Consider the following 115343-nt stretch of genomic DNA (forward strand, 5'->3'; position numbering starts at 1 on the left):
TAGTGGAATCAGTATCCCAGTTGATCAGCGTGCCGTAGACATCAAAAGAGATGTACGTCGGTCGGGAGTTAGTCGTTGCCATGATTCATCCGTTCATCGAAGTTGTTCGGAAGGCCCGATGCGCCGAGCCTCTGCGGGTTCCAAGGCATGCCCAGATCGTGTGGATTTGTCCCGCCATGCAGGGATCTGCTGCCCGATACGTTGACTGTAGGACGCCAAATTGTAAATTGTCAACAGTTTGCGCTTGGGTTGCCCAGCTCGCGAGGTCATCAAAATTTCTTGTCGTCAATTGTTGACAATCGGCAGTTGAGGGGGTTGCATTGGCTTAGATGCGGAACGAGATATGGATCACACCCCGCATGAAGCACCAACAGGTCGGCACCGCATCGCACCCCCAAGGCACGGGATGTCGGCCGGGTCGATCTGCACCATATGCACTCGTTTTGGCGGATCAATCCAGCTTAAACCATAGGAAGGGAACCACCATGAAGACCATCAACAAAGTACAGACCGCAGCTGCGGGGCTTGCTGTCCTGTTGGCCCTGACTGCCTGTGGCGGCGCTGCCACAGGCACCCCGGCCTCTGGGGATGCGAAGTCCAAGACGTCGAACACCGCTGACATCTCCGAGGGCATCCAGCCTGACGCGGCCGCGGTCAAGCTGTTGCCGCAGTCCTACAAGGACAAGGGCGAACTGACGGTCGCCATGGACCTGCACTACCCGCCGACAACCTTCCTGGCCGATGACAACGTGACCCCGATCGGCCTGAACCCCGACATCGCCCGGCTGGTGGCCAAGAAGCTCGGCCTGAAGCTGAAGTTCGAGAACACCGCGTTTGACACGATCGTCCCCGGCATCGACGGCGGCCGCTACGACTTCACCGTCACCACCATGTCCCCCACGGAAGAACGGCTGAAGGTAATGGACATGGTGACCTACCTCAACAGCGGAGTGTCGGTGGCCGTGGCCCATGGCAACCCGCTGAACATCAGCAATGACGACATGTGCGGTAAGAACATTGCTGTCACCAAGGGCTCGAACGCCCAGCTGAAGCACCTGCCGAACGTCTCGAAGTGGACCTGCGAGGAAAAGGGCAAACCGGCCATCAACGGAGTGACACTGCCCAACGTCCAGGAGGCCCTGACGCAGCTGGCATCCAAGCGTGTGGACGGCGTCTTCTACGACACCCCCGCACTGGTCTGGGCCAACGAACAGCAGCCGAACACCTTCACGGTTCTGACCCCGCAGGTGGATACCCGCTCCGATCACATCAATGCCATTGGCCTGAAGAAGTCTTCGCCGCTGACGCCGGCCCTGCAGAAGGCCGTGCAGTCCATCCTTGACAGCCCGGAATACAAGAAGTCCCTTGACACCTGGGGCCTCAGCGGCGCAGCCATCACCACCGCCAACCTCAAGTAATGGCACCGTCTATGAAGCCGGCCACGATCGAAAGAAGTGAAACCCCCATGAGTGGGAAAGAGTCGCATCTCAAACCACGGCTCCGGCGGCGCAGCACCTTTGAATACGTCGCCTGGGTGCTCTGCAGCCTCATCGGCATCGGCATCCTGATCTCGGTATCGACCAACCCCAACTTCAGGTGGGGTGTTGTCGCCCAGTACTTCACCCACGAAACGATCCTCCGTGGCCTGATGCTCACCATCTTCCTCACGCTTGCCAGCATGGCCCTGGGAACGCTCCTCGGCCTGGCCCTGGCAATCATGAGGTCCTCGAGCATCAAACCGATTGCCGCCACGGCCAACGTCTACATCACCCTGTTCCGCGGCACCCCGGTGCTGGTCCAGCTGATCTTCTGGTTCAACATTGCGGCGCTGTACCCGAACCTGACCATCGGGATCCCGTTCACCAACATCGGCACCGCGATCGACGTGAACGCCCTGATGGCGCCCATCACCGCGGCCCTGGTCGGCCTGACGCTGAACGAGGCCGCCTACATGGCCGAGATCATCCGTGGTGGGTTCTCCTCGGTCGGCAAGGGCCAGATCGAGGCCGCCGACTCCCTCGGGATGAGCGGGGCGATGAAGATGCGCAAGGTCATCATCCCCCAGGCCATGCCCTCGATCATCCCCGCGACCGGCAACCAGGTCATCGGCATGTTCAAAGAAACGTCTCTGGTCAGCGTGCTGGGCGTCGCCGAGCTGCTCCAAAGCGCCCAGCTCATCTACGCCCGCACCTACGAGACCATCCCGCTGCTGATCGTCGCCAGCCTCTGGTACCTCGTGATGACCCTGCTCCTGAGCTACCCACAGTCCAAGCTCGAGCAAAAATACTCCCGCGCAACCTCCCGGCTCCCCCGGAAAGCAAAAGTTGTGCTGACAGAACCGGAAGGGACCCTGCGATGAGCAACGACGGCACCATTCACGCCCGCGGAATCCGAAAGTCCTTCGGACACAAGACAGTCCTGAAAGACATCAACCTGGACATCGCCAGCGGAGAGATCTGCTGCATCATCGGCCCCAGCGGCTCCGGCAAATCCACGTTGCTGCGCTGCATCAACGGCCTGGAGACCGTCGACACCGGAGTCCTGAAGGTCAACGGCGAGGACTTCGGCTACTACGAGACGGACCATGCTTACCTCGCGGTAAGCCGGAAGAAGCTCGCTGAGCAGCGCACCAGGGTCGGCATGGTCTTCCAGCAGTTCAACCTCTTCCCCAACATGACGGCCCAGGAAAACGTCATGTCCGGGCCGGTGCTGGTCAAGGGCGCCGACAAGAAGGAAGCCGCCAAGCGGGCCCACGAGCTGCTGGCCAGTGTCGGCCTGGCCGGGTTCGGCGACTACTACCCCGCACAGCTCTCCGGCGGGCAGCAGCAGCGCGTCGCGATCGCCCGGTCCCTCGCGATGGACCCCGAGATCATCCTGTTTGATGAACCCACCTCCGCGCTGGACCCCGAAAAGGTCGGCGAGGTGCTCATGGTCATGCAGGACCTGGCGAAGAAGGGCATGACCATGGTGGTGGTCACCCACGAAATGGGCTTCGCCCGCGAAGTCGCGGACTCCCTGATCTTCATGGATGACGGCTACGTGGTCGAACGCGGCGACGCCCGGGAAATCCTGTCCAACCCCAAGGAACCCCGCACCCAGGCCTTCCTGGAAATGGTGCTCTAAGCATGGACGGAACAGTCGCGATCATTGGCCTGGGCAGTATCGGAAGCATGGCCCTGTGGCAGGCCTCCCGCCTGTCCGACTCGGTGGTTGGGTTCGAGGCCCAGACTCCAGGTCATGCCCGCAGCGCCGTGGGCGGTGATACGCGACTGTTCCGTATGCTCTACCGCGGCAACCCGGCTTATTACCCCATCCTGGAGCGTTCCCGGACCCTGTGGGCCGAACTCGAAGCCGAAACCGGCCAGGACATCCTGACCCGCTGCGGCGGGCTCTCGATCGGAACCGCTGACGGTCCCTACATCTCGGCTCTGCTGGAGACCACCCGGACCAACGGGGCCGAGCACGAAGTCCTGAGCCGCGAGGAGATGGCCGAACGCTACCCCCAGCACAACCTCCGCGAAGACGACATCGCCGTCTACGACCCGCACGCCGGGGCCCTGCGCACCGACCGTGCGGTCACAGCCGCGGTCGCAGCCGCCCAGGCCAACGGGGCAACAGTCCATACCAACACCCCCGTCGACAGCATCACTGAAACCGAGGACGGTGTGGTCGTCACCTCCGGGGAGACGTCCTGGACTTTCGAGAACGTCATCGTCTCCTCCGGCGGCTGGTCACAGCGGCTCATGCCCGACTACCTGAAGGCTGCAACGCAGACCAAGCGGGTCTTCTTGTCCTGGTTCGTCGCCAGGGATGCGGCACAATTCGCCCCGGAGAAATTCCCCATCTTCATCAGGATCTCCGGCGACCGCTCCATGTACGGCGCTCCGAGCGTAGATGGCGTGACGGTGAAGGCGACGCTGGATGGACGGGGCGCGCCCACACCCTCGGCGGACTCAGTACCGAGGGAGCTCAGCCCAGCCGAAATCGCGGAGACCACCGAAACCGTCACCGAGTTCTTCCCCGGCCTGTTCCCCACCATCGTCCGCTCCGACGCCTTCCCGGACCTCTTCACCAAGGACGGGCATCCCCTGCTGGGCCGGCTCAACGAGAACAGCAGGATCTACTGCGCCACCGGCTTCTCCGGAGGGGGCTTCAAAAACGCCACCGGTTTTGGCGAGATTGCCGCAAGCGAGGCCTTGGGCAAGCGCTCCTTCGGCGGCCTCGAATTCGTGCGGCCACAACGTTTTAAGACCAGCGTACGGATTCAAGAAAAACACTGAGCGAGTCAGCATCGCCCATTGTTGACAATCGACAACCCCTCAGAAAGTATGAAGCCATGGCAACTCTCAGTCCCCTCCTCAAGCAGGCCACGCCTGTCGTCGTTGAATCCGCGCTCGGAAGCTGGATCGATGCGACCGACGGTAAGAAGTACTTGGATTTCACCACCGGGATCGGTGTGACCAGCACGGGTCACTGCCACCCCGACGTCGTAGCGGCAGCACGCGAGCAGGTGGGAAAGATTATTCATGCCCAGTACACCACCGTGATGCACAAGCCTTTGCTTGAGCTCACGGAAAAGCTCGGCGACTACCTGCCGGCGGGGCTGGACAGCGTCTTCTATGCCACGACCGGGTCCGAGGCCGTGGAGGCCTCCGTACGCCTGGCACGCATGGCCACGGGACGGCCCAACATCATCTCCTTCCAGGGCGGTTTCCACGGCAGGACCGTCGGCGCGGCATCGCTGACCACGGCCGGCACCAAGTTCCGCTCCGGATTCTCTCCGCTGATGGGCGGGGTGCACATTTCCCCCTTCCCCCACGCCTACCGCTACGGCTGGGACGAAGCAACAGCGGTTGCTTTCGCGCTGAAGGAACTGGACCACCTCCTGGTCAGCATCAGCAGCCCCAGTGACACCGCCGGCTTCATCATCGAACCCGTCTTGGGCGACGGCGGGTACATCCCCACTCCCCCTGCCTTCCTGCAGGGCCTGCGGGAACGGGCCGATAAGCACGGCATCGTGCTCATCGTGGACGAGGTCCAGGCCGGCGTCGGACGCACCGGCAAGTTCTGGGGACACGACTGGGCAGGCATCACCCCCGACGTCGTCATCACCGCGAAGGGCATTGCCAGCGGCTTCCCGATCTCCGCGATTGCCGCCTCGGCCGAGCTCATGGGCAAGGCCTGGCCCGGCTCCCAGGGCGGCACCTACGGCGGAAACGCCGTTGCCGCCGCCGCCGGCGTCGCCACCCTGGGCGTCATCGAACGCGAGAACCTGGTCACCAACGCCCTGGTCCGCGGCGATGAACTGCGCACCGGCCTGGAAACCTTCAAGACCGACTTCGCAGCAATCGGAGACGTCCGTGGCCGCGGCTTGATGCAGTCCATCGAATTCACCGCACCGGACAACACCCCCGATGCCGCCACCGCCCTCGCCGTCCAGCAGGCAGCCATCAAGGAAGAACTCCTCCTCCTCACCTGCGGACCACACGGCAATGTCATCCGCGTCATCCCGGCGCTCAACGTCAGCAGCGAGGAAATCCAGAGCGGCCTGTCCAGGTTCCGCCAGGCGCTCAAGGCAGTCACCTCCTAAAGACAAACCAGACGCGGAATTCGCCGGCGGCAGATCCATACCACCGGCGAGATTCCCACCCTACGATCACTGAAAGCTAGACATGAGCCCCTCATTCGACCCCAGCACCCTTCACACGGATTTGTTCATCGACGGCGCCTGGCGGCCAGCCAGCAACGGCGCCACGTTCGCGGTCGAGAACCCGGCCACGCATGAGGTCATCGCGCAGGTGGCCGATGGCGGCCCGGACGACGCCCTGGCCGCCATCGAGACCGCCGGGCGTGCCCAGGTGCAGTGGGGCAAGTCCACGCCGCGGGAGCGGGCCGACATCCTGCGCCGGGCCTTTGAGCTGGTCATCGCCAACACGGACCGGCTCGCCGCGATCATGACCGCGGAGATGGGCAAGCCGCTGGCCGAGGCCAGGGGCGAGGTGGCCTACGGCGCCGACATGCTCCGCTGGTTCTCCGAAGAGGCCGTCCGGATCGGCGGGGACCACACCACCTCGGTGGACGGCAAGACCCAGATCATGATCACCAGGGAACCCGTTGGTCCCTGTGTGCTGGTCACGCCGTGGAACTTCCCGCTGGCGATGGGTGCCCGCAAGATCGCCCCGGCCGTGGCCGCGGGCTGCACCATGGTCTTCAAGCCCGCGGAACTGACGCCGCTGACGTCCCTGGCGCTGGTGGACATCTTCCGGCAGGCCGGCCTTCCGGACGGTGTCCTGAACGTCGTGACCACCCTGGACGCAGCCAGCGTCGTGGGGACCTGGACCGGCAGCGGCATCGCGCGCAAGATCAGCTTCACCGGCTCCACCGGGGTCGGCAAGATCCTGCTGCGCCAGGCGGCCGAGAATGTCATGCGGTCCTCGATGGAGCTGGGTGGAAACGCCCCGTTCATCGTGCTGGCCGACGCGGACATCGAAAAGGCCGTCGACGGGGCCATGAAGGCCAAGATGCGCAACATGGGCGAGGCCTGCACGGCCGCGAACCGTTTCTTCGTGCACCGCTCCGTCCTGGCGGAGTTCAGCGAGAAGTTCGCCAAGAAGATCTCCGAACTGCGGGTCGGCGACGGCGCGCTCGAGGGAACCGAGGTCGGGCCCCTGATCGAGCAAAAGGGCCTGGACAAGGTCGAAAGCCTGGTCGCCGATGCCGTGTCCAAGGGCGCACGCGTCCTGACCGGCGGACACCGGCCCGAGGGCCCCGGCTACTTCTACACCCCCACCGTGCTGACCGACGTGCCCCTGACCGCGGACCTGATGAACACCGAGATCTTCGGACCCGTCGCGGCGATCACGGCGTTCGACAGCGAGGACGAGGTGATCCGCCTGGCCAATGACACCGAATGGGGCCTCGTGGGGTATGTGTTTACTGAGAACATGGAAAAGGCCCTGCGTTTCTCCGCAGAACTGGAAGTGGGAATGGTCGGCGTCAACACCGGCATCGTTTCCAACCCGGCAGCACCCTTTGGCGGGGTCAAGCAGTCGGGGCTGGGACGTGAAGGCGGCAAGGTCGGCATCGAGGAATTCCTCGAGATCAAATACACCGCAATAGCGGTCTAACGGGGCACGCAGTAGTCCGAAGAATGAAATGAGGGGGAACAATGGCAGTACCAGAAGGACTGTTTGTCCTGGAGGGAAGGCCCACGGCGCAGCTGATCGCCGATCAGCTGCGCGAACAGATAGTCCAGGGGACCTTCCGCCCGGGACAGCAGATCAACGAATCTGCCGTGGCCAGCCAGCTGCGCACATCCAGGGGCCCGCTCCGGGAAGCGCTGCAGCGCCTGTGCCAGGAGGGGCTCCTGGTCAGCCACCGCAACCGTGGCGTCTTCGTCACGGAACTTTCCACCGCCGACATCAGGGAAATCTATGAGGTCCGCGAGTCCGTGGAGCTGGCCGCGTCCAACACGTTAATGGATGCCGGGCAGGGGCAGATCCAAGACACCTGCCAGGTGCTGAAGGAAGTCATCAGGGACATGGCAAAGCAGGTTGCCGCGTCAAACTGGCAGGAGATTGCACGACTGGACATGCAATTCCACACCTCCTTCGTTTCTGGCACGGGAAATACCCGGCTGATCCGGATTTACGAGACTCTGGCCGCCGAATCAAGGATGTGCATCCTCAACCTGGAAGTCTCCTACCCCCGCCTGGACGTGCTGGTCCAGGAACACCAGAACCTTTTGGATCTGTTGGAGGCTGGCAACAGAACGGGACTGCAGCAGGCCGTCAAGCGGCACCTGCAAAAGGCCGTTGAAGATCTCACGGCAACGAGGGAAGACCGGGAGATCACTGCCTAATTACGGTGTTCGAGCAGTATCCATACTGAAGAGGTGGCCAGGTCCTAGGGACCTGGCCACCTCTTCCGTCTCTCACCAGTGCCCCGTCTGTGTCCCGGTCCCACGTGACAAGCCCGGCGTTGATGAAAATACGCAAAAAATTCCTGTGAATTGTCGATGATCTGCGATCCCGGCGGGTGCATTATTTACATAGGAACGTTAGGGGCGGACCGATCAGGAGCCGGCTCGCGGAATACAAGTAGTCACTCGCCACCTGTGGCTCAATCGGCCGCCATTGCCGAAGCCAAGCTCAACTAGAGGGACGCCGTGAAGAAACTAATCCATCCTGAAGGGGAATCCGCTGTAAGTGGGATTGACTCCTCGCTCAAGCCAAGGCTCCGGCGGCGGAGCACCTTTGAATACGTCGCGTGGATCGTGTGTGGGCTATTGGCTTTGGGCATTCTGATCTCGGTATCGACGAACCCGAACTTCAAGTGGCACGTGGTCGCCCGGTACTTCACCCACGAAACGATCCTTCGTGGCCTGATGCTTACCATCTTCCTGACTGTTGCGAGTATGGCCCTCGGAACGCTCCTTGGCTTGGCCCTAGCAATCATGAGGTCCTCGCGCATCAAACCGGTTGCAGCCACAGCCAGCGTCTACATCACCCTGTTCCGCGGCACCCCCGTCCTGGTGCAGCTGATCTTCTGGTTCAACATCGCCGCGCTGTACCCGAACCTGAGCATCGGCATCCCGTTCACCAACATCGGCACCGCCGTCGACATTAATACCCTGATGGCGCCCATCACGGCAGCCTTGGTGGGCCTGACGCTCAACGAAGCCGCCTACATGGCCGAGATCATCCGCGGCGGGTTTTCCTCGGTCGGCAAGGGCCAGATCGAGGCCGCCGACTCCCTTGGCATGAGCGGCGCGACGAAGATGCGCAAGGTCATCATCCCCCAGGCCATGCCCTCGATCATCCCCGCGACCGGCAACCAGGTCATCGGCATGTTCAAGGAAACCTCCCTGGTCAGCGTGCTCGGCGTCGCCGAACTGCTCCAAAGCGCCCAGCTCATCTACGCCCGCACCTACGAAACCATCCCGCTGCTGATCGTCGCCAGCCTCTGGTACCTCGTGATGACCCTGCTGCTGAGCTACCCGCAATCCAAGCTCGAGCAAAAATACTCCCGCGCAACCTCCCGGCTCCCCCGGAAAGCAAAACTTGTACTGACAGAAGCGGAAGGTATGGCCCGATGAGCACTGTGGAAGGACTGTTTGTTCTGGAGGGAAGGCCCACGGCGCAGCTGATCGCCGATCAGCTGCGGGAACAGATTGTCCAGGGGGTCTTCCGCCCGGGACAGCAGATCAATGAATCTGCCCTGGCCAGCCAGCTGCGCACGTCCCGGGGCCCGCTCCGGGAAGCATTGCAGCGCTTGTCCCAAGAGGGGCTCCTGGTCAGCCACCGCAACCGTGGCGTCTTCGTCAAGGAGCTCTCGACGGATGACGTCAAGGAAATCTACGCCGTCCGCGAGGCGGTGGAATCCGCCGCCGCAACCATATTGATGGACGCCGGACCGGAGAGGATCAATGCCACCTGCGACGTGCTCAAGGGAATCATCAAGGATATGTCAAAGCAAGTTGCCGCGTCCGACTGGCAGGCACTTGCAAGATTGGACATGCAATTCCACATCTCCTTCGTTGCAGGGACTGGCAACACCCGCCTGATCCGGATTTACGAGACACTGGCAGCCGAATCGAGAATGTGCATCCTCAACCTGGAAGTCTCCTACCCCCGGGTGGACGTGCTGGTCCAGGAACACCAGACCCTCCTGGATCTGCTGGAAGCAGGAGAAAGAAAGGGACTCCAGGACGCCATCAGACGGCATTTGGGAACGGCCGTTGAGGACCTCACCGCCACTATGCCATGACAAAGCAAGGCACGCTGCCGTAACGGTAACAGTCCGTGCGGGCCAAGCTGCGCCCCGTACGTACACGTGCTGTCCCATGGTCCCCCTCCGTCCTAGCAATTGTCAACAATCGACGATAGGCTTTAACGGAAACTTCCATAGATACAGGACGTTGCTCCTCCGGCGCTGAGTCCTACCGAGAGAGAGAACGCATCGTGTCAATTGCGCCCACCAGTCCCGTAAGCCTCCCGTGGGCAGCCCGCACCAAGGGGCTGGTCGGTTCAATCATCGATTCGAGTACGTCCCTGCTGCAGCGGCAGACACACGATATCGTCAGCTTCGCGATGGGGAGCCCGGCTGCCGAAGCGGTTCCCTCCGATGCTTTCAGCGAAATCTATGGTTCCGTTCTCGCCGACGTCGGGGCCGGAGCTTTCGCATACGGGGCCACCGAGGGCGAAAATGCACTCCGCGATGCACTCCTTGCATACCTGGAAACCACGCCCGAACGCACGACTCCCGAACGGCTGCTCATCACGAGCGGCGGAATGCAGGGGCTGGACCTCGCGGGCAAGCTGTTTGTTGATCCCGGCGACCTTGTGCTGGTCGAGGCACCGACCTACACCAACGGCAGTGCCACGCTCCTGGCTTATGGTGCGGACATCATGGAGGCACCCATTGACGACGACGGCCTGATTGTTGAGGCATTGCCGGAGCTGGTCCAAAAGGCCGGGCGCCTGCCCAAGGCCATCTACGTTATTCCAAACTTTCAGAACCCTACCGGGACGGCAATGTCCCTGGAGCGCCGGCTGCTTCTGCTGACCCTGGCCAGGGAATGGGGCAGCATCATTATCGATGACGACCCCTATGGCATGTTGCGTTTCGACGGCGCGCACATCCCGGGATTCCGCGAGCTGGGCGGCGGGGACCCGCTCGTCTTCTCCGTCCGCACTTTTTCCAAGATCCTCGCCCCCGGGTTGCGCGTCGGCTGGGTGGACGCAGATCCCGCCATCGTGGCGAAGCTCATTGATGCAAAACAGACGATGGACACCTGCACGAACGTGCCCAATCAGCTCCTGTCGGCCGAGTTCCTTCGCCGCGGCGATCTTGAGCCGCACCTGGAGCGGCTCCGCAGCGAATATCGCGGGCGGATGAGGGCAATGCAGGAGTCGCTGGAGCGCCACTTCGGCGGTCAGGCGACATGGACGGATCCGCAGGGCGGATTCTTCCTGTGGCTCACCTTCGGTGAACACGTCGACACGTCGAAACTCTTTGAGCTGGGTGTCCAATATGGGGTTGCGTTCATCCCCGGGCGCGCGTTTTCTGTGACTGGACAGTTCGGCAACGCCCTGCGGCTGTGCTTCGCCTCGCAAACGCCCGAGCGGACGGAACTCGGCATCTCGCGACTCGCGGAGGCGCTCAAGGCTCTCTAGGGGCAAGCCCTCTAAGTGCAAGCCTAGTTATTGCGAATGATTCTTGATAGCATTAGGTTGTTGGCTATTCAGCCTGCATGGAAAATGCATCAATCAGCCCGGCGGACGAGCCCGTGGCAGCAGAATCGGGAGCAACACATGAGTACATCGACGGCGGCACGCAAGTCGCGCGCGGAAGCCACCGGTGCTGGTGATGCCCCGGCAAGGGTGGAACCTTCACCGCGGCTTCTGCTGGCAAGCCAGCTCATCTTCAACATTGGCTTCTTCTCGGTGGTTCCGTTCCTGGCAGTGGCCATGCGGGAAGACTTTGGCATGGGCGCCATGGCAATCGGGATTGTGCTTGGCGCACGCACCTTTGCCCAGCAAGGGCTGTTCCTTTTCGGCGGGGCCATCGCCGACGTCTGGGGAGCACGCCGGGCGATGATCACCGGATGCCTGGTGCGGATCGCCGGATATCTGCTCCTGGTCCTGGCCCAAGATTTCCCGCTCTTCCTGCTCGGCGCCGTTGTCACCGGCGTTGGTGGCGCCCTGTTCTCGCCGGCACTGGAAAGCCTCGTGGCGGCCGCTGCACAGCGCGGCACCAGCCGCTCCAAGTCCGCGCCGAACAGCAGCACAAAAGGCAACCAGGGCTCCACCCTCTTTGCCTTGCTGGTGGTCTTTGGAGAAGTAGGCGCAGTTGTCGGCCCGCTACTGGGTGCCCTTCTGCTCAATACCGGCTTTGACACTGCCTTGCTGATAGGGGCAGGGGTCTTTGCCCTGATGGCCCTGGTCTTCCTGCGCTTCCTGCCTAAAACGCGCCCCGCCAGCTCCAAGGCTCCCACCGATCCCACCGAACAGTCCGCACCGTCGTCGGGCATTTGGTCCTGCTTCGGCGAGAAAAAGTTCATCTGGTTTGCGGCCTTTTACAGCGTCAATCTCCTGGCCTACAACCAGCTCTATTTCGGGTTGCCGGTTGAACTCCAGCGCAGCGGCGCCGGCATTGGCGCGCTGGCCACGGTATTCGCCTGTGCATCTGTCCTGACCGTCGTCCTGCAGTGGCCGATCGCGAGGCTCATGCGCCGGGCAGGAGCAAAGGTTGCGCTGCCGCTGGGATTTGCCCTGCAAGCCGCAGGTTTCGGTTCCCTTGCCGTCATGGCCGTGTTGTCTCCGCCGGACGGGTTCCCCATCCTGCCGGCCCTTCTGCTCATAACGGGTCTTTCCCTCGGACACATGTGCGTGACGCCGGTTGCCATGGGACTGGTACTCGAGTATTCGGCCGGGCGTCCTACCGGAGCCTTCTATGGCTTACTCGCCAGCGCGGGAGGGGTGGCCGTCCTCCTTGGCAACACGTCCCTGGCCCCGCTTTACGAACTTGCCTACACACCATCCGCGACGGCGGCCGCCCCGTGGGTGCTGTTGACCCTGTTGGCCGGCATCTCGGCGGCAGCCATCAACCGCTTCCTGCCGAAAACGAAGGCCCAGCTCTCATCGGAACTTCACACCGCCTGAGTACTTTGCGATCCCCAGTGCCGGCCTAGTCCGTCTCCGGCCCGGTGCAGTACCAGCAGTCGTCTTCGCAGGTGAGCCACACAGCGTCGTTTTTCATTATTGTCCCCTTCCATGGCCGCACGAGGCTCCCCCGCAGGAAGCGCATCCTCGCGCTTCCGGGGCCCTTGTGCTGGCGTGTGCAATCTAGGAGGACAACGTAGCACGATCGTAAATTGTTGACAATGCCCAATCCACAAAGGAGCTGACCAGTCGGCTGTGAGGCTGACAAAACTGTCCTAAAAGCAGAGAACGGCGGCGGGTGCCGGCAAGATATCTGCCGGCACCCGCCGTCGTACTCAACTACAGGGCGCTAACCCGCCAGCCCGGCGAGGCCGAAGATGGCGGCCGCGATGGCGAAGCCCATGGTGCCGATCAGGGTCTCCATGACGGTCCAGGTCTTCAGGGTTGTCTTGACGTCCATGCCGAAGAAGCGGCCCACCAGCCAGAATCCGGAGTCGTTCACGTGGGAGACCACCACGGAGCCGGCGGCCACGGCGATCACCAGGGCGGCGATCTGCATGCCGTTCAGTCCCGCCGTCGCGACGGCCGGGGCGATGAGGCCCGCGGTGGTGGTCAGGGCGACAGTGGCCGAACCCTGGGCGATGCGCAGGATCGCGGAGATCAGGAAGCCGGCGAGGATGAGCGGGATGCCCAGGTTGCCCAGGACGTCGGCCAGGGCGTCGCCGATGCCGGAGGTGCGCAGCACTCCACCGAACATGCCGCCGGCGCCGGTGATGAGGATGACGGAGCAGACCGGGCCCAGCGAGGATTCGAGCAGCTTCTCCAGGACGCCGTTGTGGGTGCCGCGGCGGGCGCCGAGGACGTACATCGCCACGAGGACGGAGATCAGCAGCGCCACGGGGGTTTCACCCAGGGTGCGCAGCAGCTGGAACCACTGTTCGTTCCTGACGTTTTCGGGCAGCACGCCGGAGGCGGCGAAGGTGTTGAGGCCGGTGTTGATGAAGATCAGGACGAGCGGCAGGAGCAGCAGGCCGATGATAGTGCGGAACCGCGGCGGGTGGGCCTCGGCTTCTGCGCTGGCGTGGCCGAGCAACTCGGGAACCGGGAGCTCCAGTTTCCTGCCGGTCCACAGGCCGTACAGGTAGGCGGTGACGTACCAGGTGGGGATGGCGGTGACCAGGCCGGCGATGGTGACCAGGCCGACGTTCGCCTCGAAGAAGGCCGACGCCGATACCGGGCCCGGGTGCGGCGGCAGGAAGATGTGCATCACGGAGAACGCGCCGGCGGCGGGCAGGCCGTAGCGCAGCACTCCCCCGCCCAGGCGGTGGGCCACGGCGAAGACCACCGGGAGCATCACCACGAGGCCGGCGTCGAAGAAGATCGGGAAGCCGAAGATCAGGGATGCGAGGCCCAGGGCAAACGGGGCGCGCTTTTCGCCGAAGATGCCGATCAGGTAGTCGGCCAGAACCTTTGCGCCGCCGCTGGTTTCGACGATGCGGCCGAGCATGGCGCCGAGGCCAACGAGGAGTGCCACAGTTCCGAGGGTGGTCCCGAAGCCGTCAATCAGCACCGGTACCACCTGGTTGGCGGGAATGCCGGTGGCGAAGGCCGTGGCGAGGCTGACCAGTATCAGTGCGAGCAGCGCGTGCATGCGCAGCCTGATGATCAGGAACAGCAGGACGCCGATTGCGGCCGCCGCGATGAGCAGCAGGGGGCCTGCGCCCAGTGTTTGGGTCCATCCTTCGATGGTCATGGTTCTCCTTTGAAACAAATGCTGGGGGTGGGATGTGAGAAGAGTTGGCTCAGTGGGCGCAGTGCGCCCGGCCTGAGCCCGTGTCGGACTCCGGCTCCGGGTCGTACGGCAGCTGGAGTGCGGCCACGATGGCCTCGATGAGTTCCTCCGGGGAGCGGGAGATATCCAGCCGCAGGCTTCCATCCGCCAGTTCCTCCGGGCTCAGCGGCTCCAAGGCGGCGAGCTGGCTGGGCAGCAGCGTGGGCGGCATGAAGTGGCCTTCGCGGCCCTGCATCCGTTCGCTGATGAGGGCTGCCTCGCCGTGCAGGTGGATGAAGAGGACGCGCCCTTCCGCCTCGGACAGCAGCTGGCGGTAGCTGCGCTTGAGGGCGGAGCAGGTGAGCACGGTGCTGTGGCCGGCCTTGGCCTGTTCTGTCATCCAGGTCCGGATCTGGAGGAGCCAAGGCCAGCGGTCCTCGTCCTGCAGGGGGATGCCCTGGCTCATCTTGTTGATGTTGGACTGCGGGTGGAACTCGTCCGCCTCGGCGCACGCCCAGCCAAGCTGTTTGGACAGGGCCGCGGCGATGGTGGATTTGCCGGAACCGGCAACGCCCATGACCACCAGATGCGTGGCTGGATACTGCATGTTTACCTCCGAAGAAGACGTCTTTGGCTTGTGGAAGAAGCTCAATCTGCAGCCCGGTGCGAACTGCGTTGGAGATAAGGTATCACCAATTGAGACTAAAGATACTATCTTTGCGGGTCACAGGTCATACCTTTGACGTCGTCTTCCGGTACGCTGTGAGAGCGCGCTGCAGCGCAGAGGGAAGGCAGGAGCATGTCGACGGCGACAGCAGACAACGCGGATGACGCGAACGACGGCGGGTCCCCCGCGATGCATGAACGCGTGCTGGACGCTGTTGGCGTGGCCATCGCCGCCGGGAAACTCCCGCCGGGAAGCCGCCTCACCCTCGAGGGGCTGCAGCAGGAATACGGGATATCACGCACGGTCGCCCGCGACACGATGAAGGTCCTGGAATCAATGAACCTCGTGTATTCGCGGCGCCGCGTGGGCATCGTGGTGCAGCGCCGGGAGCTGTGGAACGTCTTTGATCCGAAGCTGGTGCGGTGGCGCCTCGCATCGGACCACCGGGAGCGGCAGTACAGCAGCCTGACGGAACTGCGCATCGCCGTCGAACCCATTGCCGCGGCCGGCGCCGCCCGCCGGGCCAGCGCCGCGGAACGCAGCCAGCTCGTGGCGCTGGCCGCCGACCTGAGGCGGCTGGGCGAAGCCGGCGAGCTTCAGGGGTTCCTCGAAGCCGACATCGCCTTCCACCGTCTGCTGCTGCAGAGCTGCGGCAACGAGATGTTCACGGCCCTCGAGGGGATGGTGGCGGAGGTGCTCACCAGCCGGACGCGGCAGGGACTGATGCCCTTCAAGCCCCGCCCGGAAGCCCTCGACGCCCACGAGGAGGTCGCCGCAGCCGTGGCCGGCGGGGATGCCACGGCGGCCGAGAACGCCATGCACCACATCCTGGATGAAGTGCGGAACGCGATGGGGCTGCACTAGGCCCCTCCGGTAGTTGGGCCGGCCGGTGGTATAGCCTGCCGGCTGGCCCTCTGGTCACTCGTAGGCGGGGTTGAAAATCCTCGCCTTGTAGAAGCGCGCGTCGGGCCAGCCGCGCTCGTCGGGCGGCGTCCCCAGGTCCTTGCCGATGCTGACCTGAGTGCCCATCTCGCCGGTGTCGGCTGACCCGACCACCCAGATGTACTCCTTGGTGGTGGGGTGCCGGGCGACGGACTTGACCGGCCCCCTGGCCCAGATCGGCTTGCCGATCACCTTGCTGTTTCTGTTGACGTCGTAGCGGTAGACGCCCTTGCCGTCGGTCAGCAGAAGGTGGCCGGGACTGGTGTAGTCGGGCTGGAGGTCGTGGCCCATCTTGGCGCCGGGATGGTCGATGACCACTTCGCGCCAGACGTCGAGGTCGGTGTCCCGGCCGGAACCCTTGACCTTGTAGCCCACGAGCCTGCCGTCACCGAGCACCCAAGCACTCCCTGGGAAACCTCGTTCTTGGTGCGCGGATCCCAGAGGATGCCGTGGGCGCCGGGGAAGCTCCAGGAGTTGACCTTCTCATAGCTGTTGAAGTCGTTGATCTTGTCCGCGTTCTTCGGGGAGTAGAGCTGGAGGTTCTTCCCGCCCTTCGAGCTGGCGGTGAGGATCGAGCCGTTGTGCGGGATCCTCTCGATGGAGTGCGGATTGTCATCCGGGTAGGCCTGCCAGATCAGGTCGTTGTCCGAGTCGGTGTGCTGGCCGCGCTTGATCTGGACGATCCCGGCGGCCCCGCCGGAGGCGCAGACAAGCGCGATCCGCCCCCGCGCCTGGGTCTTGCGGATCTTGACGTCGGACAGGTCCGTCCACCACTTCTTGCCGAGCCAGGGTTCCTTGCCCTCGAAGGACCAGATCACGGCGTCGTCGTTCCACCGCTGCGCGTTGCGGTCGTAGATCCGCACCGTCTTGGAGTTCTGGTCAACCACTGCGAGGTGGTAGCCGGCAGCGGCGTGGGCGGCGCCGCCGGTCAGGGCCGAAGCCGGTCCGAGGACGGCCCCCGCGGCCAGTCCCTTGAGCACTGTGCGCCTGCTCGCCGTGGTCCGGCTTTGGGTCGTCTGCTTGTTCAGGTTTCGGAGCGTGTCGGCACCTAGGTCAAAAATGGCCATAGTTTCCCCCAGCAGGAATGTCGGATCTTTCCGACGCCGGATGACGCCGGAGACCTTATTCACCTTCGGGAATTCAGTGAGATATGTCCAGTCGATGCAGTAAATGAATGCAGGTTTCAGTTTGACTTGCGTTTGCGCCGCTCGTTCAGCCAACGAGAATCAGTCAGGGCGCGAGTCCGGCAGCTCTTTAAATTATGTCTGGTGCCGCTTTTGGGCGAAGGCGCATAATATAAGCGCCGCTCCAATCTGCTGAATATCATGCTCGCGAGCGGGTTATTCATTCACTCACTCATTCACCGGCCGGGCCTGGCGGGTCCGCCGGCATCTTGGCGAAGGTGGGCCGGGCTGTGGTCCGCTGCTTCGTACCCTTACCGAAGAAATTGCGGTCTCAGAGGGTTGAAAGAAAATGTATCGCACGAAAAAAGGACTCATGTCCATGCTCGCCGCCGCGGTCCTAGCCGCCGGACTCATGCCCAGCACCGCCGCCGCCCATGGGGGCTGGGACGATGATGACGATGACGACCGGGAGTTGACCTCCCAGCAGCGCAAACTGGTGAAGACGCTGAGGGACGTAACTGACGACTACCGCTGGCTGGATAATGCGGTAGCTGACGGGTACAAGAAGGTCACCGAATGCGTCGAAAAGAAGGGTGTTGGAGCCATGGGGTTCCATTACGCCAAGGATTCCCTGATTGACGGCAAGACCGAAGCCCGCAAGCCGGAGGTCTTGGTCTACATGCCCAACAAGCAGGGACGGTACAAGCTGGTTGCCATCGAGTTCCTGTCAACGGCTAAGACCAGGCCGCAAATTGCCGGCGTAAAGTTCGAGAACGGTCCGTTCCCCGGCACCTTCGCGCTGCACGCATGGATCTGGCGCGAGAATCCCGACGGTATGTTCGCAGCCTACAATCCGGAGCTCCGCTGCCCGAAGTAGCGCCGGCCGGATGGTGAATTCGGCGCCGGCGATTCGTCGGTGCCGACGCGCTTCAGACGCCCTCTGCACGCATCCACACCCTTCACCTCGGCATCATCCTCCACCGCAGGTCTCGAACGCGCTCACTCGGCCGGCTCGATGAGTTCTGGCCCGTTGTTCCGAACGCTGTTCACCCGGGGACTGACAACCCTGGGCGTCAGGATCGGCTCCGGCAGGGAGTCCAGCAGGTGTTGAATGTCGTTCTTGTCGGTCAGATCCGGGTCGAGCCATTCAGCGAAGCGGTCCCGAGGGATGATGACTGGTGACCTGTCGTGGACGTGGCCCAGGGCGTCCTGCGTGGTCGTGGTCAGCACCGTGCAGCTGAGCAGCCAGCGCCCCGGGTCATCCTCGGGTAGAGATGGATCCGCCCACCACTCGTACAGCCCGGCGAAGCCCAGCAGCGGCTCCTTCTCCGAGAACAGATAGTTGGGGATCTTCTTGCCGTCCTCGGTCTTCTGCCACTCGAAATATCCTTCGGCAGGGACCACTGCACGACGCTTGACAGCGGCTTTGCGGAACGACGGCTTCTCCAGGATGGACTCGCTGCGGGCGTTGATCAGCTTGTTGCCGATCTTGATGTCCTTTGCCCAGGACGGCACCAGGCCCCAACGGGCAATGAGCAGATGCCGTTCAACGCTCCCTTCGTCCAGACGTTCGGCCACGATAGGCACATCCTGTGTAGGCGCGACGTTCCAGCTCGGCGGGGGCGGAGAGCCCTCGACTTCCTTGGCATCGAAGTAGCTCAGAAGGTCCCCGGTGGCCCTGGACATCACGTATCTGCCGCACATGAGGCCATTCTGCCTCAAGCGTCCCCAGCTGGCAGTAGACGGCAGGGACGGCTGCGTAGTGTGAACCGGTCCCTGCCCGAAACTTTACGGTCCCGGATCCCCAGGATCCTGCCCGGGCGGCTACTCGACGTCCTGTGGGGCCTTTGGGTAGGCGCCCATTAGCGCGGCCGACACTACCCAGATCAGACCCACAGCGACCACTGCGGCTGTGCCCCCGAACCCTGTCGCTGAGGCGGCCAAAGCTGCGCCGGCTGCAGATGCGCTGGCGCGGAAACCTGCCGTGACTGTGAAGATCTGGGATTTGAGGTGCGGCGGGCTGAATTGATTGCGGAGGTGGAGCATGGCGGCCACACTGGAGGCCGTGAAGACGCCGGACAGGCCAATGGCCATGGCCGTCCACATTATTCCGATATCGAGCGCGGCGCTGATCGTCAATAACCCTGTGGCAAGGAATCCTGCCATCATGAGGACGTGCGGCCTGCTGCGCGCAGGCCGCACGGTCTGGTAGAGGGCACCAAGGAGGCTGCCAGCGGCGAAGGATGTCACCAGGGCTGCACCTTCACCGGGCGAGCCGATCCTTTCGATCGAAAGTGCAATGGCCGCGATGGCCAGGCCGCCTTGGCCAAGCTGGGTCAGGGTCGAGGCAGCAGTCACAACCGCTAACGGACGGTGCAGGACGATCCGGCGGAGAGCCGCTTTGGCTGCCCGCCATGGTGTTACTTCCGCACGAGTGTGGGGGTGAAGCCGGACTGTGCGGACGGCCACCGAACCGACGGCCGCACTGACTGCCAGCACCATGAGGGCAGCCTTGGCTGGCAAGAAAGCCACAATTCCGGCCACGGCGGCGGGGCCAGCTACGGCAGAGATGTTGTAGGAGAGGGCATCATAGGCGAACGCCCGACGTCCGCCAGGTATTGAATTGGCGACGAAGCTTGACAAGCCCCCCATGTAAAAGGGCGCCGATGCTCCGGCGGCAACCAGAAATGCCAGCGCAACAGGGACTGGTATCTCGCCGATAAAGGCGGATACCGCCAAAGCGACGGCGGTGATTACCCCGGAGGCTGCGATCCATGCGCCGGGGCGGCGGGTTCTGTCCAGGGCCGCCCCCACCAGTGGTGCGGCGAGAACGCTCGGGCCCAGCGATGCAGCCACCAGCAAGCCGCCCACGGCGACATCGTTCATCTGCTGCACGGCGAGAACCGGAAGCGCCACTACTGAGCCGGCACTCGCCATCCGCGGTGGGACGGAAGCGGCAAGATAGCGCAGCCCGCTCATATTCCATACCTTCTTCGAAACGATGTCGCCGCTCCCAAGGACAGGGCCATGGTTCCGAGCTTGATGAAAGCCAGGCCCGGCAGTCCGTTCACGAAATCGCCCACCACGAAATAAAGCGTCCCGGCGATGAACAGAAAGCATCGGAACCCGCCACCGCCCATGGCCCAACCGGACAGCAAAATGATGCTGAGCGCCACCCCCGCGCCCAGATATGCCAGAGCGAGGTCCGGAGTCTGTGCGAACATCGGGTGGGATTCCTTGGCGACTGCCCAGTTCAAGACGTGGCCGCCGATTGCCAGCAGGGCAAGCATCATTCCGCCCACCCAGCCGGGGCGGCTAGCGGCACTTAATTTCCGCCAGGCCCTGACAATCAGCGGCGGCTCCTTCGACCGGTCGATGATGACGGGCTCCGCGTCCCAGTCCGTGCCGGTGGCTGTTACAGGCCGCCGCCGGTTGTTCCAGTCGACAGCACGGAGACCGGCGTTGTAGACGGGCGGCGTCACCTTGGCCTCCCGGAACGTGGCCCACATCCATGACGGGATGTTGTCCACCGTGCGGGGAAAGTAACGCAGGTCGGTTACCAGCGTCCCGGCCGGGCCGAATTGCTCCTTGCGCCGCGTCGGCATGTCGTGGAGCGGTTCGATGAACTCTTGGTCAGAGACTTGCAGCACGCCGTCGGCATCGGGGTAAAGGTAGACCCTGCAGCTGATCCAGGTTCCCCGCCCCGGCACGTAGGAAAGCCGGCGGACTTCCTTAAGCCATTGCGACAGAAATTCGGGGGAGAAATCGCTGGCGTAATCGGGAAAGCCCCACACGCCGTCGGTGCGGCTGTCCGCGGTGCCCTGCTCGACCGGCATGTACATGATGCGGGAGTAGACCAGAATTTCGGCCCCATGGCCGGGCCCGCCCTCAGCGAAGGCCAGTTCCTGGAGCTTTTTCAGTCCCTCGGTGATATGGGCGCTGGTCAGTACGGTCCCATGAGACATTTTTCCCCCGGTGCATTTCATCGCGCCGACCAGCAATTCACCCGGAGCGGCTTTATGGAAAGGCTAACCCTGAAATCGCGCCCGCGAAAAATCACCACGGCTCGCGGACGGCCCGTCCCCGACCAGCCGCATATTACGTGGCGGAAACGCCATGCACCGACAACGGGAAGAAGGGAGGTTTCCCTTCAGGTGGCATGCACGCCGCATGCAGTTCTTCCAGGGACAGATTCACGTAATAGGAAAAGTGAACCAACCCCGACGCGTTGGAAGAGCGCCGCTCAGCGCCGGTGGCTGTTTCCTTGAGCACCCACGCGGAGCAACCCCGCTCCAGGCTGAATCCTGGTGCTGCCTTGTCGACCGTAACCGGCACGGGAACTGTTAACAACTTGGGAAGACCTCGCTGCGACCGCCAGCTGCTGCAGAGCCAGAAGACGATAAACAGCTCCATATCGCGGACATTCTCTGAGGCAAAAACATCGTACTCGGGGTTGCTGCGGTCGACCTGCCCAAGAACAAACAGTCCATCACGGACCAGAACGTGCCTGTAGTTGTCGCCGCTCGGGGCAAAGTACCAGGAGCCGTCACTGTCATCCCTGCTGGCTTCGTGCCCTGCGTCGGCGATTATGTCGGCTGTTCTGGCCATTAGTTCGTCCAGCTGTAGCTGCATATCACTCACGGCGTCAGCACTCCCCCAGTCCACGAAGAATTCGATCCAGGCTTGTCGCCCAGGTCGTTTCGAGCTATCCACACGGTACCGGATGTGCCGTTGGCCGGCGTTACCCGCCACCGATGAACCAGCACACGCGGGTTAACAAAAAGCAGGGCCCGTCGAATGACGGGCCCTGCTCGAAACCTAACGGTCCCGGATCTCTAGAAAATTAGAGAGCCTGGATGTTGACGGCCTGGGGACCCTTGGGGCCCTGCTCGGTTTCGAAGGAAACCTTCTGGTTCTCTTCGAGGGAGCGGAAGCCGGAGGAAGCGATCGCAGAGTAGTGTGCGAAAACGTCCTGTGAAGAGTCATCGGGGGAAATGAAGCCGAAGCCCTTTTCAGCGTTAAACCATTTGACGGTGCCAGTAGCCATTATTTTTGTCCTTCGTGAAGGTGGAGGAAAAGTCCCGACTTTCGGGTCCTCCGGTGTGGGGTGTTCAAAACCGCTACTTCAGAAGAACGCGGACTTTCGACCGCGCGTACTGCCTGAACTACCAAATACAAACACAACAACGGTCTCCACACTACACGGGTTTTCGGAACCGGGTTAATCGGCGCCCCTCCCCCGTGCCGCGGTAAAGCAATATGGTGAAGCTGCAAGCAGTCGGGGCCCTGCGCGGGCTCCCGCGATCCGGAAGAAGTAGCCATGCAGATGCCCAAACCGTCAGAAGCGGACAAGGAGCACTTCCGCTCCGTCATGCCATCGGACCCCGAGGTCGTGGTGAAGCCGATGTTCGGCAACCTCGGCGCCTTCGTCAACGGGAACATGTTCGCCGGCCTCTTTGGCTCCACCATCGGCGTGCGCCTCTCCGAGGCCGACCGGGCCGAGCTGGAGTCGGCCGAGCGGACCGTTCCGTTTGGGCCGGAGGAGCGCCCGATGGGCGGCTATACGGGACTGCCTGAAATCTGGAACGCCGAAGGTGAGGGCGACGAGGCCAGGGAAAAGGCCTGGGTTGCGAAGGCCTACGCCTACGTCGCGGGGCTGCCGCCCAAGGAGCCGAAGGCGTCCAAGCCGCGTTCGGCGAAGAAGTAGCCGCCCGCAGACCCGGACGACGACGGCGGCCGCACCTTGCGCTGGAAGCCGCGGTTGCGGCCCGCGCGCGCCACCCTGGCGCGTCCAAGCGGCAAGCAGCCGCCGCCGTCGTCCCTTGATTCCCGAGCACCCGCTCTCTAAAATTAGAGAACATAGTTTTAGAAGGTGCGCCATGGAAACAGCACGAGCGACCCGCACGCCGCGGGGCGGCGGTTGAGATGGACTGGCAGGGCTGGGCACTCTTCGGCCTGCTCGCCACCGCGGCCCTGACCGTGGTGATGATCGCCGCCCAGATGGCAGGCTGGACGCGGCTGGATCTGCCCCTGGTCCTTGGCACGCTGGTCACCCCGGACCCGGACAAGGCGCGGGTGGCCGGCTTCTTCATCCACCTCGCTGCGGGGCAGGTATTCGCTCTCGGCTATGCGGCGGTCTTCGCGCTGCTGGGCAGGGCCACGTGGTGGATCGGGGCCCTGCTGGGACTCCTGCACGTTGCCGTGGCTTTGACCGTCATTCTGCCCCTGGTGCCGGGCATTCATCCAAGGATGGCGACCACCAGGGCCGGCCCGTCCAGCCGCGCGGCCTTGGAGCCTCCGGGCTTGCTTGCCCTGAACTACGGAATCCAGACGCCGGCGGTGGCCGTGGCGGCCCACGTGGTTTACGGCTCGCTGCTCGGCCTGCTTCTCACGGTCTACTGACCCCTCCCACGCGGAAGAAGGTGCGCTGACAATGGACACCGCCGCAACGCCCGCCCTGTCCGAGTACGGATTGCTGGGCGACACGCGCACGGCTGCCCTGGTCTCGGCCGATGGGAGAATCGACTGGCTCTGCGCGCCCACGTTCGACGGTGAACCGGTCTTCGGTGCCCTGCTCGGCGGCCCGGAAGCGGGAGCCTTCCGGGCCGGTCCCGCGCGGCCTTCCCGGCCCCTCGTCCGCCGCTACCGCGAGCACACCGCCACGCTCGAGACGGTGTGGGCCACGGACGGCGGCACACTGTCGCTGACCGAGGCCATGGTGGCGGAGGTATCGGGGCGGCTGCTGCCGGCCACTCTCCTCATCCGGCGGCTGGTGGCCGAGGGCGCACCGGCGGAGGCCGTCGTCGAGCTTGACCCCCGCCTCGGCGAGGGCCACCGCCGTCCCCGTGTCCGGCCCGGGAAGCACCTGGTCTGCGAATGGGGCCCGCTGGCCCTGTCGCTCGGCTGCAGCGGCGGGCTGAGGATCACGCCGGGTACGGCGGCGGCAATCACCGTTGTGCCCGGCCGCCCGGTTGTGCTGGTGCTCGCCGTGGCCTACGCGGAGCCGCTGATCTGGGTGGACCCCGAATCCGCGTGGGATCTGGTGGAAGCCGACGAATCCCGCTGGCGGGACTGGGCGGCGGGCTTCAGCCAGGACATCCCGTTCCGCGAACCGGTCCTGCGGAGCCTGCTGACGCTGAAACTGCTGACGTATTCCCCCTCGGGCGCACCGGTCGCGGCGCCCACCACGTCGCTGCCTGAGGACCCCGGCGGCGTACGGAACTGGGACTACAGATACGCCTGGCCCCGGGATGCCAGCATCGGCATCGGCGCGTTCCTCGGTGTGGGCAAAGACAGCGAGGCCCTGAACTTCCTGAACTGGCTGCTGCATGCCGGCAGGCTGGAGCGGCCCCGGCTTCCGGCCCTGCTGACGTTGACGGGCGGGCATGTCCCCCGCGAGCGCACCCTGGAGGACTGGCCCGGCTACCGTGGCAGCATCCCGGTGAGGGTGGGCAACGGGGCCGCCCACCAGCATCAGCTTGACGGCTACGGCTGGGTCCTCGACGCCGCCTGGAACCTTGTGCGGCAGGGGCACCCGCTGAATTCGGAGACATGGCGGGCGATGCGGGGCTTTGCCGACCTCGTGGCGCGGCGCTGGCCGGAGCCGGACGCTGGCATCTGGGAGATCCGCGCCGACGCAGCACAGCACGTGCATTCCAAGGTGATGGGCTGGCTCGCCCTGGACCGGGCACTGCGCATCGCCCGGACCCATCCGGTCGGCAGGCGGCGGCAGCTGAGGTGGGAAGCAGCGCGAGATAACCTGGCCGCCGAGATGAGGACCCGGGGCTTCGATCCTTCCCGTAACACCTACACCCGCTCCTACGGATCCGCGGACCTCGACTCGGCGCTGCTCATCCTCCCCGTGACCGGCTTCGAGGAACCGGGCTCGGCACGTCTGCGGGGAACGGTGGATGCTGTGTGGTCGGAGCTGTCGGCGGGTTACCCCTTCCTCTACCGATACCCGCCGGGCCAGGACGGGCTGCCCGGGGACGAGGGCGCTTTCCTGCCCTGCTCGTTCTGGCTCGCCCAGGCCCTCGCGCTGACGGGGCGCGCGCCGGAGGCTACGGAACTCTTCGGAGCCCTCCTGGCGGCCGCCGGTCCGCTGGGCCTGTTCAGCGAGGAGATCGATCCTGCCACCGGAGTCCTTCTCGGAAACTATCCGCAGGCGCTCACGCATGCCGCGCTGGTTCAGGCGGCCCTTGCCCTGCGCGATGCCGCGGCGGGCCAGGCGGCAGACGGAGGTGCTGCTGACAGATTAGGGCTGGATGACATTCACGAGTTCTGACCGGCTGCCGGTTTCCAGGTCCTCGGTAAGGACCAGCGCACCGACCTCGGGGCAGTGATATTTATGCTCGCGTGCATTCTTTTCCAGCGGCGTCCAGTCGTAGACCTTGACGCAACCGGTGTACGTTCCTGATTTCGTGGTGACGGTCTCGCCGGTGGCGACGGTGTCCCGGATGTCTTCGGCATGGCCTACGTAGAATTCCTGTTTGTAGGAGTCGCCGACGCGCTGCTCGGCCTTCATCCAGATGCCGGCTTTTGCCCCGTCTTTTCCATGGAGAAAGCTGCCGGAATGGTGCAGCAGCATCCCGTTCCAGTAGTTGTTCACGTCCTCGCCGAAGTACCACACATCGCCGTTTTTATGCTGCGCCAGGTAGTCCCGGGTTTCCTCCACGAGCTGCCCGTTCTTGTATTCCTTGTCGAGATACACCACCGTCTCAACGCCCTCTATCATCTTGGTCTCCGGCAGGATTTCGATTTCAATCCTCTCGGTGACCTGTCCCTGCTGGGTGGTCTCGTACGTCATTTTCTTGCCGACAGGGAGGGCGAAGTATTGATTGGTGATGTTGGTGCTGAAATCGGCAGGGTTGACCTGGGGGTTGTACTCCGCGGCCCTGCTCCTTTTCGTGCTGTCGAAGATAAACAGTGCGGCACCGCCAGCCACGAGCAGCACGACAACCACAGCAATAGATATTTTGCTTCGTGGATTCATGACCTTCCCACTCCTTCTGAGTAGAAATTCCTATAGGGGGTCAGAGCACCGTTCCTTGCCCATGGCCATAGGAGAAAGGTAATCCAGTCCGTCCTGAACCTGAACACCCTCAAGGAACTCCACGCAGCAACACAGAACGGGCGACGGCAGACGGACGTCAGGACGTCGCGGCGGGTCAGGTCACTTCACGGAGCCCTTGGGCAGGTTTTCCTTGAGGAGCGCGCGGTGTTCGACGGCGGCGGCCCGGTGAAGCTTGCGGCCCGCCTCCGTGAGTTCCAGGTACAGCGAACGGCGGTCGTCCGCGCAGGATTGGCGGGTCAGCAATCCGGCCTTTTCCAGCCTGTCCACGACCTTGGAAACGGCGCTCTGGCTCATGGGCGTCCGTTCACCAAGTTCCTTCATCCGGCACGTGGCCTTGCTGTTCTCCGCCACAAGATCCAGAATCTCGAACTCGTTCAGGCCGATGTCGAACTTGGCTTCCAGCGTCCGGTCAAGGGCACAGGATGTGCGGAAGTATGCGTCCTGGATGCTGCGCCATTGCTCAACCAGCAGGCGGTCCGTCGTCAATGCCATGCACTGATTCTAGGCGAAAGCCGAACTGAAGTCGACGTCATAATATTCCCTGTCATATTCCTTGTCATTGAATGACGTGTCATATAGATTGGCCGACATGACATCACCCACCACCCTCGAACGAACCGCCGAACCGATCGCCACGGCCGTCCGCTGGACCCGGGCCCAGTGGCTCCTGCTGATGGTTGTCTGCACTGTCCTTGCCCTTGACGGACTGGATGTTTCCATGGTGGGCGTGGCCCTGCCGTCCATCGGACAGGAACTGGACCTTGGCACGGACGCCCTCCAGTGGATTGTCTCCGCGTACGTGCTTGGCTACGGAAGCCTGCTGCTTCTGGGCGGACGGCTCGCGGATCTCCTGGGTCGCCGCCGCATCTTCCTCATCGCCCTCTCGGTCTTCGCGGCCGCTTCCCTGCTGGGTGGGCTCGTGAATGACCCTGCAATCCTCATCGCCACAAGATTCGTGAAGGGCCTGGCGGCTGCCTTCACTGCCCCCACGGGCTTCTCCATCATCACCACAAACTTCGCCGAGGGCCGCGAGCGTAACAAGGCACTCTCCATCTTCACGACGTTTGGCGCCAGCGGCTTCTCCCTGGGGCTCGTCGTCGGCGGCCTCATGACCAGCCTGAGCTGGCGCTGGACGTTCCTGGTCTCCGTGCCGATCGCTGTACTGGTGGTCATCCTGGGCGCCCGCTACATCCCCCGCGATACGCCCGATGCCACTGACAGCGGTCACGATATCTGGGGCGCCGTCACCCTGGCGCTTGGCATGCTGGGACTCGTGTACACGCTGGTGTCCGCACCGGAACAGGGCTGGGGATCTGTGGCAACAATCGCCGGATTCATCATCTCTGCCGCGGTCCTGGGAGCCTTCGCCGTGATCGAGAACAAAGTCCGGCACCCGCTCATCCGTTTTGGCATCCTGCGCGAGGGCTGGGTGGCGCGCGCCAACCTCAGTGCGATTGGACTGTTTGGCTCCTACCTCAGCTTCCAGTTCATCGTGACGCTCTTCCTGCAGTCCGTCCTGGGGTGGAGCCCGCTGGGGATGGCCCTGGCCCTACTGCCGGCCGGACTTATCGTCGCCACCAGCGCGCCGTTCGCGGACCGCCTGATCAATGTGTTCGGCGCCACGCGGTTGATCCTGACCGGGCTGGTCTCCCTGGGCTTCGGCTACGTGTTGTTCCTCCGGGTGGGCACCACACCCAACTACGCCCTGGACATCCTGCCCTCGATCATCCTGCTGGGCATCGGCTTCGCCCTGGCCTTCCCGTCCATCAACGTCCAAGCGACCGCGGGCATCAAGGACTCGGAACAGGGACTGGCAGCCGGGCTCATCCAGACCAGCACACAGGTGGGAGCCGCTTTGGTCCTGGCAGTCACCACAGCCATGGTCAGCGGAGGACACTCGGACAGCGGCACGGTCCCAAGCGCCGCGGCCATGCTCGAGCAGTACAGGCCCGGCTTGGTGCTGAGCGCGGCCGTCGCGATCGTTGCGCTGCTGGTTGCGGCTTCACCTGCCCGACGGCGGACAGTGGCCCTGGCCACTTAGCGCGTATTGTTCCAGTGCTCCGACCGGCGGCGGGGCCGACACGTGGGCGGTCACCGCCAGGCAGTTGAAGGCATCATGTACCGGCAGTACCGGTGCCGCATTGTCTGGCGGGACCTTCCGGCGGAGTACGGTCGTTGACGGCGTTGAAGGGCACCGGCGCTTCGCGCCACGTGCTGGTTGCCGGATTCACTCGCCGTTGTAACGGGCAAGTGCTTCTTTGTAGACGGCCGCAGTTTCGTGGTCGCCCCGAGCGGTGTACTTGGCGATGATGTTCGCCAGGTCGCGTTGGATGACCCAAAGCGCGTCGTGCGGTTCACGAGGACGGGGTACGTAATCGTTCATGATTTTCCACCCCCTTGCGCCTCTTCACGCTCCAGCAGATACCGCAGAAATGCCGCCTGGTTGTCGATTTCCCGCTGTTTGCGCGGGGAAACCCAATCGAGCAATTCTTGGTTGTCAGCCATGATGTTCACTCCCTCCAAGTTGTGAATTAATGCTCACCCCGTGAGTGCAAGATCGGCGAAAGTTTCAGTCAAGAAAGGCGAAGATCTTCGACGGCAGCTTTCGCCCGGAAGGTCCACGGCATGGAGGGTGGCCGGCATATTTAGACCCTGATTTCTAGCGTTTCGACACCCGATCAGTGAATATACTGATGAATCCGCAAGTCGGCGGGCCAGCGGCCACACAAACGGGGGAGACATGGGCTTCAGGGTTCGCAAGTCATTCAAGATTGCACCGGGGATACGGATGACGATAACGCCAAAGAGTGTTGGCCTCAGCGCTGGAGTCCCGGGAGCAAGGATCTCTGCAAATTCCTCCGGTCGCGTGACACGCACACTAGGTATTCCCGGCTCAGGGCTCTCACACGTGAAGACCATTTCTCCTGGTTCCGCCAGACGCGTCCCATCCGCGGCCGCTGCCCGCGCCACAGCGACAGGGACCTACGAATCCCAGGCTCCCAAGCCAGCAACTCCAGGATTCTTCGCGCCCAAATGGGAGAAGGAACTTCACCGGGCATTGCTTGCACGCCCTAATGCCAACGAGTTGCCACGGATCGGAACAGAATTCGAGCAAGCGCGTCCAATCGCAGCCCTATTTGAGGCGATGCTCGTGGCAATGCCCAGAGGCGACCGGCAGCGGGCTCTCGGCCTGTTGAGCTGGCTTTTCGACAGCGGCTATGAACCGGCGTCGGATGAATTCGTTCAGAAGTACATGCCCGCTGCCACCTTCAATCTGCCCATTGCCGAGGGAATTGCCGTGATGCTTCCCTTGGACCGCGACTTCATCGGACTCCTACTGGCTGAAATCCATCAGGACCTGGGAAATCTCGCGTCAGCCGTAGACGTCATTGAGCAACTTGAGCCGAGCACAGTTTCCGCCGTCTCTTTGGCTGAGCTTTACACTGCGCAAAGCCGATGGGATGAGGTTGTCGACCTCACTGAAGACCTCCAGAACGATGACGAGGCCGCCACATACCTCCTCATCCAGCGCGGCATCGCTTTCCGAGAGCAAGGCTTCCCGGATGCCTCCCGCGAGGCGTTCAAGGAAGCGTTGCGCGTGCGGTCCCGACCTGCGGAACTCCGGCAGCGTGCATTGATCGAGCGGGGCCTGACCTACCTGAGTGAGGGGAAGCGAGCGATGGCACGCAAGGACTTCGAAAAGGTTCTGGCCCAAAACAGTAACTATCCGGGGCTCCGCGAGCACCTCGCCAACTTAGGAGCCTGAACCCGGCAAGGCGGCCGGCATGCAGGCTTAGCATTCAGGAACGGCTCAACTATCCTGAATCGCGTTACACATTTTCACAGGGCTGAAGTTACGCGGCATTGTCAATGACAAGTTTTGTCATCGGGAACATCTGTTTCTTACTGAATCAGGAATGCTACGCTCGGCAGGCAATTCGCACCAACTTCAGCTTTATGGGGAACAAATGAATATATCTTTTCGTCGCAATGACGCGCGAAATAAGGATCACAGGATGAGTCCGCTGACGGGCGCCGTCCTGGGCCGTCTGCGAACCGCCAGTCGGCCAATGATGAGCGTGACGATAACGTGCGCCACCATTCTCTCCGTCGCCGCATGTGCAGGGCCACCAGTCGCTTCGTTGTCGCAAAGCACGAGTTCAGCATCGGCCTCTCCGACGGCCACTCCTACTGCTCCGGCGACGACCTCCTGCGATACGGAGAACACGACTGAAGAGTACCCGCCGACCGTTTTCGTCTGCACGAAAAGCGATGCCGGGGAACTGGTTTGGATGGAAGAGTCGGCCTCGAAGAAACTCACTGATGCGCGCGCGGCGGCCGCGGCACTTGCCGCAAAAGCTGCAGCTGACAAGGCCGCCCAGGAAAAGGCTGCTGCAGACAAGACAGCGCAGGAAAAAGCTGCAGCAGACAAGGCAGCGCAGGAAGCGGCCGCAAAAGCTGCAGCTGACAAGGCGGCGCAGGAAGCGGCGGCACGAGCCGAACAGGAAAAGGCCGCTGCCGCCGAAGCTGCGCGCCAACAGGCCGCAGCAGAAGCAGCGGCAGCAGTTCCAGTGCCGGCGCCGGCGCCCGCTGCTCCCTCGGGGTGCGATCCCAATTATGCCGGAGCTTGCGTTCCGATCGCCTCAGACGTGGATTGCTCCGGAGGAAGCGGGAATGGTCCCGCCTACGTTGGGGGACCTGTATCCGTGGTCGGATCTGATGTCTATGGCCTTGACCGCGACGGTGATGGCCTCGGATGCGAATAGGTCAAACCGCCTATACAGCGCACCCACGGTCTGCCTCTTGATCTGGTAGAGGACGCGCCGGTTACAACCCCGGATCCGGGCTCCATGGAGCCTTGATAGTTGTCCAGCGCAACTTCTCTGCCTACCTGCCAGCATGACGTGAGATCCTGCTGGCAGGTAGGGGAACTCCTTTCAGCGTCTGGAAGTGCTGATGTACAGGAAACCGGTTAGTATCAGCAAAGCCTCCCCCGCGCCGTTGGAGATCGACGACGACGGCGGCACCACACTGCTCGCCGCCCTCGACTCCCGCTTCGGCCGGGTAATGGGACCCGGCGAATGCCAGATCAGCCTGAGCCAGGTGGGGCCAACCCCGGCCAAGCTCCCGGACCTTTGCTGATGCCGTCCTGCGCCCCTAACCCGCACCAACATCAAAAGCATGGCCCCGGCCGCAACTTCCCGCTGCCGGGGCCATCGCTGTTCCCGGCACAGTGGCAGGGCGTTCCCGCTGTACATGCTGGCCGGCTACCAGCAGCGCCGCACCAAGGATGCACTCACCGCGGAGGGTGCCGGACTACGTCAGGACGGCCCATGCCTGGCCGACAAGCTAGATGCAGCGCGGCTGGTATGCCGGATCGGCGGGGCCGGATGCCCTACCCAGTGCATGGGCCACGATCTGGTGCACCACGGGGTCGTTCGGCGTCTGGTCATGCTCGAAGAGATCTGCCGGGCATTTGTCCTGGATGGTGATATTGGTGACCTGCCGTGCCGGGCCGTTCAGGAACTGGCTGTTGTAGGGAATGACCACTTCGTCGTAGACCGTGGAGATGACGGTGTAGGAAGGTCCCGCAATGGTGTCGCCGATGGAGTTGAGCTTCTGCATGAAATCCGAGCCTGCCTGCTGATCGGCGCAGGCGGCACAGCCCAGGCCTGGGTAGTCCGGATCCGGCACAAAGCCTGGGGGCGGGACTATCACACCTTCCGTGCCGTGGTTGGAGGGTGCGATGCCGATGAGCTTATGGACATGCTTGGCTCCGCCGAGAAAGCCCATGTAGTAGCGGGGCATCATGCCGCCTTGGCTGTGGCCCACAAGATTCACTTTCTTGGCACCGGTGGCAGCACGGACCGCATCCACGAACGGGGCGAGTTCCTGGGCTGATTCGGCCACGGGCGCTGTGGCATACACGCCGTTCGTCTCTCCGTAATTGAGGGCGAAGACGCAGTACCCGGCGCTCTTGAGGTACGGCGACAGGGTGGACCAGTTCTTCACCATGCTCTCGAAGGTTCCAGGCACCAGAATGACCGGATAAGGGTGCTCGGCAGTTGGTTTGCAGGACCAGTCATTGGCTCCCGGCGGGGAAATCTCAACGGCATCAGCTTGGGCGGGAGCCGCGGCCAAGGACCCGGCAAGGACGGCGGCTGCGGCGATGGACAGGGTCTTGGTGAGCAGTGACATAGAAACCTCTTTGTTCATGTGTCAGAGGGCTGGGCCCAACAGTTACCTTTGTTCTTAGGGCTAACCAGGGTTGCCCGGGGTACTCAAATGTAGGCAGCCCGGAGGCCTTTGTGGCCTCGGGTGCACGGATGTGCGCGAGGCATGGCCGCCTGCGGGCGTCCCCTCCCCCTCGCGAAACACTTGCGTTTCCCTGATCGTTACTGGCGAGTAGCTTTTGGTTCGGGCGTCCAAGCCAGAAAGAACGGCCCGATGCGCCTGCACAAACGTTCATCGCCGGGACGGCTGAGAGGGGAATCTCCAGCACCCGCCACCTTGTCCAACAAACCAGTAGTACTTGTTAGGCTGGACTTCCCCGAACAACACGCAAGCGAGGCATAACGTGCACGAGGACGCCGCGAGGTTCCTGTCCCAGCCGGTGGAGGCACAGCCCGGCTCGCCGCTCCGCGTTGCCGTCTACTCCCGGATCGCCGAGGCCATCCGCAACAACCTGCTCACCCCCGGCTCCATGCTCCCCACCGAGACCGACCTCGGCACGGACATGAAGGTCAGCCGCACCGTCGTCCGCGAAGCCCTCATGCTGCTCGAGGAGGACGGCCTCATCCGGGCCCGCCGCGGCGTCGGCCGGTTCGTTTCGGACACTCTCCCCCGCATCGGCATCGAACGGATCCGCCCCTTCGAGGAAGTCCTCGGCGGCCCCGGCCAGCACCTCGAGATCAAGCGCATCAAGCGGGAGCAGCAGCCCGCCTCCGAGTTCGTCGCCCCCGGTGTCGGCGTCGATCCCAGCGCCGACTGCTGGCTCTGGGAATCGGTCCTGATCCGCGACGGCGAAGCCATCGCCCACCTGCAGGAAAACATTTCGGCCGGGCCGGTAAGTATCGGCAATGCCTCACCGGCACTGTTGGAGATCGACGACGACGGCGGCACCACACTGCTCGCGGCCCTCAACTCCCGCTTCGGCCGGGTGATGGGGCCTGGCGAATGCCAGATCAGCCTGAGCCAGGTGGGTCCGAGCAGGGCCAAGCTGCTCGACCTGCGGGCTTCAGATCCGGTCCTCGTTCTGACACAGTACGTCAGGCACGCGAACCGGCCCTTCTACCTGGCCAAGTGCCTGATCGCGGCACGCGCCGGGCACCTGTCCGTGATGCAATCCATCCAGTCCTGAGCCGAACCGACCCACTGCGCAGGGCGCGCTAAAGGGAATCCCTGATGCTGTGGATTTGATCGCCCTTTTGGCGCCGTTCTGTGATCACTTGGTGTCGCCCCAAGGGGATGCGACGCGACTAGTTCGTGAGTGCTCGCGACCATCCAGCTCTTGCCAGGTCCTAGCCGCCAGCGTGTCCTTACACGGCTAGCCGAGCCCCCTTCTTTTTGGGAGTACGTGTGCGGGACAATCCTCCTACAGCGCCCTCGTAAGGTGATGCTGGGATGCCTGAAGGGTTCATTAGGTAAGGAGTGGATAAGCATGTCCGAAGAAAACAAGGCCCTCGCGCGTCGTTCTTGGGAAGCCCCGACTAACCCGGACATCATTGACGAGGTGTACTCCACCGACCTCGTCTGGCACGACCCCGGTCAAGAGATCCGTGGCCCAGAGGAAGCCAAGAAGTTTATCGCAACGTACAAAACCGCTTTCCCCGACCTGAACGTAACCGTTGAGGACGAGCTAGCCGAAGGGGATAAGGTCTCCACCCGCTGGACAATACGCGGCACCCACCAGGGAGAGATAGAAGAGTTCGGCCCTCCTACTGGGAGGCAAATAGAGCTCAAAGGCATCTCCATCAGCCGCATCGAAGGAGGCAAGATAGTCGAGGAGTGGAATAGCTACGACAATCTGGGCGTGATGCAGCAACTTGGGCTCGTTCCTGAAAAGTAGCTCGAGTCAGGTCCCAGGCTGGGTGCCGCCACCAAGCGTAAAAGTTCTCGGCGGTCCCGGCCAGCACCTCGAAATCAAGCGCATCAAGCGGGAGCAGCAGCCCGCCTCCGAGTTCGTCGCGCCCGGCATCGGCGTCGATCCCGGCGCCGACTGCTGGCTCTGGGAGTCAGACTGATCCGCGACGGCGAAGCCATCGCCCACCTGCCGGAAAACATCTCGGCCGGGCCAGTCAGTATCGGCAAAGCCTCACCTGCACCGTTGGACATCGACGACGACGGCGGCGCCACGCTGCTCGCCGCCCTCAACACCCGCTTCGGCCGCGTAATGGGACCCGGCGAATGCCAGATCAGCCTCAGCCAGGTGGGGCCGAGCCGGGCCAAGCTGCTCGACCTGCGCGCCCCGGATCCGGTCCTCGTGCTGACACAGTACGTCCGGCACGCCAACCGGCCCTTCTACCTGGCCAAGTGCCTCATCGCGGCACCCGCCGGGCACCTGTCCGTGATGCAGTCTTTGCCTACCCCGGGCGACGGGATCAACGCAATCGTGGCAGCCATCGGGAAGGCCGAAAATCGGCTCGAGCGGCGAAATCTTCAGCTAACGCCTGGGCCAGCGCCAGAGTATGGTCTCGGTTCCGGCGCCCCCTCTTGTTTCCGCGCTGCCCTGTCGAGAGCTTCCAACACCCGCGCGTTGCTTGCCGCGTCCGTGAGATCGTAGCGGAGCGGCGTACCGTTTAGGACGCTGTCGGCGAAGTGTTCACCCATCCGAACGAAGTGGTTTGCGCCCTTGACCTGGTGATAGATCGTGTCCTTCCCGAAGTGATGCTCCTCCAGGACCGAATTCTCCTCCAAGAGGCTGAAAGGACTGTCGAGGTAGAGCCGGCCCTCGGTGCCCGTGATTTCCAGAAAGTTGCGGCGCTCGAGATTCACCCCCGTATCAAAAAGCGCTGTTGCCCCACCGGGAAAGCGCAGCATGCCCGCGATGCTGGTGTCGATTCGGCCTCCATCGTTGGCGTCGCGATAATTGCCATAGGCCGCCACCCCAGTCGGCTCCTGCCCCGTGACCATCCGGCTCACGTTGACACAGTAGCCACCCGTATCGAAAAGTGCGCCGCCGCCGAGCCCGGTATACCAGCGGATGTTGTCATCCCCGCCTGCATCGAACGTGTGAGTGACGTGGACAAATGTCAGTTCGCCCACCGCACGGTCCGCGAGCAGCTCTTGCAGCTTCTCGAAACGCGGATGAAAACGGTACATAAAGCCTTCCAGGACTTTGCGCCCAGTCTCTTCCGCTTTGCGCGTTATCTCCGCGCACTCCTCGGCGCTCATCACCAGAGGCTTTTCACAGAGGACGTGCTTGCCCGCGTCCAAGGATTTTAGAATCCACTCGAGGTGCAGTGCGTTCGGCAGCGGAATGTAGACAGCGTCGATGTCGGGGGAATCGAGCAGCGCCTCATAAGAGCCAAACGCCTGTGGGATGCCGTGCTTGTCGGCGTACTCCCTGGCCTTTTCCTCGGTGCGGGAAGCGATACCTACGACCTCACCGTTTTTCGTTGCCTGCAACGCCGGAATTGTCTTGCGGACGATGCGGGCGCTGCCCAGGACGCCCCAACGCAATTTCTCGCTCATTGAACTCTCCCTTTTAGCGTATGAGGATGAATCGTATGAATGTACCCCCGCTCTACCAAGGAGATGTGGCTGGCGTGATCGAAGTCCTGCCCGCGACCGCCGATCGCTTTGACGATCTCCACCCCATCCTGGCCCCGAAGAACCCGGACGCCCCGGCCTGCTGGTGCCTCAGCTACCGCATCCCGAACTCGGACTACCGGGAGCTCGTCGGCCCGGAGCGACCGGCGCGGCTGCGTCGCTTCGCCGAAGAGGGCACCCCTCCCGGGGTTATCGCCTACGTCGACGGCGAGCCCGCAGGCTGGTGCTCGGCGAGCCCCCGATCCAGCCACCACCGGTTGCAACGCTCGCGCACGATCCCGGCCGTCGATGACGTACCGGTCTGGAGCATTATCTGCATTGTCATTCGACCCTCGTTCCGGCGCCGGGGCCTGGCCCGCGAGCTGCTGGCCGGCGCGATCCGGTACGCCCGCGAACGCGGTGCCCCAGCCCTCGAGGCATACCCTCTCGACCCGCAGGGCGGCCGAGTCAGTTCGGCGTTCGCCTACGTGGGTACCACCGACCTCTTCGAATCGATGGGCTTCGAGCGCGTCGTAAAGACAAGTTCGAAGTCGGGCTCCATGACGCGCTGGTTGATGCGCCTGCAACTGGGAGGGTAGCGTCTCCGCCGGACGCGGACCACCCACCACCTCCTCGCGAACTCGCGGCAATACCGTCTGCTACCGCTGATTCTCGACCACCACGGGGTGAGCCACCGTCTTACGGACGCCGTTCCGCCAATGGATGGGAGCTAGGTCATCCATGAATCCATCTCTTACCTGCCTAGCGACGCTGATGTAGAGATCAGATAGGAGGTCAGTCATGGACATTGGTCAGGTCATCGAGCAATACCACTCGGGATTACACGTAGGCGTCCGCAATTATCTTGGGCAACTTGTCGACTTGAACCGGCCCTTGCCTAGAATTCCGGTGCGTAGGGCCTGATGGTCGTGGGTGCTTTCTGTGCGGTTCGTGAGGAACGTTGGGCCCTCGTGCGTAGTGTTTGGGGCGTGTGGCTGAGAAGCGGTTTCCGGGATTGAATTCCGGTGTTCGAGGCGGCCTTGGTTTGCTGGCCGGGCGAGGAGCGGGGTCAGACAGGGGCGGCGGTCCCGGCCGGAAATCATCCGATGGGACCGCCGCCGCAGCTTTCTTGCCCTTTACTCAGGGAGGCTTTCCGGGATCCCGGCGGGCAGCGCCATGCGGGTGGTCGCTGACCGGCGGCGGGGCAGGGCCCTAATGTAGGGGAGCGCCACGGCGACCGTGGCGGCGATGAATACCAGCTGCATCAGCGTCCGCGGCAGGAGCGCCGTGGCCGGTTCGCCGTTGACCATGAGTCCGGCCAGTGCGGCGTGGACGTTCGCCGGGAACATGGCCACCAGCAGCAGGGTCAGTCCGCCTGCCGCCCAGGGCGCCGTGCGGCGGTGGAGCAGGCCGGCGGCTGCAAGCAGTTCCAGCACGCCCGTCAGTGTGACCAGCAGCTCAGGATAGGGCAGGGCCGGCGGCACCATTGCGATGAGGTCCTCGCGCATGCCGTTGAAGTGCGCCGTCCCAGTAAGCGTGAACATGGCCGCGAGGCCACCGCGCAGGCTGGTGTGCCAGGACCGAAGCGGCCTGATGCCGGCGGCACCGGCGGCACGCAGCAGGAGGGTGACGGCCAGGAGGGTGATGAGTGGGGCCATGATGCGTCCTTTCAGGTGCATCGGGGGAATCTTGACACTGACTAGATTACTCGCCAGCCTGAACTTGTCAATGGCTAGATTGGAGTTAGGCTGGAGGCATGAGCACGCACGCGTCTTACCATCATGGGAATCTTCCGCGCACGATCATCAGCGCCGCACTCGACGTCATCGCCGAGTCCGGCCCGTCGGCCCTGAGCCTGCGGGATCTGGCCAGGCGGGCCGGTGTATCCCATGCCGCCCCCGCGCACCACTTCGGGGACAGGGCCGGACTGCTGACCGCCGTCGCGGTGCAGGGCTTCGGGCTCCTGGCGGACGTGCTGGCCGAGGCGCAGCGGCAAACCGGCGACTTTCTGGAGGTGGGGGTGGCCTATGTCGGCTTCGCCGTCGGGTACCCCGCCCACTTCGCCGTGATGTTCCGGCCGGAGCTGTACCGGGCCGATGACCCGGAGCTGATCGCGGCCAAGGCGCGGGCGGGCGAGTCCCTCTACCGGGGAGCTGCCCCATTCGCGGCGTCGGAATCCGGCAGGGATTCGCAGGAGGCGGCGCTGGCTGCATGGTCGCTCGTCCACGGATTCGCCACGCTTTGGCTCAGCGGCAACCTGCCTGCGGGACTGCCCGCCGACCCGCGGCAGGCCGCCCGGGGTGTGGCCTCGGTCCTGTTTTCTGGCCGGGGGTAGCCGGACAGGGCTGCACGCCCGCGGGGGCATGGGCGACGGCGCACGCGCATACCGGTGCGGCCCGTTGCGGCCGGGCAGTTGCCGTTGTCGTCATCCTCACACCCGCGGGAAACGTGTCAGTAACGGAGGAGGATCACGCCCGAACGCACGATCCTCACAGGCGTAAGCGACTCAAGATAACCTCTGAGCGGAGGTTCTCCCCCTTGGTAGCGCTTAAGGTGAGCTGCTAACTTTCCGGTCTCAGCGTGAGATATAACCTCCATGCGTCACCCCTGATCTGATCCAGCCTCAACTGGGCATCAATGTCCTGGAGCTTCCCTCTTGCTTCACAAGTGACCGCACTACTGTTCGTGTACTGCAGCTGGCAGTTTTCCTCGTTGACAGCCAGCTTTCCCTGCCACCCGCTGTGACGGATAATCCGTTCCACGTCTTCCCGCGTCATGCCCTGGCCTTCACGACCTGACCACTGCCGGTGCAGGTACGGGCAGGGCGCCGTCACAGCCAGGCAGGGAAGGAATGCTGTGGCTTGAACGATCCGCCCCGTCCTTCCCTGCTCACTCCCGAGCTTGAACCCCTCAGGAACGGCAAGGTCGTCTGCTGCACGGAGCATCTCATTGGTTCTGGCCGCCTCCAGAAAGCCGCTGGCAACTACGAAGGCGGCAATCAGCAGCACCGTTGCGCCGCTCAGGATCAAGGCGAGCCGGCGCTTTTTCAGGCTATTGAGGACAAGAGCAATAACGCCGAAAACAACGGTGACCATGACGGAGAAAAGGATCACTGGGGTGTTTACGGTGAAGCTGGGGTATTCCATGCTGTCCTTCGAGACGGTGGTTGCCTAATAGTAGGCATGCCATTTATCCCAAGCTCCTCGCTTTAGCATCAGTGCTGCCGGACTTGCCGCAAAAAAATACTCCGCCAGTTTTACTGGCGGAGTATTTTGGCGGAGTATTCCGACTAAGGGCAGTCACCAGCGACGGCCTCGCAGGCGTTCACGCGGCCGTGCTCCCAGAGGGTGCCCGTTCCATCAATGTTGTCAGCGGTGGATTGGACCTTTGTGCGAACTGCATCGTGATCGGTGCCGGCAGGCGTGTTCCAGACCAGGGCGGCAACGCCGGCGACAATAGGCGAGGCCATTGAGGTGCCGCTGCCAATGTCATAACCCGTGGACCGGCCGTTCTGCGTCCCCAGGACGAAGGGGTGGTTCGGGAAGGTCGAGTAGACATTAACACCCGGCGCCGCGAGATCCACCCATCTGCCGTAGGTCGAGAAGGACGCTTTGACATCCCTGTTGTCGGTCGCAGCCACGGCAATAACGTTGGGATACGCGCCCGGGTAGATCTTGGCCTGGGTGCCGGCGTTGCCGGCCGCGGCCACTATTACCACGCCTCGGTTCCACGCATTGTTGACGGCAGTCTCGAGGGTCCGTGATGAAACGCGCTGTCCGAGGCTCATATTGATGACCTTGGCTTCGTTCTCCACCGCCCAGTTGATGCCATTGGCAATGGCTGAGCTGGAGCCTACCCCGCTGCTGTTGAGCACTTTGGCATCCAGGATGGTGCAGTCCGGGCACACACCTGCGACACCGATGGAGTTGTGGGTGGCGGCAACAATACCGGCAACGTGGGTGCCGTGGCCGTATTTGTCGTAGTCCTCGGGTTTGACGATTTTCGTATCGCTGAAGTTGGCCCGTGCGACGACCTTGTCCGAGATGTCGTCGTGGTCGATTGCCACCCCCGAATCGATGATCGCAACCAGGGTGCCGCTTACTTCGGGGACTCCCGGGACCTTCTTCCACGCTTCGGGGGCATCCACATCAGCGTCCTTGGTGCCCCCGGCCACAGTAAACGTGCCGGCCGTGTTGGTAAATGATTGGCCCTCGTTGTGCAGAGCGTACTGACGTTTGAAGTCAGGGTCAGCTGTAGCGGCAGTAACCAGTTCGTCACGCTCGGCGTACTCAACGGCCGGGTTCCGGCTTAAGGACTCGATGAGCTGAGATTCCTTGCCAGGCGGCACCTTAACCAGGTGAGCGCCGGTGCTGCCGATTCCAGCGCCCTCGCTGAGGCCATTCTGGCGTAGCACGCCGCCGGCCGCGCCGTTGTCGCGGAACTTCACGATGATTTGCCCCGTGATGGATGACTGCGGCGCCGCGTTGCCCGGGGCCGCCATGGTGATTCCGCCAAGCGCCATGACTGCGGCTGTGCAGCTGGCTATTACAAGTTTTTTCATGGGGTTCATCATGCTTCAAGCTGCACTAGCTGGATAGTGCTGTCCGAAAAAATCCTGCGGCAGCGCGGTCTCCGCCTGCACCGGCGAGCCGGTCCGCGGTGGCGAGCCCCGCCGTCGTACTTTCCACACCGTCAAGCGAGAGCAGCACATCCACCAGGTGTGGGGCGAAGTCGCCGTCGAGCTCCAGCACCACGCGGCACCGCGCATCGGACTGCTGCGGGTAGTCCCTGTAGAAGCCGCGCATGTCGCAGATGGTCTGCCCGCGGCCGGGGCCGTCGCCGGTGTCGACGGCGGCACGCACCACCGGCGCCACCGCGGCACGGACGCCGCCCACCGCGAGCGCCGCCGCCAGCGGATCGTGCATGGCGGAGCAGGGCCGGCCGAACAGGCCCTCGTAGAACCGGAAATAGTAGCCCAGCATCTCCCCCAGCGCCCGCGGCACAGGACCGGGAGCGGTGAGCAGCTCCTGCCGGTGCGTTTCCTCCAGGACGTTGGCCATGGTGACGTCCAGCGGCACTAGGGTCACGTCCCAGTCGGCGGACAGCACCAGGGCGGCGGCCTCGGGGTCGTTGTATATGTTGGCCTCGGCCACCGGGCTAATGTTGCCGGGGGCCAGGGCAGCCCCGCCCATGATGGTGATTTCGTCCACCAGCGAAGGCAGCGCAGGCTCCAGCCGGAGGGCCTCGGCGATATTGGTCAGCGGGCCGATGGCGAGCACCCGCAGCGTGCCGGGGTGTTCGTGCGCGAGCCGGACCAGCATCTCGGCCGCGGTTTCGGGCGCCAGCGCAGCAGAGGCCGGCTCCAGCGAGACTTCCCCGATCCCGTTCTCGCCGTGCACCCACGGCGCCCCGCCGCCGAAGGAACCGGCGAGAGGATCGTGGGCGCCGAGCGCCACGGGGATGTGGGCGTGCCCGGCGAGCTGGAGCAGGTCCAGGGTGTTGCGGGCTCCGACGGCGGCACTGACGTTGCCGCTGACGGTGCCGATCCCCCGCACGTCGGCCTGCGGCGAGGCGAGCAGGTAGGCCAGGGCGAGGGCATCGTCGATGCCGGTGTCGCAGTCGAGGTAGAACGGGTGGCTGGTGGGCGTGGTCATTGCGGTGGTTTCTCGTTTCGTTTGTGCTGGTGGTGGTTTCTAGACGGACTCGCCCTTGGGGGCGGCGACGAAGAGGCTGACGATGAAGGCCGCCGTCGTAATCGCTACCGAAATCCAGAGGGCGGTGGCGTAACCGGCGGAGGTGGCTTGGGCGGCGAACGGTGCGACGAGCACGACGCCGAGGCTGGCGCCGATGCCGAAGGAGGCGCCGTTGATGCCGGGCAGGGCCGCGGGTGCTTCCTTGGGTGAGAGCAGGACGGAGAGCCCGTTGATGGCGGTGAGGAAGAAGCCGTTGTAAAAGATGCCGAGGGCGGCGACGGCGATCAGGACGGCCACCTGGTTGTCGGCGAACGTCGCCGCGGCGATGGCGCAGGCGAGGCTCAGACCGGTGCCGGCACGGAGGGTCTTGATCCAGCCGCGGCGGTCGGCCAGCCAGCCGGCGAGGGGTGCGGCGAAGACGCCGATCAGCGCGGCGGGGGTCAGGAACAGCAGGGCGGACAGGGAGGCGCTGAGTCCGAAGCCGTTCTTGGTGTCCTGGCTGAGCAGCACCACGGTGAAGTTGATGACGGCGAAGATGCCGGCGAGGGTCAGGACGGTGGTGGCGATGACGGGCCAGACCTGGCGGGAGCGCAGGTGGTGGACGGCGATGAGCGGGTGGCTGCGCTTCTTCTCGATCATCCAGAAGGCGGCGAAGGACGCGAGCGTGCCGGCCAGCAGGCCCAGCGTGCTGGGCGCGGTCCAGCCGGCGGCCGAGCCGCCGGAGACGAAGTAGGTGATGAACACCAGGAACACGGACAGGGATCCGGCGCCCCACCAGTCCATCGCGCCGCGCACTCCCTGGGGGCGTCCGGCCGGGACGGTTTTGATGATGCAGGCGGCGGCGATGGCGGTCAGGACCAGGACGACGACGAAGATGGACCGGAAGCCGAGGGTTTCGGCCATGAGGCCGCCGACGTAGCCGTCCACGCCGCCCACTCCCCCGTTGATGGCGGCGATGATGCCCACGGAGGTGCCGAAGACGCGGGCGTTCAGGTTTTCGCTGAGGACGATGTAGGCCAGGGCGAAGACGGCGCTGGAGACGCCCTGCAGGAAGCGGCCGGCGATGAGCAGCGGCAGGGTGGGGGCGGCGATGCAGAGGAGGGTGCCGGCGCCCATGATGGCGAGGACCAGGAGCAGGGCGGCGCGGCGGCCGATGAAGTCGCTCCAGCGCCCGATGACGGGCCCGGCGATGGCGCCGGCGAGGAAGAACATGGACTGCACGGGGGCGGCGGCCTCGGCGCCCAGGCCGAAGGACGCCGCGATCTGCGGCAGCGCCGGGGTGACCATGCTCGCGTTGAGCTGGAAGGACAGCACGCCGAGCAGCAGGCTGGAGATCAGCAGGGCGGCGCGGCGGCCGCCGACTTTCGGCAGTTCTGCGACGGCGGATGGCGGCGGGGCGGTGGCAGTGGCTGGGGTGTTCACATCAAACTCCTTTGTTCTGCAGGCTGGTCCTGCTGTTGGGATGTGAGTTGTTATACAACCACGTATGACGCGCAAGTACAACCATGGCGTACACTATTTCCTAATTCAGCCGTCCCTGGCTCGACCTGATAGGACTTCCTTATGAGCACTCGACTTCCTGCCGTCACCGTCGTCGGCAGCATCAACCTGGACATCATCGCCACCACGGACCGGCTTCCCACCGCCGGGGAAACCGTCGGCGGCGGCGTCCTGCAGCAGCAGCCCGGCGGCAAAGGCGCCAACCAGGCCGTGGCCGCCGCACGCCTCGGCGGGAGTTCCCGGATGATCGGCGCGGTGGGCGACGATGCCCAGGGCCGCCTGATGCTGGAAGCACTTACCGCGGCCGGCGTGGACACCGCCGATGTGGCAGTGCTCGACGGCGACGCGACTGGCACCGCGCTGATCGTGGTGGACCGCGACGGCGAGAACCAGATCGTGGTGTGCCCGGGGGCGAACTCTAAGTTCTCGCTGGAGGGCGTGGAGTTCGGGCCGGACGAGACGGTGCTGTGCCAGCTCGAGGTCGGCCTGCCCGTGGTGCTGGAGGCGGCCCGGCGCTCCGCAGGGTTCTTCGTCCTGAACGCTGCGCCCGCCATGGACCTGCCGGCTGAACTGCTGGAGCGGTGCGACCTGGTGATCGTCAACGAGACCGAGTACGAGCTGATCCCGGCGCTGCCTGAAGCCAAACTTGTGGCTGTGACGTACGGGAAGGACGGGTCGGCGATGTTTGAGTACGGCCGGAAGGTGGCCGAGTCTCCCGCTGCTGCAGTGACCGTGGCGAACACGATTGGGGCGGGTGATGCCTTCTGCGCGGCGCTGGTGCTGGCGCTGCGGGTCGGGCTTGACTACTCCACGGCGCTGGCCGTGGCTAACGCCGTGGGAGCGGATGCGGTGGGCGATCCTTCGTCGCAGCCGGCGCTGGCGCCGCTGGAGGAGTACGTTGCCCGGGTGGCTGGAGCCGAGGTTTGAGGGCAGTGAATCTGGACTTCAGGTGAGCAAGTCCGGCCGATTATTTCAGAAGTCCGGAAAATTACCCGGGAAGCGTACCTCCACGCCGGACAATGTCGAACACCGGGCGGAGCACTCTGAAGTCTGGGTGGCAGAAGCCTCCGGCGCGTTGGCGGCTGCAGTGACGCTTTCACTCGCAGGCCAGCCGTACAGCGAGTCGGGATGGACGATGAGCTTGAGTTCCGGATGCTCACGGGGACCCTGCGGCTCAAGGCAACAGGATTGGGCGCGCCCTGGTTTGTCAGGTCATCGATCACGCGCAATCGTTGCCGGTCAGCAAGGCGATAAGTATTACTAGCGCGAGGTTTATGGAACGGGCAAATGTTCTCTACGATTCCCCTGGGCTTCCAGAGGGTTCCGCGTCGTGACTGGTACGTGGCCGGGGCGGATGTGCTTCTCTGAGCGTTCCGGCTGGAGCTGTAACCATTGCCTGTACCCTGCCGGCGGCTTGAGCGTGTGCGGTAGCACCGTGGCTGGTGGCGTGGGATGACCACGGGGTGGACAACAACTGGGCGGACGAGGCCTGAGAACACGGGCGCTGATTTTGTCAGCACGAAGGTCACCAAGGGTGCGCTCACGGCTGCTTTCCGGGCGCTGGACTACGTCACGACGCACGAACCCGGCAGAACAAACGCCCCTTCCAGATTCAGGACGGGGTTGCGGGAACTGGAGGTCCGCGGGTACGCACCTCCGCGAAACGCCCGGCCAGGGATTCTTGGTTGAGCGTTTTGCTGTGGCTGGCGGGGGTACGATCTGTCTCACCGGCCGCCATGCTGACCGGAGCACCTGTGCCGAGTCTCGAGGGGAAGACGGACATGTCGCGGCATGCACCAGGTGCAACCGGGCGAAGGCGCACGGTTGCACCTGGTGCCAGCCAGCGGGAAAGGCTCGAACGAGGACGGCGGGACTACATCACGTTCAACGGTGCGGCACGCGTCGGCGAACGGCTGCCGCTCCCCTACCCACAACAGACCGCTGAGGGATCAACCGACCCTTAGAACACCGCCTCAGGAGTAGCCATTCGACTCGGGCCGTGGCCCAGGAAGGCTAGCTAACTTTTAGGCTCACCGATGCTGTCGCCGCTATGGTTCAGATGACCGTATTCACAGAACTTTATAGCAGCAGGGAAACTATGACACCTATTGAACCCCTCGGAAAAGTGTCGTTGACTAAGTTCTTCAAGGTCCAAGACGTTATCAAGGCGCTTGCGGAGTTGAAGCCAGAAGTTGCTACAGCTGCCGACGTCCGGGGAAATAGCGTCCTCAATCCGCTCTGGAACGACCTGCTGACGTACGAACCCAAGCTGAAGACGGAAACAGAACCGGCCACAGGGCAAGTCCTGCTTGATGACGAGCTACTCAAATCCGCGCGTAATGGCTCGTCGGATGCTGCACTACTCGTCTGGTGTGCCCTGCTGATGGCCGATCAACGATTGGAATTGATCTGCCGTGAACTTTTGACTCGGCCCGACGGACGGTTGGACGCCGCGAAGATTGGCCGCCATGTTCTGCCGGGGCTACTCACCGAAGCGGGTTTTCCTGAAAGCGAAAAGTTCCATACGAATCTTCTCCGAAACATGGAACAATGCAAGCTATTTGTTGCGAAGGAATCCGGTAAGACGGTTCTGGGAGTTGATTATTTTTTGCCGACCTCCCATGCCGTACCGGGCCTTCTTCGATTGCTTGCGGATCGAGTGAGCTATTGGAAGCCACGGTTTACACCGGTACTTGGTGAAGGAATAGTGGATTTTGCACTGTCCTTAGGTGCGAATCATTGGCTGAATCTTTCACGCGACGAGTTCAAGAAGGCCGCGACACCGTCCGCCGAGCCACAGGATCCACTCATCAGGGGCGAGCTGCCCAGTGCCTTGACTCAGCTTTCCGCCCAATTGGGCAAAAAGGGTCAGGTTGTGCTGCAGGGACCGCCAGGCACCGGTAAAACCTACCTGGCCAAGGCATACGTTGATTGGGCAACCGGCGGAAGTCGTCGCGAAAGCAGACTCCAGAACCTCCTCAACGGCCTTCCAGAGCATGAACGCACACCGACCCGCGTGGCTGACGAAGTGCAGCGGCTCGGGCTACTTGCCGTTTGGGACATCGTTCAGTTTCACCCTTCATACGAGTACACGGACTTCGTCCGGACCCTGGCGGCCGAGCCCGTGCCTGGCGGCGTGACCTTTGTTCCACGTCACCGCGTTCTGAGCTTCATCGCCGCCCTTGGCATAGAACTCGCTAACAGGAGTTCCGCAGTCGAACTCATTCTCATACTTGACGAGGTCAATCGAGGAAACATTTCATCTATTTTCGGAGAACTTCTGTACGGGCTGGAGTATCGCGATGAACCTGTCGCTACTCCGTATTCGATCGAGGGCAACGGCTCCATTACTATCCCATCCAGCCTGCAGATCATCGGTACAATGAACACTGCCGACCGATCGATAGCCGTGATTGACTACGCCCTTCGACGTCGCTTCGTCTTCCTCGACATTCCCTCTACGCGAACGGCTCTCGTTAATCACAACGGTTACCGTGGTGCTTCTGAAAAGCAGGCCTCGCTTCTCCTCTTCGATTCTGTTAGCGGACTCCTCAAAGAGGCACCGAAGGGGGTACAGGTCGGCCCGTCCTACTTCATGCCACATACGGATGCCTCGACCGAGGACACCGGAATCCGATTTCTTGCGTCCACATTCGTGTACGAGGTATTGCCACTCTTGAGTGAATACGCGTTGGAGGGTGAGATTGACGAAACGTCATTCGACAAATTCAAGAGCATATTTCAAGTGTCGGATTGGGCGGATCAAACTAAAACTGTCGACGCTGTGTTCGCTCACCTGATGGCTTCGCGCTCCCCTTTGGAAGAGAAACTAGATCTTGGGAACGTCACTCAAGTCGATGATGAGGAGCCTTAGCCAGTGCGAACTGAAGTCCTCGAGCTTGTGGAGTACGAAGAGAGGTTCGTTCCCAATGACTTGGTTGCGCTCGTTCCCCCAAGTTTCTGGAATGAAATTGGAGTAACGATTGGCCGAACGCCTAATGAAGATCGCTGGCGCCTCCGGGCTGATTCCCTCTCCGGGGTGGCCAGGACGAAGCAACGAGATCTCGATCTAACAGTCCACGTTCGGCCCAAGCTCGGCGGCGCAGACACAATCTTCTTGGCTGAGCATGCCTACGGTCAGCGGATAGATGCTTTGCGTCGCCCAAAAGGGGAGCGCGTGGCCATTGAGAACGCATACGACAACCCTGTGGCGGCGCTGCTGATTTGGTATGTCGACTCCGTGGCTGATTTCGCAACGCGGTGGCTCCGCCGCAGTTACCGGTCCAGGAGGACAACCCTCCATGGTCAGGTACGGGGGCGGTTCCTAGTTTCACAGTACGTTTCACAGAATCTAGCTGCCGCACGAAATGCCGACGTGCCGTGTGTCATTACTGAAAGGACGGTAGATACAGCGAATAACAGAGTCTTAAAGGCCGGATTGCGAAGAGTGGCAAAGCTAGCTGAGACCTTGCCTATCCCCGCTGCTCGGCGCGCTGTTCACTCTGCAGTCAACGCTGCGCTGCCGCGATTTTCGGAGGTAACTGATATCGACATCGGACGACCCGAGCTTCGCGCGACGTCAGCGACCGGCCCGGAACGGCACTATGCGCAAATTCTTCAGACGACCCGTGACCTCCTCGGCGGCCAATATCTTGGTCAGTCAATCGGTCTCAGTCAGGTGGACGCTTTTCTCTGGAGCATGCCGACACTCTTCCAAGAGGCCCTGCGCGGAATCCTGGAAGAGTCCATGATTTTTTCCCTCGACAAAGGAAAGCGACCCTCAGCAAAAATCTACGACGGGGCGGGCAATCGCTTGAGGTCATCACGCATTGATCCAGATTTTGTCCTCAGTGGTCCAGACGGGAAGCTACTGGTCGACGCGAAGTACAAGGAATCTCTTCGCCTTTCGGAAACGTCCGATGATTTGCTGGACGTTGCGGGCAACGGACGGCCCAACCTCCGCGTGTCCCGTGGTGATATTTACCAAATGGCTGCCTACAGGCAGCAGCCAAACTGGGCGGGCGCTGATGTCGCACTCGCTTACCCCATTGTTGTCGGCGTCGACGGCGCTCTCCCGGCGCCCCTCGAGGTACGCGGCCTGGGGCATCCAATAAAATTAGTGTTCATCGATGTCGGTCCAACAGCACGAAGGAACTTGCCATATTTTCTAGAGTCGCTGCGCGATTTGCGGCAACTGGGCCCCCGTAGGGTCGGGCCAGTCTGAAGTGGGCTGAGTTCGCCGAACATTTCGGAAAAGGCGTCGAGCTTAAGGGTGCCCGAAGGTAAGCGAATCGCAGGCGATAGTGCGCCCGCATGGGGTGAAATCTAATAGGGTCACGAGCATGGACCTAACGCACTCATACCAGGATGTCTTCCCATCGCACCTACTAGACAAGTACACCTTCATGGAAACCCGCAAGGCTGCGGCCGTACTAAAGGCGAGCAACCCCGGACACTTTGATGATCTGGTGCAAGTGCTAAGCGCCTTCAAGTTGTACGATGCTGACCTCCTGATCCCGGGCGGCAACCGAGGACAGATCCCAACACGCCTCGACAAGCACTTCTACGAGCTGGGCTGGAATGCGATTCGGGTAAACACAGAGTTCAAACTCGTCGGCAAGATGAAAGCCACCTTAAACGCGAATGCCTACGACGTCGACTTCCTCGAAAGCAAAGTCGAAAACCCAGGCTTCGAGGTGGACAATATGAAGGGCCGAGTGGCCATTGATGTGGAGTGGTTCGCCAAGGATGGCAATCTTGACCGCGACCTCGCAGCTTATCGTTCACTCTATGACCTCGGTCTCATCGACGTTGCTACGCTGATCACCAGAGATCATCACAGTATCCGAGACCTCGCCGGCATTGAACTGCAAAGCCCTGAAGCCCGAGATCGGCTCAAAACAGTGACCTCAACCAACACGATTAAGCTCGAAACACGACTCACCAGGGGAGATGGCGGCGGCTGCCCCATCCTCGGTGTGGGAATCAGCGATAGAACTTGGGCGGGCCGTGGCGTTCCCCGCCCTGGTGAAGAGAAGACGACTGTGGACGCACTGTTGGAGGCGTACATGGAGGCCCGAGCCGAGAAGAAAAGGAGAAAGGGTGGGCCAGATACACTCAGCGACGAAGAGATCGACCAGGTGATCGAGTCGGTTGAAGATGGCGACGCCACCTTCGAATAGACTTGTTCGATCATGCCTAAGACTTCCCGCCCTGTTCCGCTGCGCGCTGACGTAAAGCCAACGCCGTTCACTCCACTACCGTCTATTGACGGTGGTTTCCAGACTGTTCTCGCTGATCCTCCTTGGCGATTCCAAAATCGGACAGGCAAGGTTGCCCCTGAGCACCGGCGTCTCGACCGCTACGACACCATGACTCTTGAAGACATCAAGGATCTGCCCGTCGAAGAACACATTGCCAAGAATGCCCACCTCTACCTGTGGGTACCGAACGCACTCCTCCCCGAGGGGCTTGAAGTCATGAAGGCTTGGGGGTTCCGCTACGTTAGCAACGTCATCTGGGCCAAGCGCCGCAAGGACGGTGGCCCGGACGGTCGTGGGGTCGGCTTCTATTTCCGCAATGTGACTGAAATTCTCCTCTTCGGTGTTCGCGGCTCGATGCGAACGCTTCCCCACGCTCGTAGCCAAGTCAACATGATTGAGACCCGCAAGCGCGAACACTCTCGCAAACCAGACGAGCAGTATGACTTCATCACTAACTGCTCTCCAGGGCCGTACCTAGAGATGTTCGCTCGTAACAGGCACGAAGGCTGGCATGTCTGGGGTAACGAGTCCGAAGCTGAAGAGATTCGCGGCAAGGTACACAAGGGTTATGAAGGCGGCGCTATAGAACGCCCCGTCATCTTTGACGAATCCGATGATCTGGAGCCCGAAGCCGAAGAACTTAGAGCTATTTGACGTGGCTCGAAGGTAGCTGAAATTCAAAGGAGCCGCTCCTGGGCGTGGTGGCTCCTTTGGTTTGCTCAGCCTGGTTCGAAAACGTTACCGATCACTTCGTATCGGGTGCTGTTTGACGAGAGGGGCCATTGCACTTGGGCAGGTACACCAACTAGGCCGAAGCTCCCTGAATCAAAGACCACCTCGCAGGTGGTGCCAATCCTGTTCTTCAGAATGTCACCCTCGTAAATGTCTTGGCCATTCCTGTCCTTCAGGCCGCTGCACTGGCTCACGCTTGCTGCAGCTGCGTCTTTGGTGCTGAAAGCCTTCCTGAACGCTTCAGTACCACGTGGGCCGTCGAAAAAGGACCGCAAGTTAAAGTAGGTCCACTCCTTTTTGGCCTTATCCCAAACTCTGAAGTTGATCTCTCTCACGCAGCCCTTCCAGTTGCCGTTAGATCCATGCTGCCTTGATGGCAGCGAATGTTCACTCTGTTATCCTCCCAGACCCGCTCAGCGTTCCAGTCCGCAACCGCTGCGTGGCCCGCTCAATGACGCTGATATACAGGGTCTCCGCTGCTTTGCGCCATATTCTGCCGCGGTGCCCGTCGGCCGGCCCAGGATGGCTACTACTGCGCCACCGCAGCAGCGGTCGCATAAACATCCGCCGGCATCGGGCGGTTAAGCTTCCAAGTGATCGCAATGGGCTTCTCCCCCACATGCTGGACATAGTCCACCTGGCCAAGGCAGGTGTACGGAACCGTCAAACCGGTCTCGTCGTCGGCCGTATCCCGGGTGAAGATCAGGATCTTCGAACCATGTGAAGCCCGGTCCAGGTACCGTCGTCCCGTCGGGCTTCCCGGCGAGGTCGCGTTCTGCGATTCCCAGTGGAACAGCTCCGGGCTGATGGCATAGTCCCTGTACATCGTTGTCGCCGAGTGCTTCTTGTCGTCCTTGTTGAGCGTGACGAAGAAGGCGTCAGTGGACGTGGCCGGGCACCATGCGACGCCCTCGCGGTGCTGCACGTTCTTGCCCAGCTCCAGCGATCCATACTGCAGAGCCGCCAGTACCTCTTCGCGCCGATAGGTTGCGTGCGACAATAGCGGAACATGCTGCAGCCCCGCTCCGAGCCCCTTGGCGGCATGCTTAGACGCGGCCACTCCGAGCTTAACGAGCTGGCGGATCTCGCTGCAGACAAACTGGTAGCCGCGCAGATAGTCCAGACCGGCGTCGTACGACTGGAAACCGCCACCGTCATCCCACAGCGTGTAGAACAGCATCCGCGCGAACGTCTGTTCCCGCATCCCGAGCTCCGCATAGCGGGGCGCATCGGCGCCAACCAGCATCGAATAGGCATCGGCGCGTTCCGGGTCGTCGACGTGGATGAGCGCTGCCATGCGGCCGAGGAGCTTCTTCTCGTCGGCATCCGAGAGCTCCTGAATCCTTCCGCTGAGGACCACCTCCAGCGGCGAGAACCCCTCGATCAGCCCTGCCTGTCGGAGGTAGCCGGTCCACGAGTCCCTGGTGGAACGGTAGATCGTTTTCACGTCGTTCCCCGACCGCTCCAGATAGGCCTCCAGCTCCGTCTCGGCATACGAGGCGATGTCCCGGACCAGCTGTGCCCGGTTGAACCGCAGCTGTGCCTTGATGTTGTCCAGCACCACCTTCTGCGCCACCCGGTCCAGCACGATCTGCGAACCCGACGGCAGGTACGGGAATTCGTCCTCGACAGCCTTCTCCAGCTCCTTCCGTCCGTAGCCGGTCAGCGCGCGGTAGCGCAGGTCGAAGCGGAACTCACGCCGTTGCTGGCCGATGAAGTCCATGACCGTCAGCACCGCCTTGCCCTCGGCACGGCGCAGCCCCCGGCCCAGCTGCTGAAGGAAGATCGTGGCGCTCTGCGTGGGCCGGAGCAGCAAGATGGTGTCCACCTGCGGCAGGTCCAGGCCTTCGTTGAAAAGGTCGACGGCGAAGATGCAGTTGATCTCGCGCCGGCGGAGGCGCTCAAGCGCTGCTGCGCGGTCGGCGTCGTCGGTGCTGCCGTCGACGACAACGGAGGCGATGCCGGTGCGGTTGAACACCTCGGCCATGTAGTGGGCGTGCTGGACCGAGACGCAGAAGCCGATGGCGCGCATCTGGCCAATGCTGGTGACTTTGTCGCGGAGTTCGCGGATCACTTTAGCTGCCCGGGCGTCGTTGCCGGTGTAGAGGTTGTTCAGCTGTGCGGTGTCGTAGTTGCCGCGCTTCCACTCCAATTGACTGAGGTCGACGTCGTCCGAGACGCCGAAGTAGTGGAACGGCACCAGCAGGTCAGCATCCAGTGCGTCCCAGAGCCTCAGTTCGCTGGCAGTCCTGCCGTCGAAGAACTGCTTGGCGACGTCGACGCCGTCGCCGCGTTCCGGGGTAGCTGTGAGCCCGAGGAGCTGCTGCGGCTGCAGGTGGTCCAAGAGGCGCCGGTAGGTGGGTGCCATGGCGTGGTGGAATTCATCGATGACGACGACGTCGAAGAAGTCTTGCTCCAGCTGTTCGATTCCGAGCGAGGACAGCGACTGGACGGAAGCGAAGATGTGCTTCCACTGCGTGGGTTTGTGCTCCCCGACGTAGAGCTCGCCAAAGGTACCGTCCTGCATGACGTCTCGGTAAGTGCGCATCGCCTGTTTAAGGATTTCCTGCCGGTGGGCGACGAAGAGCAGCTTCAGATCCCGGCCGGCCGCCTCGCGCAGGCCCTTGTAGTCGAGGGCCGCGATCACAGTCTTACCGGTGCCGGTGGCCGCGACCAGGAGGTTGTGGTTGAAGCCCTTGAGCCGCTCGGCTTCCAGCTCCTCGAGCATCTCCTCCTGGTGGAGGAACGGCTGGACTTCGAGCCCCGTGGCTGCATCCGGGGCAGCAGTGCGTCGGCCGCCGTTACGTTCGAGTGCTGCGTCCAGCTTTTCGCCGTCCCGTTCAGGATCGTAGCTCTGGAAGGCGCGCTGCTCCCAGTAACTGTCGAAGGTGACCTCGAACTTCTGCAGCAGTGTCGGGGTTCCGACGGAGCTGAGCCTGACGTTCCACTCGAGTCCGTCCAGGAGGGCTGCCTGGCTGAGGTTGGAGCTGCCGACGTAGGCGGTGTCGAAGCCGGAGTCCCGGCGGAAGAGCCAGGCCTTGGCGTGCAGCCGCGTGGCCTGGGTTTCGTAGTTGATCTTCACTTCTGCACCGTAACGGGTGACGAGCTCATCGATGGCGCGGCGTTCCGTGGCGCCCATGTAGGTGGTCGTGAGGACTCTTAGGCGGGCGCCGCGTTCCTTGAGTTGCTCGAGTGCTGGCTGAAGGAGTCTCAGTCCCGTCCACCTGACGAATGCGCAGAGAAGGTCAACGGTGTTGGCCGACTCGATCTCGGTCCTGAGCTCGGCTGCGAGGTTGGGCTCGTCCTTGCTGTTGGTGAGGAGGGCCGAGTCTGATAGCGGCGTGGTGGGACGCCGGAGCTGACGGCGCTTGAGGGTGTCCGGGCGGTGAAGTGACCGGAGCTGAGTGGGGCCCTCACCAATGCGGTCGTGATGCTGCACATCCTGGAGGAGTTTGTTCGCGAGTGCAACGCGGTCCGCGGGTTTGGCTGCTATGAGGGCGCGGCGAACGGCATCGGCGACGTGGCGGGAGAGGGCGTCCGGGGCGTCTTCGTCTTTTATGTCAGCGAAGTTCGGTTGGAGGTCCGGGAGCTCGTCAAGCCGCGAGACGAGGGTTTCAGTGTTGAGTAGCTCGTACAAGCCCTCGGGCAGCTGCTCTGCTGCCTGTCCCCCAATGAAATTAGTCACTGCGCCAGGCTACTAGTCATCACCGACAACCGCGCGCATTCTGTCGGCTTGCCCAGGATCCCAGCCGAGGGCAAGCCGACGAAAAAATATCGCTGGCAGAATAGTCGCTCTCAGAGAGCCGCTGTCTCGCCCTCTAACGCAGAGACGAGCACGGGGAGCGAGCGCCGATCAAACTCGAAATGATCGCTCATCGAAAGTCGGTATCCTGGAAGCTCCTGTTTCGCCTCAGCAATGGCCGTTTCTCGCTGTGCGTCTGTGCTCCCCGCGGCGCCGCGGAACCAGAGTGGATGCCCCACCACCACGCCGACCTTCTCATCCGGCATTAGCACCACCGGAACACCCAGGGATCCCGCCGCCATGACTTCGCAGCCAGGGTCGATGGACTGCGCCGCCGATTGTAGCTCCCGTGTTCGACCGAACCAACGAGGGAGATTTAGCTCGTCACCTGCAGACAAGTCAAGCATGTCCAGCGCCAGTCTCCAGTCGAGAACACCGTGGAGCCGTTGGTTGTCCCAGGATCGCAGACAATCAGGGCATGACGTAGAGCATCCGGAGTGGACATCAGCTTCGAACATGCTCCTCAAAGTCTCGCGCGTGGACCGCAGCAGTGCTTCGAAGTTTCCTGACCTGGCTATTTCCACGGCATAACCCGCACCGTTGTCCAGGCTATCGGCCAGGAAGACTCTGGCCGTCGGCTCGCCGGCAGTCGTCAGGTGCTGAAGGCCCGTCTGCATCTCTTGCGGATCGATATCCAGCTGTGCCTTCACTCCAGCGCGCATTACTTCGGCGAGCGACCAGAGGGCAGACATTCCCGCCGGCAGGACTCCGGACGCCGTGGGAAGGCCACCTGTCGGAGTCTTGAGACGTGTGAAGGCAACCGTCACAGCGTCTGTGGTCCGGATTTCGCCGATGGCGCTCTTGCCGATATCGATCCCGGTTGTGGGCATGTCCTTCCAGCCACGTGGATAGATCAACTTGTCGACGGCCACCACAGAACCGTCCCCCTGCCGCTTTAGGTCGAACAAACGCCCGCGGTTGTCGTTGTACTGCAGCAATTTGCCCTGCTCGTACAGCCGCACATCGACTCCAAGGATCTCTTCCAACGACGTCTCTTCTTGCGCGGAAACGAAGGTTGGAAGGCTTTTCCCCTGTGCTCGCGAGCCGTCGATCCGGTAGGGCCGCGGCTTGTACGTGGTCCTGAATCCCCGCGGCTCAAACATGGAAAAACGCACCACTTCTGAGCCACAGTTCTCACAAACGTCATCGACTTTCCGGTCGATGAATGTCGTTCCGCAGTCCGGGCAAGTGACAACTTCGTGGGCAGCTCCCAGGGGGTCGGCAGGCAACCATGCTTTGCCAGCCTTCTCATAGTGAGCAAACCCTGCTGCCGTGTGAACGAGTCCGTCCCTGACAACTTCGGCGCCGGGCGCGTAGTTCGTAACAGCCATCGCCAGGGGGCGGTCAGCAACAACATGGTTGTCCAGCACCCTGCTCATGACTTCGCCGTGATATAGATTGCGCACTCTCGTGGGAAATCCGAACAGGGGAAGCAGTCCACCCAGCGCCAAGACGAGACTCAATTCCTCATCGCTTCTTTCCGGCTGCACCAGGATGCGCTCGACTTCTTTGATGAGGTCAACGCGCGCCCATTGCTCGATCTGCTGGACTTGCGACTGCGTGAGCTTGGTATAGCTGCTCAGCTGCTTAACGACGTCGCCTACGTCTGAATGAGTTCTCAACCAGTCAGCAACACCGGACCGATAATCAGGCCATGAGTCTACTTTTCCGAACGACCCGTGCAGGCTGTCAGGCGTCCATTCTGGTGCTCCCGCCATCGACGAGAATGCCCTCTTCAGCAGCTCAGAGGCCGCAACTCTTTGCAGAATCCGGGGGCGGCCCAGGTCAAGGAATGGCTGTGGGGGAAGGTCGCCTGTCATGCGGTACGCGTTGTTGAAATAGTATTCGTCGTGTGCCGAGTCACGGCAGGACGTGATGGCAAACGAAAAGGCTTGCCCGGTGCGGCCGGCTCGACCGACTCTCTGCTGGTAGTTGAACCGCTGAGGCGGCATGTTGGCCATGAGAGTGGCGTTAAGGGCCCCGATGTCGACGCCGACCTCCATGGTCGTCGTGACGCTCAGCACATCGAGCTGGCACGTGCGTGGATTCTCCTTCGGCGCCGGCAGCTGAATGCCCTTGAACCAGCGCTGCCGCTTGCGTTGTTCACTAGCAGGCTTTGTCTGGGCGGTCAGCTCCGCAACCGCTATTCGCCTCAAATCCTGGCTCGCAAGCCATCCGTAGTAATCTCCACGATCGGCTGACCATGCCTGTTGGGAGAGCGACGAGGAGTCACAGCCCTTGTTGGCGCAGACGCCAGCAGAGCCGTGTAGATGAACGAAGCCGCACCGGTCGCAAATCCATGCGAAGCCGGCTGGCGGCGCGAAACGAATGTGGTTGGTCGATCCGTGTATTTTCAGAATCCAACCGTCATGGGTCAGCCCCTGATTCTTCAGCACGGCAAACACCCACGCCTCTAACGATTCGAGGCCGACGCTGTGCAGGACGGAGACCCGTTTGAGGTATTCCCTGACCGCAGTAGGTGTCTTGATTCCGTCTGCTCTTGCGGCAAACGACCCTTCGTAATTGAAATCCAAGCCCAACAAGCGGACGCAACTCGCTGCAGCCTCGCTAGCGAGCGTGTCGTCGAGGCCGGAGCCAGAACCTGAGACATCGGCTCGGATCCAAGCCAGGGCTGTCGATTCGATGTCACGCCGCCCGGAGTCAAAGACCTGCCTCGCCAACTCCTGGTCCAGCATGTTGCGGAGCTTCTCTTGAGCGCCGGCCGAGGAAACTGCGTCAGCCTTTGTCCAGAGTCCAGGTTCCGGCGGTGCATAGAACGTGTGCCACGGCTCCCGGTCAAACTTCTGGGCGAAAGGCGATGAACCGCCCGGGCTAATGCCCAACTCAACCATCTGCGTTTCGATCCGGACGCGGAGGTCGGTCCAGGCGATTGACTCGGAACCCGAGGCGTTCAGGTCCTGCAGCAATTTGTGGTCGGCAGGAGTGGCAACGCCGGCCGTATCGCGCACGACAGCCATGAGCGCCTCGGGGTTTGTCTGCATGATGTGCTGAGCCTGGGCTGCTTCTGCGGCTTTCAAACTTGACGGGTCCGAGGTGAAGCGTTGAAGAATATCCACCACGTCAGTGCCAGCTGCCTCGGTGAGCCCCTTCCGGAGCATCTGGACCAAAATGTCGCTGTATTGGCGAGTCGCTAGTGAAGCGGCTGTCCGAGCGGCAGAATCTCGGTTGTCCGTAAAGACGATAGTTCGGTAGTCCTCCGGGCGCTCGCCAAGAGTGCGAGGCAGCTGGCGGAGGTAAACCGAGGTCGTTTGGGCAGGTGATGTTGCATGGCCTTGAAGGGGGGAGGCAACCTGCCCTTGAACAAACTCAGCGGTCTGGCGGCCCTGTTGCCCGCATTGGGGACATCTGCCAGGGATGGCGGGGGTCGCCTCGGCGTCGCCCTTTCCGCTGATCTGTAGTACCCAGCCGTTGGCACCCTCGGGGGCCCCCACCTCGACGCGCCCGCTATTGTCCATCTGTGCGCGGACCCACGCGAGATCGAATGACTGGTTTGACCACTTGCTACCCGCGCCCACTGGTGACTGGCCACTGTGCTCCGGCCAGAACCATCTGTACATACCTCGGTTTCGCCGCGTGACGAGTCCCGGGGCATCGGACAGGATGCCGGCCGGCGTCGCGCTCAGACTCTCCGTCCCGTCGCTGAAAGGCAATACGTAGCCGCCGAGACTTGTGTCTCCGCACTCTCCACATAAGATGAGCTCCAGTACGCGGCTGCCACAGTCGTCGCAGACGGAGACTGGCTGGCCAAACAGCTTTCCGACGTTGCGGTGTGAGTCCCGTCGTTCAGGCGAGACCCCCGGGCAGAGGGCGCTGCTACAAGCCCACAAACCGGACAATACGCGGGCAAAAATATGGCCTCTGAGGGGCACACCCACGTGTTCGCCCCGTGCCACTGCTTGCAGGACCGCTTGAAGCGCCGTCAGGTCGCGATCATCGCTGCCGAACAACCGTTGTGAAACAGTCTGAAGGAACTGAGCCCTGTACCTGCCTTCGTCGTCGACGAAGCAGGCCGCCGCAATAGCTTCAGATAGTTCTGCAGACCGAAGTTCAAGTGTCCCCGCCGCGTGTTCTGCCAGCACTTGCTCCCGGCTAATCGGAAGCGGACTCGAAATCGCGCGGGGCTGCCCAGCGGTGATGACGAAGCTGTCCTTTGATACTCCGAAAAATTCTTCCAGGAAGTTCAAGCCTTGCTCGTCTGGATTGAGCGACGCGCTCGCGGCGATGATGCGTAGTTGGGGACTGTCGGGCTCGAGGCCCAGCCTGTTCAGGAGGCGGCGCAAGAGGAGCGCAATTTCGCTGCCTGCCGAACCTCTATACGAGTGGAGTTCGTCGACTGCCAGGGTGAAAACGTGATCAGGAGATTGAGCCAGCCATTCACGGGTCTGCCGGAAGAGGGGTGCTTCGAAGTCCCGCATTAGGATCGCGTTGATCATAGCGAAGTTAGAAACCATTACGTCCGGCGGGTCCTGAACCATATCCCAACGGGTCACCATCTCGTGAACACGTGGGTCCGTGAACAGGGAGAGATCGCTCTCTTCTACAGTCCCGCCAGACACGAGGTCCTCGTACTCCTCCGCCATTTCCCGAAGTTCTTGGATAACCCGCGAAACGGCACCCGATTTCGCGGAAGGGGTCGGGAGCACGTTTGTTCCGGGTGTTGCGCCCGTGTACCGGCCAAACCAGAGCCTCGCCTCAGGTCGCTTCTCGGAAATCCTCCGGAAGGCTAGACGAAGGCGCGTAAGTTGGTCTTCCACCAACGCATTCGTCGGGTACAAGATCATCGCTCGGACCGCAGCCTTGCGCGTCTCATTCTTTCGCATCGGGCTGAATGTGTCCCCAGTCCACCACGCATTGACCGGTCCAGGCTTGGTCCAGCCCTCTGATTCCTCCACCAGCCGTAGCAGGACAGGCATCAGGATCGCTTCGGTCTTGCCGGAGCCGGTACCCGATGTAACGACGACGTTTCTCTTGCCCGGCTCGCCGACCCCCTTATTCGTCAGGATGCTCGTCGCTTGGTGTCGGCGGATTCCCATTCGCTCGCCGGGCTTCAGGTACTGGCGAAGGAACGCGTCCCCAACCGTACTTGCAACCGATTCCGAGTAGCCTGCTGCCGCGGCTGTGCCCACAAGATCGTCGGTCGCCGGATAAGGGACGACAGGTTCGATAAGGGGCTCCTGGAAGACTTGTTTTGGCGCACCGAGGAGATCGTCCCTGTCCGCGGCGAGTCCCGGGGATCGGAGGCGATAATTTGTCGAAAAATACCGTGAAAAGGCCTCTTTGAGGTCGTTGCTTATGCTGACGGGAGTGGGGTACTGGGTCATGAAGTTAGCTTTCCAATAATCGCTTCAGCAGCGGCGGGAGGAACATTGAAGTATGTGGATGAGCGGTTCAGCCGTTGAATTTCGGGCAGGCCGCCATCGCCCATGACTGCTGCCCGTCCGTACATGCCTGGGAGTTCTGCACCGACTGGCACCCACAAGGTGGCTTCCACTGGGTCATAAGCAATGATGGGGCGGTTTGCCTCCAGCGCGGCAAGGTGCTTTCCCAGCTCCACGGTTACCAAAGCTGCCACCCCGTCGGCGACGTCCTGGGCGCTGCGGAAGTAGTATCGGGAACTGAAGCTCTGAGACACCCGGTAAAGTCCCGGCAGTTGCGCGGTCTCGATTGCAGTCCAAGAGGCGGACTGCGTGTTGAAGTACTCGTACGACTCTGTGAAGGGCATGTTGCAGCGATGCAGCCCTTCACCCACCGCGGACAATGGTGGCAGCGCACTGGCGAGCGCGATGGAAGCGTTCGGGACCAGGTCGACACCAAAAGCCTGGGCGATCGAGGCGATCTTGTCGTTTGGGATGTCGGCGATCACGTGCACTGACTGGCGTTCAGGGGCATTGACTGAAATGGTGGCACCTGCCGCCTCTAGCGCTTCAAGGACTTCACCTTTGAGTTGCCTATTCCAGTACCCAGTCAGCACCCAGGACCCGTCGGCTAACTGACCGAAACATGTTGCTGCGGACTCCCAGCGAACGACCTCAAGGTCAGCGTTCCGCTCTAGCTCGATAATGCCTAACGATTCCAAGTCGCGAAGCAGCTGGTTCTCAAAGATTGCGCTGTCTTCGAGCTGTCTCGCGAGAGTGGAAAATTCGCGACGAGATCCAGCGCCGAGGAAGAATAGGGCATCAATGAGTGCGCTCCAGCTGGGGCCAATTGGAGAAAGCTCAGGCAACGTATTTCTTGTGCGCCGGGCTGTGACTTCGGCGGAGGATGCGGATTTCCGTACCCAGGTAGGTTGTCGTTTACTCATACCGCATTGCGTGCAGACTCCGTACATCCAACTCGACTTCGGACGCTTTCCGTCAAAGGTCGGAAACTCGAAGCGATGGCGTCCAGTCACTATGCAGGAGTTCTCCGGAGGCCCCGCCACGACTAGCAGCTTCCCACGTGGACGCATTTGGCCGCTGCCAGCCCAATTGGGGCGGGGCTCCACTCTGCGACGGGAGTGTGGCACCGGTGGTGCCGATAACGCCAGACCATCGAGACCAGGGACCGCTGCATCGTCACTGGGAAGGCATTGCATCGGCCAAAGAGGATCCTCCAGATCGTGACACAGCGACCTGAAGCGCGAGACGATGTCAGGGACTGGCTCCATTGAGCTCCTGAGTTTGACAGCCAAGTTCTGGAGCGTGGTTTTCCCTCGCCGAAGGGACAAAGTAAAGTCCGTACAATTTTGTGGAAGGTCATCCAGATCGACTACTGCGGGAACTGTCAGCCGGCGGTGTACAAAATGCTCCTCAGCTTGGAGTGTCTCCTCGTTTCGAGTCAGCAACAGCAGATCCACGGGTTCGTCAGTCTCTGAGGCGATCATGACTTGGATCGGGCTGAGGGAACTCCAACGAGGCATATGCCCCGGGAGCTTCAGTCCGCCTGTGATCGTCATTTGTGTCGAAAGCCGCGGTTGAAATGCTGAGAGATCAGCAGCTGTCACCAGCGCGGACGCGGGTGGGCGTAAGAGAACTACGTCCTTATATACGGCCCAGCCCTGGGGGACACCGCCCGTCCCGCCAGGAATCCTTGAATATCCTGGCTGGGCAGCGTCGGCTAGGATCTTCTCCACCGCCGACGCCAGATGAGGTTCATCTTTGACCAAAACGCGCGACTGTGCTGCCGCATTTATGCGATCGGATTCGATGTAGCCGGCGGAGAATGCGTCACGCGTTAGGATGACCACATTTTTCGGGAAGCGACGCCGTTCGGTCCCTGCGCCCACGACGACCCGTAGATCACCGGCAATAGCGGATCCTGCGTCGACGCCGACAGCACGAAAATCAAATCCGGCCGAACCGACTCCTAGAGCCTCCAAACTGAACTCCTTCGCCACGCCCTGGAGCCCGTCGATGCGGCATGTTTCGCCGGGCGACGCGGCGGCGAGAGTCAATCCAAACCTCATTTCAGACCGAAGCATGACACGCCCGTCCCTGAGCGTCAGAAGACACCGCCCGGGCCCCGTCCCCCCCTTCCCTTCTGCGGACGACACTGCACCTTCCCACGTGGCGAATTCGGCAAGCGCAATTTCAACGATGCGGCTCTTCAGCTCGGATGAAGCCCACATCTTGACAAGGGCTTTGTTAGCCGACGTCCGGGCCGAGTTGATCCAAACATCAATAGCGCCGTACATGTCGGTGTGGGAGACTGTCTGACCCGCGACGAAACCCTGCTCCTCGAACATTTTCTTCAAGTTTCGGCGCTCGCGGGCTCGAACCAACGCCTGCGAAATCGGCAGCCCAACATATCGATGCATCAGCGCGTAGGCGCTCGGCATACCCCTGTGACCGTCTTGGTCTTCGAGCCAAAGGCTCAGAGATTCCCAGTAAGCCTCACTGGATTTCATGAAGGACGTCCGGAACCTTCCCGACTCGGCGCGAGGTACAGCCAAGAGTCCCTCTAGGTTTGAGTAGTATCCAGATTCCACAGCCCCCGTATCACTGTTGGCGCCACCGATGCGTTCTGCAGCCAGCGAAAATAGAGTCAAGAGGGCTATGTGCGGCGGTGGCGGGACCTCGACGGAATTTTCCAGCGCCTTTCGTCTCCTGGACAGCCACAAGGTTGTTACACGGTCGAACTCAGCAAAAGCCGCCCGGCCTGATTCCTTCCACCAAAGCCTCGACCGGACGGCATTCGCCAACGAATCGTCTGCATCGTCGACGTTCACTCCGATGTCCTCACAGGCTTTGGCAAAGGCGTCATCGTCCTTGTCCAAGTAGACGAGCTCCCCCGCCCTATCATCATCGAAGAATCTGTGCGCCAAGGCCGTGTTCCAGGCCTCGTAGTCCGCGCCAGCTACCGTTGCGACGTCACTTGCCGCTAGTTCAACCATTCCCTCGCGCCCCCACCTACAACATATCTCGTAAACGAAAGGTTAGTTAGGACCTCTGACATTTATCGTTAGGACGCGCACACTGGACGATGACAAAGACCCACCGTTGCTCCTGCTCCCACTGATAGGAGTCATCAGCTGCTCCCACGCGCTTTGCCAGGGCACAAGCAGCTGATATACCGTCCCAATGACCAAAGGCCACGTTTTTGTCACCATGGGCGACTTACTCAACTTCAAGTCCGATGCTTGGCTGCTGCCTGTCGACCGCCGCGCTTCGCCTGGTGATCACTGGAAGAGGCGTTGCCCGGGCTTGAGGATGCCTTCGCAGCCCACAATCTTCAGTCGATAAGAGAAGAATCGGTTTTCGCGCTTCCGCTTCATATCTGGAATCGTGATTCATCCATTCCCGTCCTCACAACGGTTCCGATGACGGGCGTCACCGACGCAGAGCAGCTCCTTCCCCGTTTCCGTTCATTTCTGGAAGTCGCGACCTCTGTCACCACTGAGCGTCGTAAGTCAACCGCTGAAACGACGGTCCCCCCTGTGTTGGCAGTGCCATTTTTTGGTACCGGCCGAGGCGGTGGAAATACCTACCGAGGCGAGATTCTACGGGTGCTGCTCAAGGAGGCTTACCGCCACACAGGCGAGGCTGGCGTGGACGTCGTCTTTGTCTTTCAGGATGCTGCCGCCTTCGCTCTCGCGCAACAGCAGCGACGGGAATGCAGTGATGCGTGGTCCGCCCTTACGCCATCCCTCCTGACCCAGGCCAAAGACTTGGCTAAGGTTGCACGGGACGGCAGATTGGTTCCATTCATGGGCGCCGGCGTCAGTATCAGCGCGGGGGCTCCAAATTGGAGCCAGCTCTTGCAGAGGCTCGCCGGTGCAGCGGGTCTCGAATCATCTGAGCAAGCTGCACTCATCAAACTCAGCAATTTGGATCAGGCCGACGTCCTTCGATCGTTCTTCTCAGACAAATTTCCCCGTGACAGCGCCGCCAGGTTTGGCCAGGCGGTAGCCGGCTCCGTGGATGTAAAAAAATACGGTCTGGCTCCGAGTCTTCTCGCCTGTCTTCCATCCAACGGAGCGATCACTCTCAATTACGACACCCTCTTCGAGACGGCTTCTAAGGACGCAGGAAGTCCTCGCACAGTTATTCCCGGCGATCAGCCGGACGATCGGACGGCCGCAAGCCAGAAATGGCTCCTGAAACTCCATGGGTCGGTCGATAAGCCTGAGACCATTGTCCTAACTAGGGATGACTACCTCGGCTACAGCGCCACGCGGGAGGCGCTCTCGGCCTTGGTGAAGGCTCATCTCATTACTCATCATTTGCTCTTCGTGGGCTTCGGACTCGCGGATGACCACTTCCACGAGATCGTTCATGATGTTCGCCGGGCTTTACCAGCCAAGAAGGGAGGAAAACCATTTGGATCAGCCCTCATGCTGGAGAGTGACGCGATGCAAGAGAGGCTCTGGGGAAACCACCTAAATCTGATTGACATGAAGAATCCAGATTCTCTGGAATCCGGCACCGCTGCAGCAGCAAGACGGCTCGAGATCTTCCTTGACGCACTCGTTGCCCATGCTTCAGACAGCCACTCGTTCCTTATGGCCCCGCACTATGGGAAGGGCCTCACCGACGAGGAGGTGAGGCTGAGAGATGCGTTACTTGAGGTCGCCAGGGTGTCTTCTACAGGCAGCGCAGGCAGCGCCACGCGAGTCGTCCACCGGGTGCTTCGGGAGCTTGGCTGGGACGGCACAACTCCGAATACGAAGACACAAGAGTAGGGAGCCCGGTTGTTGCCCGCTTCACCCACCGACGCGGACATCAGCAAGGGATTCCACGAAATAATCCCACCCATCGGTCGTGCTCGTGGTGAAGTCGGTCGATACCTCGCACAACTGCCATCTTGAGCTGGCGGCTCGGTTGGATCCGGAGAAGTGCCGACCTGGCCACCAAGGTATGGTGCCCGGAGCCTTCTCGGTGTCGACAACGCTGGCGCTAGGGCTTACTCAGCGCTCCAGCCCGCCTCCACAGCCGGGACGGCCTCCCCCGCGTCCCGTCCGACATCTGCCCCGTCCCGGCCAGCTGTGGCTCCATGAAACGCCGGAACGTATCCCGCATCAGCCTGCGACCGGCCACTATCTCATGCAGATCCCGCAGCTCCTTGAGCGTGAACGGCTCTTCCAGTAGCGCCCCTGGATCCGGCGCCTCAGCGTAAGCGGCCCGCAGCCACTCCACCGCCTTCGCCACCATCTCCGCGTGCCCGTACAGCAGCCCCGCGATCAGCTCCGGCTCCCCAGTCACGGAAGCCAGCCGGACGCCGTCGGACTTCACCGCTTCCTCCAGTGCCGCCACGGGCACCACATCCACGTGTGCTACGGACAGCACCCAGCCCCGGTCGTCCCTCGCCGGGTCGTCGAAGACGTGCAGCTGCCGGGGTACCCGCCCCGAGATTCCGGCCTTCTCGCGCAGGGACCGCAGCACCGCATCGGGCAGCCGCTCACGCTCGCGCAGGAAGCTGCCGGGCAGCGCCCACTTGCCGTGCTGGTGGTCCTCGCCGCGCCGCACCAGGAGCACACAAAGACTGCCGTCAGCGACGGTCAGCACCGCGGTGTCCACCGCCACCGACGGCCGCGGGTACTTCAGCAGGGAAGCATGGGAAGAATCTTTCGGAACCATCACAGAACTATTTATCTCAGTATTGCGCTAAAGATTCAAGCGGTGCATACTTGAGTCAATTAGCTCAGATATGAGCTAAAGATTCTGGAGGTCATCATGAAGATTCAACAGCTGCACGTCGGGGCCGGCACCAAGCTCGGGCCGCTCAGCATCTTTCCCGTGTGGACGGCGGGCGCCGGCGGGCTCGGCATCAGCACGGGCACCCACGCCGACGTCGCCGTCACCGAGCTGGCCGGCGGCCCGCAGGTTCCCCGTCTCACCGTCACCAACAACGGACCGCGCCCGGCCCTCCTGCTCGAAGGCGAGCTGCTCGAGGGCGGCCAACAGCACCGGACCTGCGCCAGGGACGTTCTCCTCGGCCCGGGCGAAACGCGCGACATCGACACGTACTGCGTGGAGGCCGGCCGCTGGGAAGGCACGCCTAGCCACCGCCGGCAGGCTCGCCGCGCCCCGCTGAACGTCTGGGCAGAGCTCGCCACCGGTCCGGCAGATCCGCGGGGCGCCGACCGCCAGGGCCGTATCTGGAACCGGGTCAGCCGGTTCGACGCGGCCCGGGGCCGGTCCGTGACCAGCTCGCTGCTGGAGCACATGGACCGCTTCAAAGGCGGAACCCCGGGACAAGACCCGTTTCGACGCCTCCGACGCCCCGGCCCCGATCGAGGGCCAGCGCGGCGTGGTGATCGGGCTCGGCACGCAGCCGCTCCTGCTCGAGGTCTTCGGCACACACACGCTGTTCCGCCGGCACTACGGCCAGCTGGTCGAATCCGCACTGCTCGACCTGGAGCTCCTTCCCCCGCACGTGATGGCCTCGGGGCCGATGCCCGGCCAGCGTGCACGGGACTTCGCCGCCGCGGTCCAGGCCCTGGAGTTCGGACCGTTCGACGGCGGCCTGCCCACGCTGGAGGTCCGGGACCACGGCGCGCTCCGCAGCCGCAACGTCACCCGCGCCGCGGGACACGTCGCGGCGGCGGGCATCGCCGTCGCACTCCCCCGCCGCGAAGCCGAGCTGGCCCACCTGACCGGCTGGAACACCAAACACCCCCTGATGGAGATCGCATGAAACTCAGCTCATTGCAGAAGGACCGCGCCGCCGGCGTCCTCGTCACCCTCGCTGCGGGAGACGCCCTCGGCGCCGGCTACGAATTCGGCGCGCCGCTTCCCGACGGCACCCCGGTGAGCATGAAGGGCGGCGGCCCGTTCGGCTTCGCCCCAGCCGAGTGGACCGACGACACGTCCATGGCCATCGCGATCGCCGGGGCCTTCCTCGACTCCCTCCCAGCACCCGGTTCCCCTTCCGCGCTCGACGGGACCGTCCGGGCCTGGACGGCGTGGGCCGCGGACGCCAAAGACGTGGGGGCGCAGACCAGCGCCGTCATCGCCGCGGCCCGTCGGACAGCCACTGCGGCGGGCCGGAGCGACGTGGACGCCGCGGACTTCCGCGCTGCTGCCGGCGCGTTCCATGCCCGCACCGGCCGGAGCGCCGGCAACGGCTCGCTCATGCGCACCGCTCCCCTGGCGCTGGCCTATCTGGACCGCAGCCCCGAGGAGCTCATGGCCCAGGCCTTGGCCGTCAGCGCCCTGACCCACGCCGACCCCGACGCGCAGGAGGCCTGCGGGTTGTGGTGCGTCGCCATCCGGCAGGCGGTACTCACCGGCGAACTGGATGTCCGGTCCGGGCTTGCTTTGCTGCCCCCGGGGCGTGCGTCCGTCTGGCTGGAGCGGATCGAGGTGGCAGAGCGATCCCGGCCACGGGACTTCGCCCGCAACGGCTGGGTGGTGGAGGCGTTCCAGGGGGCGTGGAGCGCTATCCACTCCACATCCGGTTCCGCGGCTGGTCCTGCCCATCTCCGGACCGCTCTGGAGGAAGCCGTGCGCGGCGGCCGCGACACGGACACCGTCGCCGCGATCGCGGGCGGCCTGCTCGGCGCCGCCTACGGCTACTCCGCCGTGCCGTTCGAGTGGCGCCGGCACTTGCATGGCTGGCCGGGGCTGCGTGGCCGCGACCTGATGATGCTGGGCATGGAGCTGGCCGCGGGTAGCGGCCGTCTCGTGAGTGAGTGGCCGCGGGCGGTCACGCAGGACTACAGCAGAGAAGGACGCACCGATGCGCTGGTCCGGCACCCGCACGACGACGGCGTCTGGTTGGGTGGCGTCGACTCGGTCGCCCGCGTGGGTGAGTTGGGCATCAACGCTGTGGTCTCGTTGTGCCGACTGGGCACGGAGGATGTTTTCGGCGTCGCCGCAGCGGACCACGTGACTTTCTGGGTAATTGATTCCTTTGATGCCGGGGACAACGCCCATCCAGAGTTCGTGCTCCGGGAGGCGGCGACCGCCGTCGAACGCTACCGGGCGGAAGGCAAGACGGTGCTGCTGCACTGCGTCCGGGCCGAGTCACGGACGCCGACCGTGGCGGCGCTGTACGGCGCGAAGGTTGCCGGTGTCTCCCCGCTGCGAGCGCTGAAAGACGTGCGGCGCGTGCTGCCGGGGGCACAGCCCAATTCCTTGTTCATGGATTTGCTCGCAGTTGCCGACGCCCAGGCAGAACGCACCGGTTTGAAGCCGTCGTAAAACCGGCGGGCAACCTAAGATGTTCACAAATGCGCGGCATGGCCGCCGTCACAGGGCATGGGGGCAGCAGTGAGATGTATTCCGGAGAAACCCGAGTTCGGCGACGGCCAACTGGCCGAGAAAGCCGTGTGGGAAGCGCTAAGGAGCAGCCTGCCGGATGACTGCGTGCTGGCCCATTCCGTACAGGTCCGGGATGGCCGACGCGAGCATGAGATCGACCTGCTGGTGCTGTGGCCGGGCGTCGGCATGGCCGCGATCGAAGTCAAAGGCGGTAAGGTCGGCGTCGAGAACGGGCAGTGGTACCAGTCCGACAGGGCCGGCAAGCACCACATCAAGAGCCCGGTCGCGCAGTCCCAGGGTTCGATGCACGCCTTCAAGACCTGGCTCGAGGACCGACTCGGCTCCCGGCTCAGCAGCCGCTTCGCTTATCTGGTCAGTCTTCCCTACACGGATGTCCGACGGGACTGGACGATGGCCGGATGCCCCCGCTCGCTGATACTCGACCAAACGGACATGCGGTCTCCAGCCCAGTTGATCAGGTATGCCATCGAGCACGAAGGTGGCGGGGCCACGACCCTGGCGCCGGCGTTCCTGGAGCGCATCCTCCCCCACCTCTGTGGGGACCTAAATACGCGGTCCGAGGGGTCGCTGGATCCGCGGGAAGCCGAGGACGCACAGGATCACCTCACGGAGCGCCAGGCCATCCTCTTGCAGGCAACCAGGTCGCTTAAGCGGGTGAGGTTCACCGGCGGTGCGGGCAGCGGCAAGACCTGGCTCGCCGTGGAGAAGGCCCGGCTGCTGTGCCGGGAAGGCAAGCGGGTGGGGCTCTTCTGCTACAACAAGGGCCTCGGCCAATACCTGGAGCAGCAGGTATCCGGCTGGCGGCAGAACAAGCCCGTTTTTACCGGCGAATTCCACGAGTACGTGCGCGGGCTGGGCGTCCGGGATGGTTCCGACTTGCAATACTTCGAGGAGGAAATGCCACGCCTCCTCAAGGACCTTGCGGCCGGCATGGACCCGCACGACCGGCTGGACGCCGTCGTCGTCGATGAAGCGCAAGACTTTGCGCCGCTGTGGTGGGAATCGCTGTTGGCGTGCACCACAAGTCCCGACAGCGGAGAGGTGTACGCGTTCATGGACGACCGCCAGGACGTCTACCGGCGGTGGGGCGGAGCGGCTTCCGGCACTAACCATCCGACGGCGGATCTGGTGCCGATCCACATCGACGAAAACCTGCGGAACACCCGGAAGATCGCCGAGACATTCAAGTCCTTCGCCGGCGAGCACTTCACCCCGCGCGGCGGCACCGGCCTGCCCGTCCGCAGGGTTGAATGCGCAACCGATGACGCGCTCGATGCTGCCGACAATTGTGTCGAGTCGCTCATGGATGAAGGCTGGGCCAACAACCAGATAGCTCTCCTCACCACCCACTCGCGGCATCCGGCGCACCTGGAGCACGTCAATGCCGGCACCATCGCCGAGTACTGGCTCGACTTCCACGCGAACAACGACGTGTTCTATGGCCACGTGCTGGGCTTCAAGGGCCTGGAGCGCTCTGTCGTGGTGCTGTGCGTCAACGGCTTCAAGGACATGGAACGCGCGGCGGAACAGCTGTACGTCGGGTTGTCCCGGGCGCGGAGCCTGCTGGTGGTGGTTGGCGACAGCGCGCTGCTGGAGGAGGCCGGCGGTCGGGAGCTGAAGATGGCGCTGTCGAAGGCGGAGGCGTGGCAGCCTCCGCCTGCCTAACGTCCCCGGGGCTTGCAAGAAGAGCACGACGGCGGGCTGCTCAGTTTTTGTCAGACCTGCACCTTAGCCTTCTTCCACTAGGTTCCAAACCATCCAATGGGGGATGAAATGCCAGAACTTGCCGACTACCCGTCCATTCCGGTGACGACGCTGCCGAGGGCTCCCGAAACGCTTGCTGCCCTGTCTGTTCCGACCGAGTACGACTACGCATTTCTTTATGCCTGGCAGCAGGAGGCGCTGAAGGCGTGGCACGCAAATGCCCGGCGCGGAGTGATCGAGGCTGTGACCGGCGCCGGTAAGACGCGCGTTGGGATCGCTGCCGCCTTCGAAGCAGTCAGGCAGGGCATCAAGGTCCTTATCCTCGTGCCGACCGCAGAGCTCCAGGGACAATGGCTTTCCTCCCTTCAGCACGACCTGCCCAAGGCGCGGCGCGGGTCACTCGGCAACGGCCGCTCGGACTCCCTTGACCATGTCGACATCCTCGTGGCGATTGTGCACTCGGCATCCAACCGGGAGACTCTGCGCAGCCACAAGGCCGGGCTGATTATCGCCGACGAGTGCCACCGCTATGCCGCGCCGATGTTTACCGGCTCGCTCCAGGAAGGCTACTCTTGGCGGCTTGGGCTGACGGCCACCTACGAGCGGTCCGACGGCGGGCATGAAGACCTGCTGACGCCGTATTTCGGCGGGGTCGTCTATAGCCTCTGGTACGACAGGGCACTGCGGGACGAGGTTATTGCTCCCTTCGATATCGCGCTTGTCGGGGTTGACCTGACCCCTTCGGAACAAGTCAGCTACGACGAGTTCTCCGACACGATGCTTGAAACGGCACGTCACCTTGAGTCCTATGCCGGTATCCCCCGGCGGCCTTTCCACCAGTTCATTGCGGCCGTGGCTACGCTGGCCGCATCCGAGTCCCCGAGCCGGGAAGCAACGCTCGCCCGCAGGTACATGCGGGCCATGTCATCCCGACTCACGCTGCTGGCAGAGGCACGGACGAAGTACCTCGCACTGGCCGCGTTGAAGGCTTCCGTGGACCAGTCACGGGGGACGCTTGTCTTCACGCAGACCCAGGAGTCCGCGCGCCGAGCCCAGGAACTGTTCACGGCGATGGGATCCCGAGCCTCGGCGCTGTTCAGCGGGATGTCCAAGGATGACCGGAAGCAGGGAATGGAGGACTTCCGCAGTGCGCCTCCCAGATCCTGGCGGCGCCGCGGCTCCTCGACGAAGGGATTGACGTTCCGGAAGCCGATCTTGGCATCATCGTTGCCGCCAACCGGAGCCAGCGCCAGATGGTGCAGCGACTGGGACGTGTCATCCGCAAGAAGGCGGACGGACGCGTGGGCCGCCTGGTAGTTCTGTACTCCAAGGGAACCGTCGAGGATCCGGAGGTGCAGGGCGAGGAGTTTCTGGGCCGCGTTCTGCCGCATGCCCGCGAGGTCGACTTCTTTGACATGAAGGCGGACCTCGACCGGTTGCAGGAGTTTCTCCGCCAGCCGGAGCCGGAGCAGCCGCCGGCGCCCGGGCCAGAACCGCTTCCGCCGGTGAGTGGGAGCGGCACTCAAGCCGGGGAAGTAACCCCAGGTGGTCCGGAGAGTGAGCCCCGCGGGGATTTCCTTAGCGAGCGGGACGAGGCTGCCCTTGAACCCCTCGGCGGCGATGTGGACGAAGCTGAGCCCACGTCCTTCGATCTCGAAGATCAGGACTGGCCGGAGGAACTTGCCGGTCTCGAGGGGTTCAGCGACGATGCCGTCTCCGACTACCTGCGGCGAGCCGGACGGGCTGACCTCCTGACTGCGGAGCAGGAAGTGGAGCTTGCGCAGGACATCGAGGCCGGGCTTTTCGCCGCGCATCTCTTGGGGGACTGCACTCCCCGCAGCCGCAGGGAAGCACGGGAGCTGCGCGCGATTGCCTTGCTGGGTGAGCACGCTGCCACCGCCCTGCTGAAGGCGAACCTTCGACTCGTCGCGTCGATCGCTAAGCGGTACATGGGCCAAGGGTTGGATTTTCTGGACCTGATTCAAGAGGGGAATATCGGTCTTCACCGAGCTGTCTGCAAGTTCGACTACACCCTGGGCTTCAAGTTTTCGACGTATGCGACGTGGTGGATCCGCCAAGCCGTAACGCGGGCTCTGGCCGATCAGGGCCGCCTGATCCGCCTTCCCGTTCATATGGTGGAGCAGATCCACAAGGTCCAGGCCGTGCAGCGCGAAGGGATGGCGAACGGACTAGTTCAGAGCTGCGAGGAGCTCGGCAACCTCACAGGCCACACCGCGGACAAGGTCCAATACCTGCTTGGCCTAGACAAGCCCATCTATTCCTTGGACATCCCCGTCCCCGACGGCCGCGGAGGGGCCGAGCCGCTGGCAGAACAGATGGCCGGTTCCTCCGACCCGGACGTCATCGAGCGAATCGCAAATGACCAGCTGAAGGCAGAGATCCAGTCCGTTCTAGACACCCTGAGTGAGCGGGAGGCTGGCGTCATTGCACTGCGCTTCGGACTCGCGGACGGCGAGGAAAAGACCTTGGATGCAATCGGGAAGGTGTACGGGGTAACGCGGGAACGAATTCGCCAGATCGAATCCAAGACGATGGAGAAGCTCAAGGATCCGGATGTCACCGCTTCCCTGCGTGGATTCTATTCCGACGGCAACTACTGCAGCGACACTGAACCGAGGTCAGCCTGATGCCACAGTCGAACAAGCCACCGCCGTTCGCTGCAGGTAGAGCACCGGTAGACAACTATGCGGAGTTCATAGGGCGCCTTGACGCTGCCAGTGCCAGTCTCACAGCACGGCGCGACGCACTCAACCAAACCGTCGAGATCCTGACACTACTGTTGGACCAGAACCGCACCGGCATTCAGCTTTGGGAGAAGCGATGCAGCCGGTGCGGGGACCTGCTGGCGGGGCAAGCCGGTGGGGCTGGGACGCATGATGCGCTGAACGAGCTGCATGACGTGGCGCTCAAGATGGAGCCCCTGTTCAGGAACCGGACGCAGCGCATCGAGCACCGATTGGCTGCCATCCATGCGCGGCGCGAGGAGGTCACCAGATCTCTCAATGACCTGAGGAAGAGCAAGATGAAACTGGCTTCATCCCAGATGCTTTCTCAGGAGCGCGAAAACCTCAGCAAGGCAATCGGAGACCTCGTCGGGAGCCAGAACGCCCCTGCGGCAGCAGTCCGCGACCCTGGACTGCAGAGCGACCTCCAAGACGCGCGGCAGGCAATCATCTTGGCCGAGGCACTGCTGGAAGCGAAGGGAGAGCAATAGTGTCCAAATCCAGAGAGGAGCACCGGATCCTCAACAGCTTTACCTCCGAACAGTGGAGCGGCAGGCCCGGGCAAGACGGTGTAAACATGTTCGTCGGGTTCGCCGTGATCGGCGCAGTCCTTTGCCTCATTCTCATGGTCTTCGCGCCCGGCCTCAGGAGCTTCGGTGCCTTCGCCCTGTTCGCAGCGGTCTTTGCCATCGTCTTTACTACGCTCGCAGTAACAGGAAAAGCTGCTGCCGAACGCAGGTTTCTTGAGTGCCTCACGTCAAATGTCAACGACACAATATTGGGGCTGACAGGAAACGTCAGTGATCGATTGTCAGTCCAACAGTTCCGGGCACTGATCGAAAACGGCAAGCCCCTTCCGCTGCTCGTGAACGGGGTTCCCGGGCTGGACCTCAGGGTAATACGTGAGCAACCACCGTTGCCGGCGCGGGAACCCGTAGTTAAGCGAGCGGACACGGTCATCCGCACCACGCGCGTCATCATCACCATTACGCCGCCCAACTACGGAATAACGAGCTTTGACAGCTTGCTCGCGGCCGCTGCGCAGGCCGGCGAGGACAGCGGCCCAGGAAACGGCACGAAGACTTGATAGCAATTCCGTCAGTGCTGGTTGTTATGTTGTGTGAAACGTCAGGATGAGGGGGACTGCATGACCTGCACTATTTTTTCGTCAGTGAGTGACGCATTGTCGGAGCTGGCCCAAATGATTGGCCGGGCTCAGGTTTCGGATCCGCTCGCTCCTGTAACCATCGTGGTTCCGTCCCACGCTTCCGGTTTGGACGTAACCCGATTCCTCGGCAGGACGCTTAACTCTGGTGCGGGCAGCGCGGGCATCAAAGCACTCACGCTGAAGGATCTGGCAACTGAGCTCATCGCCGACGACCCCGCCATAAATGGAAAACGCCCACTCCAGCCGGTCCTCAGGACTGGAGCGATCAGCAGGGTCTTGATCGACGATCCAGGGCTCTTCAAAGATGTCGCCAACCAGCCCGCCACGGCCCGCGCCATAGCCAAGACAGCTGAACTGCTGGACGCCGTAACGGACTCATCCGACCCGGCACTTCCGGACCTCATGCATGAAGTGCTTCGGATCCACAGGACCGCCAAGGAGTCGCTGGATTCAGCGTGGTACACCGACCACGAAGCCTATACCCTCGCGGGCCGCAAACTTGGAACCGACAGGGTGATGCGACGGCTTGGAACAGTCATTGGCTTCATGCTGGGCACCGAAACCCGTCCCTCCGAGTCTTCCTTCAGACAGAGCCTCGAACAGACCGGAATGCAGGGCATCACTGCGGCAAGTACCGCGGGCGACAGTACAACCCTGATGACAGCCTCGGACGCCGACGACGAAGTCCGCGCCGTCGTCCGGCTTGTCGTCGAAAGGCTGGCAGCAGGCACTCCTGGACACCGCATCGGCATCTTCCACTCAGTTTCCCGGCCCTACGCCACTTTGCTGACCCAACGGCTTAGCGAGTCGGGAGTAACTTTCGTCGGTCCGGCCGCCCACCGGCTCACCGACGCGCCGCTCGCGCGCGGCCTTGTCCAATTACTGAAACTCGACCCTCAGCAACCTGACACGCGCGCCATCCTGAACATCCACGCCGAAGGAACATTCGCATGGCAAGAACAGAAGCTGCCCAGCAGCGCCGTCTGCGAAAAACTGTACGCCAGTCCACCAGCCGAAGACCACGCCGGTGAGAAGGGCTCCGATACCCCGGCCTTCCAACTTGAGCGGTTCGGAGTATTCCAGTCCTTTGTCGCGGCACTAGCTGCCCAGCTTGCTCAGATCCACGCTGCCACAACGTGGAGCGAAACGTCAGCCGGGCTGGTCTTGCTTCTTGAAGGCTTCATGGGCCCGCGAACCGCTACTGAACGGCCGGAGAAGGCTGCTGCCCGTGACGCCCTGGTCCAAGTCGCCCTTGACCTCCGTCACCTCGACCTCGTCGGCCCGCAGCCTCGCCCCTCGCTCATCCAAAGTGCAATGGAGGAAGGGGTAGCATCCAAAGGCGGCTGGACCGGGAAAAGCGGCACCGGGGTCGTCATCGGAAGCTACGCCGACGCCGTCGCCAGGGACTTGGATTCCCTGTTCCTTCTCGGTGCGGCGGAAGGTTTGGCGCCGGCGAGGATTCGTGAGAACCCGCTCCTTCCGGACAACGCCCGTACCGTCCTAGGCGGCCTTCTCCCCACGGTCGAGCAGCTTGCAGAAGCCAGCAAGGAACAGTTCCTCGCTGCCCTCGCTGCCGGATCCGAACGCATCATCACCAGCCCCCGCGGCGATCTGCGCGGATCCGGCAGTTACCAGATTTCCCGGTGGATCAACGCCAAACCGGACGACGAACTGCAGTCCTTCGCCCATGGCATCGAGAACGGCGCCCCAACCTTGGCTGCGCTTCCCCCTACGGCGCAGGAGTGGCGGCTGCGCCGCATCCTCACCGCCGAGGACCGCGTAGGGGCGCTCCGAGAAGATACTTCGTTGAAGCAAGCCTTGGCCGTCACCCGAGACCGGCGCGATGGTGTCTTCTCCAGATTCAACGGCAACCTCAGCGCACACGCCGGTGCCATCGTCAACCCCCAGAACGCGTTGTCCCCGACCCGCCTCGAGGACTGGGTGACGAGTCCGTTCAGCTACTTCCTAAAGCACGTCCTGAGGGTGAATATCCTGGAGGACGTCGCACTGGAAGTTCAAATTTCGCCACAGCAGCGGGGCATCCTCGTACACGAAGTACTGGAAGACTACGTCCGCAGCATCACGAAGGACGGCCTTCCACCGTCGTCGAGCCGCCTCATGGAACTAGCCGACGCCGCCTTCGAGGCATTCGCCAACCCGGCGTGGCTCAGTCATGTCTGGGAGCGGAACCAGGCCATGATCCGCCAGGACCTGCAACGGGTGTTCGATGAGGATCATGCCCAATCCAACGAAGGCTGGAGCTATCTGGCGGAGGAAGCAAGCTTCGGCCCGGCTGACACCGACGGCTACCCGCCGGTCCAGCTGGCCCTCGACGACGGCACAGAGGTCCAGTTCCGCGGGAAAGTGGACCGGATAGACCGCAACGCCGACGGCAGCGTCAGGGTTACCGATTACAAAACCGGCAAGGCCGACAAGTACAAACCGCTCAACGACCATCCAACCGCGGAAGGCACCCGGTACCAGCTTCCGGTCTACGGTCTGTTCGCCCGGACCCTGGCAGATCCGCTGTCGCCCGTCGTGGCCCAGTATTGGTTCATCTCAAGGGCCGGCAATTTCGCGGAGATCGGCTACGCCGTGACGGACGACGTTGTTGAGCAGCTCCGCACGGACGTGGGTCTCATCATTTCTGCATTGCGGAACGGAATATTTCCCCCTCGGCCCGAATCGGACAGATACGTCAATTTCACCACCATGATGGGCGCCCAAGAACTTGGCCAGCAGTGGCTGAAGCTTCAAAACGCCCACGAACTTCAGCCCTATGCCCAGCTCCTGAAGGCGGAGAAATGAAACCCGGAATCCTGGAACTCGCAGACCAGACCGACCGCGCGCTAATCGAGCAAGAGCTCGAAGCGAACATCTTCGTCGAAGCAGGCGCAGGCAGCGGCAAAACACATGAGCTCGTCGAGCGCATCTGCGCGATGGTCGACGCCGGCGTGGAACTGAAAAGTGTCGCTGCCATCACCTTCACGGAAAAAGCAGCAGGCGAGCTTCGGGAGCGAGTCCGCCGGCAACTGTCCGATGCAAGCCCGACGGAGCTGCGCCTTCGGGCACTGAACCAGCTGGACACCGCTCCTATCGGCACCATCCACTCCTTCGCGGCGCGGATCATCAGCGAACATCCCATCGAGGCCGGAGTCCCACCCCTGATCACCGTGGTGGACGAGCTGAGGTCCCAGATTGCGTTCACGCGTCGGTGGAAAGCGGCCCGGCAGAAACTCTTCACAGACCCGTCCATCGACGACGCCCTCCGCATCATCCTCGCTGTTGGCGTTTCCTTGGACCACCTGCAGAATGTGGCCGCTGACTTGGACGCGAACTGGGACCGGCTGGAAAGCCACCCTCCCAAGAAGCGTCGAATCCCGGCTGTGGACCTTGGCCCGATCCTGCGCCAGACTTCCGAGGTCCTCGCACACGCTGATCACTGCACGGATCCGGCCGACAAGTTGCTCACCGCTTTCGAACACATCAAGGGCTGGCACGGCCGGCTGGCAGAGGCGGAAACCGGGGAACTCGGCTTGGTCCTCGAGCTCCTGCATTCTGTTCCACAAAAGGGCTTCAGCGGCGGACAAAGAGGCAACTGGTCCATCAACGTCGCCGACGTGCGGAGCTCCTGCAAGGACTTGGCCGACCAGGCCACAGCCCTGCGCAACAGCTTCGTCGAACCCGCGGTCCAAACCGTCATCGCCGCCATGGCAGAGGTTCTCCTCCAGGCTGCACGCGAACGCCGGCAGAGCGGCGAGCTCGAGTATCACGACCTCCTCATCCATGCCCGCGACCTCCTTGTCGGCGATGACAAACGCGCTGTACATGCGGCACTCCACAATCGCTACCGCTGCATCATGCTGGACGAATTCCAGGACACCGACCCTATCCAAGCTGAACTTGCCACTCGGATTACCGCCGACGACGTCTGCGGGCCCGACGGGTGGGAGCAGCTCACCATCCCTCCGGGCCGGCTGTTCACAGTCGGCGATCCCAAGCAGTCCATCTACCGCTTCCGCAGGGCCGACATTGCGACCTACCTTGCAGCCCAGCAGCGATTCTCCACCGAGCAGAACTCGGTAACCGCTTCGCTCCAGACCAACTTCCGGTCTACCGGAGCGCTCCTCGAGTGGGTCAACGGCACGTTCGGCCAGCTCATTAAGCCAAGCGGGACCATTCAGCCTGACTACCATGCGCTGACGCCCGATCCCCAGCGACCCAAGTGGAGCGACGAACACGGTCCGGCTGTCTCAGTTATCGGCCGTGCAGGCGCCCAACCTGGCGAATCGGGAAAGGTCTCCGCTGACGATATGCGCCGGCAGGAAGCAGCCGATGTAACGGCAGCGATCAGAATCGCGACCGGCACCGCAGGGCTACCGGCCTGGCAAAAACAAAGCAAGCGGTCCAGCGGTTTCGCATGTTCTCCCGTTCAGCTGAAGGACATTTGCGTCTTGATCCCCACCCGCACGTCCCTTGCCGCCCTCGAGGATGCACTTGATGACGCCGGCATCGAGTACCGGGCCGAAGCGTCCTCATTGGTGTACTCGACACAGGAGGTCACTGACCTGCTGCTCGCGTTGCGGGCAATCTCAAATACGGCGGACGAAGCGGCCCTTGTGCTGTCCCTGCGATCGGCCCTGTTCGGGTGCGGCGACGATGAACTGTTCGAGTGGAAGCAGGCCGGAGGCCGGTGGAACCTCTTCTCCCCCGTGTCGGAGGCGCTTAAAGACTCCACCGTGGCCCACTCCCTTCAGTACCTTGCGGCCTTGTGCCGCGATATCGAAGTGCTGACGCCAGCCGAGATCATGGAGCGCCTGGTTACCGATCGGCGCATGCTGGAGGCAGCAGTTGATGCCCCGCGTTACCGGGACGTTTGGCGCAGGCTCCGTTTTGTCATCGACCAGGCCAGGGCCTGGACGGAAGCCACTCATGGCGGACTACGTGACTACCTCGTGTGGGCTGCCGTGCAGCAGGAGGACAACTCGCGGGTCAAGGAAGCCGTGGTGCCGGAAATGGATGTCCAAGCCGTGCGGATCATGACCATCCACGCTTCCAAGGGGCTGGAATTTCCCATGGTGATTCTGGCTGGCACAGGGTCCGGCCCCAACAATCAGAAGGCCGCAGCCCTCTGGGATCAGGACTCGCAACTCCAGGTGCACTTCATCGGAGACATTCGGTCGGCTGGATATGGTGTCGCGGCGGCAGTCGAAGACCGGTTCAGCGATGCAGAGAGGATCCGGCTGCTATACGTCGCCTGCACGCGCGCGGAAAGTCATCTAGTCGTTTCACATTACGTGAACGCCAAGAACAGCCTCGGCCAGTTCCTCAAGAATGCGGCAGATGCGGTTTCGGCGCCGGACTTGGATATCCCAGAGGACATGCCACTACAGGCGAGAACGCCCCACGAGGTCGCCCCAGTTGAATCGTACGACGCATGGCAGCGGCGTCGCGAGACGTGGCAAAAGTACTCCGCAATAAAATCCTCAACGTCAGTCACCGCTACCGCAAAGGCCGCGGTGACCGGACTTGCTAATGATGTGGCAGTACGGTTTGTGAGCGCGGACGAGGACTCAGCTCTGCCCTCATTCGCAGCACCCGCTGGCGAGCACGGCAAAGAATTCGGTACGGCCCTGCACCGGCTTCTCGAACTCAGCGGCCTAAGGGAGGACGCGAACCTCGATGTACTGGCCGAGCGGATCGCCAGTACATCCGGCCTCACAGATCCGGCAGGCCTCGCTGAACGGGCGCGTTCTGCGCTGAGAAGCACGCCAGTACAGCGTGCCGCCGACCGGGAGCACTGGCTTGAACTGCCTGTTGTCACGTCCGCTGGCGGCGCGACACTCGAGGGCATTATCGACCTGATGTACCGCGAGGACGATGGAACTCTGGTGATCGCCGATTTCAAGACCGACATCAGTGTCGCGCAGGAGACCTTGGCGGCATACTGGCGCCAGCTGTCGACCTACGCGGGGATGGTAGAGCAGATCACCGGGCAGACAGTGAGTGAGCTGATCCTGATCTTCTGCAGGCCCGGACAATCCGAAATTCTACGACGACGCCGTGAAGAACTGAGCTGACGGTTTCTCCGCGGGCGGCACTCTGGCTCACTGATAAGTGTGGAGTGCCGCCCCGTATCCGAGCGGCAGTCCGTGTCCGTTCAGCCAGGACACCAGCACTTCAGACGCCGCGGCCAGGCTGAGGCGCTGCGACTTAGACACTCCGCCAGACGGCTCATTGCCGGCGTCATCTGCTGACGATCCAGTTCCGATTCGCCAGTTATGAGTGGTTCCTCGGCTCACTTGGGCAACCTCCACCTGGTAGCCCTCACCGGTATTCATGGCCTGGGCATACCGTCCCACGGGCTGGGCATCCAAATGCTTCGTCTGCACCGTGAACCAGTCACCTTCCTGCGCGATCCTCTGGATCAAGGAAATCAGGTGGGACGGAGATTCAACATCGTGCCAGCCTGTGTACCGCCCATTGACTTCCTCCTGCCACTCCAGTGACTCCTCAGGCTGGACCAGTAGCATCAGCTCCAGCTCGGTGTTGGTCGCTTTGGCCGCTTCCACCGTTTTGGTCTCAAGCATTTTCGCCCCTTTCGCAGCTGCCTTACGTTCCAATGGTGGGACGCCCCTCTGACATTTTTGCTCGTGAGGATGCAGGTTGCGCGACCCGAAGCACATTGCCGCGGCATGGATTGGAGCTCAAAAGAGGAAAAGCTGTCAGGTAAGTACGCGAATGCTAGGACACTTCGCAGTGCCTACGACACGAGTTAACGTCCCCCGGCTAATGCCCGCGCCGCTCATACAGGGCACCGGCATTACCACCAGCGGTGGCCGCACTCCACATTCCTGCACGCCCATTCCGGCCTGCCAGTCTCGTTCCTTCCTGTGCAGGGATTGATTCGCCGTTCCATGATCACTAGGCAGCCCGCGAAGACGGTTTGAGGATTCCCTTCCCTGGCCCTTGAGCTTCCCATTCCGTACAGGATCGGCCAGGCCTCGTGGCCGCAAACCGGGCAGACTGCCGTCGAAGTGCGCTCCTGCTGCGGCACGCGTCGTCGTGTCATTGAGGCACTATAACGCCGGGCCTTGGTGCCCAAAAACCGTTGTCCACCATCGGCTTGCTTCAGCCAGTCCCGGGCGCCGTCACCACCACCGGTGCCGGCATTCGTTGTTCTGGCACGCCCACTGTGGCACTCCGGTCTCAACCTTGCCGGTAGCCGGATAGATCCGTACTTCCTCCGTCAGGCAGCAGCCAGGGAACTCCGTCTTCGGATCCTCAGCCGTAACGCCCGGCATGACCACGCCGTACGCGATCCGCCAGGACTCGTGCCCACAGGCCGGGCACCTGCGGACAGCCGGATGTTTCTTGGCGGGTTTCACTTCGTTGGTCATGGCTGCAATCTATCGCCCACCACCGACATCTGCAGCCCTTACAAAAATTGCACATCTTCTAAGCAATTTTTGTAACTTCCCCGGACGAATGGCGACGCGTACAACGAAAAGCACCCTAAAGCCTCCGCTGCCGGAGCATCGGGAACGACTCCTGCACCCTGGCGACCGACTCCAGCGAGATGTCCACGGCCCGCACACCGGGTTCCAGTCCGAGGTCGGACTCAATGACCCCCATCGGATCCACCAGCACGCTCCGCCCCACTGATACCGGCGGTGCCTGGCACACCCCTGCCACGTAAACGCTGTTCTCGATGGCGCGGACCGCGTTCAGCGCCAGCCACTGCTCGGTCTTGGGGGTGCCCGGCACCCCGGACGAGCAGACCAGCAGGACCTGGGCGCCGGCGTCGGCCAGTGACCTGGCCAGCTCCGGGAACCGCAGGTCGTAGCAGGTCATCAGGCCGAGGCGCGCTCCCCCGGACCCGAACACCACCGGGCTGGCGGAAGGTGGCTCGGCTTGATGAACGTCGATTCCCCGAAGCCCTGCGCGTCGAAAAGGTGGATCTTTCGGTAGACCGCGAGCCCCTTGCCGTCCGGCCCGAAAGCCACCAGCGTGTTGTACGCCTTGGCCGGTTCGTCCGAGGTTTTCCTCCACAATCGCCACCAACGCAATGCGGCGGTGTTGGCGAGTTCCTGGCAGACGGGGCCGGCCAGCGGCTCCCCGACCTCGAGGAACGTCGCGTCCACGGTCTTCTTCACGTAAGAGGCGTATTTCGGGAATGCGACCAGGGCGCCGTCAAGCGCAGCCTCGGCGGCGAACCGGTCGATCGCGGCGAGGTTGGCCTGGATGTCGGTGCCGGAATCCAGCTGCCGAGCGCTATCCTCACTCGCCGAGGCGTAGATGCCGGGGCTCTACTGCGCGCTGGGCGAGTTACCTGTCAGCTAGCCCTGGAGAAATTGTCTGACCCTGGCCTCACGATTATCCAAAGGTCGTAACGAGAGGGGACGTCATGGCTGACGGCTACGAGGTATTTGACAGCGGGCACAACAAACTCAGGTCCAGGCATCAGAGGCTGACTAAGACTCAAGTAGACGAAGTAATGATCGCTCTGCGCGCGCTCCGCCTGGGCAGCGCAGAAGAGGCGCGGATGATGCTGCTCAAGGGGTCAGGACGCAGGATCCACACTGTCCCGGAGCTTTACGACGTCGAACTCAATAGAGTACTTAGCTACCTGGAGAGCCAAAAGCAAAAGCGACGGTAACGGCGCCGCGAAGACAACCTCCAACAGCGAGGCAGTCCACACTCCAGCACACCTGTCCGGTCGGCACGAAAGGCTCGGCGGGGACGCCCAGGATCAAGAGTGGCCGAGAGGTAGGCTCTTGAGAGCTATCAACTAGAAGGAGTCTGCTCAGTGGCAATACACGATCGCGGGGTCAGGGCAGCGTCTGTCGGCGAACTCTTGGACGACGATCTTAGGATTCCCCACTATCAACGTCCCTATGTGTGGACATCCGACATTGCCCTTCGCCTCGTTCTCGACATTCAAGACGCCCAGCAGGCAGCCAATGGAGGCGTAAGCCCCCAAACGGCGCCCTACGTTCTCGGGGCAGTAATTCTGCACGAGAATGACAGGCACTTCGATGTGGTCGACGGGCAACAACGACTCCTAACCCTGCGCATGCTGCTCCGAATTCTCGATGGAGAACAATCGCCTTCTCCCAAGATAATGGACAGTTCGTCACCCGTGGCAGAAGTATGGCGCATGCTCCAGGACACTGCGAGACCGCTGCAGCTTGCTGGGCGACAAGCTCTTGCATCTTTCATCCGCGACAAATGCCACATGGTCCGGGTGGTTACCGATAACGTTGATGAAGCATTCCGGGTGTTTGATTCTCAGAACTATCGCGGAAGGCCTCTGGCGCCACACGATCTGCTGAAGGCTCATCACCTGCGCGAAATGCGCCGCGAAAGTGATGCTCTGAAGGCAGCCACCGTGGAAGAGTGGGAGTCCGCTGGAGATAATGCCCTGGACGAACTCTTCTCAATCTATTTATACCGAATTTCAAAATGGTCAAAAGGCGAAACCGCCCCAGGATTCACCATTCACGATATAGACATGTTTAAAGGAATCTCTTCTGCCGGAGGCTTGTCACCGAGTTCCCGCTATCACGCTGCCGCCCAGAGTATGGTTCCCCTGATGAACCAGTGGCATAATTCTGTCAGTCCAAAGGACGAAATTAATGCCCTTCGAAGCCGATTTCAAATTGATATGCCATTGCTGGCTGGGCGGCCATTCTTCGAAATGGTTACTTTTATGTTGAGCGAAGTCAAAGTTCTCAAGGAGCGATCATTTCCCGTCAAAGAAGGATCAGGAAATAGCTCAGAGGTAGTGACCTTCGAGAAAAAACTCACTCAGCATCGATATCGAAAAGTTGCGGAACTATACCTTGCGGGCATGCTGTACTACACTAATAAATTCTCGGACGCGGACATTGATCTCGCTAGCAGTCATCTCTTTGCATGGTCTTTCGATCTTCGTCTTCGATATCTCCGTGTGGTTCAGGCATCCATCAACAATGCAGGATATGGAAAAGACAACGTCATGTCCCCCTTCGTACAATTCCGAAATTCATCAGACGGTCGTGTGGTGAGGAAGTTTGTTTCGACAGGGAAACAATACAGCGACGGACACGAACCTGAACTTTTTTCCCTCCTCAATGGAACTGCAACCTAATGCAGAACGAAGCCCTCAGGCCCGATCTGTGCACAGTGGCTCAGTTGTTCGAGTCAAACGCCATATACACAGTGCCGGTCTATCAGAGAAGCTACGCGTGGCGCGCTGAGGAGATCGAACAGTTGATAGGCGACGTCCGGGACGCGATCGAGCATGGGGAGGAGAAGTACTTCCTCGGCAACGTCATTGTCACCGCCAGAGGATCTCAATCAGACGAGTACGAAGTGATTGACGGACAGCAACGACTGACCACTTTGTATCTGCTGCTAACCTTCCTAGCGCGGGCCGAGGGAATCCCTAACCAAAGGTTTCGGGCCCATGCCACGCGCCTTCGCTATGAGTCACGTCCACGTTCCAGCGAGGCACTGCGTCGCCTCGACGGAGGTTTCCCGGAAAATTCGGCGAACACAGCTCCGGGAAGCCTGGAAGATTCCGGAATCCACCAGGGCTACAACATCATCCAGCAGTACATGGACCAACACGTCTCAGGTGATGCCCTCCAGAAGTTCGGGAACTACCTGCTGAATCACGTACACCTCGTCAGGGCATCTTTGCCTGGGAGCACAGATCTCAACCGGTACTTCGAGGTGATGAACACCCGGGGGGCGCAATTACAACCCGTCGATATTGTGAAGGCCCGTCTAATGAGCTACCTCCCTCATGAATCGGAGCGTGCATGCTTTGCTTGGGTTTGGGATGCGTGTTCCAAAATGCATGCCTACGTACAAGGACCCCTGGCCCGCGGGAACCCCTCGCTTCGCGACGCTCTATTCGACGAAAACTGGTCCTGGCTGACCGCTTCTAATTTTGGAGATCTGCTAGAAGCGTTTAATGAGCACCGCGAACCAGAGTCAGACCCTCGTCAGCGCACCGCTTCGAATGCTTCATCAAACAGTATCGACGAAGCATTGGCGATCTACTCGGAGAAAGATGTTTCGGAGTCAGTAGATCCGTCCGACTCAGATCGTTTCAGTTCAACGATTCCATTCAACTCGCTGCTTCTGCACACACTTAAACTACTTGTGTCCCAGGAAAATCCGCTTGAAGACGAAGGTGGCCTGGACGATAAGAGACTTATCATGCTGTTCGACAGGGAATTTTCCGCTAAACGGCCGGACCGCGTTCGAGAATTCATAGCATTGCTCCTTCGCGCAAGGGTAGCGTTTGACTCCTTCATCCTGAAGCGTGAGTTCTTGGCCACGTACTCGGACGAAGGCGAGTGGTCACTTCGCAAGGTTGTGAAAACGAGAAGCGGAAACAAGAGCACAGTCGGTTATCGGAACACGTACGCCGATAACTCCAAGGATGACAGTGACACAATCGACCCCACAACGCGCGACCTTCTGCTGCTGCAGGGAATGCTACGCGTTACGTACACCTCACCTCGCACGATGCATTGGATTACACTAGTGCTCCATCACGTACTGCAAGCGGAAAACCCTGCGAATGTCTCCCAGAAGGACTTAGTTCTTCTTCTCCAGAAGTACACCCGCCAAAAGGTGCGAGAAGCGTTCTCATTTGCCGATGAGCCAGTGGGTTTCAATATTTCACGTGTGGTTTTCACCTACCTTGACTATCTCCTCATCGTGAATAATTGGGTACCAAATCTAATTTCCGATTACATGTTCTCATTCCGAACCTCCATCGAACATTTTTATCCACAAAGTCCGGACGAACAACAATCAGGCGAACGGGTAAGCACCACCAACCTGCACAAACTTGGAAACCTCGCTTTAGTAAGCGTCGGGGCAAACTCCAAGTTCAACAACAGCCTGCCGCACGCAAAAGCCACCAATTTCCTTCGAACTATCGAAACGCAAAGTCCCAAAATGCATCTCATGGCGGCGAAGACACGCCAGCTGGGCGCCTGGGGCGATCGCGAGGTCGAAGCCCACCATCAGGAGATGGTGAACCTACTTCGACAAGATCTCGAACCCTAGCCGAGTCCATTTCTCGTTTGCATGTTCGGTCCCAGTCCTTGTGACCACTTAGGTGTCCCTTCACAGATGAGCGTGGTTTGGACGGGCTGAAGCTCGCGCCGCGGAGGTGGGACTTCGGTTGCATGGTGCGGCTGGAAAGAGGTCAGGGGCTCTTTGAAAACCAATATCCAGAAGAGACCCTGACATGAATAACTCTGTGGCTGCTCGGTGTCGAGGGGCCACACAGGTGCTTCAGCCGCGAACTATGCAAAACGAACGTGCCATGCACGGCCCGCCCCGGTCAGACGTTCATAATGACCAAGTGATCAAATTCATCAAGATCCTCCACGACACACTTTTCGCCGCCGGCTGCCTTGCCATCGCTGTGGTTGCCTCGGTCATCAGCTACTTTGGAAATCAAGGTCTGGGGCTTGGGATTCTGCTAGCCGCAACCGCGCTGTTGACTATGCTCCTCGTTCTGTCTGCCGTGGTGAATCGCCGACAGAAGAGGGCCGTCCGGACAGCTCAAGCCGCCGATGCCGCCGACGCCTCAGGCCGCACCAAGATTTACAGCGCACATGCCTCGGAAGCATACGATCACGATGCCCACACCGTATGGTCACTGATCCGACCGGCTGAGAGCGCAGTGCTGCTGTCCGACGCGCTAAGGGCGTTCAAAGTCCCCGGAACCCCTTCCGGGGTGGGAGAACAACAGTGCTTCATAAGCCGCGACGGCTCAGTCTCCATCATCGAAGTCATCGGTGAGGAAGGCCCTTGGTGGGCAACTACGCGTCCCATAGCCGCAAGCGAGATGAATAGCCGTTCCACCTACCGGCTGGAACCGACGTTCTCGGGATGCACGCTCACCGTTGGAACCATCATTGAGGTCCCGGCGAACGCCGAGTTCGCTGGGATTCCTGACGAGTGGTGGGATGCCCAAATTAGGCCCTACCTGACACGGATCAAGGAAGTACTCTCATCGCGTCAAACCTGAAGCGCCCATACCAATCTGGGTATCGTGAGCGACGCTTAGTCCAACTCGCTCTTCCATAGCCCCGGACACTTGAGCACAGGCCACTTGCCGTGTCCCGTTTTCTCAGCCGTCATGTCGAAGAACTCCGCGTCCAGTACTGGATTTGTCAGGCCCAAAGAAGTTGGGAATACCGGCCGCAGCTCTGGAATCGCTGACCTTCAACATCAGGTATTCAAGACGAGGTAACCTCACCGATGGCCTGAGTTCTTCGATCGATCCGGCGCTGCCGCTCTGCCGGGTCCCTGGTTTGCAGTGCTTGAATTCCAGGGTGAAAGGTCGGTACTGCCACCAATCCTCTCCGGGCGATCGTGCTGAGTGCGAATTGTGCGAACTTTTTCCACGCCTCCTGGGCATGCCCGCATTGAAGAAGAACCACCCTAAGGTCCGGCGTCAATGCTGTGAGGCGATCTAGGACTTTAGAGCCCTCCGTAGCCTGCTGAGCAGTGGGCGGCCTATTGATGTGCCAAGGGTAGACATTCCAGGGCGTAACATCGCGCGCGCTCAGCTTCTCAGCAAAAAGCTCGCATTGCTTGGCAGCTGTTGGGTCGTCATTCTCGATGCATAGCATGCCGCTGCCGCTCTCTTTGTGAGTCTTAGGGCAGGGTCCCGAAGGATGCTGAGGACGCGAGCATATCAACGAATCGACGAAGCGATCAATAGGCTCGACATGGGGGTCGTATCGGTTCGCCCATTGCTTTCCCGTGAAAGTTGCGTTGTTCATCATGAACGGCGCTAAGTTGTCAGGCTTGAGGCACATCTCACGGTTTCGCCGCTAACCTCGAGAGTGCAGGACTTCTATTCCGAAGGCAGAACCGGAAGACGCGCTGAAATTTGATCTGAAGAGAGGTCTCCATGGACACGAATGTTAAGAACCTTCAGGAAGTATTTCAGGCTGGCCAGCGTATCCTCGTGCCGCTCTTTCAACGACCTTACGTGTGGAATGAAGAAAAGCAATGGGCACCATTATGGGAAGACATTGAAAGGCTGGCTGGCAGACTTGCAGCCGAAGGCGATGGCGTTGAACCCCACTTCATGGGCGCAGTCGTCCTGCAAAAGGTCTCAGGAGCCGCAGCGGTTCAAACGCGATCAGTCATTGACGGGCAGCAGCGCCTGACCACGCTCCAATTAATCTTTCATGCGGCGTTCCGCGCTGTCGGTGAGTATGGCATCCAAGAAGCCGAGTATCTCAGAGCTCATTTTCGAAACAGCGAAACTTTCTTAGGGCCGGCTGATAGATACAAATTGACCCCAACGACTCGGGACCAGCAAGAATATCTAGCTATCATCATGGCTGGAGAAGTAGAACCGGCGGCGTCGGTAACAGCTGGTTCACATGGTCTGTTGACGGCAGGGCATTCCTTTTTCTTAGAACAGATTCGCTCCTGGCTTGAGCACGGAAACGCGATCGAACGCGCCAAAATTCTCACGCGGACTCTAATCCACAAACTTACTCTCGTGGCTATCGAGCTAGAGCATAACGAAGACTCCCAGCAAATTTTTGAGACACTAAACGCCCGGGGCACGCCCCTGACCGGAGCCGACCTCATCAAGAACTTCGTCTTTCAGCGGCTGGACCTCGACCAGCAGGAGACTGAATCGATGTATCAGAAGTACTGGGCGCACTTCGAAACCGCCTTCTGGGAAAAGGAAGTAAGCGTCGGACGCGTTGCATCTCCCCGAATCTCAATCTACCTAAGTCAATGGCTCATCTCCCAAACCGGGTCTGAAGTACCAACCGGCGAGGTCTTTCGTAAATTCAAGCAGTTTGCGGACCAAAAGTCGGGCCAGGCGACCCTGGACATGCTTTCTCACATCGACGCGTGCGCGGTGGACTACAGGTCTTGGAACAAAGCAGCGGAGGACAATTCGAGCGATCTGAACCGATTGGAACTCTTTGCCTACAGAACGTCAGTATTGGGAACACAAAGTGCTGGCCCACTCCTCATATGGGCCTTAGACCCTAGGAAGGCCCCGATTCCTGAGGCGCAGCTGACTCGGTTTCTTGTCTCCCTAGAAAGTTGGCTCGTCAGGCGCGGGCTTGTGCGGGCGGGGAATGCGGGCATCGGTCAATTCGTCGCGGCGCTGATCACTCGACTCGAGGATTCCTCGCGTGACTTTGCTGGAGACGTACTCACCGAACTACTTGCGGAATCAAGCGCACCGAATCTGGCATGGCCATCTGACATGGATCTTAAAGCCGAGCTTCTCGAGGCTCCCGTCTACAGGAGATTCAGGAGACCACTCCTGCAGATGGTGCTCGAATCAGTAGAAGATCATTACAGAGGCTATGGGACGTCGAGATCGTCGTTCGCTGAGGGTATGGTCCGCCGAGGAGTGCACTCCATCGAGCACCTGTTGCCGCAAAGCTGGCGACGCAACTGGGGCGTCGGCGACGACGTCCTACGGCAAATGGAACGGGACAAGCACATCCACCGGCTTGGCAACCTGACCTTAGTGGCAGGCGGTTTGAACAGCAGAGTTTCAAACGGCCCGTGGGCCGGGCCCGGTGGCAAGTTAGAAGCACTAAATGAGCACAGCGTTTTGCTTATGAATCAGCAACTTGGGCTGTTAGGCGCAGGCGGGTGGGATGAAGAGTCGATCGACAAAAGGACATCCGCCTTGCTTCAAGACATTTTTAGTATCTGGCCCGTACCCGAGCGAGCCCTTGGCGTGCGCCAGGGCGAGTTTCGGGGAGACGTCATCCATGATGTGTCGGTAGCGGACCTGATAAAGGCAGGCTTGCTCACGGCGGGGCAAGAAATCTACACCCGGGGTACAGGAGCGTCGGAATCAGCCACCATTCTTGCCAACGGCTCCATATTGGTAGGGGGAGTTCCGTTCGAAACGCCGTCTGGCGCGGCGAAACGACTAACAGGACGGGCCACCAATGGTTGGAAGTTCTGGGTGGTAGATCGGGAGCGCGGGATAACACTTGCCACCCTTCGCAGCCATCTGGAGAACTCGCGCGTCGACCCAGGGGAGTAACAGCAGACCTCGCAGACGTTAGACAAAAGCGAAAAAGTTTCTGAAATTTTCAGGAGCGGTAGGTCGGCCATCACCCACCGCTTGGCCGGCCGACCCTAGGCGCTCCGTGCCACGTCCTGTCGGAAATTCTCCATTCCCACTCCGCGGAGGCAAAGCCAAGCTAGGTCTGCAGTAGCCTAAGGCCACCGGCTACGACGGCTGGTACTGCCCGGCGATCTTCTGCGACAAGGTGGCCGAGCTCGACGACGTCCTCGTGGCCTCCACCCTGCCCAGCACCGTCCAGATGCTTCTCGCCTGACGGTTATGGGACTCAGCGATGGCGCGCGGCCGGCTGAGCGGGAATCCTCTGACGTTTCTGTCTGGCGGGCCGGCCGTCAGGGATTTTCTGTCAGCCTGGCCACGGCGGCGATATCCTCCGGGGTGGTTCGGCAGCACCCGCCGAGGAGCCGGGCACCAAGTTCACGCCAGGCGGCGGCTCCTTCGGCCAGGCTTGCGGGCTGCTTGTTACCGGCTCCCCCAGATGTGTCCCCGGACGTAGCCGGCCGCCACTTTTTGGTGACCGCGTCGTAGATTTCGCCGGAATTTGGATACGCGATCAGGGGCGTGTCCGTGGCCGTGCCCAGGGCGCCTAGGGCTGGGGAAACCAGCTCCAGCGGCACACAGTTCACGCCAATGGCCACCACGGACGGCTGCGCCCTGGCGAGCTTTGCCACCTGGGCCAGCGGCGTGCCGTCGCTGATGTGCCCTCCGTCCCGCAGCGTGAAGGAGAGCCAGCCTTCGACGTCGAACTCTTCCATGAGTGCCGTCAGGGCCTCGGCCTCCGGCAAGGACGGCAGCGTCTCACAGGCAAGAATGTCCGCTCCCGCGTCCACCAGCGCGGCAACTCGCGGCCGGTGGAACCCCATGAACTCGTTTCGGCTGAGGAAGTAGTCTCCCCGGTATTCCGACCCGTCGGCCAGGTATGCGCCGTACGGACCGACCGATCCGGCAATCAGCAGGGGGCCTGCACCCGGGTTTTCGGCCAGGTGCTCGCTGCGAGCCTCTTCGGCCAGGCGCACGCTCAGTGCCACCAGCTCCAGCGCCTCTTCTTCGCCAATGCCGCGCCGCGCAAATCCCTGGGGTGTTGCCTGATAGCTCGCCGTGATCGCGACCGCGGCTCCGGCGCGGAAGTAATCGCGGTGCACACGCTTGACGAGCTGCGGCTGTTCCAGGAGGACTTTGGCCGACCACAGGGGGTCGTCCAGATCGCAGCCGTGCGCTTCCAGCTCGGTGGCGAGTGCGCCGTCCAGGGTCAGGTTCGCTCCGGCATCGAGCATGCGGGAGAGCTTGGTGTTACTGGGCATTGTTTGGGCTCCAAGCGGTTCGTTCGTCCATGGCTGTCGGGCACGGTGAATATCCCAAGCACGGTGGTTGTGTTCATAATAAGCATCTTTCAATGCTTGTAATGATCATCACAGCGTGCCACGATGGCAGCAGAGCCCGTTGTGAACCGACCAGGAGACCTCCCTTGAAGATTGAAATGAAACCAGTACGCAAGCTGCGCGTGCATTGGCCCGTAGCTCCCGAAACCTTCTCGCGGCTCGCCAGCGGCGACGCAGACGCATTCAAAGACGAAGCGGGCATTGCGGCTCTGCTCACCGCAGTCGCGGAATCCCCTGACCTCGGGGACTTTGGCAACTACCGGCATGTCTTCGAATCCGGTTTGGGTTTTGAGGGGTTCACCTGCGCTGAAGGCGCCAATCCTACGTTGGGGCAGGTTGGCCAACAGACAATTTCGCCGACCCTGGTCCTGACGACGTATTTCGATGCTGCGCTCGACGACGCTGCCGTGGAACGCTTCCTGCAGCACATCGTGGATATCCACCCCTGGGAAGTGCCGGTCATTGAGCTGACAGGGCCAATCGGCGTTTCCAACACTTCCCTTCCGGCACTCGTCGAAAGCCAGGCCGCGTCATGACTCAAGTCACCACAACCGCCCTTTGGGACGGCCTGCAGACGCTGCTTGCCGGCAAATCATTCACTGACCTGACGCACGCCTTCCACCCCGGCCAGCCGCACTTCCCGGCATTCCCCGACGAAATCAGGGAGCCAGTCTTCGATCTGGAGAAAGGTGACGGTTTCACCGCTCACCGCTACTCGATCATCGGACAATGGGGAACACACGTTGACCCTCCCTCGCATTTCATCTCAGGAGGAAGGACCCTGGACCAGATTCCCGTCGAGGAGATGGTCCTTCCGCTGGTCGTCTTGGACATCACCGACCGCGTCATCGCGAATGCGGACGCCACTCCCAGGATGGAGGACGTCCAGGCCTGGGAACACCGCAATGGTGCCATCCCACCCGGGGCCTTTGTGGCATTGCGGACAGGCTGGAGTGACCGTTGGCCTGACGCTGCCGCCATGGCAAACAGGGACGAACACGGTGTCAGCCACACACCGGGCTGGTCGCAGGAAGTCCTCTCCTTCCTGATTGAGGAGCGGTCGGTTACCGCCGTCGGTCATGAGCAGACGGACACAGACCCGGGACTGGCCACCTCCCGCCAGGATTTCACACTGGAGACCTACGTCCTGGCACAGAACCGGTGGCAGATCGAGCTGATGGCGAACCTGGACGGACTTCCGGAAGCGGGCGCTGCCCTCATAGCCACCTGGCCCAAGCCGCTGCGGGGCAGCGGTTTTCCTGCCCGGGTCTTCGCCATCCATTAGGAGGCATCCCTCCAGTGACTAGAATCGGACCCATGTCTAAGACATCCAGCATGGGCCGGGGAATTATGGCTGTCCTGGCGGTGGGCTCCCGCAACGCGGAAGGCCTGCCCGGCGGAACGGTCGCTGATATAGCAACCGACCTGGGCAAGGACCGCAGCCAGGTAGCGCGCAGCCTGCGGACGGCCCAGCAGGAGGGGTTCCTGGTCCGCAAAGACCACCGGACCTACGCCGTCGATTGGTCGCTCCTGACGGACGCGCAGCTGTTGTCCGAACAGCGCCTGCAGACCGACGGCGCCACCGCCTTGGCAGGCTTGGCCCGTGAGACTGATGAAGGATGCTTCCTTGGAATTCTGAGCGGAGACAGCACCGTCACCATCGGTGAGCATGTTCCGGCAAGTAGCAACATGATCGGTTCATGGCTGGGCCGGCCGTACCCGGCCTACTGCAGCGATGCCGGCCAGGCACTGCTGTGGGAAGCGTCCGACGACGAGGTCCGGACCCTTTTCTCCGGTGTCGCTTTCGTGCGCCATGGCCCCAATACGCCCCTTGACGTGGAGGACTTCCTGTCGCGGCTGCGCGCGGCCCGGGCGCGGGGATACTCCATCGTCGACGAGGAAGCCGAGCCGGGGCTGTATTCCCTGGCCGTTCCGATTCGGGACTTCAAGGGCGACGTGGTGGCAGCGCTGCAGGTCGTAGGCGCCAAGACCCGCCTGCAGCCGAGGTTGGAGGCCTGCGCCTCGGCTCTCGTGTCCCGGGGAAGGTGGCTTGAGTCCGTGCTGGGTCAGGTCCCGCCGCAGAACGTGCCTTAGCTGGCAAGACCCTTCCGGCCGGCACTGTTTCGCGTGCCGCCCTGGCCGGAGCCCAGCCGTTGGGCTGCTTCCCACAGGGCCTTTGCAATGCCGTCTGCGCCGGACATGATCTCGGCCCGGCTGCCCAGGACGCTGAGCGCTGCAGGAACGGAACCGTCGGCGGCGCGGACCGGAACCGCCAGTTCGTAGACTCCATGCTCGAACTCTTCCTCCGCGACGATAAAGCCCCGCGCCCGGTCCCGGTCCATTAGTTCGACGACTTCCTGCGGCGAATGGGCCGCCCCCGGACCGCCCACGCCAATGAAGTTGACGTCCGCAAGGAGGGACTCAACGGCTGGCTGCTCCTCGTCCCACAGCAGGGCCCGGCCGGACCCGGTGCACCACACGGGTGTCACCATGCCGGGTTTCACGAAGCCGCCGGGAACTGCGTCATTGCTGGAGGTCCGCAGGAGAATGACGCGGAAGCCCTCCCGGACGGAAAGTCTGGATCTCAGGCCGAACGAGGCCACCAAAGCCTCAAGTTCGGTTCTTGATTCGCGGACCCAGCCGGTATTCAACGCGGCAGCCAGGCCAAAAAAACGTGGACCGGTCCGGAATGGCCCGCGTTCGACTCGTTCCAGCAGCCCCAGCTCGCACAGTTCCTGAGTCAACCGGGAGACACGGCTTTGGTCCATCTCCAGCTCGGATGCGATCTGGGAAACGCCGAGCAGCCGCCTTCCCCGCTTCTCCCGGTCTGCGACCAGCCGGACTATCCGAAGGCCTTGGGCCATGGATGACGCTTCCGAGGAAGAATCCATGCTCCGTGCTCCTTCCGCCTGATGACTACGCCTATTCTCACATGTCCTTGCAGAACGCCGAGCCTGGTGGCGGGGGCGAAAGCCTCCCGCCACCAAGCTCCGTGGACGATAGTTGATGACGGCGTCAGGCGGGCTGGTGTGCGCGCGCCTTGCGTCCGTACTTGAAGTAAAAGAAGGCATAGCAGGCGCCAACGAAAGTGAATCCGAAATAGAGCGCTGCCACCTGGTTCGGGTCATAGGCAATGCCGATGAGCGAGACGACACAGAGCGAGAAGGCCAGGATCGGCACCAGCGGGAACAGCGGGGCCTTGTAGGGAAGCGCAGAGACATCACCGCCGTTCTTGACGAAGGATCTCCGGTGGAAGAAATGCGATGCGGTGATGGACATCCAGACCCCGACGACGGCGAAACCCGCCACCGAGACGAGAGCCAGATATACCGTTTCAGGTGCAACGACACTGCTGATGAGGGATGCCAGGCCACCGAGCATGCTCACGGAGAGTGCAGTCATGGGAATGCCGCGCCGGGTCAGTTTCTTCAGCGCCCGGGGCGCGTGCCCCTCGTCGGCAAGGGAGTAAAGCATCCGCGCGCAGGAGAAGAGGCCGCTGTTACCGGCTGAAAGGAGCGCGGTGATGACGACGAAGTTCATGATGTCGGCGGCATAAGGAATGCCGATGGATGAGAAGACCGTCACGAACGGGCTTTCATCCAGCCCGACCTGCTCGAAGGGGATGGTGGCGGCAATGACAGCGATTGCCCCGACGAAGAAGATCAGCAGACGGATGACCGTGCTGCGCATCGCTTTGGGGATGTTGGTGGCAGGGTCAGCGGTTTCGCCCGCCGCCACACCGATGAGCTCTGAACCCGAGAAGGCGTAGAACACCGCAAGCGCAGTGACCAGGACACCGGTGAAGCCGTTGGGGAAGAGACCGCCGGAAGTGCTGAAGTTTTCAAACATGCTGGGATGGTTGGCCGCCTCGCTGAGCGGGTGGAAGCCGAACAGCGCCGCGCCGCCGAAAACGATGAGAACCACGATGGCGCCGACCTTGACGATGGCAAACCAGAATTCGGATTCGCCGAAGAATTTCGAAGACACCGCATTGAAGCCGAAGAGGACCGAGGCGAAGATCAGGCACCAGATCCAGACGTCGACACCCGGGAACCAGCGCTGCATCAGGAGACCGGAAGCCGTGAACTCCGATCCGATGGCCACCGCCCAGCAGAGCCAGTAGAGCCAGGCCGTGGTGAACCCGGTGGCCGGCCCGATCGACCTCGCCGCGTAGATATGGAAGGCCCCTGAGACCGGATAAGCGATGGCAAGTTCACCGAGGCAGGCCATCACCAGGTACACAACAAAGGCGCCAATGAGATACGCGATGACCGCCCCGAGCGGCCCGGCCTGGGAAATGGTGTACCCCGAGCTCAGGAAAAGCCCGGAGCCGATCACCCCGCCCATGGCGATCATGACCAGATGCCGTGCCCCCATGGACCGCCGGAGCCCCGAATCGGTCGATGGCGGAATGGTTGGCTGCGGTTCCAGCTGGACAGGTAATGACGATTCCATGGTTTCTCCCAGGTGAGTGGCAGGTGTGATGCGAAGGATGCGCACGTGGCCTGGCGTGGGTCACGCCGACTCGGGCTGCGCAGTAGCGACAGTGATGAAAGTAACACGAAATCGCAGTTTTGGTCTTTAAAAACATCTGCACATGTCTATGTTGAACGTAGGTTACGTTTCGGCGTCCATGACGAATCGGCAGGCGGATGGTCAGTTCGCCCTGCTTTTCGGTCACAATCACATGCGCTGACGGACATGGAATGCGGTCAGCATTGGAGGACCGATGTAACTGACTGAAGGAGCACCATGACCACCTACGACATTGCGCTGATCGGCTTCGGCGGCGTCAACAGGATGCTGGCCGAACTGATCGCGACGCGTGGTGAGAGACTTCGTTCCGAACTGGGCTTCGGCCTGCGGATCGTGGCCATCACCGACCTGCGTCTCGGATCCCTGGTCCAGCCCGAAGGCGTGGACCTCTCCATTGCCCTCAAACTGGGCGGCGACAATGAAACGTTTGCAGCCCACGGCGGATCTGCCGACACCAACAACGAATCCGTGATCCGCAACTGCACAGCGGACATTATCTGCGAGGCCACCTTCACTAATCCCGAAGACGGCGAGCCGGCAGTTTCACATGTGCGCTGGGCACTCGAATCCGGCAAGAGCGTCTGCACCACCAATAAGGGCCCGGTTGCCCTCCGCGGCGCCGAACTGAGCTCCCTCGCCGAGCAGAACGGCGTGCACTTCGAGTTCGAGGGCGCCGTCATGAGCGGCACTCCCGTCATCCGCCTGGCCAAGAAGATGTTTGCGGGGCTGAAACTGAACGGATTTGAAGGCATTCTCAACGGCACCAGCAACTATGTGCTCGGGCGGATGGAAGCCGGCCTGGACTTCGGCGCGGCCATCCGGGAGGCCCAGGAACTCGGCTATGCCGAAGCAAACCCCGCAGCCGACATCGAGGGCTACGACGTTCAGCTCAAGGTCCTCATCCTCGCCAACGAACTGCTGAACGCCGGCATAGAGCTCAAGGACGTTCATCGGCAGGGGATTTCCACCGTGACGCCGGAAGATATTCGGAAGGCAGCCCGCGAGGGGCGCCGCTGGAAGCTCGTCGGCGCGGCACGGCGGAATCCGGACGGGTCCGTGACCGCAGGCGTTTCACCAGTGGCGCTCCCCCTTGATCATGGGCTGGCCGGGGTTGCTGGGGCGACCAATGCTGTGTCCCTCGAGACCGATCTTCTGGGCGCCGTCACCATCTCCGGACCGGGAGCCGGGCGCGTGGAGACCGCCTACGCGCTGCTCTCTGACATCATCGCCATGCACGCAGCCAGGACGGAGGTATCCGCAAATGCCTGAATCCACAGTCTGTTCGGCAGAAACCGCGCTGCCACAATTCCGCGACGTGACGAGCCCCTACGACGGCAGCATGGTCGGCGCGGTTTCGCTGACCGATGCCACCGCCGGCAAGGCCGTGATCGAAACGGCGCGCGTCGGCGCCCGGAAGGCACGGGCCCTGTCCCGCGCCGCACGCGGGAAGATCCTGGACGGCGCCGCAACGGAGATCGAGCAGCGCAGCGAGGAGTTCGCGCTAACGATAGTGTCCGAGGCCGGGAAGACGATCCGCCAGGCACGGAAAGAAGTGCTGCGCGCGGTCAACACGCTCCGCCTGTCCGCTGCCGAAGCGCGCCGGAACGCAGGCGAAGTCATCCCCTTCGACTCCTATGAAGGCTCAGAGGACCGCACCGGGTGGTACTCGCGCGAACCATTGGGCATCATTGCCGCGATCGCCCCGTTTAACGACCCCCTCAACCTGGTGGCGCACAAGGTCGGCCCGGCAATCGCCGGGGGAAACGCCGTGATTCTCAAACCCTCTGTGCTGACGCCGCTGTCAGCCCAGCTGCTCGCCGACGCCCTCGTGAGCTCGGGGCTCCCGCCGGAGGCCCTCACGATTGTCAACGGCGGCCGGGAGGTGGCCGAAACAATCATCAGGTCCCGGGACGTACGAATGGTGTCCTTTACCGGGGGGTTCTCCACGGGTGAGAGCATCGCCCGCACGGCGGGCCTGAAGAAGCTGTCCATGGATCTCGGCGGAAACGCACCCGTGATCGTCCTGGACGATGCCGACATTGAAAAGGCGGTGGAATCCTGCGTCTCAGGAGCATTTTGGGCCGCCGGCCAGAACTGTGTGGGGGTGCAGCGGATTCTCATAGCCGCCCCGATGTACGGCGCGTTCCGCCGGCGCTTCCTGGAGGCGGCGGCCAGGCTGGTTGTTGGAGATCCTTCAGATGAACGGACGGACGTCGGGCCCATGATCAGCCCGGCTGCCCTGCATGAGCTCCAAACCAAGCTGGACGAGGCCCTCGGCGCCGGCGCGGTCCTTCTCTCAGGCAATGTCACGGACGGCAACGTGCTTCACCCGACCGTCCTGGAAGCGGTCCCGACGGACAGCCGGCTGTGGAAGCAGGAGGTTTTCGGGCCCGTGGTCATGCTCCGCCAGTTCAGCACGTTCGACGAGGCCATCGAAGTCGCCAACGCCATCGAGTTCAGTCTTCATGCGGGCATCTTCACCGACTCCCTGGCCAGTGCCATGGACGCGGCCCAACAGCTCGAAGCAGGCGGCGTCATGATCAACGACTCCTCTGATTACCGCTTCGACGGCATGCCGTTCGGCGGGGCCAAGTACGGAAGCATGGGCAGGGAGGGCGTCCATTTCGCGTATGAGGAGATGACCCAGCCAAAGGTCATCTGCATCAGGAACTGACCGAACCGGAGGTGGCGCGGGCACCTCCGGGGCCCCGCCTGATGTAACTGGACAGCGTCATGGCCGTCACCGTGTCCGTGACGCCGGGAATGGCCGCAATCTGCTCCCAGATCTCCTGAACCCTCTCCAGCGACCGGGCCTCGACCCTCACCAGCAGATCAAAGTCACCGCTCACAACATCACACAAAACCACTTCAGGAATGGACCGCAGTACGGTGATGACGTCCGCCCCCCGCACCCGGTCCTTCCTGTAAACCATCAGGAAGGCGGACACCGGCCCCTGCCCTGGCGGGCCGGCAACGATCGTGTACCCCTGGATATACCCTTGCCGTTCCATCCGTTCGATCCGTTGGCGCACGGCATTCCTCGACAGCAGGACTTTGGTCGCCAGCTCCGCGTGGCTCATCCGAGCGTTCTTCGTTAGCTCCGCAAGAATCCTCTGGTCTATCTGATCAAGACTCACTCGATCCATGCCCACCCTTCACACCAAAATTTTCCCCGGCGTACCCAGAACCGAACCAGCTCCACGACCGAAAGCACTCGAAAAATGACACTTCTGCAGCAAGACCGTCCACCTCTCACCGGCATTAGCTGCGTCCTGTTCGACATGGACGGGACGCTGCTGGATTCAGCACCCGGCGTTACGGCAAGTGCTGCCCGAGCCCTGGCAGCCGTAGGCGCGCCAGTCCCCGCGATGGACAAACTGCGCAAATTCGTCGGCCCGCCGATGATCGAGTCCTTCAGAACAGTCTCACAGTTGGACGAGATAACCGCCCAAAGGGCCCTCCAACACTACCGCAAGGCATACGCCGACCACGGCGCTGAACAGTCCAGCCCATACGACGGGATCATCGAACTGCTTGACCATCTGCACTTGGCCGGCATTCCGATGGCTGTGGCCACATCCAAGGTGGAAGATCAAGCGGTAAGCCTCGCACGAAGATTTGGCATCGAAGGCCACTTCATCAACATCTGCGGGGCGTCCGACCGCGATGGAAGAGCGAGCAAGGCAGAGGTCGTCGCCGAATTGCTGCTCCGCCTTCAATCCGAAGGCGTAGACATCTCCAGTCCCGTAATGATTGGAGACCGGAGCTACGACATCGCCGGAGCCGCCCAACACGGCATCCCGACAATATTCGCGGACTGGGGCTACGGGGACGCGGGCGAAGCGTCGCAGGCGGCCGCCGTTGTCTCCTCGCCTGCAGCCCTGCTGCCACTGATCGTGGCCAACCGCTGTAGGGATACAAGAAGCTCTCCCGCCAGGCCGTGACCGGACGGGAGAGCTTCTGACCCTGGCGACGCGAATAGTCAGGATCTCCGGGGGCCGGAAGTTGCCCCAGGCTTCAGTCGATGAGCACCGGAGGCTCGGCGCGCTCCGAAGACTCGACGCGACCCGGGGCGGCATTGGCAGAGCGCTTCATTGACCGGTGGTGCAGCCAGTTCGCCACTGCCAGGAGCGCCACGAGCGCGAAAGTGCTCAGGAGCTGGGGGCGGGAGTCTTCGCCGATAAAGCCCACTGTGAAGATCGCCGCGAGGATGACCAGACCAACCACCGTGAGCCACGGGAATCCGGCCATCCGGAGGGGAAGCGCCGTTCCCTCGCGGTCGGCGCGGAGGCGCAGCGCGAGCTGGGCCAGGAGCGCGGAGGTCCACACCAGCAGGCACGTCGAGCCCACGATGTTGAGCAGAACGGGAAGGACCGTCTCGGGAAAGGCCAGCTCCAGCACGACCGTGACAACGCCGAAGGCGACGCTGGCCAGGACTGCGACGACAGGAACCTGCGCCTTGGACACGGAAGCGAGGAGACGTGGCGCTTCACCCCGCTCAGCGAGGGAGAACGCCATCCGCGAGGCGCCGTAGAGGTTGGCGTTGAGGGCCGACAGCAGTGCGGCGACGGCCACCAGCGTGATGGCGGTGGCTGCGCCGGGCATGCCCGCGGCCTCCAACACGGCGGCGAACGGGCTCTTCAGCCCGGCCGAACCCACGGGAACCACCGCGGCGATAACGAAGATCGCACCGATGTAGAAGACCAGGATGCGCCACAGCACCGTCCGGACCGCTTTCTTCACGCTGCGGGCCGGCTCCGCGGTCTCAGCTGCCGCCACGGAGACGATCTCGGTGCCGCCGAACGCGAATGCCACCACGAAGAGTGCCGTGGCGATCCCGGCGAAGCCGTCGGGCGCGAAGCCGTCGCCGCTGAAGTTGGCCAGGCCCGGCGACTGCACGCCCGGCAGCCAGCCGAAGAGCAGGGCAGCCCCCACCAGGAGGAACCCGACGATTGCTGCCACCTTGAGCAGGGCGAACCAGAACTCGAACTCGCCGAAGTTCTTCACACTGGTGAGGTTTACCGCGGTGAGCACCACGATGAACACGAAGGCCATCAGCCACACCGGCAAAGCGGGGAAGATGGTGGACAGCAGGCCTGCCGCACCGAGCGCTTCGGCCGCGATGACCACCACGAGCTGCAGCCACCACAGCCAGCCCACCGTGGCACCGGCCACCGGCCCGTAGGCCTTGGCGGTATAGACGGAGAAGGCACCGCTGTCCGGATTGGCGGCGGCCATCTCGCCGAGGGCCCACATCACCAGGATGATGAGGGTGCCGGCCACGAGGTAGGAGATCAGCACGGCCGGGCCGGCAGCCTGGATGCCGGCGCCGGAGCCGATGAACAGGCCCGCGCCGATGGCGCTTCCGAGCCCCATCATGGTGAGCTGGCGGGGTTTGAGTGCGGCGCCCAGTGCGCGGCCAGACGTCATTGTCTGTTGTTCCATGGGGAGTCCTCTGGTTGTAGGTGGAACGGATTGAATTTCAGGTCAGTCGATTGTTGAGGCCGCGTGCGCTTCCAAAAGCCGGAGCACACGATCGTTGGAGGCGGGGTCCGCAACGGTGATCCGCACGCCGTCGCCCTGGTACGCCCGGACCAGGATGCCCGCGCGGTCAAACGCGTCCACCAGCCTCGCCTGGAGGCGCTCATCCGCACGGATCCACAGGAAGTTGCCCTGGCTCGGCTGCAACTTCCAGCCCTGCGCTTCCAGCTGCGCGGCCATCCGTGTGCGCTCCTGCCTGACGGCGGTCACCCGCGCTTCCATCTCCTCCCCCGCGTCCAGCGACGCGATGGCCGCCTTCTGGGCCAGCGCGCTCACTGAAAAGGGAAGGGCAGTCCGGCGCAGCCCCTCCGCGATGGCCGGCGCCGCCACGGCGTAGCCCACGCGCAGGCCCGCCAGTCCGTAGGCTTTGGAGAAGGTCCGCAGGATGCAGACGTTCGGGTACCTGCGGTAGAGCGCCAGGGAATCGGGGCCGCTGCCGGCTTCGGCGTATTCCACGTAGGCCTCGTCGATCACCACGAGGATGTCGGAGCGGACGGATTGCAGGAAGGCCTCGATCCGTTCATGGCTGATCGGCACGCCGGTCGGGTTGTTGGGGGTGCAGAGCAAGATGACCTTCGTGCGGCCGGTGACGGCCGCGGCCATGGCGCCGAGGTCGTGGCCCTCAGCCTCATCCAGCGGGATGCGGACCGGCCGGGCGCCTGCCAGCTCCACCAGGATGGGGTAGGCCTCGAAGGAGCGCCACGCGAAGATGACTTCATCCCCGGCGTCGCACAGGCCGGTGATGATCTGCTGGAGGACGCCGACGCTGCCGGGCCCCACCGTCACCTCTCCGGCCGTGACGCCGAGGTGGCGGGCAAGCCGTTCGCGGAGTTCGACGGCGGCACTGTCCGGGTAGCGGTTCATGGTACCGGCCGCGGCGGCCACGGCAGCGGTCGCCGCGGGAAGTGGTTCGTAGTGGCTTTCGTTGCTGGCGAGGGCTGCGATGTCCGTGCCGGCACTGCGCCGGCCCGGGACATAAGGGGGGAGGCCGGCCACCGCGCCGCGAAGAGTGGGGACCGCGGTGTCCGGAGCGGTCAGGAGCTGATCACTGGTCATGAGCACCGATCATGATTGTGACCCGGCGCACATGCAAGATACCCTCAACCCATTGGGACTTCTGCTCAACTTCGACTGTCTGTGGTGAAAATATGACCATTCAGAACCCCCGCACCGTGGATTCCCTCGACGGCAGGATCATCCTGGCCCTCGACAAGGACCCGGAAGCCAGCGCGCTGGCACTCTCGCGGACGCTCGGCGTCGCACGGAACACGGTCCACGCCCGGCTGGCACGGCTCGAGCGCAGCGGCGCCCTCCGCTCCTTCAGCCGGAGGCTGGATCCCGCCGCGCTTGGCTATGACCTCATGGCCTTCCTCTCGCTGTCCATCAGCCAGACCCGGACAGGTGCGGTGGAAGACGGGCTCGCCGCGATCCCGGAGGTCATCGAAGTGCACGCCACTACCGGGGACGCGGACCTCATGGCCAAGGTGGTGGCACGCAGCACGGCCGACCTCTACCGCATCACCAACCAGATCCTGGAAATCGAGGGGATCCAGCGGACCAGCACGGCCATTTCCGTACTGGAACTCATGCCGCCCCGCTACGACGGCCTGCTGAGCCGGCTCTCCGAGCAGGAAACCCGCCCTTCCCACTAAGCGCGGGTGACCCACGCCACATGTGGGCAAATTTTCAGTTTCAACGGCATATCCCTGCCAAATATCCCAATCAAACTCGACTCTCTTGCCTATCTGGGGACCAGGCCAGAAGATTCCTGCATGACTTCACTTACCGTCTCCGGCCGCGTGGCGCAGGTTCTCAGCAGCTATCTCAGCGACGTCTTCGGTGTGATGGGCAACGGCAACGTCTACTTCCTGGACGCCGCGGAAAAGCTGGGCCTCCGCTTCTCCCCCGTCCGCCATGAAGGCGCCGCCATCGCCGCGGCCGACGCGTACTACCGCACGTCGGGACGCCTCGCCGCGGGCACCACCACCTACGGCCCCGGCTACACCAACGCACTCACCGCCCTCGCCGAAGCGGTCCAGGCGCAAATCCCGGTCGTGCTGGTCACCGGGGACGCTCCGAGCAGCGGCGCCCGGCCCTGGGACGTGGACCAGGCGGCAATCGCCGCAGGCCTCGGCGCGGCGACCTTCACCGTCACCCGCGACGCCGCGGGCTCCATCACGCAGCAGGCGGTGGAATACGCGCTCACCAAGCGGACCGCCGTCGTGATTGCCATTCCCTACGACCTCGCGGCCCTCGAGGCTGCGGACGAGGAACTTCCGGTGCCGTCGGCACCTCAGGTGACGGACGACGTCGACGGCGGCCTTGGTCAGGTAGCCCGGCTGCTCGCCGGGGCGAAGCGGCCGCTGATCCTCGCCGGCCGCGGCGCGCATCTCGCCGGCGCCGGCCCGGAACTCCAGGAGCTCGCCGACCGCCTGGGCGCGCTGACCGCCGGAACCACCTTGGCGCTCAACCTCCTCCAGGGCGAGGGATACCTCGGCGTCGCGGGCGGGTTCGGCACGGACACCGCAGCCGCGCTCATGGGTGAGGCCGATGTGGTCCTCGTGGCCGGGGCAAGCCTGAGCCCCTTCACCATGCGGTTCGGGCACCTGCTCGGCCCGGACAGCACCGTTATCCAGATCGACGCCGCCCTGCAGCCGACGCACCCCCGGGTGGATACGTTCGTCAGCGGGGACGTGAAGTCCGCGGCCAGAAGCATCCTGCGGATGCTGGATGGCCCGGCCTCGCCGTACGCCAGCCGCACAGAAGCCTGGCGCGCGGAAGCCCGCAAACGCCTGGCCGAAGGACCGGCGCACCACCCGGGCTCCGCCGAGACGCTTGACGGACGGCTGGACCCGCGCTTCCTTGCCAGGGCACTGGATGACATGCTGCCGGAGCGCCGCACGGTGGTCCAGGACGGAGGGCATTTCCTCGGCTGGGCACCCATGTACTGGCACATCCCGCGGCCCCAGGACCTGGTCATGGTGGGAACCGCCTACCAGACCATCGGGCTGGGCCTTGCCAGCGCCGTCGGGGCAGCCCGCGCCGTGGAGGACGGCCGCACCCTGGTGCTGGCCTCCGGCGACGGCGGTTTCCTGATGGGCCTGTCCGATCTCGAATCGCTCATTGGGGCGGCGGGCAGCGCCGTCGTCGTGATCTACAACGATGCCGCCTACGGAGCCGAAATCCACCAGTACGGTTCCCAGGGCCTGACCGAGAAGCCCATGCTGATCCCCGAGGTGGATTTCAGCGGCATCGCCCGCGCGCTGGGTGCCGAGTCGGCGGTCATCCGCTCCCTGGCGGACCTTGCCGCGCTTCAGGAGTGGATCGACGCCGGCGCCAAGGGAACCTTCGTGGCCGACTGCCGGATCACGTCAAGCGTCCGGGCGCCGTGGATGAGCGAGTGGATGAAGGCCAAGCAGGAGGCGAAGGCGGCCGTGGCGGGCTGACGGCGGCACGTATGGTCCTGCCTGCCTGACGTAGCATGAATCCATGCGGATACTCGTCGTCGGAGCCGGAGCCACAGGCGGGGCGTTCGGTACGCTCCTGCAGGAAGCGGGACGGGACGTCACCTATCTGGTGCGGCCGCGAAAGCAGGAGGTCCTTCGCCGCGACGGGTTGCGCTTCATCTCCCCCACTGCTGACCGGACGCACCCGGTGAAAACCATCACGGCCCCGGACGGGTCAGAGGCCTTCGATCTGATCCTCGTCACTGTCAAAGCTACCGCGTTCGACGGCGTCCTCGGCGAGCTTGGCGCTTTCGTCGGGCCTGGAACCAGCATCGTTCCCATCCTCAACGGCATGGCCCACGTGGACCGGCTTGAGCAGCTGTATCCGGGCCAGGTGCTCGGCGGCCTGGCGCGGATCGTCGCCACGCTCGACGGCGATGTGGTCCGCCAGCAGGTGCCCCTCACTTCCCTCACGGTGGGCGGGCTGAACGGAAACCCCGTACCTCCGGAGATTTCTGAGGCTCTGGAAGTGCCCGGCGTCGACTTCTCGGTAGCCGACGACATACTGGGCGCACTGTGGGATAAATGGGCATTTATCGCTGCCGCGGGGATCATCAATTGCCTGTTCCGGGCGCCGGTGGGAAGGATCCTCGAGGCCGGCGGGCAGTCCAGGATCCTGGAGGCCATCAGTGAAACGGAAGCGGTGGCGGCCGCGGCAGGACATCCCGTTGCCGACGCCGCTCATGCACAAGCGGTCGGAATCCTCACTGAGCCGGGATCGGCCTTCACGTCCTCCCTGTACCGGGACCTCAGCGCAGGACTGCCGTCGGAAGCCGAGCACATCCTCGGCGACCTCGCACGCAGGGCCCGGGACCTCAACGTCCCTACACCCCTGCTGGACCTCACTCTCATACAGATCAGGGCCAGCCTCCCGATCTGAACCACCGACTTGCGGGACAGGTCTCTTAACTGGTCCAAATCGGCCGTCATAACGCCTCCACAATGAGGTAAGTCACTCAATCACATCAGAACCGCCCTGTCCGCCCCAGACCTTAAAGGTAACGCCATTGATTGGGCATTTCTCCCCTTTGCACCGCCCGCCGTGGGGACTAGCGTGATCTGCATCAGTGTCCACCGCCGTCGAGGAGCCGTCATGGCCGGGTTTGTGCAGATCATCGAATTCAAGACCTCCCGCATCAACGAGATCGAAGAGCTGGGCCGTCCCTCAAGAACCGAGGGAAGCACTCTGCCCACGTTCCGCCGCATTGTTGCCACGGCGGACAGGGACCACCCAGGAACCTATTTCACCATCGTCGACTTCGATTCCTTTGACTCCGCGATGGAGAATTCCGGCCGGCCGGAAACGTCGGAGTTCGCTGCCAAGATGGCGGCACTGTGCGACGGACCCGTGATCTTCCACAATCTGGATGTCATGTGGGAGGACAACGGAAATGGTACGGGTGACGGCTAGAAGCAGGACGTGGCCTCTGTAAGTCCCGTTCGCGAGCGGGCCGCCGTCGCAATTTACGACGGCGGCCCGCCGGTAGGCTGCCAAACTCCCCTAATGTCCCGGGCGCCTATTGTCCCGGGGCCCGGTAGGAGGGCGTCTTCTTGGCTGCTTCGTCGAGGTCTTCCACCGTCAGGAGCGGCTTCAGGCGGACGTTGACGTTCCCCGTGGAATTGATTAGCAGCGACAGTGCTGCAGCACTGGCATCGTCCGGCGCCTCAAAAACGCCAAGAACGTCGTAGTAACCAAAAGCGTAGTAGAAGCTCTCCAGCGATCCTCCTACGGAGCTGAGGGCCTCCTTCAGAGCCTCGCGCCGCTTGGTGCCGCCTTCCTGCATGAGCCCCTTGATCCCATCGCCCACGTAGTTCGCTTCAAACAGATACTTCGGCATGGCCTTTCCCTTCCCACATTTCCATTCAGTCCGGTGCCGCACATCCGAAATGAGCGCCGTTATTAATGCCCGGCACCACGTCACGCACCGGGAATAGTGCTCCACGGCCATCTGGGGCCACCCGAATGACCTCGGTAACGGAGAAAGTATTCCTCCGGCTGGGGGTAGTCAATATGCGCCGGATACCTAAGACCCCGACCTATAGTGTTCGGCCAGCCTCGCCAATCCCTCATCAATCAGGACGGCGGGCGTCCAGTTGAGGAGTTCCCGGGTCTCGCGCTGGTCGAACCAGTGGGCGGTGGAGAGCTGCTCGGCGAGGAACCAGGTCATCGGCGGCTCCTCATCCCGCGCCGCCCAGGTCCAGAGCCTCTCCACTACCGCCCCCGCCGCCCGCGCCACCCAACCGGGCACGCACCACGAGGGCGCGGGGACACCTCCCGCGGCGCAGATGCCTGCCAGCAGCTCCCCCACCGGCCGCGGCTCGCCGTTACTCACCACCAAGGCCATGCCGTGCACGTGTTCCATGCGGTGCAGCGCGGCGACGATGGCCGCGGCGGCGTTGTCCACGTAGGTGGTGTCGATCAGGGCCGCACCGGCGTCGAGCAGCGGCAGGCGGTTACGGCTGGCGCGGGCCAGGACCCGTTCCACCAGTTGGGTGTCGCCGGGGCCCCAGACGATGTGGGGCCGAACGGCTGCGACCCGGAATTCCGGAGCGTCGGCTGCGAGCGCCAACAGTTCAGCCTCGGCCTTGGTGCGTGAGTAGTCGCCGTGCGCGCGCTCCGGGTCAGCCGGCTCTGCGCCAAGCCCGGCGATGGCGGCACCGGAGTTGGCCACAGACGGGGAGGACACATACACCACGTCCCGGACTCCGGCCGCACGGGCGCGATCCAGCAGGCGGCGGGTTCCTTCAACATTCACCTCATCGAACTCCGCGGCGCGGCCCATGAAGGAAACCTTTGCTGCCAGGTGGACGATTCCTTCTGCGCCTTCGACTGCTCTCCGTAGCGCTTCAGCGTCCGTGACTGACCCGCAGAAGTCCGTGGCGCCGTCGACCCCTGACGGACGGCGCTGGAAGGTGGCTACGTCATGGCCCTGGCGCACCAGCAGCCGGGCAACTTCTCCCCCGAGCAGCCCGCTTGCTCCGGTGACGAGGACCCTCATGGCTTTCCTAACCGACCGCCGGCCAGCACCCGCGTAGCCCAGCGGGACAGCCGGCTCCTGTCGATCTTGGCGTTGTGCCGGATGTCGGTGGGCTGTGCGGGGACCTCGAGCACAGCGGATACCTGGACGCCGGCCTCAAGCGCTGCCCTGCGGACACTCCCGGCGAGCTGCGGCGCAGCAGGGCCAGCTTTCCGCGCGGCCGGGACGGTCTCGACGACGGCGACCACGGCCTGGGTGCCCGCCGGTCCGACGCCGGCGATCGCCGCAAGCCGGACGGCGTCCAGGCGTTCGATGGCCTGCTCCGCGCCCACGGACGTCACCACAGCACCAGGCGCCGTGACCACATGGGCGAGGCGTCCCTCCACCCACAGCCGGCCGGCGCCGTCGAAGTGCCCCACATCGCCCGTGCGGTGCCATCCGGGCACGCTGCTGCTTTCCCGCTGGACCAGCCAGAGCCTGTCATACGCTTCCTTGACGTGCGGGGCGCTAACCATGATCTCACCGGTTATTCCGGGCTCCGTCACGGGACAGGAACCGGGCGCAGTGCCATCGGCCGCCAGCGGCACGACGGCCACCCGGGCGCCATGCACCGGCCACCCCACGCACACGCCATTGCCTGCTCCCAGTACAGTGCCGGCGGCAGCACCGGCGTCGGCGGCCTGGATCTGTCCCAAGCTAATGTCGGTAACCGGCAGCGCCTCAGTCATCCCGTACGGGGTATGCAGCGCGGCCCGGGGCAGCAGCCGCTGCACCTCTGCCAGCAGCGGTTCCGGGACGGGCGCGCCGGCAGAGAGCAGCAACCCGATGCCGTCCAAAGCTTTACGCCCTGCTTGGTCCAGGTCATCGCGGGTGGCAAGGACGTTGCGCAACGCGGCCGGCGAGGCGAAGACCACCGTGGCGTCGATCGCCGCGGCGGCGCCGGCGAGCGCGCACGCGGTCAGGGTGCGGGGCGCGGTGACGTCCATGGCCGGCGTCACGGACACTGCTCCGAGTGCCGGTCCCAGCAGGGCGAACGGTGCAAAACCGGCCACCAGTCGTGCACCGGGACGGATTTCGAAGGTTGCGGCCACCGTGTCCCGCATCGCGGCAAGCTGCCGGTGGGCATAGAGCACGCCTTTGGCGGGGCCGGTCGAGCCCGAGGTGAAGAGTACGGCGGCCGGGGCGTCCGGATCCACGCTGTCCCCCGGCTGCGATGAACCGCGGCCGGCACCGGTATGCGCCAGCGCGTCGAGAGAGACTTCGACGCCCAGCATCCGACGGCGGGCGGCCGGGAGCTCCCGCACACTGATCCGACGTCCAGGCCAGCCGAGCACTGAGGCGGCCGCGAGCGCCTTGTCGATTCCGATCAGGAAATCGGGGGTGGCGCCTTTCACGGCGCGGCTGAGGCCCTTGGTTCCCAGTCCGGCGTCGGCCACCACCACCACGGCGCCCAGCCGGAGGCAGGCGTAGAGGGCGACGGTCAGGTCCACCCCCGGCGGAACCATCAGGCTGACCCGGCTGCCGCTGTCCACGCCGGCTTCCCGCAGCCCCGCGGCCAGGTCCAGGATGTTCCGGTCCAGCTGCTGCCAGCTGAGCGAGCGGGCCACCGTGCCGTCCGGCGCCATTTCCGCGACGGCGGTGTCCGCTCCCGCGAGCCCTGCCGCCTGCTTGCCGAGCAGGTCCCACAGGGGCCGGAATTCCGCCTGCTCCGGCTCAGCTGCATGGTCCAGCCGCTGACCGCCGGGCGTCATGGCGTCCGCTTCCGCGGATGAGTTTTCGCGGGCGCCAACGTTTTCGGCGAGCCACTGGAAGACCGGCGCGGCAATGTTCCGGTCTTCCGCCACAAGATGGCCGGCACCTTCAAAGCGGTGCACATCGGCGTGCGGAAACCTCGTGATGAGGTCCTTGAGGTACCGGTCCGAAAAAACGGGATCCCGTGGGCCCCAGAGCATCAACGCCGGGACCTTCAACCCGCGCAGCCTTTCCGCGACGCCGGTGAGCGCGGGAAAACTCGGGTGGGAGGCATCCACGGGGATGTCCGCCACAAAGTTTCCTACTCCAGCGCGGCGGTGGGCTTCGCGGTAGGGAGCCATGTAAGCCTTGCGGACGTCGGCGGGCAGCGGCGGGTGGGCGAGCGAGTGCGTCACCCGAAGAAACGCGTCCGTCGTCGTCGTTCCCCAACCGTGGACGGCGGGGTGCAGGGCAAGCCGCAGGGCCGGCGGGATTGCCGAATCGGAGGGTTGGTGGACGGCCGTGTTGGTCAGCACCACCCCGGCGAGGTGCTGCGGGTGCGCCAGGGCCCAGCCCAGGCTGATCACGCCACCCCAGTCGTGGCCCGCTGTCACCACAGGCCCGTCCAGGCCGAGAGCGTCGGTCAAGTCACCCAGGTCGTTGATGCGGTCGGCCAGGCGCCGGAAGGTGCCGGTGCGCTCCGAGTAGCCCATGTCCAGTTGGTCCACCGCCACAACGCGCCACGGGTGGGCGGCATCTGCTCCGGCTGCCAGCAGCGTCCGCCACAGGTACGACCAGGTGGGGTTGCCGTGCACGCACAGCAGGGTACCGGCCGGAGCCAGACCCAGGCGGGAGAGCTGGGCCCCGTTGTCCAGCAGGTGCCAACGGCGGACCGTGCCCGGCGCATCGGCGTCCGATGTGGAGGCGATTTCAATGGTGCGCGACCATTCCGGGTCCACGCCAGGCCAGTCTGCGGTTACCAAAGAATCTCCAGCATGGCGGTATTCAACCCGGATCCGACGCCCATGCACAGGACCCGGTCCCCCGGTTCAAGGGATTGGGCCTCGGCGGCGAGGGTCATGGGGAGGGAGGCCGGGCCCACGTTGCCCCAGTGAGGGAACGTGATGGGCACCTTCGCGGGGTCCAGGTTGATGGCGTCGATAATCGCCTGCGTGTAGGCATTGCTCACCTGGTGGGTGACGTAGCGGTCCATGGCGGTCCAGTCCCACTCCGGCCGGGCTTCATGCCAGGCGTCGACGACGAGCTGGAGGCCGCCGTCGAGCAGTCCTTTCGTGTCGGTGGTCATGCCGTCAAGGCCGCCCACGCACAATTCATGGTGTTCGGTGCCGGCGCGCATCACCCCGCCGGCGATCCGGTGAGCACCGGGATGCTTGTCCGCGGGACCCAGGACGGCGGCAGCAGCTCCCGACCCCAGGGTGAGCGTGGCGAACTCCCGGTTGAAGTCCTCCCGCGTAGTCTCGGGCCGCTGGAGGCGGGCCAGCGTGGCCTCCTGGGTGGCCTCGGCATCCTCGGCGTTGACGATCACCGCGTACCTGATCTGCCCCGAGTCGATCATGCTGGCCGCCAGGGTCAGGCCGTTCACGAACCCCAGGCAGGCGTTGGCCAAGTCGAAGTTCATGGCCGACGACGGCAGGCCGAGTCCGTGATGGATCTTTACCGCGACGGACGGTTCAAGGTTCCGCCGCGTCACCGAGGTGTTGATCAGCAGGCCGACGTCGGACGCTTCGACGCCGGCCTCGGCCAGGGCTTTGGCGCCAACCTCGGTGGCCGCATCATCAAAAGAGGTCCCGGCCGCCCACCAGCGGCGATGCGTGACGCCGGCAACACGCTCAAGCAGCCCGGGCGGGAAGTTCAGCCGCTGCAGGGTCGAAGCCAGCCTGCAGTCGAAATCCGTAGAACTCACGATCCTGGGAGCCTCGACACTGCTGACCGAGAGCAGCGCGGTGTTGCTATGCCGGAAGGTTGCATTCCCTGCCAATGAAAGCCCCTGTTCGTTTCCGTCCTACATCGTTGCGGTGACTTTACCCACAAGCGCACGATCCTGTTGGGAAGTACCGCAACAACCCAGACGTACACCCCGTGTCAGACCTGACCCCGCCGTTGGTCGACTGACCGAATCGCCATTGGTAAGCATGCTTAGAATATAGTTGCATCGACAGGCGAGCCCATATGTGACGAAACCCGGGCATGATCTAAGACGGTCATCTACAATTCCGATACGGGTAAAAGCGTTCTGCTTCTCAGCAACTGGACAGTTACGGGGATCGACCGACCTGGCACCAAGCAGTCCGTCAATAAGGCTGTTGTCGTTCATGTGACGAAGTAGCCGTTACTCCCCCAACGTGGGCGGTCGTCGCGAATGTATGGCGCGGGGTTGGCAACCGGCCTACACGTGTGCCCCGCGCCTAAACCGTGATGACGAACGACACCGCTGCGACGAAGGCCGGAAGGGCTAGGAGGACGGTCAGTGTAAGGAACGCCTTGCCAGCCCAAAGATATCTGGGAGACACGGTCCTATTTTGCCTACCCGCAGCCACGCGTGGCCACGCCAGGACGAGCAAAGCGCCCAGCACGATCAGGACTGTCGCCGGCGGAAAGATGATGGTCGTCAGCAACGGCAGGTAGGCCGGAACCGTCCGACGCGTGAACAGTGGCAGCCGCTGGCTGTACCACCCAGCCACAGCTACCACGATTGCCCCGATCAGAACGGCGAGAAGGGTGAAGAGCAGCACGGACAGCCAGCCCGGGCGGATGAACGTGAAGTCGACATTGCTGGTTCTGAACGGTTCAACACCCGCCCCGAATACAACGATTCCCAGGAGTCCTGCCAACGGACCCGAGAATCTACCGGACGGGAGCCAGCGGTGGATGGTGAGATAAATCATCGACGCTACAAACGCCGTCGGCATTCCACCGAACAGCAGCAGCGCCAGAGTGCCGTCCAAGGTAACGAACCCCACATTTGCCTGGGCCTCTGTTAGGCGGCCCTGCGCCGAACCAGGGGAAGTCGCCGCCAGGATCCGCATGAGAAGACGGCCACCAGGCCATGCCATGAGCAAGCCGGTGATCAAGGCCGTAAAGCACCAAAGATTGGCCCACCAGAAGTACCGGCGAATTGCAGCAGCCGTAGCGGTTCGACGTTCCCGGTTTGGCCCGCCGCCGGCTGGCGGTTGGATCGCCGTGCCGCCCCAGCGGACGATAAGCCATATGCCTGCCAGAAACAGCAGTACCGAACCCGCGATGATCGCAATAGTCATCGGACGCCGCTTGGTGCCATCGCCACATCAGCCTTTGTGGCCATGCAACTGCCTGGAAACATTTCCGGCCTCCAGCGGTCATCACGGCTAACAGTCAGAGCATGCAGTTTCCTCCACGGCGAGGCCCGCGTCAATTCCCCGGGGATATTTCTGAGCCCTCCCATTCGTGCCATCCTCCGACCGTGAGGCGACGAATCAGAACGATAGTTCCGCCTTTCACTCCCGTCGATGGGTTGCCCGCCGTCGATATACTGCAAACATGCCAATCACACGCCTCGACATAGGCAGCCACACTCAGCCGTCCACCCTTGAGCAGCACGGGGGCGATCTGTGAGCGGCGGTCTCGTCGCCCTGCTGGATGACGTCGCAGCCTTGGCCCGTATAGCGGCCGCCTCGGTGGACGACGTCGCTGCCGGAGCGGCCAAGGCAGGGGCCAAGGCCGCCGGCGTGGTAATCGATGACGCCGCAGTGACCCCGCAGTACGTGTCCGGGGCGGACCCGTCCCGGGAACTGCCGATGATCAAGCGGATCTTCTGGGGTTCGCTCCGGAACAAACTGCTGATCATCCTGCCGGCCCTGCTGGTCGTCAGCGCCTTCGTCCCATGGGCCATCCCGTTCATCCTCATGCTGGGCGGCACGTACCTTTGCTACGAGGGTGCCGAGAAGGTCTGGCACAAGCTCCGGGGCCACCACACCGCAGAGGAAGATCATCCGGCGGTTGAACGCGGCCCCGAGGCCGAGGCCAAGGTCGTCAAGGGCGCCATAACCACCGACTTCATCCTGTCCTGCGAAATCATGGTCATCTCGATGAACGAGGTGGCCCAGGATTCCTTGCTGTCACGGGCGATCATTCTGGTGGTCGTGGCCCTCGTGATTACGGTGGCCGTGTATGGTGCCGTCGCTCTCATCGTCAAGATGGACGACATTGGGATGCACCTGGCCGCTAAAGATTCCGCAGGCTCCCAGCGCGTCGGCGAGCTGCTCGTCAAGGGGATGCCCGCCGTGCTGGCCGGGATAACCTTCATCGGAACGATCGCCATGCTGTGGGTTGGCGGCCACATCATGCTGCAGGGGGCCTATGACCTCGGCTGGCACGGTCCGTATGACCTGGTCCATGTCCTCGAGCACCCCTTCGAGGGGATCGCGGTGGTTGGCGGCTTCCTGGCCTGGCTCGTGAACACGTTGTGCTCGGCAGTCATCGGACTCGCCTGGGGCATCGTCGTCATGGCTATCGTGCATCCGCTGCTCAAAGCGCTGCCGTTCGGCAAGAAGAAGGGCGGGCACGAGGAGGGCGACATCCGCGCCGAACTTGCCGGCTACCGGCCGACGAAACGTGACGCCGATCCCGCCTCTTAGCTAGGGGCCCGGCAGAAACATCGCTCCGCGGTTACGGGACGCTGTTGGTGTAAGTCACCTCGCTCAGGTCCCGGCGGAGGATGTCGCTGCGGGTCTCGCAGCCGTGCGGCCCACTGCTCTCGGTGCAGTGGGCCCCGTCTCTTGGGTGGCAGTCGTGGAAGCCAGTCAGTGCTGCCGCAGCCGCCGCTGCCGGAACATCGGGAATTGCTCCTTTACCCGCGCCACTGTCGCAAGCGAGATCTCCACCGTCCGCACCCCCGGTTCAAGGCCCAGGTCGGTCTCTGTGAACCCCATGGGATCCACCAGGACGCTGCGGCCCACGGAGACCGGCGGGGCCTGGCACACGCCTGCCACGTAAACGCTGTTCTCGATGGCCCGCGCTGCGTTCAGTGCCAGCCACTGCTCTGTCTTGTGGGTGCCCGGCACCCAAGACGAGCAGACCAGCAGGACCTGCGCGCCGGCGTCGGCCAGTGACCTTGCCAGTTCCGGGAACCGCAGGTCGTAGCAGGTCATCAGCCCGAACCGCACTCCCCCGTGTTCGAAGATCACCGGAGTGGTGGACGGCCCCGGCTTGATGAACGTCGATTCCCCGAATCCCTGGGCGTCGAAGAGGTGGATCTTCCGGTAGCAGGCCAGCTGCTCGCCGTCGGGCCCGAACGCCACCAGGGTGTTGTACGCCTTGCCCGGCTCCTCCGAGGTTTCCACCACGCCCGCCACCAGCGCGATGCGGTGGCGGCGGGCGGTGTTCGCGAGTTCCTGGCAGACGGGACCGTCCAGCGGCTCCGCGTTCGCCGGGAACGTCGCGTCCACGGTCTTCTTCTCGTATGTGGCGTACTCCGGGAAGGCGACCAGCGCGGCGCCGTCGCTCGCGGCCTCGGCGGCGAACCGGTCGATCGCTGCGAGGTTGGCCTGGATATCGGTGCCCGACTCCAGCTGCCCGAGCGCTATCCTCACGCCAGTTCCCTCCATCGGCTGTTCTGTGGTCAGGGCCTAAACGGCCGCCTCAACCGTCGCCTTTTCCGTGGCCGTCATTTCCGGAGGTGCCGCCTTGAAGCCGCGCGTGATCAGGGCAAGGACCACCAGACCCAGCACCAGCCAGGACACTCCCAGCGTAATCGCGTTGCTGTCCAACTGGGAGAGCAGGTAGGCGCAGATGATGGCGCCGATCACCGGGACCACCACGTAGGACACGGGGTTCAGCTGGTTCCCGACCCGGCGCTGGCGCAGGTAGTGGAACACCACCGAGGCGTTGACCAGGGTGAAGGCGGTAAAGGCGCCGAAGTTGATGAACGACGTGGACGTGGCCACGTCCAGGAAGATCGCGATCAGGCCGATGATGCCGGTGACGACCAGGTTCACCACCGGGGTGTGGAACTTAGCATTGAGCCGGCCAAAGAACGCCTTCGGCAGGACCGAGTCCCGGCCCATCGCGTACAGCAGCCGCGAGGCGCTGGCCTGCGCGGCGAGGCCGGAGGCGAACTGCGCCACGACCAGGCCGGCGAGGAAGACCGCGCCGAACAGCTGCCCGCCGATCTGCAGCGCGATGGAGCTGGCCGCGGAGGCCGAGTCCTCGAACGCGCCGCCGGGGTGGACCAGCTGGGTCAC

The 115343-nt window shown here is 62.8% G+C and carries 98 protein-coding genes and 4 pseudogenes (1 of these 102 running past the window's edge); 58 read left to right on the forward strand and 44 right to left on the reverse strand.

Annotated features, from left to right (window positions below):
* Window positions 1-485: 485 nt before the first annotated feature.
* The 11 genes from AC5RUM_RS16245 (at window position 486) to AC5RUM_RS16295 (ending at window position 12665) form a co-directional block, all read left to right on the forward strand.
* Complete coding sequence (locus AC5RUM_RS16245; protein WP_494035903.1) at window positions 486-1418, forward strand: ABC transporter substrate-binding protein; 933 nt, start codon at window positions 486-488, stop codon at window positions 1416-1418.
* Between the two features lie 47 nt (window positions 1419-1465).
* Window positions 1466-2359: an amino acid ABC transporter permease gene (locus AC5RUM_RS16250; RefSeq protein ID WP_494035904.1), complete on the forward strand. Its 894-nt coding sequence runs from the start codon at window positions 1466-1468 to the stop codon at window positions 2357-2359.
* A complete protein-coding gene (locus tag AC5RUM_RS16255; RefSeq protein ID WP_494035905.1) occupies window positions 2356-3123 on the forward strand; it encodes an amino acid ABC transporter ATP-binding protein in 768 nt (255 codons plus the stop codon). The genes AC5RUM_RS16250 and AC5RUM_RS16255 overlap by 4 nt, the downstream gene beginning before the upstream one ends.
* A 2-nt stretch (window positions 3124-3125) precedes the next feature.
* Window positions 3126-4280, forward strand: coding sequence for an N-methyl-L-tryptophan oxidase (gene solA, locus AC5RUM_RS16260; RefSeq protein ID WP_494035906.1), 1155 nt, complete (start codon window positions 3126-3128; stop codon window positions 4278-4280).
* Window positions 4281-4336: 56 nt separating this feature from the next.
* Window positions 4337-5590, forward strand: a complete 1254-nt coding sequence (locus tag AC5RUM_RS16265) for an aspartate aminotransferase family protein (RefSeq protein WP_494035907.1) — start codon at window positions 4337-4339, stop codon at window positions 5588-5590.
* 82 nt (window positions 5591-5672) lie between these two features.
* Window positions 5673-7127: an NAD-dependent succinate-semialdehyde dehydrogenase gene (locus tag AC5RUM_RS16270; protein ID WP_494035908.1), complete on the forward strand. Its 1455-nt coding sequence runs from the start codon at window positions 5673-5675 to the stop codon at window positions 7125-7127.
* A 41-nt stretch (window positions 7128-7168) separates the two neighbouring features.
* Window positions 7169-7861 carry a GntR family transcriptional regulator gene (locus tag AC5RUM_RS16275; RefSeq protein WP_494035909.1) on the forward strand — a complete coding sequence of 231 codons (693 nt, stop codon included), beginning with the start codon at window positions 7169-7171 and terminating at the stop codon, window positions 7859-7861.
* 432 nt (window positions 7862-8293) lie between these two features.
* Window positions 8294-9097, forward strand: coding sequence for an amino acid ABC transporter permease (locus AC5RUM_RS16280; protein ID WP_494035910.1), 804 nt, complete (start codon window positions 8294-8296; stop codon window positions 9095-9097).
* Entirely contained in the window at window positions 9094-9768 is a 675-nt protein-coding gene (locus AC5RUM_RS16285) for a GntR family transcriptional regulator (RefSeq protein WP_494035911.1), read from the forward strand. The genes AC5RUM_RS16280 and AC5RUM_RS16285 overlap by 4 nt, the downstream gene beginning before the upstream one ends.
* A 200-nt stretch (window positions 9769-9968) precedes the next feature.
* Entirely contained in the window at window positions 9969-11177 is a 1209-nt protein-coding gene (locus AC5RUM_RS16290) for an aminotransferase-like domain-containing protein (protein WP_494036075.1), read from the forward strand.
* Window positions 11178-11315: 138 nt separating this feature from the next.
* Entirely contained in the window at window positions 11316-12665 is a 1350-nt protein-coding gene (locus AC5RUM_RS16295) for an MFS transporter (protein WP_494035912.1), read from the forward strand.
* Between the two features lie 349 nt (window positions 12666-13014).
* Here AC5RUM_RS16295 and AC5RUM_RS16300 read toward each other — a convergent pair whose 3' ends face one another.
* Complete coding sequence (locus AC5RUM_RS16300; RefSeq protein ID WP_494035913.1) at window positions 13015-14418, reverse strand: GntP family permease; 1404 nt, start codon at window positions 14416-14418, stop codon at window positions 13015-13017.
* Window positions 14419-14467: 49 nt separating this feature from the next.
* Window positions 14468-15043, reverse strand: coding sequence for a gluconokinase (locus tag AC5RUM_RS16305; protein WP_494035914.1), 576 nt, complete (start codon window positions 15041-15043; stop codon window positions 14468-14470).
* Window positions 15044-15235: 192 nt separating this feature from the next.
* On the opposite strand from AC5RUM_RS16305, the gene AC5RUM_RS16310 reads away from it, so the two are divergent.
* On the forward strand, window positions 15236-15967 hold the full coding sequence (locus tag AC5RUM_RS16310; RefSeq protein WP_494035915.1) for a FadR/GntR family transcriptional regulator: 732 nt from the start codon (window positions 15236-15238) through the stop codon (window positions 15965-15967).
* 54 nt (window positions 15968-16021) lie between these two features.
* On the opposite strand, the gene AC5RUM_RS16315 is transcribed toward AC5RUM_RS16310, so the two are convergent.
* Both AC5RUM_RS16315 and AC5RUM_RS16320 read right to left on the reverse strand, forming a co-directional pair.
* Entirely contained in the window at window positions 16022-16336 is a 315-nt protein-coding gene (locus AC5RUM_RS16315; protein ID WP_494035916.1) for a hypothetical protein, read from the reverse strand.
* The gene (locus AC5RUM_RS16320) at window positions 16285-17112 is read right to left on the reverse strand and encodes a DUF6528 family protein (protein WP_494035917.1); all 828 of its coding nucleotides are present in this window, start codon (window positions 17110-17112) and stop codon (window positions 16285-16287) included. The genes AC5RUM_RS16315 and AC5RUM_RS16320 overlap by 52 nt, the downstream gene beginning before the upstream one ends.
* A 430-nt stretch (window positions 17113-17542) precedes the next feature.
* On the opposite strand from AC5RUM_RS16320, the gene AC5RUM_RS16325 reads away from it, so the two are divergent.
* On the forward strand, window positions 17543-18046 hold the full coding sequence (locus AC5RUM_RS16325) for a hypothetical protein (RefSeq protein WP_494035918.1): 504 nt from the start codon (window positions 17543-17545) through the stop codon (window positions 18044-18046).
* A gap of 122 nt (window positions 18047-18168) precedes the next feature.
* Here the strand turns inward: AC5RUM_RS16325 and AC5RUM_RS16330 are convergent, their stop codons facing one another.
* From AC5RUM_RS16330 to AC5RUM_RS16350, 5 genes are all read right to left on the reverse strand, one after another.
* Entirely contained in the window at window positions 18169-18873 is a 705-nt protein-coding gene (locus AC5RUM_RS16330) for an SOS response-associated peptidase (RefSeq protein ID WP_494035919.1), read from the reverse strand.
* A 120-nt stretch (window positions 18874-18993) separates the two neighbouring features.
* Entirely contained in the window at window positions 18994-20148 is a 1155-nt protein-coding gene (locus AC5RUM_RS16335) for an MFS transporter (protein WP_494035920.1), read from the reverse strand.
* Window positions 20145-21134, reverse strand: coding sequence for a hypothetical protein (locus AC5RUM_RS16340; RefSeq protein WP_494035921.1), 990 nt, complete (start codon window positions 21132-21134; stop codon window positions 20145-20147). Before AC5RUM_RS16340 ends, AC5RUM_RS16335 begins: the two co-directional genes overlap by 4 nt.
* 133 nt (window positions 21135-21267) lie before the next feature.
* The gene (locus tag AC5RUM_RS16345) at window positions 21268-21801 is read right to left on the reverse strand and encodes an Imm61 family immunity protein (RefSeq protein ID WP_494036076.1); all 534 of its coding nucleotides are present in this window, start codon (window positions 21799-21801) and stop codon (window positions 21268-21270) included.
* Window positions 21802-22012: 211 nt separating this feature from the next.
* On the reverse strand, window positions 22013-22216 hold the full coding sequence (locus AC5RUM_RS16350; RefSeq protein ID WP_024365339.1) for a cold-shock protein: 204 nt from the start codon (window positions 22214-22216) through the stop codon (window positions 22013-22015).
* 273 nt (window positions 22217-22489) lie between these two features.
* Here AC5RUM_RS16350 and AC5RUM_RS16355 point away from each other — a divergent pair, with 273 nt between their 5' ends.
* The 3 genes from AC5RUM_RS16355 (at window position 22490) to AC5RUM_RS16365 (ending at window position 25453) form a co-directional block, all read left to right on the forward strand.
* Complete coding sequence (locus AC5RUM_RS16355; RefSeq protein ID WP_494035922.1) at window positions 22490-22876, forward strand: TfoX/Sxy family protein; 387 nt, start codon at window positions 22490-22492, stop codon at window positions 22874-22876.
* Between the two features lie 218 nt (window positions 22877-23094).
* Window positions 23095-23571, forward strand: coding sequence for a hypothetical protein (locus tag AC5RUM_RS16360; RefSeq protein ID WP_494035923.1), 477 nt, complete (start codon window positions 23095-23097; stop codon window positions 23569-23571).
* A gap of 31 nt (window positions 23572-23602) precedes the next feature.
* Entirely contained in the window at window positions 23603-25453 is a 1851-nt protein-coding gene (locus AC5RUM_RS16365) for a glycoside hydrolase family 15 protein (protein WP_494035924.1), read from the forward strand.
* Here the strand turns inward: AC5RUM_RS16365 and AC5RUM_RS16370 are convergent.
* Both AC5RUM_RS16370 and AC5RUM_RS16375 read right to left on the reverse strand, forming a co-directional pair.
* Complete coding sequence (locus AC5RUM_RS16370) at window positions 25424-26161, reverse strand: hypothetical protein (protein WP_494035925.1); 738 nt, start codon at window positions 26159-26161, stop codon at window positions 25424-25426. The two genes, AC5RUM_RS16365 and AC5RUM_RS16370, sit on opposite strands and share 30 nt — an antisense overlap.
* Window positions 26162-26341: 180 nt before the next feature.
* Entirely contained in the window at window positions 26342-26734 is a 393-nt protein-coding gene (locus tag AC5RUM_RS16375; protein WP_494035926.1) for a MarR family winged helix-turn-helix transcriptional regulator, read from the reverse strand.
* Window positions 26735-26831: 97 nt separating this feature from the next.
* Between AC5RUM_RS16375 and AC5RUM_RS16380 the strand changes: the two genes are divergently transcribed.
* A complete protein-coding gene (locus AC5RUM_RS16380; RefSeq protein ID WP_494035927.1) occupies window positions 26832-28283 on the forward strand; it encodes an MFS transporter in 1452 nt (483 codons plus the stop codon).
* A gap of 186 nt (window positions 28284-28469) precedes the next feature.
* Here AC5RUM_RS16380 and AC5RUM_RS16385 read toward each other — a convergent pair whose 3' ends face one another.
* Window positions 28470-28625: a hypothetical protein gene (locus AC5RUM_RS16385; RefSeq protein ID WP_494035928.1), complete on the reverse strand. Its 156-nt coding sequence runs from the start codon at window positions 28623-28625 to the stop codon at window positions 28470-28472.
* Window positions 28622-28747: a hypothetical protein gene (locus tag AC5RUM_RS16390; protein ID WP_276208573.1), complete on the reverse strand. Its 126-nt coding sequence runs from the start codon at window positions 28745-28747 to the stop codon at window positions 28622-28624. Before AC5RUM_RS16390 ends, AC5RUM_RS16385 begins: the two co-directional genes overlap by 4 nt.
* A gap of 235 nt (window positions 28748-28982) precedes the next feature.
* Between AC5RUM_RS16390 and AC5RUM_RS16395 the strand changes: the two are divergent.
* Both AC5RUM_RS16395 and AC5RUM_RS16400 read left to right on the forward strand, forming a co-directional pair.
* Window positions 28983-29135: pseudogene (locus AC5RUM_RS16395) on the forward strand (DUF4236 domain-containing protein); the annotation flags it as partial.
* Window positions 29136-29393: 258 nt separating this feature from the next.
* Window positions 29394-30008 carry a tetratricopeptide repeat protein gene (locus AC5RUM_RS16400; RefSeq protein WP_494036081.1) on the forward strand — a complete coding sequence of 205 codons (615 nt, stop codon included), beginning with the start codon at window positions 29394-29396 and terminating at the stop codon, window positions 30006-30008.
* A 243-nt stretch (window positions 30009-30251) separates the two neighbouring features.
* Here the strand turns inward: AC5RUM_RS16400 and AC5RUM_RS16405 are convergent, their stop codons facing one another.
* Window positions 30252-30470, reverse strand: coding sequence for a hypothetical protein (locus AC5RUM_RS16405; RefSeq protein WP_494035929.1), 219 nt, complete (start codon window positions 30468-30470; stop codon window positions 30252-30254).
* 64 nt (window positions 30471-30534) lie between these two features.
* On the opposite strand from AC5RUM_RS16405, the gene AC5RUM_RS16410 reads away from it, so the two are divergent.
* Window positions 30535-31008: a hypothetical protein gene (locus tag AC5RUM_RS16410; RefSeq protein WP_494035930.1), complete on the forward strand. Its 474-nt coding sequence runs from the start codon at window positions 30535-30537 to the stop codon at window positions 31006-31008.
* Window positions 31009-31198: 190 nt separating this feature from the next.
* A complete protein-coding gene (locus tag AC5RUM_RS16415; protein ID WP_494035931.1) occupies window positions 31199-31384 on the forward strand; it encodes a hypothetical protein in 186 nt (61 codons plus the stop codon).
* A gap of 207 nt (window positions 31385-31591) precedes the next feature.
* Here the strand turns inward: AC5RUM_RS16415 and AC5RUM_RS16420 are convergent, their stop codons facing one another.
* Complete coding sequence (locus AC5RUM_RS16420; protein WP_494035932.1) at window positions 31592-32440, reverse strand: esterase/lipase family protein; 849 nt, start codon at window positions 32438-32440, stop codon at window positions 31592-31594.
* Between the two features lie 379 nt (window positions 32441-32819).
* Here AC5RUM_RS16420 and AC5RUM_RS16425 point away from each other — a divergent pair, with 379 nt between their 5' ends.
* The 3 genes from AC5RUM_RS16425 (at window position 32820) to AC5RUM_RS16435 (ending at window position 34485) form a co-directional block, all read left to right on the forward strand.
* Window positions 32820-33602, forward strand: a complete 783-nt coding sequence (locus AC5RUM_RS16425) for a GntR family transcriptional regulator (RefSeq protein ID WP_494035933.1) — start codon at window positions 32820-32822, stop codon at window positions 33600-33602.
* A gap of 300 nt (window positions 33603-33902) precedes the next feature.
* Window positions 33903-34310 carry an ester cyclase gene (locus AC5RUM_RS16430; RefSeq protein WP_494035934.1) on the forward strand — a complete coding sequence of 136 codons (408 nt, stop codon included), beginning with the start codon at window positions 33903-33905 and terminating at the stop codon, window positions 34308-34310.
* A 22-nt stretch (window positions 34311-34332) separates the two neighbouring features.
* The gene (locus AC5RUM_RS16435) at window positions 34333-34485 is read left to right on the forward strand and encodes a hypothetical protein (protein ID WP_494035935.1); all 153 of its coding nucleotides are present in this window, start codon (window positions 34333-34335) and stop codon (window positions 34483-34485) included.
* Window positions 34486-34556: 71 nt separating this feature from the next.
* Here the strand turns inward: AC5RUM_RS16435 and AC5RUM_RS16440 are convergent, their stop codons facing one another.
* Together AC5RUM_RS16440 and AC5RUM_RS16445 are read right to left on the reverse strand one after the other, a co-directional pair.
* Entirely contained in the window at window positions 34557-34748 is a 192-nt protein-coding gene (locus tag AC5RUM_RS16440; RefSeq protein WP_494035936.1) for a hypothetical protein, read from the reverse strand.
* A 152-nt stretch (window positions 34749-34900) separates the two neighbouring features.
* A complete protein-coding gene (locus tag AC5RUM_RS16445) occupies window positions 34901-35935 on the reverse strand; it encodes a Gfo/Idh/MocA family protein (RefSeq protein WP_494035937.1) in 1035 nt (344 codons plus the stop codon).
* A 26-nt stretch (window positions 35936-35961) separates the two neighbouring features.
* Between AC5RUM_RS16445 and AC5RUM_RS16450 the strand changes: the two genes are divergently transcribed.
* Window positions 35962-36591 carry a GNAT family N-acetyltransferase gene (locus AC5RUM_RS16450; protein ID WP_494035938.1) on the forward strand — a complete coding sequence of 210 codons (630 nt, stop codon included), beginning with the start codon at window positions 35962-35964 and terminating at the stop codon, window positions 36589-36591.
* 537 nt (window positions 36592-37128) lie between these two features.
* Here AC5RUM_RS16450 and AC5RUM_RS16455 read toward each other — a convergent pair.
* A complete protein-coding gene (locus AC5RUM_RS16455) occupies window positions 37129-37650 on the reverse strand; it encodes a DoxX family protein (protein WP_494035939.1) in 522 nt (173 codons plus the stop codon).
* Between the two features lie 98 nt (window positions 37651-37748).
* On the opposite strand from AC5RUM_RS16455, the gene AC5RUM_RS16460 reads away from it, so the two are divergent.
* Entirely contained in the window at window positions 37749-38327 is a 579-nt protein-coding gene (locus tag AC5RUM_RS16460) for a TetR/AcrR family transcriptional regulator (RefSeq protein WP_494035940.1), read from the forward strand.
* A 226-nt stretch (window positions 38328-38553) separates the two neighbouring features.
* Here AC5RUM_RS16460 and AC5RUM_RS16465 read toward each other — a convergent pair whose 3' ends face one another.
* The 4 genes from AC5RUM_RS16465 to AC5RUM_RS16480 all read right to left on the reverse strand — a co-directional run bounded on the left by AC5RUM_RS16465 (window position 38554) and on the right by AC5RUM_RS16480 (window position 43107).
* Entirely contained in the window at window positions 38554-39138 is a 585-nt protein-coding gene (locus tag AC5RUM_RS16465) for a hypothetical protein (RefSeq protein ID WP_494035941.1), read from the reverse strand.
* A 143-nt stretch (window positions 39139-39281) separates the two neighbouring features.
* A complete protein-coding gene (locus AC5RUM_RS16470; RefSeq protein ID WP_494035942.1) occupies window positions 39282-40553 on the reverse strand; it encodes a S8 family serine peptidase in 1272 nt (423 codons plus the stop codon).
* Between the two features lie 25 nt (window positions 40554-40578).
* Window positions 40579-41646, reverse strand: coding sequence for a nucleoside hydrolase (locus AC5RUM_RS16475; RefSeq protein ID WP_494035943.1), 1068 nt, complete (start codon window positions 41644-41646; stop codon window positions 40579-40581).
* Window positions 41647-41685: 39 nt separating this feature from the next.
* Window positions 41686-43107 carry an MFS transporter gene (locus tag AC5RUM_RS16480; protein WP_494035944.1) on the reverse strand — a complete coding sequence of 474 codons (1422 nt, stop codon included), beginning with the start codon at window positions 43105-43107 and terminating at the stop codon, window positions 41686-41688.
* A 141-nt stretch (window positions 43108-43248) separates the two neighbouring features.
* Here AC5RUM_RS16480 and AC5RUM_RS16485 point away from each other — a divergent pair, with 141 nt between their 5' ends.
* The 5 genes from AC5RUM_RS16485 (at window position 43249) to AC5RUM_RS16505 (ending at window position 50102) form a co-directional block, all read left to right on the forward strand.
* Window positions 43249-44112: a ribokinase gene (locus AC5RUM_RS16485; protein WP_494035945.1), complete on the forward strand. Its 864-nt coding sequence runs from the start codon at window positions 43249-43251 to the stop codon at window positions 44110-44112.
* A gap of 1171 nt (window positions 44113-45283) precedes the next feature.
* Window positions 45284-47059 carry an McrB family protein gene (locus AC5RUM_RS16490; RefSeq protein WP_494035946.1) on the forward strand — a complete coding sequence of 592 codons (1776 nt, stop codon included), beginning with the start codon at window positions 45284-45286 and terminating at the stop codon, window positions 47057-47059.
* A gap of 3 nt (window positions 47060-47062) precedes the next feature.
* Complete coding sequence (locus AC5RUM_RS16495) at window positions 47063-48409, forward strand: 5-methylcytosine restriction system specificity protein McrC (protein ID WP_494035947.1); 1347 nt, start codon at window positions 47063-47065, stop codon at window positions 48407-48409.
* Window positions 48410-48590: 181 nt separating this feature from the next.
* Window positions 48591-49367 (forward strand): BglII/BstYI family type II restriction endonuclease, encoded by a 777-nt coding sequence (locus tag AC5RUM_RS16500; protein ID WP_494035948.1) that lies wholly within the window; start codon window positions 48591-48593, stop codon window positions 49365-49367.
* Between the two features lie 12 nt (window positions 49368-49379).
* A complete protein-coding gene (locus AC5RUM_RS16505; RefSeq protein WP_494035949.1) occupies window positions 49380-50102 on the forward strand; it encodes an MT-A70 family methyltransferase in 723 nt (240 codons plus the stop codon).
* Window positions 50103-50167: 65 nt separating this feature from the next.
* Here the strand turns inward: AC5RUM_RS16505 and AC5RUM_RS16510 are convergent, their stop codons facing one another.
* The 4 genes from AC5RUM_RS16510 to AC5RUM_RS16525 all read right to left on the reverse strand — a co-directional run bounded on the left by AC5RUM_RS16510 (window position 50168) and on the right by AC5RUM_RS16525 (window position 62374).
* Complete coding sequence (locus tag AC5RUM_RS16510) at window positions 50168-50515, reverse strand: YopX family protein (RefSeq protein ID WP_494035950.1); 348 nt, start codon at window positions 50513-50515, stop codon at window positions 50168-50170.
* A 194-nt stretch (window positions 50516-50709) separates the two neighbouring features.
* Entirely contained in the window at window positions 50710-53865 is a 3156-nt protein-coding gene (locus AC5RUM_RS16515) for a DEAD/DEAH box helicase (RefSeq protein WP_494035951.1), read from the reverse strand.
* 110 nt (window positions 53866-53975) lie between these two features.
* Window positions 53976-59324, reverse strand: coding sequence for a DEAD/DEAH box helicase (locus tag AC5RUM_RS16520; RefSeq protein WP_494035952.1), 5349 nt, complete (start codon window positions 59322-59324; stop codon window positions 53976-53978).
* Window positions 59321-62374, reverse strand: a complete 3054-nt coding sequence (locus tag AC5RUM_RS16525; protein WP_494035953.1) for a hypothetical protein — start codon at window positions 62372-62374, stop codon at window positions 59321-59323. Before AC5RUM_RS16525 ends, AC5RUM_RS16520 begins: the two co-directional genes overlap by 4 nt.
* A gap of 612 nt (window positions 62375-62986) precedes the next feature.
* On the opposite strand from AC5RUM_RS16525, the gene AC5RUM_RS16530 reads away from it, so the two are divergent.
* The gene (locus AC5RUM_RS16530) at window positions 62987-64162 is read left to right on the forward strand and encodes an SIR2 family protein (RefSeq protein ID WP_494035954.1); all 1176 of its coding nucleotides are present in this window, start codon (window positions 62987-62989) and stop codon (window positions 64160-64162) included.
* 214 nt (window positions 64163-64376) lie between these two features.
* Here AC5RUM_RS16530 and AC5RUM_RS16535 read toward each other — a convergent pair whose 3' ends face one another.
* Window positions 64377-65057 carry an NUDIX hydrolase gene (locus tag AC5RUM_RS16535; protein ID WP_494035955.1) on the reverse strand — a complete coding sequence of 227 codons (681 nt, stop codon included), beginning with the start codon at window positions 65055-65057 and terminating at the stop codon, window positions 64377-64379.
* Window positions 65058-65153: 96 nt separating this feature from the next.
* Here AC5RUM_RS16535 and AC5RUM_RS16540 point away from each other — a divergent pair.
* The 10 genes and pseudogenes from AC5RUM_RS16540 to AC5RUM_RS16585 all read left to right on the forward strand — a co-directional run.
* A pseudogene (locus AC5RUM_RS16540) lies at window positions 65154-65594 on the forward strand (ARPP-1 family domain-containing protein); the annotation flags it as partial.
* 88 nt (window positions 65595-65682) lie between these two features.
* Window positions 65683-66117, forward strand: a pseudogene (locus AC5RUM_RS16545) (ARPP-1 family domain-containing protein); the annotation flags it as partial.
* The gene (locus AC5RUM_RS16550; RefSeq protein WP_494036077.1) at window positions 66114-67625 is read left to right on the forward strand and encodes an ADP-ribosylglycohydrolase family protein; all 1512 of its coding nucleotides are present in this window, start codon (window positions 66114-66116) and stop codon (window positions 67623-67625) included. The pseudogene AC5RUM_RS16545 and the gene AC5RUM_RS16550, both read left to right, overlap by 4 nt.
* Before the next feature lie 69 nt (window positions 67626-67694).
* On the forward strand, window positions 67695-69371 hold the full coding sequence (locus AC5RUM_RS16555; protein WP_494035956.1) for a nuclease-related domain-containing DEAD/DEAH box helicase: 1677 nt from the start codon (window positions 67695-67697) through the stop codon (window positions 69369-69371).
* A gap of 108 nt (window positions 69372-69479) precedes the next feature.
* Window positions 69480-70004 (forward strand): annotated as a pseudogene (locus AC5RUM_RS16560) (DEAD/DEAH box helicase family protein); the annotation flags it as partial.
* Between the two features lie 659 nt (window positions 70005-70663).
* Entirely contained in the window at window positions 70664-72058 is a 1395-nt protein-coding gene (locus AC5RUM_RS16565) for a sigma-70 family RNA polymerase sigma factor (protein WP_494035957.1), read from the forward strand.
* Entirely contained in the window at window positions 72058-72645 is a 588-nt protein-coding gene (locus tag AC5RUM_RS16570; protein WP_494035958.1) for a hypothetical protein, read from the forward strand. The genes AC5RUM_RS16565 and AC5RUM_RS16570 overlap by 1 nt, the downstream gene beginning before the upstream one ends.
* A complete protein-coding gene (locus tag AC5RUM_RS16575) occupies window positions 72645-73241 on the forward strand; it encodes a hypothetical protein (RefSeq protein WP_494035959.1) in 597 nt (198 codons plus the stop codon). The genes AC5RUM_RS16570 and AC5RUM_RS16575 overlap by 1 nt, the downstream gene beginning before the upstream one ends.
* Before the next feature lie 84 nt (window positions 73242-73325).
* The gene (locus AC5RUM_RS16580; RefSeq protein ID WP_494035960.1) at window positions 73326-76130 is read left to right on the forward strand and encodes a PD-(D/E)XK nuclease family protein; all 2805 of its coding nucleotides are present in this window, start codon (window positions 73326-73328) and stop codon (window positions 76128-76130) included.
* Window positions 76127-79402, forward strand: a complete 3276-nt coding sequence (locus AC5RUM_RS16585; protein ID WP_494035961.1) for a UvrD-helicase domain-containing protein — start codon at window positions 76127-76129, stop codon at window positions 79400-79402. The genes AC5RUM_RS16580 and AC5RUM_RS16585 overlap by 4 nt, the downstream gene beginning before the upstream one ends.
* A gap of 27 nt (window positions 79403-79429) precedes the next feature.
* On the opposite strand, the gene AC5RUM_RS16590 is transcribed toward AC5RUM_RS16585, so the two are convergent.
* From AC5RUM_RS16590 to AC5RUM_RS16605, 4 genes are all read right to left on the reverse strand, one after another.
* The gene (locus AC5RUM_RS16590; RefSeq protein ID WP_494035962.1) at window positions 79430-79912 is read right to left on the reverse strand and encodes a hypothetical protein; all 483 of its coding nucleotides are present in this window, start codon (window positions 79910-79912) and stop codon (window positions 79430-79432) included.
* Window positions 79913-80473: 561 nt separating this feature from the next.
* The gene (locus tag AC5RUM_RS16595; RefSeq protein ID WP_494035963.1) at window positions 80474-80722 is read right to left on the reverse strand and encodes a hypothetical protein; all 249 of its coding nucleotides are present in this window, start codon (window positions 80720-80722) and stop codon (window positions 80474-80476) included.
* A 115-nt stretch (window positions 80723-80837) separates the two neighbouring features.
* Window positions 80838-81176 carry a nitrilase-related carbon-nitrogen hydrolase gene (locus AC5RUM_RS16600; protein ID WP_494035964.1) on the reverse strand — a complete coding sequence of 113 codons (339 nt, stop codon included), beginning with the start codon at window positions 81174-81176 and terminating at the stop codon, window positions 80838-80840.
* The gene (locus AC5RUM_RS16605) at window positions 81176-81622 is read right to left on the reverse strand and encodes a nitrilase-related carbon-nitrogen hydrolase (RefSeq protein WP_494036078.1); all 447 of its coding nucleotides are present in this window, start codon (window positions 81620-81622) and stop codon (window positions 81176-81178) included. Before AC5RUM_RS16605 ends, AC5RUM_RS16600 begins: the two co-directional genes overlap by 1 nt.
* Before the next feature lie 197 nt (window positions 81623-81819).
* On the opposite strand from AC5RUM_RS16605, the gene AC5RUM_RS16610 reads away from it, so the two are divergent.
* The 5 genes from AC5RUM_RS16610 to AC5RUM_RS16630 all read left to right on the forward strand — a co-directional run bounded on the left by AC5RUM_RS16610 (window position 81820) and on the right by AC5RUM_RS16630 (window position 89391).
* Entirely contained in the window at window positions 81820-81981 is a 162-nt protein-coding gene (locus AC5RUM_RS16610) for a hypothetical protein (protein WP_494035965.1), read from the forward strand.
* Window positions 81982-82131: 150 nt separating this feature from the next.
* Complete coding sequence (locus AC5RUM_RS16615) at window positions 82132-83454, forward strand: DUF262 domain-containing protein (RefSeq protein WP_494035966.1); 1323 nt, start codon at window positions 82132-82134, stop codon at window positions 83452-83454.
* Window positions 83454-85394: a DUF262 domain-containing protein gene (locus tag AC5RUM_RS16620; RefSeq protein ID WP_494035967.1), complete on the forward strand. Its 1941-nt coding sequence runs from the start codon at window positions 83454-83456 to the stop codon at window positions 85392-85394. Before AC5RUM_RS16615 ends, AC5RUM_RS16620 begins: the two co-directional genes overlap by 1 nt.
* A 301-nt stretch (window positions 85395-85695) precedes the next feature.
* Entirely contained in the window at window positions 85696-86367 is a 672-nt protein-coding gene (locus AC5RUM_RS16625) for a hypothetical protein (RefSeq protein ID WP_494035968.1), read from the forward strand.
* Window positions 86368-87258: 891 nt separating this feature from the next.
* On the forward strand, window positions 87259-89391 hold the full coding sequence (locus AC5RUM_RS16630; protein ID WP_494035969.1) for a GmrSD restriction endonuclease domain-containing protein: 2133 nt from the start codon (window positions 87259-87261) through the stop codon (window positions 89389-89391).
* A gap of 374 nt (window positions 89392-89765) precedes the next feature.
* Here AC5RUM_RS16630 and mmuM read toward each other — a convergent pair whose 3' ends face one another.
* A complete protein-coding gene (gene mmuM, locus AC5RUM_RS16635) occupies window positions 89766-90734 on the reverse strand; it encodes a homocysteine S-methyltransferase (RefSeq protein WP_494035970.1) in 969 nt (322 codons plus the stop codon).
* Between the two features lie 164 nt (window positions 90735-90898).
* On the opposite strand from mmuM, the gene AC5RUM_RS16640 reads away from it, so the two are divergent.
* The 3 genes from AC5RUM_RS16640 to AC5RUM_RS16650 are packed head-to-tail and all read left to right on the forward strand — an operon-like array spanning window position 90899 to window position 92906.
* On the forward strand, window positions 90899-91348 hold the full coding sequence (locus AC5RUM_RS16640) for a hypothetical protein (RefSeq protein ID WP_494035971.1): 450 nt from the start codon (window positions 90899-90901) through the stop codon (window positions 91346-91348).
* Window positions 91345-92097 carry a cyclase family protein gene (locus tag AC5RUM_RS16645; protein WP_494035972.1) on the forward strand — a complete coding sequence of 251 codons (753 nt, stop codon included), beginning with the start codon at window positions 91345-91347 and terminating at the stop codon, window positions 92095-92097. The genes AC5RUM_RS16640 and AC5RUM_RS16645 overlap by 4 nt, the downstream gene beginning before the upstream one ends.
* Before the next feature lie 32 nt (window positions 92098-92129).
* Window positions 92130-92906: an IclR family transcriptional regulator gene (locus AC5RUM_RS16650; protein ID WP_494035973.1), complete on the forward strand. Its 777-nt coding sequence runs from the start codon at window positions 92130-92132 to the stop codon at window positions 92904-92906.
* On the opposite strand, the gene AC5RUM_RS16655 is transcribed toward AC5RUM_RS16650, so the two are convergent.
* On the reverse strand, window positions 92903-93703 hold the full coding sequence (locus AC5RUM_RS16655) for an IclR family transcriptional regulator (protein ID WP_494035974.1): 801 nt from the start codon (window positions 93701-93703) through the stop codon (window positions 92903-92905). The two genes, AC5RUM_RS16650 and AC5RUM_RS16655, sit on opposite strands and share 4 nt — an antisense overlap.
* Before the next feature lie 124 nt (window positions 93704-93827).
* Complete coding sequence (locus AC5RUM_RS16660) at window positions 93828-95267, reverse strand: amino acid permease (protein WP_494035975.1); 1440 nt, start codon at window positions 95265-95267, stop codon at window positions 93828-93830.
* Window positions 95268-95564: 297 nt separating this feature from the next.
* On the opposite strand from AC5RUM_RS16660, the gene AC5RUM_RS16665 reads away from it, so the two are divergent.
* Both AC5RUM_RS16665 and AC5RUM_RS16670 read left to right on the forward strand, forming a co-directional pair.
* A complete protein-coding gene (locus AC5RUM_RS16665; protein WP_494035976.1) occupies window positions 95565-96617 on the forward strand; it encodes a homoserine dehydrogenase in 1053 nt (350 codons plus the stop codon).
* Window positions 96610-98022, forward strand: coding sequence for an aldehyde dehydrogenase family protein (locus AC5RUM_RS16670; RefSeq protein ID WP_494035977.1), 1413 nt, complete (start codon window positions 96610-96612; stop codon window positions 98020-98022). The genes AC5RUM_RS16665 and AC5RUM_RS16670 overlap by 8 nt, the downstream gene beginning before the upstream one ends.
* On the opposite strand, the gene AC5RUM_RS16675 is transcribed toward AC5RUM_RS16670, so the two are convergent.
* A complete protein-coding gene (locus AC5RUM_RS16675) occupies window positions 98012-98494 on the reverse strand; it encodes an Lrp/AsnC family transcriptional regulator (protein WP_494035978.1) in 483 nt (160 codons plus the stop codon). The two genes, AC5RUM_RS16670 and AC5RUM_RS16675, sit on opposite strands and share 11 nt — an antisense overlap.
* 75 nt (window positions 98495-98569) lie before the next feature.
* Here AC5RUM_RS16675 and AC5RUM_RS16680 point away from each other — a divergent pair, with 75 nt between their 5' ends.
* On the forward strand, window positions 98570-99292 hold the full coding sequence (locus AC5RUM_RS16680) for an HAD hydrolase-like protein (RefSeq protein ID WP_494035979.1): 723 nt from the start codon (window positions 98570-98572) through the stop codon (window positions 99290-99292).
* Window positions 99293-99365: 73 nt separating this feature from the next.
* On the opposite strand, the gene AC5RUM_RS16685 is transcribed toward AC5RUM_RS16680, so the two are convergent.
* Window positions 99366-100793, reverse strand: coding sequence for an amino acid permease (locus AC5RUM_RS16685; protein ID WP_494035980.1), 1428 nt, complete (start codon window positions 100791-100793; stop codon window positions 99366-99368).
* 42 nt (window positions 100794-100835) lie between these two features.
* The gene (hisC, locus tag AC5RUM_RS16690; RefSeq protein ID WP_494035981.1) at window positions 100836-101945 is read right to left on the reverse strand and encodes a histidinol-phosphate transaminase; all 1110 of its coding nucleotides are present in this window, start codon (window positions 101943-101945) and stop codon (window positions 100836-100838) included.
* A gap of 92 nt (window positions 101946-102037) precedes the next feature.
* On the opposite strand from hisC, the gene AC5RUM_RS16695 reads away from it, so the two are divergent.
* From AC5RUM_RS16695 to AC5RUM_RS16710, 4 genes are all read left to right on the forward strand, one after another.
* Entirely contained in the window at window positions 102038-102541 is a 504-nt protein-coding gene (locus AC5RUM_RS16695) for an Lrp/AsnC family transcriptional regulator (protein WP_494035982.1), read from the forward strand.
* A 120-nt stretch (window positions 102542-102661) separates the two neighbouring features.
* Window positions 102662-104335 carry a thiamine pyrophosphate-binding protein gene (locus AC5RUM_RS16700; protein WP_494035983.1) on the forward strand — a complete coding sequence of 558 codons (1674 nt, stop codon included), beginning with the start codon at window positions 102662-102664 and terminating at the stop codon, window positions 104333-104335.
* 43 nt (window positions 104336-104378) lie between these two features.
* The gene (locus AC5RUM_RS16705) at window positions 104379-105275 is read left to right on the forward strand and encodes a ketopantoate reductase family protein (protein WP_494035984.1); all 897 of its coding nucleotides are present in this window, start codon (window positions 104379-104381) and stop codon (window positions 105273-105275) included.
* Window positions 105276-105488: 213 nt separating this feature from the next.
* Window positions 105489-105806 carry a hypothetical protein gene (locus AC5RUM_RS16710; RefSeq protein ID WP_494035985.1) on the forward strand — a complete coding sequence of 106 codons (318 nt, stop codon included), beginning with the start codon at window positions 105489-105491 and terminating at the stop codon, window positions 105804-105806.
* 106 nt (window positions 105807-105912) lie between these two features.
* Here AC5RUM_RS16710 and AC5RUM_RS16715 read toward each other — a convergent pair whose 3' ends face one another.
* The 5 genes from AC5RUM_RS16715 to AC5RUM_RS16735 form a co-directional block, all read right to left on the reverse strand.
* Complete coding sequence (locus tag AC5RUM_RS16715; protein WP_487441379.1) at window positions 105913-106233, reverse strand: GYD domain-containing protein; 321 nt, start codon at window positions 106231-106233, stop codon at window positions 105913-105915.
* A 186-nt stretch (window positions 106234-106419) separates the two neighbouring features.
* Window positions 106420-107394 (reverse strand): NAD-dependent epimerase/dehydratase family protein, encoded by a 975-nt coding sequence (locus AC5RUM_RS16720; RefSeq protein ID WP_494035986.1) that lies wholly within the window; start codon window positions 107392-107394, stop codon window positions 106420-106422.
* Window positions 107391-110087 (reverse strand): alpha/beta fold hydrolase, encoded by a 2697-nt coding sequence (locus tag AC5RUM_RS16725; RefSeq protein ID WP_494035987.1) that lies wholly within the window; start codon window positions 110085-110087, stop codon window positions 107391-107393. Before AC5RUM_RS16725 ends, AC5RUM_RS16720 begins: the two co-directional genes overlap by 4 nt.
* A complete protein-coding gene (locus AC5RUM_RS16730) occupies window positions 110081-111103 on the reverse strand; it encodes a 3-oxoacyl-ACP synthase III (protein ID WP_494035988.1) in 1023 nt (340 codons plus the stop codon). Before AC5RUM_RS16730 ends, AC5RUM_RS16725 begins: the two co-directional genes overlap by 7 nt.
* 427 nt (window positions 111104-111530) lie before the next feature.
* Window positions 111531-112382: a hypothetical protein gene (locus AC5RUM_RS16735; protein ID WP_494035989.1), complete on the reverse strand. Its 852-nt coding sequence runs from the start codon at window positions 112380-112382 to the stop codon at window positions 111531-111533.
* Between the two features lie 330 nt (window positions 112383-112712).
* On the opposite strand from AC5RUM_RS16735, the gene AC5RUM_RS16740 reads away from it, so the two are divergent.
* A complete protein-coding gene (locus AC5RUM_RS16740) occupies window positions 112713-113738 on the forward strand; it encodes a DUF808 domain-containing protein (protein ID WP_494035990.1) in 1026 nt (341 codons plus the stop codon).
* 165 nt (window positions 113739-113903) lie between these two features.
* Here AC5RUM_RS16740 and AC5RUM_RS16745 read toward each other — a convergent pair whose 3' ends face one another.
* On the reverse strand, window positions 113904-114692 hold the full coding sequence (locus AC5RUM_RS16745) for a carbon-nitrogen hydrolase family protein (RefSeq protein ID WP_494035991.1): 789 nt from the start codon (window positions 114690-114692) through the stop codon (window positions 113904-113906).
* Window positions 114693-114728: 36 nt separating this feature from the next.
* Window positions 114729-115343 carry the final stretch of an APC family permease gene (locus tag AC5RUM_RS16750; RefSeq protein WP_494035992.1) on the reverse strand. It continues 741 nt past the right edge of the window, so the window shows 615 of its 1356 coding nt (coding positions 742-1356); its start codon lies beyond the right edge, outside the window; it ends in the stop codon at window positions 114729-114731.

It is taken from the genome of Arthrobacter sp. B2060 (assembly GCF_059090445.1).

Coding starts and splice junctions, on each gene's coding strand:
- AC5RUM_RS16390 (WP_276208573.1), bottom strand. CDS start 28,747: ATGGCTGACAACCAAGAATTGCTCGATTGGGTTTCCCCGCGCAAACAG.
- AC5RUM_RS16620 (WP_494035967.1), top strand. CDS start 83,454: ATGCAGAACGAAGCCCTCAGGCCCGATCTGTGCACAGTGGCTCAGTTG.
- AC5RUM_RS16655 (WP_494035974.1), bottom strand. CDS start 93,703: ATGGATTCTTCCTCGGAAGCGTCATCCATGGCCCAAGGCCTTCGGATA.
- AC5RUM_RS16550 (WP_494036077.1), top strand. CDS start 66,114: ATGAAACTCAGCTCATTGCAGAAGGACCGCGCCGCCGGCGTCCTCGTC.
- AC5RUM_RS16610 (WP_494035965.1), top strand. CDS start 81,820: ATGATCGCTCTGCGCGCGCTCCGCCTGGGCAGCGCAGAAGAGGCGCGG.
- AC5RUM_RS16315 (WP_494035916.1), bottom strand. CDS start 16,336: ATGGGCCACGACCTCCAGCCCGACTACACCAGTCCCGGCCACCTTCTG.
- AC5RUM_RS16535 (WP_494035955.1), bottom strand. CDS start 65,057: ATGGTTCCGAAAGATTCTTCCCATGCTTCCCTGCTGAAGTACCCGCGG.
- AC5RUM_RS16585 (WP_494035961.1), top strand. CDS start 76,127: ATGAAACCCGGAATCCTGGAACTCGCAGACCAGACCGACCGCGCGCTA.
- AC5RUM_RS16595 (WP_494035963.1), bottom strand. CDS start 80,722: ATGACCAACGAAGTGAAACCCGCCAAGAAACATCCGGCTGTCCGCAGG.
- AC5RUM_RS16665 (WP_494035976.1), top strand. CDS start 95,565: ATGACCACCTACGACATTGCGCTGATCGGCTTCGGCGGCGTCAACAGG.
- AC5RUM_RS16250 (WP_494035904.1), top strand. CDS start 1,466: ATGAGTGGGAAAGAGTCGCATCTCAAACCACGGCTCCGGCGGCGCAGC.
- AC5RUM_RS16700 (WP_494035983.1), top strand. CDS start 102,662: ATGACTTCACTTACCGTCTCCGGCCGCGTGGCGCAGGTTCTCAGCAGC.
- AC5RUM_RS16475 (WP_494035943.1), bottom strand. CDS start 41,646: ATGACCACGCCCACCAGCCACCCGTTCTACCTCGACTGCGACACCGGC.
- AC5RUM_RS16265 (WP_494035907.1), top strand. CDS start 4,337: ATGGCAACTCTCAGTCCCCTCCTCAAGCAGGCCACGCCTGTCGTCGTT.
- AC5RUM_RS16490 (WP_494035946.1), top strand. CDS start 45,284: ATGACACCTATTGAACCCCTCGGAAAAGTGTCGTTGACTAAGTTCTTC.
- AC5RUM_RS16695 (WP_494035982.1), top strand. CDS start 102,038: ATGACCATTCAGAACCCCCGCACCGTGGATTCCCTCGACGGCAGGATC.
- AC5RUM_RS16710 (WP_494035985.1), top strand. CDS start 105,489: ATGGCCGGGTTTGTGCAGATCATCGAATTCAAGACCTCCCGCATCAAC.
- AC5RUM_RS16375 (WP_494035926.1), bottom strand. CDS start 26,734: ATGGCATTGACGACGGACCGCCTGCTGGTTGAGCAATGGCGCAGCATC.
- AC5RUM_RS16410 (WP_494035930.1), top strand. CDS start 30,535: ATGGAAGAGTCGGCCTCGAAGAAACTCACTGATGCGCGCGCGGCGGCC.
- AC5RUM_RS16270 (WP_494035908.1), top strand. CDS start 5,673: ATGAGCCCCTCATTCGACCCCAGCACCCTTCACACGGATTTGTTCATC.
- AC5RUM_RS16275 (WP_494035909.1), top strand. CDS start 7,169: ATGGCAGTACCAGAAGGACTGTTTGTCCTGGAGGGAAGGCCCACGGCG.
- AC5RUM_RS16310 (WP_494035915.1), top strand. CDS start 15,236: ATGTCGACGGCGACAGCAGACAACGCGGATGACGCGAACGACGGCGGG.
- AC5RUM_RS16245 (WP_494035903.1), top strand. CDS start 486: ATGAAGACCATCAACAAAGTACAGACCGCAGCTGCGGGGCTTGCTGTC.
- AC5RUM_RS16330 (WP_494035919.1), bottom strand. CDS start 18,873: ATGTGCGGCAGATACGTGATGTCCAGGGCCACCGGGGACCTTCTGAGC.
- AC5RUM_RS16285 (WP_494035911.1), top strand. CDS start 9,094: ATGAGCACTGTGGAAGGACTGTTTGTTCTGGAGGGAAGGCCCACGGCG.
- AC5RUM_RS16380 (WP_494035927.1), top strand. CDS start 26,832: ATGACATCACCCACCACCCTCGAACGAACCGCCGAACCGATCGCCACG.
- AC5RUM_RS16360 (WP_494035923.1), top strand. CDS start 23,095: ATGGACTGGCAGGGCTGGGCACTCTTCGGCCTGCTCGCCACCGCGGCC.
- AC5RUM_RS16715 (WP_487441379.1), bottom strand. CDS start 106,233: ATGCCGAAGTATCTGTTTGAAGCGAACTACGTGGGCGATGGGATCAAG.
- AC5RUM_RS16450 (WP_494035938.1), top strand. CDS start 35,962: ATGAATCGTATGAATGTACCCCCGCTCTACCAAGGAGATGTGGCTGGC.
- AC5RUM_RS16600 (WP_494035964.1), bottom strand. CDS start 81,176: ATGACCTGCTACGACCTGCGGTTCCCGGAGCTGGCCAGGTCACTGGCC.
- AC5RUM_RS16300 (WP_494035913.1), bottom strand. CDS start 14,418: ATGACCATCGAAGGATGGACCCAAACACTGGGCGCAGGCCCCCTGCTG.
- AC5RUM_RS16415 (WP_494035931.1), top strand. CDS start 31,199: ATGTACAGGAAACCGGTTAGTATCAGCAAAGCCTCCCCCGCGCCGTTG.
- AC5RUM_RS16295 (WP_494035912.1), top strand. CDS start 11,316: ATGAGTACATCGACGGCGGCACGCAAGTCGCGCGCGGAAGCCACCGGT.
- AC5RUM_RS16680 (WP_494035979.1), top strand. CDS start 98,570: ATGACACTTCTGCAGCAAGACCGTCCACCTCTCACCGGCATTAGCTGC.
- AC5RUM_RS16590 (WP_494035962.1), bottom strand. CDS start 79,912: ATGCTTGAGACCAAAACGGTGGAAGCGGCCAAAGCGACCAACACCGAG.
- AC5RUM_RS16485 (WP_494035945.1), top strand. CDS start 43,249: ATGAGCACTCGACTTCCTGCCGTCACCGTCGTCGGCAGCATCAACCTG.
- AC5RUM_RS16350 (WP_024365339.1), bottom strand. CDS start 22,216: ATGGCTACTGGCACCGTCAAATGGTTTAACGCTGAAAAGGGCTTCGGC.
- AC5RUM_RS16255 (WP_494035905.1), top strand. CDS start 2,356: ATGAGCAACGACGGCACCATTCACGCCCGCGGAATCCGAAAGTCCTTC.
- AC5RUM_RS16570 (WP_494035958.1), top strand. CDS start 72,058: ATGCCACAGTCGAACAAGCCACCGCCGTTCGCTGCAGGTAGAGCACCG.
- AC5RUM_RS16420 (WP_494035932.1), bottom strand. CDS start 32,440: ATGTCACTGCTCACCAAGACCCTGTCCATCGCCGCAGCCGCCGTCCTT.
- AC5RUM_RS16685 (WP_494035980.1), bottom strand. CDS start 100,793: ATGGAACAACAGACAATGACGTCTGGCCGCGCACTGGGCGCCGCACTC.
- AC5RUM_RS16720 (WP_494035986.1), bottom strand. CDS start 107,394: ATGAGGGTCCTCGTCACCGGAGCAAGCGGGCTGCTCGGGGGAGAAGTT.
- AC5RUM_RS16520 (WP_494035952.1), bottom strand. CDS start 59,324: ATGACCCAGTACCCCACTCCCGTCAGCATAAGCAACGACCTCAAAGAG.
- AC5RUM_RS16455 (WP_494035939.1), bottom strand. CDS start 37,650: ATGGCCCCACTCATCACCCTCCTGGCCGTCACCCTCCTGCTGCGTGCC.
- mmuM (WP_494035970.1), bottom strand. CDS start 90,734: ATGCCCAGTAACACCAAGCTCTCCCGCATGCTCGATGCCGGAGCGAAC.
- AC5RUM_RS16525 (WP_494035953.1), bottom strand. CDS start 62,374: ATGGTTGAACTAGCGGCAAGTGACGTCGCAACGGTAGCTGGCGCGGAC.
- AC5RUM_RS16335 (WP_494035920.1), bottom strand. CDS start 20,148: ATGAGCGGGCTGCGCTATCTTGCCGCTTCCGTCCCACCGCGGATGGCG.
- AC5RUM_RS16365 (WP_494035924.1), top strand. CDS start 23,603: ATGGACACCGCCGCAACGCCCGCCCTGTCCGAGTACGGATTGCTGGGC.
- AC5RUM_RS16630 (WP_494035969.1), top strand. CDS start 87,259: ATGGACACGAATGTTAAGAACCTTCAGGAAGTATTTCAGGCTGGCCAG.
- AC5RUM_RS16355 (WP_494035922.1), top strand. CDS start 22,490: ATGCAGATGCCCAAACCGTCAGAAGCGGACAAGGAGCACTTCCGCTCC.
- solA (WP_494035906.1), top strand. CDS start 3,126: ATGGACGGAACAGTCGCGATCATTGGCCTGGGCAGTATCGGAAGCATG.
- AC5RUM_RS16500 (WP_494035948.1), top strand. CDS start 48,591: ATGGAAACCCGCAAGGCTGCGGCCGTACTAAAGGCGAGCAACCCCGGA.
- AC5RUM_RS16345 (WP_494036076.1), bottom strand. CDS start 21,801: ATGCAGCTACAGCTGGACGAACTAATGGCCAGAACAGCCGACATAATC.
- AC5RUM_RS16565 (WP_494035957.1), top strand. CDS start 70,664: ATGGTGCAGCGACTGGGACGTGTCATCCGCAAGAAGGCGGACGGACGC.
- AC5RUM_RS16370 (WP_494035925.1), bottom strand. CDS start 26,161: ATGAATCCACGAAGCAAAATATCTATTGCTGTGGTTGTCGTGCTGCTC.
- AC5RUM_RS16445 (WP_494035937.1), bottom strand. CDS start 35,935: ATGAGCGAGAAATTGCGTTGGGGCGTCCTGGGCAGCGCCCGCATCGTC.
- AC5RUM_RS16470 (WP_494035942.1), bottom strand. CDS start 40,553: ATGAAAAAACTTGTAATAGCCAGCTGCACAGCCGCAGTCATGGCGCTT.
- AC5RUM_RS16670 (WP_494035977.1), top strand. CDS start 96,610: ATGCCTGAATCCACAGTCTGTTCGGCAGAAACCGCGCTGCCACAATTC.
- AC5RUM_RS16305 (WP_494035914.1), bottom strand. CDS start 15,043: ATGCAGTATCCAGCCACGCATCTGGTGGTCATGGGCGTTGCCGGTTCC.
- AC5RUM_RS16325 (WP_494035918.1), top strand. CDS start 17,543: ATGTCCATGCTCGCCGCCGCGGTCCTAGCCGCCGGACTCATGCCCAGC.
- AC5RUM_RS16645 (WP_494035972.1), top strand. CDS start 91,345: ATGACTCAAGTCACCACAACCGCCCTTTGGGACGGCCTGCAGACGCTG.
- AC5RUM_RS16675 (WP_494035978.1), bottom strand. CDS start 98,494: ATGGATCGAGTGAGTCTTGATCAGATAGACCAGAGGATTCTTGCGGAG.
- AC5RUM_RS16505 (WP_494035949.1), top strand. CDS start 49,380: ATGCCTAAGACTTCCCGCCCTGTTCCGCTGCGCGCTGACGTAAAGCCA.
- hisC (WP_494035981.1), bottom strand. CDS start 101,945: ATGACCAGTGATCAGCTCCTGACCGCTCCGGACACCGCGGTCCCCACT.
- AC5RUM_RS16460 (WP_494035940.1), top strand. CDS start 37,749: ATGAGCACGCACGCGTCTTACCATCATGGGAATCTTCCGCGCACGATC.
- AC5RUM_RS16660 (WP_494035975.1), bottom strand. CDS start 95,267: ATGGAATCGTCATTACCTGTCCAGCTGGAACCGCAGCCAACCATTCCG.
- AC5RUM_RS16430 (WP_494035934.1), top strand. CDS start 33,903: ATGTCCGAAGAAAACAAGGCCCTCGCGCGTCGTTCTTGGGAAGCCCCG.
- AC5RUM_RS16385 (WP_494035928.1), bottom strand. CDS start 28,625: ATGAACGATTACGTACCCCGTCCTCGTGAACCGCACGACGCGCTTTGG.
- AC5RUM_RS16320 (WP_494035917.1), bottom strand. CDS start 17,112: ATGGCCATTTTTGACCTAGGTGCCGACACGCTCCGAAACCTGAACAAG.
- AC5RUM_RS16705 (WP_494035984.1), top strand. CDS start 104,379: ATGCGGATACTCGTCGTCGGAGCCGGAGCCACAGGCGGGGCGTTCGGT.
- AC5RUM_RS16650 (WP_494035973.1), top strand. CDS start 92,130: ATGTCTAAGACATCCAGCATGGGCCGGGGAATTATGGCTGTCCTGGCG.
- AC5RUM_RS16340 (WP_494035921.1), bottom strand. CDS start 21,134: ATGTCTCATGGGACCGTACTGACCAGCGCCCATATCACCGAGGGACTG.
- AC5RUM_RS16465 (WP_494035941.1), bottom strand. CDS start 39,138: ATGGAATACCCCAGCTTCACCGTAAACACCCCAGTGATCCTTTTCTCC.
- AC5RUM_RS16735 (WP_494035989.1), bottom strand. CDS start 112,382: ATGACTATTGCGATCATCGCGGGTTCGGTACTGCTGTTTCTGGCAGGC.